At 36.0% G+C, this 84,097-nt stretch carries 60 protein-coding genes, 1 tRNA gene and 2 rRNA genes (2 of these 63 only partly in view); 35 read left to right on the top strand and 28 right to left on the bottom strand.

Annotated features, from left to right (window positions below):
* The 3 genes from QP953_RS23045 to QP953_RS23035 all read left to right on the top strand — a co-directional run.
* Positions 1 to 1,655: ribosomal RNA gene (locus QP953_RS23045) — 23S ribosomal RNA — on the top strand (it extends 1,213 nt beyond the left edge of the window).
* A 144-nt stretch (positions 1,656 to 1,799) separates the two neighbouring features.
* Positions 1,800 to 1,910 (top strand): 5S ribosomal RNA (gene rrf / locus QP953_RS23040).
* 351 nt (positions 1,911 to 2,261) lie between these two features.
* Entirely contained in the window at positions 2,262 to 2,840 is a 579-nt protein-coding gene (locus tag QP953_RS23035; protein ID WP_309553085.1) for a TIGR00730 family Rossman fold protein, read from the top strand.
* A 179-nt stretch (positions 2,841 to 3,019) separates the two neighbouring features.
* On the opposite strand, the gene QP953_RS23030 is transcribed toward QP953_RS23035, so the two are convergent.
* Both QP953_RS23030 and QP953_RS23025 read right to left on the bottom strand, forming a co-directional pair.
* Positions 3,020 to 3,916 (bottom strand): amino acid--tRNA ligase-related protein, encoded by an 897-nt coding sequence (locus QP953_RS23030; protein ID WP_076784499.1) that lies wholly within the window; start codon positions 3,914 to 3,916, stop codon positions 3,020 to 3,022.
* A gap of 257 nt (positions 3,917 to 4,173) precedes the next feature.
* On the bottom strand, positions 4,174 to 5,112 hold the full coding sequence (locus QP953_RS23025; protein ID WP_309553084.1) for a dihydroorotate oxidase: 939 nt from the start codon (positions 5,110 to 5,112) through the stop codon (positions 4,174 to 4,176).
* A 98-nt stretch (positions 5,113 to 5,210) separates the two neighbouring features.
* On the opposite strand from QP953_RS23025, the gene pyrF reads away from it, so the two are divergent.
* Positions 5,211 to 6,617, top strand: coding sequence for an orotidine-5'-phosphate decarboxylase (gene pyrF, locus QP953_RS23020; RefSeq protein WP_052593805.1), 1,407 nt, complete (start codon positions 5,211 to 5,213; stop codon positions 6,615 to 6,617).
* A 43-nt stretch (positions 6,618 to 6,660) separates the two neighbouring features.
* Here the strand turns inward: pyrF and QP953_RS23015 are convergent, their stop codons facing one another.
* The 3 genes from QP953_RS23015 to QP953_RS23005 all read right to left on the bottom strand — a co-directional run bounded on the left by QP953_RS23015 (position 6,661) and on the right by QP953_RS23005 (position 8,991).
* Positions 6,661 to 7,845 (bottom strand): TlpA disulfide reductase family protein, encoded by a 1,185-nt coding sequence (locus tag QP953_RS23015; RefSeq protein ID WP_309553083.1) that lies wholly within the window; start codon positions 7,843 to 7,845, stop codon positions 6,661 to 6,663.
* Between the two features lie 467 nt (positions 7,846 to 8,312).
* Positions 8,313 to 8,687, bottom strand: coding sequence for a hypothetical protein (locus QP953_RS23010; protein WP_309553082.1), 375 nt, complete (start codon positions 8,685 to 8,687; stop codon positions 8,313 to 8,315).
* Position 8,688: 1 nt separating this feature from the next.
* Entirely contained in the window at positions 8,689 to 8,991 is a 303-nt protein-coding gene (locus QP953_RS23005; protein ID WP_052593811.1) for a DUF4286 family protein, read from the bottom strand.
* A gap of 260 nt (positions 8,992 to 9,251) precedes the next feature.
* On the opposite strand from QP953_RS23005, the gene QP953_RS23000 reads away from it, so the two are divergent.
* Positions 9,252 to 11,360: a carboxy terminal-processing peptidase gene (locus tag QP953_RS23000; RefSeq protein ID WP_063833015.1), complete on the top strand. Its 2,109-nt coding sequence runs from the start codon at positions 9,252 to 9,254 to the stop codon at positions 11,358 to 11,360.
* Between the two features lie 121 nt (positions 11,361 to 11,481).
* Here QP953_RS23000 and QP953_RS22995 read toward each other — a convergent pair whose 3' ends face one another.
* Both QP953_RS22995 and QP953_RS22990 read right to left on the bottom strand, forming a co-directional pair.
* Complete coding sequence (locus QP953_RS22995) at positions 11,482 to 12,732, bottom strand: hypothetical protein (RefSeq protein WP_309553081.1); 1,251 nt, start codon at positions 12,730 to 12,732, stop codon at positions 11,482 to 11,484.
* An 11-nt stretch (positions 12,733 to 12,743) separates the two neighbouring features.
* On the bottom strand, positions 12,744 to 13,913 hold the full coding sequence (locus QP953_RS22990) for a T9SS type A sorting domain-containing protein (RefSeq protein WP_052593817.1): 1,170 nt from the start codon (positions 13,911 to 13,913) through the stop codon (positions 12,744 to 12,746).
* Positions 13,914 to 14,186: 273 nt separating this feature from the next.
* Between QP953_RS22990 and QP953_RS22985 the strand changes: the two genes are divergently transcribed.
* Positions 14,187 to 14,885, top strand: a complete 699-nt coding sequence (locus tag QP953_RS22985; protein WP_309553080.1) for a VanZ family protein — start codon at positions 14,187 to 14,189, stop codon at positions 14,883 to 14,885.
* A 63-nt stretch (positions 14,886 to 14,948) separates the two neighbouring features.
* On the opposite strand, the gene QP953_RS22980 is transcribed toward QP953_RS22985, so the two are convergent.
* The 5 genes from QP953_RS22980 to QP953_RS22960 all read right to left on the bottom strand — a co-directional run bounded on the left by QP953_RS22980 (position 14,949) and on the right by QP953_RS22960 (position 23,069).
* Entirely contained in the window at positions 14,949 to 15,329 is a 381-nt protein-coding gene (locus tag QP953_RS22980) for a nuclear transport factor 2 family protein (protein ID WP_052593820.1), read from the bottom strand.
* 107 nt (positions 15,330 to 15,436) lie between these two features.
* Entirely contained in the window at positions 15,437 to 16,717 is a 1,281-nt protein-coding gene (locus QP953_RS22975) for a transposase (RefSeq protein ID WP_309552833.1), read from the bottom strand.
* Between the two features lie 196 nt (positions 16,718 to 16,913).
* Positions 16,914 to 17,858 (bottom strand): YafY family protein, encoded by a 945-nt coding sequence (locus QP953_RS22970; protein WP_309553079.1) that lies wholly within the window; start codon positions 17,856 to 17,858, stop codon positions 16,914 to 16,916.
* Positions 17,859 to 18,080: 222 nt separating this feature from the next.
* Positions 18,081 to 19,400, bottom strand: coding sequence for a T9SS type A sorting domain-containing protein (locus QP953_RS22965; protein ID WP_309553078.1), 1,320 nt, complete (start codon positions 19,398 to 19,400; stop codon positions 18,081 to 18,083).
* A gap of 291 nt (positions 19,401 to 19,691) precedes the next feature.
* A complete protein-coding gene (locus tag QP953_RS22960; protein ID WP_309553077.1) occupies positions 19,692 to 23,069 on the bottom strand; it encodes a methylmalonyl-CoA mutase family protein in 3,378 nt (1,125 codons plus the stop codon).
* A gap of 472 nt (positions 23,070 to 23,541) precedes the next feature.
* Between QP953_RS22960 and QP953_RS22955 the strand changes: the two genes are divergently transcribed.
* From QP953_RS22955 to QP953_RS22900, 12 genes are all read left to right on the top strand, one after another.
* Positions 23,542 to 27,264 (top strand): T9SS type A sorting domain-containing protein, encoded by a 3,723-nt coding sequence (locus QP953_RS22955; RefSeq protein ID WP_309553076.1) that lies wholly within the window; start codon positions 23,542 to 23,544, stop codon positions 27,262 to 27,264.
* A gap of 333 nt (positions 27,265 to 27,597) precedes the next feature.
* Complete coding sequence (locus tag QP953_RS22950; RefSeq protein ID WP_052593830.1) at positions 27,598 to 28,593, top strand: hypothetical protein; 996 nt, start codon at positions 27,598 to 27,600, stop codon at positions 28,591 to 28,593.
* A gap of 252 nt (positions 28,594 to 28,845) precedes the next feature.
* Positions 28,846 to 31,197 carry a hypothetical protein gene (locus QP953_RS22945; RefSeq protein ID WP_309553075.1) on the top strand — a complete coding sequence of 784 codons (2,352 nt, stop codon included), beginning with the start codon at positions 28,846 to 28,848 and terminating at the stop codon, positions 31,195 to 31,197.
* A gap of 281 nt (positions 31,198 to 31,478) precedes the next feature.
* Positions 31,479 to 32,507, top strand: a complete 1,029-nt coding sequence (locus QP953_RS22940) for a hypothetical protein (RefSeq protein ID WP_052593834.1) — start codon at positions 31,479 to 31,481, stop codon at positions 32,505 to 32,507.
* A 4-nt stretch (positions 32,508 to 32,511) separates the two neighbouring features.
* On the top strand, positions 32,512 to 34,149 hold the full coding sequence (locus QP953_RS22935) for a hypothetical protein (protein ID WP_309553074.1): 1,638 nt from the start codon (positions 32,512 to 32,514) through the stop codon (positions 34,147 to 34,149).
* Positions 34,146 to 35,039 carry a hypothetical protein gene (locus QP953_RS22930; RefSeq protein WP_309553073.1) on the top strand — a complete coding sequence of 298 codons (894 nt, stop codon included), beginning with the start codon at positions 34,146 to 34,148 and terminating at the stop codon, positions 35,037 to 35,039. The genes QP953_RS22935 and QP953_RS22930 overlap by 4 nt, the downstream gene beginning before the upstream one ends.
* 231 nt (positions 35,040 to 35,270) lie before the next feature.
* Positions 35,271 to 38,000 (top strand): caspase family protein, encoded by a 2,730-nt coding sequence (locus QP953_RS22925; RefSeq protein ID WP_309553072.1) that lies wholly within the window; start codon positions 35,271 to 35,273, stop codon positions 37,998 to 38,000.
* 128 nt (positions 38,001 to 38,128) lie between these two features.
* Positions 38,129 to 39,199, top strand: a complete 1,071-nt coding sequence (locus tag QP953_RS22920; protein WP_309553071.1) for an alkaline phosphatase D family protein — start codon at positions 38,129 to 38,131, stop codon at positions 39,197 to 39,199.
* A 180-nt stretch (positions 39,200 to 39,379) separates the two neighbouring features.
* Positions 39,380 to 39,450 (top strand) — tRNA-Met (locus QP953_RS22915).
* A 328-nt stretch (positions 39,451 to 39,778) separates the two neighbouring features.
* On the top strand, positions 39,779 to 40,816 hold the full coding sequence (locus QP953_RS22910; protein ID WP_052593846.1) for a GTP pyrophosphokinase family protein: 1,038 nt from the start codon (positions 39,779 to 39,781) through the stop codon (positions 40,814 to 40,816).
* Between the two features lie 76 nt (positions 40,817 to 40,892).
* Entirely contained in the window at positions 40,893 to 42,275 is a 1,383-nt protein-coding gene (locus tag QP953_RS22905) for a VOC family protein (RefSeq protein ID WP_309553070.1), read from the top strand.
* Positions 42,276 to 42,415: 140 nt separating this feature from the next.
* Positions 42,416 to 43,315 (top strand): alpha/beta hydrolase, encoded by a 900-nt coding sequence (locus QP953_RS22900; protein ID WP_052593849.1) that lies wholly within the window; start codon positions 42,416 to 42,418, stop codon positions 43,313 to 43,315.
* 112 nt (positions 43,316 to 43,427) lie between these two features.
* Here the strand turns inward: QP953_RS22900 and QP953_RS22895 are convergent, their stop codons facing one another.
* The gene (locus QP953_RS22895; RefSeq protein WP_052593851.1) at positions 43,428 to 44,144 is read right to left on the bottom strand and encodes an RluA family pseudouridine synthase; all 717 of its coding nucleotides are present in this window, start codon (positions 44,142 to 44,144) and stop codon (positions 43,428 to 43,430) included.
* Between the two features lie 682 nt (positions 44,145 to 44,826).
* Here QP953_RS22895 and QP953_RS22890 point away from each other — a divergent pair.
* Positions 44,827 to 46,125, top strand: a complete 1,299-nt coding sequence (locus QP953_RS22890; protein ID WP_052593853.1) for an aminotransferase class V-fold PLP-dependent enzyme — start codon at positions 44,827 to 44,829, stop codon at positions 46,123 to 46,125.
* Here the strand turns inward: QP953_RS22890 and QP953_RS22885 are convergent, their stop codons facing one another.
* A complete protein-coding gene (locus tag QP953_RS22885; protein WP_309553069.1) occupies positions 46,126 to 46,491 on the bottom strand; it encodes a hypothetical protein in 366 nt (121 codons plus the stop codon).
* A 279-nt stretch (positions 46,492 to 46,770) separates the two neighbouring features.
* Here QP953_RS22885 and QP953_RS22880 point away from each other — a divergent pair, with 279 nt between their 5' ends.
* A complete protein-coding gene (locus tag QP953_RS22880) occupies positions 46,771 to 47,772 on the top strand; it encodes a transposase (RefSeq protein ID WP_309552816.1) in 1,002 nt (333 codons plus the stop codon).
* 114 nt (positions 47,773 to 47,886) lie between these two features.
* Here the strand turns inward: QP953_RS22880 and QP953_RS22875 are convergent, their stop codons facing one another.
* Positions 47,887 to 48,480: a bifunctional nuclease family protein gene (locus QP953_RS22875; RefSeq protein ID WP_052593857.1), complete on the bottom strand. Its 594-nt coding sequence runs from the start codon at positions 48,478 to 48,480 to the stop codon at positions 47,887 to 47,889.
* An 890-nt stretch (positions 48,481 to 49,370) separates the two neighbouring features.
* On the opposite strand from QP953_RS22875, the gene coaE reads away from it, so the two are divergent.
* Positions 49,371 to 49,982: a dephospho-CoA kinase gene (gene coaE / locus QP953_RS22870; RefSeq protein ID WP_052593859.1), complete on the top strand. Its 612-nt coding sequence runs from the start codon at positions 49,371 to 49,373 to the stop codon at positions 49,980 to 49,982.
* Between the two features lie 25 nt (positions 49,983 to 50,007).
* Here coaE and QP953_RS22865 read toward each other — a convergent pair whose 3' ends face one another.
* Positions 50,008 to 51,078: an FAD-binding oxidoreductase gene (locus QP953_RS22865; protein ID WP_052593861.1), complete on the bottom strand. Its 1,071-nt coding sequence runs from the start codon at positions 51,076 to 51,078 to the stop codon at positions 50,008 to 50,010.
* 392 nt (positions 51,079 to 51,470) lie between these two features.
* Here QP953_RS22865 and QP953_RS22860 point away from each other — a divergent pair, with 392 nt between their 5' ends.
* Positions 51,471 to 53,036, top strand: coding sequence for a glycosyl hydrolase (locus QP953_RS22860; RefSeq protein ID WP_309553068.1), 1,566 nt, complete (start codon positions 51,471 to 51,473; stop codon positions 53,034 to 53,036).
* Between the two features lie 54 nt (positions 53,037 to 53,090).
* Entirely contained in the window at positions 53,091 to 54,137 is a 1,047-nt protein-coding gene (locus QP953_RS22855; RefSeq protein ID WP_309553067.1) for an aldehyde reductase, read from the top strand.
* 405 nt (positions 54,138 to 54,542) lie between these two features.
* Here QP953_RS22855 and QP953_RS22850 read toward each other — a convergent pair whose 3' ends face one another.
* Positions 54,543 to 55,907, bottom strand: a complete 1,365-nt coding sequence (locus QP953_RS22850; protein WP_052600389.1) for a hypothetical protein — start codon at positions 55,905 to 55,907, stop codon at positions 54,543 to 54,545.
* Positions 55,908 to 56,038: 131 nt separating this feature from the next.
* Between QP953_RS22850 and asnA the strand changes: the two genes are divergently transcribed.
* Entirely contained in the window at positions 56,039 to 57,073 is a 1,035-nt protein-coding gene (gene asnA / locus QP953_RS22845; protein WP_309553066.1) for an aspartate--ammonia ligase, read from the top strand.
* A gap of 96 nt (positions 57,074 to 57,169) precedes the next feature.
* Here the strand turns inward: asnA and QP953_RS22840 are convergent, their stop codons facing one another.
* Positions 57,170 to 57,745, bottom strand: coding sequence for a hypothetical protein (locus tag QP953_RS22840; protein WP_052593864.1), 576 nt, complete (start codon positions 57,743 to 57,745; stop codon positions 57,170 to 57,172).
* A gap of 260 nt (positions 57,746 to 58,005) precedes the next feature.
* Positions 58,006 to 59,001, bottom strand: a complete 996-nt coding sequence (locus QP953_RS22835; RefSeq protein ID WP_309553065.1) for a hypothetical protein — start codon at positions 58,999 to 59,001, stop codon at positions 58,006 to 58,008.
* A gap of 455 nt (positions 59,002 to 59,456) precedes the next feature.
* On the opposite strand from QP953_RS22835, the gene QP953_RS22830 reads away from it, so the two are divergent.
* From QP953_RS22830 to QP953_RS22815, 4 genes are all read left to right on the top strand, one after another.
* Complete coding sequence (locus QP953_RS22830) at positions 59,457 to 59,903, top strand: molybdenum cofactor biosynthesis protein MoaE (protein ID WP_052593868.1); 447 nt, start codon at positions 59,457 to 59,459, stop codon at positions 59,901 to 59,903.
* A gap of 3 nt (positions 59,904 to 59,906) precedes the next feature.
* On the top strand, positions 59,907 to 60,815 hold the full coding sequence (gene moaCB / locus QP953_RS22825; protein ID WP_309553064.1) for a bifunctional molybdenum cofactor biosynthesis protein MoaC/MoaB: 909 nt from the start codon (positions 59,907 to 59,909) through the stop codon (positions 60,813 to 60,815).
* A 97-nt stretch (positions 60,816 to 60,912) separates the two neighbouring features.
* The gene (locus QP953_RS22820) at positions 60,913 to 61,095 is read left to right on the top strand and encodes a hypothetical protein (RefSeq protein ID WP_052593873.1); all 183 of its coding nucleotides are present in this window, start codon (positions 60,913 to 60,915) and stop codon (positions 61,093 to 61,095) included.
* Between the two features lie 10 nt (positions 61,096 to 61,105).
* Positions 61,106 to 62,167 (top strand): DUF5074 domain-containing protein, encoded by a 1,062-nt coding sequence (locus QP953_RS22815; RefSeq protein ID WP_309553063.1) that lies wholly within the window; start codon positions 61,106 to 61,108, stop codon positions 62,165 to 62,167.
* A 74-nt stretch (positions 62,168 to 62,241) separates the two neighbouring features.
* Here the strand turns inward: QP953_RS22815 and QP953_RS22810 are convergent, their stop codons facing one another.
* Both QP953_RS22810 and QP953_RS22805 read right to left on the bottom strand, forming a co-directional pair.
* Positions 62,242 to 63,165, bottom strand: a complete 924-nt coding sequence (locus QP953_RS22810) for an outer membrane beta-barrel protein (RefSeq protein ID WP_309553062.1) — start codon at positions 63,163 to 63,165, stop codon at positions 62,242 to 62,244.
* Positions 63,166 to 63,282: 117 nt separating this feature from the next.
* On the bottom strand, positions 63,283 to 64,215 hold the full coding sequence (locus tag QP953_RS22805; RefSeq protein WP_309553061.1) for an outer membrane beta-barrel protein: 933 nt from the start codon (positions 64,213 to 64,215) through the stop codon (positions 63,283 to 63,285).
* A 220-nt stretch (positions 64,216 to 64,435) separates the two neighbouring features.
* On the opposite strand from QP953_RS22805, the gene QP953_RS22800 reads away from it, so the two are divergent.
* The 3 genes from QP953_RS22800 (at position 64,436) to QP953_RS22790 (ending at position 71,557) form a co-directional block, all read left to right on the top strand.
* Positions 64,436 to 64,849 carry a hypothetical protein gene (locus QP953_RS22800; protein WP_052593880.1) on the top strand — a complete coding sequence of 138 codons (414 nt, stop codon included), beginning with the start codon at positions 64,436 to 64,438 and terminating at the stop codon, positions 64,847 to 64,849.
* A gap of 183 nt (positions 64,850 to 65,032) precedes the next feature.
* Positions 65,033 to 70,555, top strand: coding sequence for an MG2 domain-containing protein (locus QP953_RS22795; protein ID WP_309553060.1), 5,523 nt, complete (start codon positions 65,033 to 65,035; stop codon positions 70,553 to 70,555).
* Between the two features lie 231 nt (positions 70,556 to 70,786).
* Positions 70,787 to 71,557 (top strand): tetratricopeptide repeat protein, encoded by a 771-nt coding sequence (locus QP953_RS22790; protein ID WP_309553059.1) that lies wholly within the window; start codon positions 70,787 to 70,789, stop codon positions 71,555 to 71,557.
* 114 nt (positions 71,558 to 71,671) lie between these two features.
* On the opposite strand, the gene QP953_RS22785 is transcribed toward QP953_RS22790, so the two are convergent.
* Together QP953_RS22785 and QP953_RS22780 are read right to left on the bottom strand one after the other, a co-directional pair.
* Complete coding sequence (locus QP953_RS22785; RefSeq protein WP_309553058.1) at positions 71,672 to 72,715, bottom strand: agmatine deiminase family protein; 1,044 nt, start codon at positions 72,713 to 72,715, stop codon at positions 71,672 to 71,674.
* Positions 72,716 to 72,810: 95 nt separating this feature from the next.
* Complete coding sequence (locus QP953_RS22780; protein WP_052593887.1) at positions 72,811 to 73,656, bottom strand: GyrI-like domain-containing protein; 846 nt, start codon at positions 73,654 to 73,656, stop codon at positions 72,811 to 72,813.
* Positions 73,657 to 73,683: 27 nt separating this feature from the next.
* Between QP953_RS22780 and QP953_RS22775 the strand changes: the two genes are divergently transcribed.
* Positions 73,684 to 74,127 carry a hypothetical protein gene (locus QP953_RS22775; protein WP_052593889.1) on the top strand — a complete coding sequence of 148 codons (444 nt, stop codon included), beginning with the start codon at positions 73,684 to 73,686 and terminating at the stop codon, positions 74,125 to 74,127.
* A 29-nt stretch (positions 74,128 to 74,156) separates the two neighbouring features.
* Here QP953_RS22775 and mnmD read toward each other — a convergent pair whose 3' ends face one another.
* The 5 genes from mnmD to QP953_RS22750 form a co-directional block, all read right to left on the bottom strand.
* On the bottom strand, positions 74,157 to 74,819 hold the full coding sequence (gene mnmD / locus QP953_RS22770; RefSeq protein WP_309553057.1) for a tRNA (5-methylaminomethyl-2-thiouridine)(34)-methyltransferase MnmD: 663 nt from the start codon (positions 74,817 to 74,819) through the stop codon (positions 74,157 to 74,159).
* Between the two features lie 234 nt (positions 74,820 to 75,053).
* Positions 75,054 to 75,992 carry a hypothetical protein gene (locus QP953_RS22765; protein WP_052593893.1) on the bottom strand — a complete coding sequence of 313 codons (939 nt, stop codon included), beginning with the start codon at positions 75,990 to 75,992 and terminating at the stop codon, positions 75,054 to 75,056.
* 133 nt (positions 75,993 to 76,125) lie between these two features.
* Entirely contained in the window at positions 76,126 to 77,073 is a 948-nt protein-coding gene (locus QP953_RS22760; RefSeq protein ID WP_309553056.1) for a hypothetical protein, read from the bottom strand.
* Between the two features lie 278 nt (positions 77,074 to 77,351).
* Positions 77,352 to 77,987 carry a hypothetical protein gene (locus tag QP953_RS22755; protein WP_052593897.1) on the bottom strand — a complete coding sequence of 212 codons (636 nt, stop codon included), beginning with the start codon at positions 77,985 to 77,987 and terminating at the stop codon, positions 77,352 to 77,354.
* 2 nt (positions 77,988 to 77,989) lie between these two features.
* Positions 77,990 to 79,708: a 1-acyl-sn-glycerol-3-phosphate acyltransferase gene (locus tag QP953_RS22750; protein WP_081909470.1), complete on the bottom strand. Its 1,719-nt coding sequence runs from the start codon at positions 79,706 to 79,708 to the stop codon at positions 77,990 to 77,992.
* 759 nt (positions 79,709 to 80,467) lie between these two features.
* Between QP953_RS22750 and QP953_RS22745 the strand changes: the two genes are divergently transcribed.
* The 3 genes from QP953_RS22745 to QP953_RS22735 form a co-directional block, all read left to right on the top strand.
* A complete protein-coding gene (locus tag QP953_RS22745; protein WP_309553055.1) occupies positions 80,468 to 82,225 on the top strand; it encodes a tetratricopeptide repeat protein in 1,758 nt (585 codons plus the stop codon).
* 304 nt (positions 82,226 to 82,529) lie between these two features.
* Positions 82,530 to 83,222: a uracil-DNA glycosylase gene (gene ung / locus QP953_RS22740; RefSeq protein ID WP_052593902.1), complete on the top strand. Its 693-nt coding sequence runs from the start codon at positions 82,530 to 82,532 to the stop codon at positions 83,220 to 83,222.
* 660 nt (positions 83,223 to 83,882) lie between these two features.
* A protein-coding gene (locus QP953_RS22735) for an OmpH family outer membrane protein (RefSeq protein ID WP_052593906.1) crosses the window boundary here: on the top strand, positions 83,883 to 84,097 show its 5' end (the start). The gene runs 298 nt beyond the window's last position; the window shows 215 of its 513 coding nt (coding positions 1-215); it begins with the start codon at positions 83,883 to 83,885; its stop codon lies off the right edge, out of view.

Here is an 84,097-nt window from a genome sequence, read left to right as displayed (position 1 = left end):
GGTCAGCGAAGATGTGCTGTGAGGCATGTTGGAGAGCTTAGAAAAGAAAATGTAGGCATGAGTAACGATAAAATAGGTGAAAGTCCTATTCACCGAAAGACCAAGGATTCCAATTCTATGCAAGACAGAGTTGGGTTAGTCGGGACCTAAGGCAAAGCCGAGAGGCGGCGTCGATGGCGAACTGGTTAATATTCCAGTACTTGCTGTAATTGTGAAGCAGGGACGGAGCAGGCGGTTGGCTGCGAGCTGATGGAATAGCTCGTTGAAGAGTGGACGTAGGATGTGTAGTGAAGTACGCACATCACAGGAAACTCGATAGTACTAGAAACTCTATGGAGTGGATAGATAATGCCATTAGTCATACTTCCAAGAAAAGCTGCTAAACTATAGATTACAGGAACCCGTACCGTAAACCGACACAGGTGGTCGAGGAGAGTATCCTAAGGTGCACGAGAGAATCATGGCTAAGGAACTAGGCAAAATGGGCGCGTAACTTCGGGAGAAGCGTCGCTCGGTGTAAAAACTGAGCCGCAGTGAAGAGGCCCAGGCGACTGTTTAGCAAAAACACAGGACTCTGCGAAGCTGAAAGGCAAAGTATAGGGTCTGACACCTGCCCGGTGCCGGAAGGTTAAGGAAGGGGGTTAGCTTCGGCGAAGCTCTTAACTGAAGCCCCGGTAAACGGCGGCCGTAACTATAACGGTCCTAAGGTAGCGAAATTCCTTGTCGGGTAAGTTCCGACCTGCACGAATGGTGTAACGATCTGGGCACTGTCTCAGCCATGAGCTCGGTGAAATTGAAGTATCGGTGAAGATGCCGATTACCCGCAACGGGACGAAAAGACCCCGTGAACCTTTACTATAGCTTAACGTTGTCTTTGAGTAGTTGATGTGTAGGATAGGTGGGAGACTATGAAGCTGGTACGCTAGTGCTGGTGGAGTCGTTGTTGAAATACCACCCTTCAATTGCTTAGAGACTAACCCCTGTGTGGGGACATCGTTAGGTGGGTAGTTTGACTGGGGTGGTCGCCTCCTAAAAAGTAACGGAGGCTCCCAAAGGTTCCCTCAGCATGGTTGGTAATCATGCAAAGAGCGTATAAGTACAAGGGAGCTTGACTGCGAGACAAACAAGTCGAACAGGTACGAAAGTAGGGTTAAGTGATCCGGTGTTTCTGAATGGAAGGGACATCGCTCAAAGGATAAAAGGTACTCCGGGGATAACAGGCTGATCTCCCCCAAGAGCTCACATCGACGGGGAGGTTTGGCACCTCGATGTCGGCTCGTCACATCCTGGGGCTGGAGAAGGTCCCAAGGGTTGGGCTGTTCGCCCATTAAAGTGGCACGCGAGCTGGGTTCAGAACGTCGCAAGACAGTTCGGTCTCTATCTGTTGTGGGCGTAGGAATATTGAGAAGCTTTGACTCTAGTACGAGAGGACCGAGTTGAACGAACCACTAGTGTATCTGTTGTACAGCCGTGTGCATTGCAGAGTAGCTATGTTCGGAATGGATAAGCGCTGAAAGCATCTAAGCGCGAAGCCAACTTCAAGATGAGTATTCCATGAAGGGACGTTAAAGATGATGACGTAGATAGGTTGCAGGTGGAAGCGCAGTGATGTGTTAGGGAGCCGAGCAATACTAATGACCCGAAAGCTTTCTATTTTTTAAATAGAAGAATCTATAGCTAAATTGCTTTAGTTTATCTCCATTGTATGTTAATAAATCGACAATAGAAATTGTTGATTAACAAGAAAAAGAAAGTTCAGAACAAGAACAGAAGAAACGTCTAGAAATGGACAAAGAATAGTAGGCGGCAATAGCGAAGGGGAGACACCTTTCACCATTCCGAACAAAGAAGTAAAGTCCTTCAGCGCCGATGGTACTGCCTTATGGTGGGAGAGTAGGTCACCGCCTTCTTTTTTTTTCTTAAAAAGTCTGTTGAAAAGTTAGGAACGATATGCCAAAAGCGGCGATAAGATCTATAAGATTTTATCGCCGCTTTTTTGTTATTAGATAAAACGAAGATAGATTTATTGTTTAGTATTTGTAACAAAATAGTCTTTTGTTTGTTACAAAATCAAATAATGAATTTTTAGCGGACATTATTATTTTATGCTTTACATGGCATTGTATAAGTGTAAACTATTATCAATTAATAAGGAGAAACAATAGAATTATACTCCGTTGATAACCAACCATGCAGCACTCAGGAAGTAAAGTGATGCAATTTTTCTGCAAAGTAATGTATTATTAAAAAATAAGAATTAAATGAAAGTATGTGTTTATTGTGCATCAAGTACAAAAATTAATGCCGCTTTTTTTGAGGCAACTGATAAGTTAGCTAAAGTATTAGTAAAGGAAGAAGTACAAGTTGTATATGGAGGAGGTGGTGTTGGTCTAATGGGGCAGTTAGCGGATACTGTATTAGCAGAAGGCGGTCAGATACAAGGTATTATGCCTCAATTTATGAATGAGGTAGAGTGGGGACATAAGAAAGTATTAGATTTTGTATACACTCAAACGATGCATGAGCGAAAAGCAAAGTTAATTGATGGAGTAGATGCGGTGATTGCATTAGCAGGGGGAACGGGAACTTTGGAAGAGTTGTTAGAAGCAATTACGCTTAAAAAGTTAGGATTGTTTACCAAACCAATTATTATTTTGAACACGAATGGTTATTATGACCCTCTAAAAGAAATGCTAGAACGCTGTGCAGAAGAGCGTTTTATGAGTCAAGAACATATGAAAATGTGGTCTTTTGTTGATCAACCTGAAGATGTAATCCCTACAATTAGGAGTACAAAAGAATGGTCTAAAAATGCAATTAAGTTCGCTGCTGTGAGATAATACAACAATGGAAAGACAAAAAAGAGATTACCACATTTTGTGATAATCTCTTTATAGTTTAAATCGCAAATCATCTTTGAAAAGAAATGTAATTAAACTAGGAATAGGTTGACTATGGAGAATACATAGCCAACCTAGATTTTACCCTAGTTGAAAATAGCGTTTACTATTTTTTAGAATTATTCCTCAATCAAACCAGATAGTTGCATTGCACGAATCATTCTCGTTACTCCAATGCCTCCACCAGAACGAGGGAAGAAGTTTAGTTGTAAAAATTCTTCTAATTCTGCTTCAACGCGTTCTTTTCCAAATAGATCAAATAAGCGTTCTGCATATTTACCCTCTTCAATGGTGTAGAAAGTATCCTTCATTTCTTGTGGGTTACAGCTTCTTTCTGCTGAGCCAATTGTTTCCATGCCATGTAAAAGAACATCTACTTTTTCTGAAATATTAGAATCTTCTTCATTTCTTTTCATATTCCAAAATGGACTAGTGTACTCTGGAAAGTGTGTCAAGAAGAAAACAGGACCGTGGTCTTTTCCTATTTGAGTTTCCTCTTCTCTGTCTAGTTCTTTTACTCCGTATGCTTTGGCAACTGCATCGTACTTGCCTCCAGGAAAATCCGTTGCTTTTCCAAAACCTAAGTATTCCAATAATTCTCCTTCTACTTTTATCATTTCATCAATTCCCCCCTTCAATTCAAATTCAAACATTGGAAAAATAATACAGTGGCGTCCATCTACAGGATCTGGTTCATTACGGTAAGAAGTAGATACACAAAAATAACCTGGTACATCAGGTTTATCTAGTAATTCATACTCCAACCACATTTGTCCAGTTTGAGGAAGTGGCCATACATTGCCATGGTAATTGTAGCTAGCAATGGTTTTTGGGTCTTCGCATGCTGCCATAATGCTCAAACGATTTTGAGTGTGTACTTCTAGGAAACCCTTTTCCAAAAAAAAGAGCCTCATTTTATTCACGACTTGTGAAAATAAATGAGGCTCAATGATTGGATACAATGAAGATTCCTTTCGTTTCTTTTCTAAGATTGCCAGCGGCGGATTTGCGATCATGATAGTTCGTCTTTTTTCTGTTAAAAATGTTTGTTTGCGATTAAATTGGCACGAATGTATGGCGGCAAAATTGACTATACAAATTTTATTTATTTTCTTAACATTTTTTTAACATATGCGCCATTTTTATAAGATGTTAGTAATTGAATTTAATCCATAGGGGTTTAAGTGGCTGATTATCAGTGCTTTGTTTTGAAATAAAAAAGGCTTTAGAATAACTCTAAAACCTTTTCTGTAAGTATTTGATAAACAGTGGTTTATTTGATAGATTGTAATTTTCCTTGAAAATCTTTGATTGACGTATAATTTTTTTGGAGCATCAAATTTTTTAATTCTTTTTCGATTCGTTCAAAACAACTTGCTCCTTCTTTCATATATTGAGTTCCGATTTGAACTGCAGAAGCACCACAAAGAATATGTTCAAATACATCACTTCCAGTTTTTGCCCCTCCAGAACCAATGATATCAATATCATCTCTGAGCAGTAAATAAAACTGGCGAACATTAGCCAATGCAGTCGGCTTGATATAGTCTCCGCCAATACCTCCAAAACCATCTTTAGGTTTGATGACTACTTGTTCTTGGTCAATGTCAATAACCAAACCATTCCCAATACTGTTGACGCAAGTAACAAACTTAATAGGATATTGATTGATAATTTCAGCCATTTGGCGGAAATGAATTAAGTCAAAATAAGGAGGTAACTTAATGCCTAGTGTGTGCTGATCGAACTGACAAACTTTGTCTAAAACGTGTTGTGTACGTTCAAAATCATAACCTGTTTGGGGTTTGCCAGGAACATTGGGGCAAGATAAATTTAATTCAATGGCATCAATGGCATCAACTGAACTAAGATCTTGAAGCATGGTTAGATTGTTTTCTAAAGAAAGTCCAGCAACCGAGACAAAATAGGGTTTATTGTACTGCCTCATGTTTTTTGCCAAGTCAGCATAAAATTGATACCCTTTGTTGGGCAATCCCATAGAATTGATACTTCCTAAGTCATTTTCATAATATCTAGGACTAGGGTTGCCCTCTCTTAATTCTAGGGTAGAACTCTTGGTTAAGATTGCCGCCGAAAAACTTTTTCCAATATTTTCAAGTTCTTCTTTTGTGGTACATTTCGGACCAGAAGCATTATAAATACAGCTGTTCAAGGCGATTCCACCAATAGTGGTATTTAAATTAATTGACATAATACTTAAAAAGTTGAGATTGTTATTTTTTGATTTTAGTAAGATTAAATTACCTTTGCGCCAATAAAGGTACATATCCTAACCGAAATTCAATACTAATGAACAAAAAAGAGCTTGCACTTAAACTATTTGATTTAGGTGTTCTCCAGTTCGGAGAGTTTACCCTAAAAAGCGGCCTCCAGTCACCGTTTTATCTTGATTTTCGTCGAATTGTTGCTTACCCAGACATCCTAAAGAACATCAGTGAGTTGCTTTGGGATTTGGTAGCCGAATCGGAATTTGATCACTTATGTGGTGTTCCTTATGCAGCATTATCTCTTAGCTCGACGATGGCTGTTCTTCATTCCAAATCTATGATTGTGAAGCGAAAAGAACAGAAAAAGCACGGTACCAAAAAAATGGTCGAAGGTATTTATGAAGACAATGACACTTGCGTAGTTATTGATGATGTAATTAGTAGTGGAATTTCAATGATAGAGACATTGGAAGCCTTAGAGGGAGAGGGATTAAAAATTAAGCATGTGTTATCAATTGTTGATCGAATGCAAGGTGGAGCTGTTATGTTGAGAGACTATGGCTACGAAGTGCGAACAGTATATACTATTCGAGAAATTTTAGAAATCCTTAAAGAAGGTGGAAAAGTCAATGAAAAACAATACACTGATACACTCGTGTTTATTGAAACCAATAGAATTGACTTTGAACAGGTTAGAGAGCGTAGGAAGCAAAAAAAATCTTATAGTTATAAGAAAATAGGAAAGGATGCCAAGCATCCTGTTGCCAAGCGTTTGACAGAAATTGTTCTTAAGAAAAAAACTAATTTGTGTTGTTCGGCAGATGTAAATACGTCAGAAGAACTTTTAACATTAGCGAAGGCTGTTGGACCCAATATCTGTATGTTAAAAACACACACAGATAATTTAAATGATTTTACTCCTGAGCTTATAGAGGAGTTGAAAAGTCTGGCAGAAAAGCATAATTTTTTAATTTTTGAAGATCGAAAATTTGCAGATATAGGGCATATCGTAATGCAACAATTCACTGCTGCACCGTTGTGTATAGCTGATTGGGCAGATGTTGTGACAGTACATGTTGTAGCAGGCTCTTCTAGTATTGAAGCATTAAAGGCAACTGGTAAATTAGATACAACGGCATTGATTGTTGTTGCAGAAATGTCTACCAAAGATACCCTAACAAGCAAGCAATATACTACTAAAGCTATCGAAATTGCGGAGCAACATAGTGATATTGTATTAGGGACGGTTTCTCAAAATTATCGTTCTGAACATCCAGGGATTATGATGTTAACCCCAGGGATCAATACCGATCGCAAAAAAGATGGTTTAGGACAAACGTATAACCATCCTGATGAAGCTTTTTCTAAGCGTGGTGTGGATATTATGATTGTAGGAAGAGGCATTTATCAATCGGATAATCCTGCTTTACAATCCGAAATTTACAAGAAAATTGGATGGGAGAGTTACATGAAACGTGATAACGAATAAAAAATATAGAGGCTGTTTGATGTATTGTCAAACAGCCTTTTTTTTATGGTTGAATTTTGATAACTTCGATTGGAGTTGTGGTGGGGACTAGCCCTAAACCATATTTTTTTTCTAACTGATTTTTAATGCCTGAGATACCTTCTTTTAGGTCGATTTGAAAATCATATCTCGTTTCAGTATTTAAAGGTTCTTTTAAAATTAGTGGACCATAATCTAATTCATTGAGTATGCTAACTAGGGTTGTAATTGGCTTGTTAATAATGACAATTTCATTGTCAGTGTAATCAAATCCTCCATGCCCATCTTCTACTTGTAAGGTAGTCTTACGAGCTAATAAATCGCTATTCAAAATGGTCACATGAAACACTTCTTTTTCAGCAGTATAGGTGCTTGTTTGAATGTTGTAATGTGCAAGCAATTTGTGCAACAAAAAGTTGAAGGGTTGCTCTATTGAATCTGGATCGCATTTGAAATGAACGTAGTAAACAGTAGAATCTATGTTGGCATCACTCACCAGATTAAAATTTGATCGGTTGGATAAATCTTTGACTAAATTTCTGATAGAAACAGCTGTTCGTTTGTAACCAGATTGATCTTTTTTAGTAAAACCTGAAGATGAACCTTTGTTGGCTAAGCAGGTTGTAATTTGGTAGTGAGCCCCTGTAAGTGTATCGGCAATAATAGTTTGCTTGGTTGCCTTTTTAGGCTTAGGTGGCGCTTCCTGATAGGTTCCTGCGATTAAATGTTCTAACTTAGAATCGGTCAAAGAGTACGTGCCTCCACTCCATAATAGCTCACCATTGGGATGGATAACAACAGCATAAGGAAGATATTGAACATCAAATTTTTCAAAAGTTTTGCCTAAAAGAGAGTCTGATTGATCTATAGCAAAATGCACATTTTGAAGGGTTCTACCATTTAAGCGTTTGAGTATTTTTTGCTCTTCTTCTTCCGATAATAATACAAAAACGGCATTATCTTTAAATTTAGGGGTAGATGCCAGTGTTTCAAAGTGAGAGAACCCTTTGATGCAAGGAGCACACCAAGTTGCCCAAAAGTCAATTATGATAAATTTATCCTTAAAATTAACTTCACGAAGGTCGGTATGCACCAATTTGCTTGGATAAAATCGTTCGTTGAGTCCGTTGCTTTTTGAGCTTACTTTTGATGCAGGGGAACATGCGACTAGGTACATAGCAATGATTACATACAAGATGATTTTTGTCATTTTGTCAAATTTTAGTTAGTGGGATAATATAATAATGGAGCCCTTAAAAGGGCATTAGAATGCTATCATTAAGAGATTAACGATATTGGATTAACTTATTACTTTGTGGATTTTGCCTTGCATAGTAATTGTGAATAGCATAGTAATTTTATAAAGTAAAGAACACTATGCCGTAGTGCAGTTAAGTAGTATCATTAATATCTACATAACATTCCAAGAGAATGGAAGAGTGGTGGCTGCAATAGTAGTAATTAAATATGAATTCAACCTAATTTAGAAAGTTAAAGTATCCTAATTATTCTAATTAAGTTTGTTGACAGAAAATGATACTAAAAAATTATTAGTATTAGACTATTTCTTTTCCGAAGGGAGTTAAAACATCAAAAAACATCTTATTCCTTACCAAGGTGTGTTTAGTAGATAATTATCAGTTTTTTGATGTTTTGAGGTTTTATGTTTGCTGATTATTAATAATCTATATGGATAGAATCTTGGTAAATTGTATAGGTTAAATGATACCCACTTTCAATATATGTTTCAGGTGTAGAAAGTGTTTTTCCTGATTCAAAATAAATTGAAAAAGCGCAACTACCTTCTCCGCTATTGTGCTTGACTAAAATATGTTCTTGGGTGTAAGGTTTTAGATCAATAATTCCTGCGGTTGTTAATCCTATAGTCCGAATACTTTGAATTGTTTCTGGGGATTGGTTGATAAAATCAGCACGAACATACCCAGAAGGAACATTGAAAAAAGGAATATTAAAATAACCTTTTTCTTGGTTGATTAGAACGAAACCTAGCACTATGAGTAGCCCTCCAATTATAAATAGAAAACGCCTCATGCTATACAATTTCTAAGAGCGTTCTGTAAGCAACAAATTTACCTTGAAAACGTTCGGCATGATCTTTTTGTAAGGCTGGCGCTTCAGTAATTGTATATTGGTGCAACGTCTTCATGTCTTCACACGTATACTGAATAGCATAGGTGATACCGTCCGATTCGTCTTGACCCAGTACTTTGGCGATTTGATTGCTTTGAAAACGACCAGTGCGCATCACGTCAGGCATGTGTACTTCTTTCATCCATGTTAACCATTCGTCGTGTGCCTCAGGGTTGATTTTTACGGTAACATTATAAATGATCATAATTATTTTTTTAATCTGTTAAGCAAAAGTATACTGTCTTTTTAGTATCGTGCAAAAAACAAAAAAAAGGAGAATATTGTTAATTGAAAGACAGAATAAATGTATTTTAGTCCTTATTTTGTTAAATAGTAGTTAAATATGTTTGTTTATTGTTTATAAAATTATTTAGTGGTATAATAATCTCTATAAGGTTAAGTATCTTGTATTAGAACAAACAAATAATCTTTTCACGCTTAATATAATGCGCTAAAAGTCCCAATATGATGTTAAATAAAAAATATTTATTCGGTTTGGCTGTGACTTGTTTTGCCGTTTTTGCATTCACAACAGCAGACACAGATCCTGATTATCCCAACAAGGAATCCTTATTAATTGATGTTGTCTTACAAAGCTTGCAATACAATCATTACAAACCTGCAAAAGTAGATGATGCGTTGTCTCATAGAGCGTATGATATTTATCTTAAGCGAGTAGACAATGGCAAGCGTTTTTTCTTACAAGAGGATATTGATGGCTTTGCAAAACATCGTGATTTGTTGGACGATTATGCTATGAAAAAGGATTTTAGTTTCTTTGATGATTTGCATAAGATTAGAGATCAACGAATAGAATTGGTCAAGGAATATTACAAAAAAATATTAGCGAAGCCTTTTGATTTTGATAAAGAAGAGAAAATTGAAACTTCAAATGAAAAAATGGCTTATGCAAAAACAGAGGAGCAATTGTATGAGCGTTGGCATCAATTGTTGAAGTATAGAGTTTTGTTGGATTTGGAGATCAAGCTTAAACGTCAAGAAAAAGCAGAAAAGGATGGTGACAAATCTGTTGAAATCAAAACCATAGAGGAATTAGAGGCTGCTTCTAGAGAAAAAGTAATGAAACAGTTTGATCGTTGGTCGAAGGATATTAGCCAAGAGGACAGAGATGATAAAATTGCAGCTTATATCAATACGATTGCTAATGTGTTGGAGCCACATACTGGATATTTTCCTCCTTTAGAAAAAGAAAATTTTAATATTCGTATTTCTGGAAAATTAGAGGGAATTGGTGCACAATTGCGCCAAGAGGATGGTTACACAAAAGTTGTTCGCATTGTTCCTGGATCTGCTTCATGGAGACAAGGTGACTTGGAAGTGAATGATTTGATTATCAAAGTAGCACAAGGAGAGGAGGAGCCTGTCAATATCGTTGATATGAAAATGGACGATGTTTTGCCAATGATTCGTGGTGAGAAAGGAACAGAAGTGCGTTTGACAGTTAAAAAGACGGATGGTACGATTGCCGTAGTGCCTATTGTTCGTGATATCGTGGTAATGGAAGAAAGTTATGCTAAGTCAGCAGTGGTAGAACACAAAAAAACTAAAAAACGTGTTGGATTGATTGATTTAAGAAGTTTTTATGCTGATTTTCAAGATCCTAGAGGTAGACGTTGTTCTCGTGATGTGAAGCGAGAAGTTCAAAAGCTAATTGCGGAAGGTATTGATGGAATTGTAATTGACTTGCGTTTTAATGGTGGAGGCTCTTTGCGTGATGTGGTAGATATGAGTGGTTTGTTTATTGAAACAGGACCAATTGTGCAAGTAAAAGGAAGAGATAGTCGTCCACACCCGTTAGAGGATAGAGACCCTAGTGTGTTGTACGATGGCCCTTTGGTAATTATGGTTAATTCTTTCTCTGCATCGGCTTCTGAGATTATGGCTGCTGCCTTGCAAGATTATGGTCGAGCAATTATTGTAGGAACATCTCCATCCACTTTTGGAAAAGGTACTGTTCAACGTTTCTTTGAATTGGATGCTGTTGTACCACAACGTTATAAAGATTTAGGGGAGTTAGGTTCTATGAAAATTACCATTCAAAAATTCTTCCGTATCAATGGTGGCTCTACTCAACTAAAAGGTGTTATTCCAGACATTATTCTTCCTGGGGTGTATTCTTATAGAAGTATTGGTGAAAAAGACGAAGATTTTCCAATGGCTTGGACTGAGATTGATCCAATTTACTATAAGAAATCAAGCATTAAAAAATTAGATAAGATCAAAAAGAAAAGTGAAAAACGTGTCGCTGCAAGCGAAACATTTAAAATGATTGATGAACGAGCGAAGTGGTTCAAGAGTTTGCAAGAGGATACTGAAATATCACTAAATTTGGATGCATATCGTGCCCAGCAAGAAAAGTACAACAAAGTTTCGGAGCAATACAAGGGGATTGATAAAGATATTCCTGCTTTAAAAATAGATGTACTTGCAGCAGATGCAGCTGTTCTTGAAGCGGACACCATTCGTGCAGAAAGTATCAAGAACTGGCACAAGTCTTTAAAGAAAGATCCGTATGTAGAGGAGGTTGTTCAAATTATAGGAGATTGGGATTAATTCATAAAATACGACTTGCTTTTTAGCAAGCTTTAGGCTGTAGAGAAGGGATAAATTACTTAAATGTAGTTTATCCCTTTTTTCTAATAATTATCTGTGATTTGGCAATTAGAAATTTTTCTTATGGTACTTTTAGCCCTGTAAAGATTCCCGTAGAATCAGGGGTATATACAAAAAGGTTGGGGGTTTTAAATTGGTAATTATAATCCTTTTGAGGAACACAAAACCCTGTTATATCACAAATATAATATACTTTTTTATGGTAGGTTTGTTCATAAAATTGCTCATCATCACGCAAGGTGAAAATATGAATTCTAGTGTTTTCTAAAAATTCCTCTTGATTGATAGAAATGAAACCAAATTTACTTGAATTTTTAGGAGGCCAAGCAATTTCAGAGACCCCTTCATAACTATCAAAATCGTTTAGAATAGGTCTGTTTTTTTGAAGTTCTATATCGTACAAACAGATGGCATTTTGTTCTAAATCAGTATAAATCAAATAGCGACCATTAGGGGATAAAGAAGTTACTTGAGAACACAATAATTCATCATGAATTTTTGAGGGAATATCTAAGACATGCCCTTGTGCATCTTCTAATAGGTAAGCCAAACAGCCTTCCTCATGAGCATTAACTTCAACCAAGGTCTTATTTCCTTTGATTTTGTGAATGATTCCTCCTTTGTTTTCTTCTTCTTCGGCTTCGTGTAACTCTTCGTCTAGAATCAGTAAAAATTCTTCATGTTCCTTGTTCCATTTGTATTCTAATAAGTGGTTTTCTCTATAATTAATAGTGCCTCTAATTAGGATGTACCCTTCAAAAAATTCATAAAAAGAATGATTTTCAATGCGTTTGCTGTGTTCTGGCAAACCATAGCGATTATCAAACGAATCGATGCTTTCCCAAACCTGTTCAAAGGGAAAGGAAAAAATTTCGTAAGCAGGATTGCCAAAAGGGTGTCTTAGAATCACAATTTCTCTAGCTTGATACGCTAAACCATAGTCAAAATGTAGTTCAATAACGAGTTCATAATCTTCATCATTAGTGACATTCTCAAAATCAACATGTTCTATAATACCCTCTGATTTATTATTCAAAGGGATATAATGCGGCAACTCATTGGGATCGCTGATGTGGTATAAAAATAAAACAGGTTTAGACATAACTGCATTAAAAGCAACAAACCATTCATCGTCCAACCCTGTTTGGATTTTCTTGACATGAACATGACTGGTATCTTTAATCGCATGAAAGCCCTTTTCTCTAAAATGCTTTACAGCTACTTCTTTTATATCGCTAACACTTAATTTTGCTTGTTGAGTGCAAGATACTACTGCAAAAAGAGTACAAAAAAAGAGCAATTTAAACGGCATAAAAAATCATTTTACTGTTTGATGAACGAACGACGATAGGATTGATAAGTATTGCTTAGTTGAATGACATACGCTCCTTGGTGAAGTGCTTGAACGTCTATTTGTAATTGATATAGTCCTTCATGGGGATCGATCGTTTGTTGTTGTACAATTTGACCAAGCGTATTAAAAATGCTTAAGGTATAAGAATTTTCTGAGTTTGGAGATAAAAAATCAAGATTCAAGTAATTCTTTGTTGGATTGGGGTAAATATTAAATCCTAAGAGTTCTTCAACAGGGAAATTAACAGCTCTTACGTCAGAATATAAAATATTGTTATACAAATCTAATTGTTGTAATCGATAATAAAATAAACCTCCTTTTTTACCATTTTTGATAGGTAACTTTTTGTCAACAAAAGTATAATTAGTAATGTCCTCAGCATAATTAGCAGCAGGAATAGTAGCAATGTCTTCAAAGTCAATTCCATTCAGACTGCGTTGTAGGGTAAAGGATTCACTGTCTTGTTCGCGAGCCGTTTGCCAATCAATATTAGCAGCATATTTCTTTTTGTCAGCAAAAGCATTGAATGTTAGCAATTCTATAGGAAGTAATATGGTCGAACAGGGAGCAGATAGATTAAAACCATCAAAAGAAGCATAGTAAGCGTTGGCAGGAGAAGATCCTGCATGTTCGCATTGTAATGTCATTGTACTTGCTGTTGCTACGAACGGCAGTTGTAAAGGCACCCAAGTACTAGCTGCCATAGGAATGCTATACGTTTGCGAAGTAGTACCGACTCTTACTGTTGGTAAGACAGGACTTTGATTAAAAAGACTGGAACCTGTTCCAAAACTAGCTCCACAAAAGTATAAAATATAAGAGTTGCCAACTGTTAAGCCAGTAATGGTTGTTTGCGCACACTCGCCTGCATTAATAGAGGCTAAACCAAGCCAATTGCCACCATCTGGAGAGTTGTCGGGAGTAACTTGAGAGGTTGTTAAATAAGAAGGAAAAGTCGTATTGCACAAATCTGGCGAGCCACTGCATCGAGTCCAACCTGTCGCATTGGTAATTTGATTGTTACCTATTGGGCTGCCATTCAGAGAACCATTGTTAACGGTTTGTGCCGTAGCAAGTACTGAACATAAAAAAATAGATAGTAAGCTTAGAAAAAAATGGGAATATTGAAGTAATAACATAGTCCTATTGTTTTGGAAAGTGAAGGAATAAAAGGACAGATATTTTAATTGGTTGTTGAGTAAGTGCTTGTTTTAGAGATTTTTATTTAAGGAATGAGGAATGTTGTTTAATTCAAGTTACGGATACTTTATGAATTTTAAAACTATATTTTTAACTTTTTCCGTTGAGAGAGAGGTTGTTAACATATTGTTTTAACTTTGAAGCATGAGAATGAATTTGTAGGCTTATGTATATCATTATTTAACACCGTTTGAACTATGAAAGGTATCGTTATGAAAATAGACTTAGAATTGTTACAAAAATACAGCCTGCCATTTTTATTACTTTATATGCTGCTCATTATAACAGGATCTTTGTGGCCTAGGCTATCACGACATTATCAAACAGGTGAAATTAGTTCTGGGCAAATTCCTAAAGAGGGAGATAATTTTAAAATGGTTAATGATCCAGCAGTTTATCGTTTAGAGGATGGAACTAGGCGGCAATACAAAAGCGATACAGCTTTTTTTAATCATAGTAATAACAAGCCTTTTGATACGCCTTATGAGGATGGAGGTATCTTAATCTGCGACAAAGAAGTTGTTCTGAGTTTTCCAATGGGCGATTACATGCCCAAAGAACCTGGAGAAAGGGGAGAAGCTTATTTTCATAAAAACACTTGGCAACAGCTAAAAGAAAGTATCTTTAGAAGGGATAAACTCAGTCATTTTTTGGCGTATGGAATATTGGCTATCTTATGTTTGTGGACATTCCAATATTACCGTGTAGCGAGCGTCTTTGTATCAAATATTGTTGCTCTATTGCTTGTTATTTCGTTTGGAGCAGGAATTGAAGAACTTCAATTCGCTTATATTCCTGGTCGAGACAAAGAATTGTTGGATTTACTATTTAATGTTTTGGGAGGGGGAATAGGTCTGCTCATATATCATTATTGGATAAGAAAGTATTGCCAACAAAAGATAAGAAAATAAAAAAACTCGAAAAACAAGCTGTTTTTCGAGTTCTGCTAAGTATACGTTAAATTAAAGTGACATCTATTGGACTTCTTGTGGATCAGGTGTGTAGAAGAACTCTTCTTTTACAATTTTGCCGTTATTCACTGTATAAACACAGATTTCATCCATGTCAATAGCCTGTGTCATTCCTTTCATAACGACATTCATATACATACCACAAGAGAAGAAGTTTTCGGCAACAATAGGATCTGTTATTGTGCTAGAGTTTATTTTTTCTAGCATATCTTGAAAACGTTCTCCTTTTTTGGCGATAGCATCCAACCCTTGAACAATATGATCTGGCATACCTTCTGGCTCTACACTCACAATATCAGGAGAATAAAGTTCCTTAACTGCTTGCTCGTATTTACCTTCACGGCATAGTTCTATTAGGCGATTGGCTACTTCTTGTGTTGTCATTGTGCTTTAATTTTAAACGTTAATAATTGGGTAATTCCCCTTTGAATAATTGTTCAGCAATTCTAACGATGTAAGAAAATATATTAAATAATAATAATATCAAATAGCTATTCTAATTGAGGTCGAATATTGACCTTTCTAGCGATTATTTGATAGATTAAGTTCATTGAAATAGTAGGAATAAAATCAAAGAGTACTCGAACTTTCTGCCTTAAATCACGCAATGTTTTTGCTTCTTTTAAGGCTTGTTCAAAACTTTCATCAACAGCCCTTGTAATCTGGTCAACAAAAAATGCTAATAGCATAATCAAAGCAAATACTGTTGATAAGTAGAATTTTCCATGACCATAATTATGTTCCAAATTGTAGTCTTGATTCTTCAAGGTGTTAAATGTCTCATTTTCAATTTTCCAACGTGCTCTTCCAGCTGTGGCAATAGATGAAACATTTGATTTAGTCAAAGTTAGGTTGGTAATCCACTTATTGGAATAAACCACTTTATCTTTTTCTAAATCATATTCTTCGTATTCTAAATAGTTTACGATAATATCTTGGTTTGCGCCATTTAGAATGAGGTTAGATGCCCACCTGTATCGACACAGAGTCTTTTCATTTTTCTGGTATTGACACTGATGCAAACTATCCTTTTTTCTAAGTTGCTTAACTTGTTCCAAAACATATCCTTCCTTGATTACTATGATGTAATCCATTTGGATATCTTGTGCTTGAAGTGCTTTAATAGTTGGACCATCAGCATATAAAGCATCTAAAAGAATTAAGATCTTTTCTTTTGGCAGTATGCTGCGTAAATGTGGAAATAATCGTTTACATGCCTTTCGTTCACAATCATTCTTTTTTGAACCATCCTGCCGCGTTATTGCTTCTCCAAAAACAGGAAAAACGGTCTTGAAATTAGGATGAACTACACTCGCTGCTAACAATTGGTGATGATGTTCTATTGTACCATTTTTTCTTTTCTTTGTTAAACATTGAGAACAACCAATCTTATTGGAAGAAAATGTACCTGTGGCATCAACACTTACTAGCAAATGTTGGTCTAAGTATCTTCTACTTTCGAGTATTTTGAGCCTTTCCAAATGTTCAAAGATTGTTTTAAAAGTAGGTTGAAAAACAGATGGTTGGACAGCATCTAAAATTTTTCGCATCCCATTATCTGTTGGAAGCTTACTAATTTTAAAGACTTGTTCTAAATTGTCCTTACGATGAATGGCATTATCTATAAAACTCAATAATGATGGATCTTTTAGACCAAACATAGCAAATGCTCCCATTAAACAATCATGTAGCAAATATTCTGTATGTCCTTTTCGATGGTCTGGAACTTGGTGAAACTCTTTGGATACTATTTCTACTAATTTGTCGTACATCGTTTACTTTTTAGTAAATGTACGTTCCTTTTTCAATGAACTTAAATCTTATTTTATCATATAATTCTGTTTATCGTTAGAATTGCTGATAATTGTTATGACAAATATAAAATATGGTTATGACAACAGTATGTCAGTAGGAACTAAGAAAGCTAAAAAATGTTTATTTTTTTAGAGAGAAGAATTAAAACAATAATTATTGATAATGCTCATAAAGTTCTGTTGCCAATTCTTTGATTCTAGACTGTAATGCTTGAGGTGCCAAAACAGTAGCTTGATTACCAAATTGTAACAACCAACGAGCAACAATTTCCATCGAAGAATTTAAAAATTTCATTCGAACAACTTCCTTTTCTTCGACTTGTTCTACAAAACCAAAGTAATACTTTCGGTTTTCTGCATGTTGTAATACGGATCGATTAAAGGCTACTTCTACTTTTTGAAATTGTTGTTGTTCCTTCCATGCTTTAGTTTGTTGATCTATATACATTTGCAGACTAATGTGCTCGGCATCAAACTGTTGGTCTAGTGCACGCAATTGTAAGATTCGATTTATCTTAAACGTTCGATAAGCCTGCCTATTTTGACAATAAGCGACCAAATACCAGTTGCTGTATTGATAATAACAACCAATGGGTTCTAATAAGCGGTTTGAAATACTTTTGTCTGCCTTTTGGTATTCAATTTTAATAATTTTTTTAGCAGCAATACTCTTGAATAAATCTTGAAGATAAGATTTGTTTTCCCACCACTTGAAATGAGAAAAGGCAATAGAATCCTCTAATACTTCCAACGATTGCTTATCGGTACTTCTCAAAATAGCCTTGATTTTCATCATGGCTCCTGAATAAGATGATTGTGTAGTTTCGTCGGTAATATCTCCGATAAACTTTTCGGCTGTAAGCAGTGCTAGGGCTTCTTCTTCATTAAACATAATTGGAGGGAGTCGATACCCATCCATAATAGAATATCCTACCCCCGGATCTCCTATGATTGGAATTCCCGCATTTTTGAGTGTACTAATATCTCTATAAACGGTTCTCAGACTAATTCCAAAACGCTCTGAAATACTAGAAGCTTTTAGAATCTTTTTGGTTTGTAACAAAATTAACGTAGAAATGACCCGATCAAACTTATTCATAATGAAATGGTACAATTTATAAGAGGCACTTAAAATAAGATTTTTCGTTTAGAGTAACGATCATATCACTAAAAATAATAGTTAAAAACTATAAGTCAATAGTTCGTTGAAACCATACAATAGCAGTGCAGCTAACTACTAATAAGTATAATTCAATAAGAAAAACGCCTCCCCATTAAAATCATGAAGAGGCGTCAAGCGTAAGTTTTTATAGTTTTTTGTTTAGTGCTTGATTAGCTTAACAACAGAGTATCGATCATCAGAAGCAACCGTAAGGAAGTAAACCCCTGCTGGTTGATCTAAATCTAATGTTACTACCTTTGTAGAAGATATGGTTTGTTGATAAACCGTTTTTCCATTAATATCTGTAATCAAAATAGCTGCATTATGATTAGTTCCTAGGTCGATCGTAAACTGCCCTTTAGTTGGATTTGGATAAACGTTTATTGAGGCAGCATCGCTAAGCTGATTCACATTTGACAATACGAAGCTATAGCAAGATGACAACATGGTACAACCATTTGCAGTTACTTCAACCGCATAGTCACCATTGGCTGTTGGCATAAAGACACTGTCTGTTGCTCCAGCAATAGGGGCATTAGCATTGTTACAATCAACCCATTGGTATGCAGCACCGATTGCGTTGGCAGTAAGCGTTGTGCCGTTTGTTGTAACCGAAGTGTCAACACTATTGATGGTTAAGTTAATGGTATAAACACTATCACAATTGCCACCAAAAGCGACCGTATCTTGGTACGTTCCACTCATTGTCCATACAGCACCACTAGGAGCGGTATAGCTACCACAAGCCACTTCATTTAACGTAGCTGTTGGAGGAGTACAATAGACTACACTAAGATCATCAACCCAAAGTGTTGTACTAGAGTTGGCACTACCTGGGCTAGAACTAGCGGTAGCAATCAACAAAATATAAGAAGGTATATTACCATTGGTATAGTTAAAAGGAACTGCAAAACGAGTCCAAGTACTAGTGGTACCATTAGGAACATCAAAGATCGCTTCAGATATGATATGAGCAGCAGAGCCACCTTGGTCAGGATTAGAAACATCAAAACTATCGTGCAAAATAGCTTGAATACGACCAATGTCTGTTCCGCCTTGGTTAAACTTAAACCAACCGACCAAACTATCTGGACGACCTACAAATGGAGAGTTAAAATCAGGATTGGTCGTTAGGGTATTGATATAACCTGCCGAAGGGTTGGTAGAAGGAGCTTCAATTCTTCCTGTTGTAGCTGTTGCATTAACTGGTGTGCCAAAGAAGCTTCCATTGTCCAACTTTAGACAATAGGTACCAGAATGTGGATTGTTATCTTCTCTAAAACAAGTTTGAGGTCCTAGATTTGCAAAACCACCACCAGTTTTATTACCGTTCCAATTGGTTGGCTCCTCATCGGAATTACCCACATTTTGCCAATTCTCAAAGTCTCCATTAGGAATGGTTGTTTGACCCAACAATAGGGTAGTAGAGAACATGCTTAGAGTCGTTAGCAGCATGCTTGCTTTTGAACGTATTTTCATGATTTCGTTTTTAAATTCTCATTTTTTGGGATTGTGAGAATGCATGAACAAATAAAAAATAATAAGGGTTTTTGCTTTATGCGCAGCAAAGGTACATCTTTTTTTTTTATAAAATCAAGCCTTAACTTTTGTTACATTATGATGACCTCATTTACAAAGGGTTGTGCTTGTAAATAATTATTAATCAAATGGTTGAGTTTTTTGGTGGGTGCTATTTTATAATAAAAAAAGACCCAAATCTTAAAGAAGATTTGAGCCTTTTAGTTGTTATTGTTTAAGAAAATGAGGCGACTACATATTACGTCGATATTGCCCACCTACTTCATATAAAGCAGTTGTAATTTGTCCTAAAGAACAGCATTTAGCCGCTTCCATCAATTCTTCGAATAAATTCTCATTATTAATGGCTGCTTTTTGCAACCTCGAAAGTGCTTTGGGGCTTTTAGCTTCATTGGCACCTTTTAAGCTTGACAGTGTTTGGATCTGTGCTTCTTTTTCCTCTTGGGTAGCACGGATAACCTCGTCAGGGATAATTGTTGGTGATCCTTCTTTAGATAAGAACGTATTCACACCAATAATAGGGAATTCACCAGTATGCTTGAGCGTTTCATAATACAAGCTTTCCTCTTGAATTTTTCCACGTTGATACATCGTTTCCATAGCCCCTAAAACACCACCACGTTCTGTAATTCTATCAAATTCCATCATAATGGCTTCTTCTACCAAATCCGTTAATTCTTCTGTAATAAAAGAACCTTGCATTGGATTTTCATTCTTAGCCAAACCAAATTCGTGATTAATAATCAACTGAATGGCCATTGCGCGGCGAACAGATTCTTCTGTTGGTGTGGTAATAGCTTCGTCATAAGCATTGGTATGCAGAGAATTACAGTTGTCGTAAATAGCATATAAGGCTTGCAGAGTCGTACGAATATCGTTGAACGAAATTTCTTGAGCATGCAAAGAACGTCCTGATGTTTGAATGTGGTATTTTAGTTTTTGAGAACGAGCGTTAGCACCATATTTCTCACGCATCGCTTTTGCCCAAATCCGTCTAGCGACACGACCAATGACAGCATATTCAGGGTCAACACCATTAGAGAAGAAGAACGATAAGTTCGGTGCAAATTTATTGATGTCCATTCCTCTAGACAAGTAGTACTCTACAAAGGTAAATCCATTGGCTAAGGTAAAGGCAAGTTGTGAGATTGGATTTGCCCCAGCTTCGGCAATATGATACCCAGAAATAGAAACAGAGTAGAAGTTGCGCACATTTTTATTGATGAAATATTCCTGAACATCTCCCATCAAACGCAGCGAAAACTCCGTAGAAAAAATACAAGTATTTTGAGCTTGATCTTCCTTTAGAATATCAGCTTGAACCGTACCCCTTACAGAGGAAAGTGCTTTTTGCTTTAATTCTGCATAAACACTTGGCTCCAAGATTTCATCTCCAGTAACTCCCAACAGCATTAATCCTAATCCATTGTTTCCTTCAGGCAATTCTCCCAAATACACAGGACGTTGTAAACCTTTGTCGTCGTATTTTTCTTTTTTTCTAGCCTCAACTAAGGCTTCTAAGTTATTTTCCTTGATGTACAACTCGCATTGTTGGTCGATAGCAGCATTCATAAAAAAGGCACACATGGCAGCTGCAGGACCGTTAATTGTCATAGAAACAGAAGTTGTTGGAGCGCACAAATCAAATCCTGAGTATAATTTTTTAGCATCATCCAAGCAACAAATATTAACCCCAGAATTTCCTACTTTTCCATAAATATCTGGACGATAATCAGGGTCATCACCATACAAAGTCACCGAATCAAATGCTGTTGATAAACGATGTGCGGGCATGTCTAAAGAAACGTAGTGAAAACGTCTATTGGTACGTTCTGGATTTCCTTCCCCTGCAAACATACGAGTAGGATCTTCCCCTTTGCGTTTAAAAGGAAATACACCAGCTGTATAAGGAAACTCACCAGGTACATTTTCTTGTAAGACCCATTTTAAAATTTCTCCCCAACTTTTGTATTTAGGAGTAGCAACACGAGGAATACGAGTATGAGAAAGAGAGGTTGTAAATGTTGGAACACGAATTTCTTTGTTTCTTACCAAATAAACAAACTCATCGTTAGCGTAAGCTTTTACTTTGTCATCCCAGTTGTTTAGGATTTTTTTATTTTGACCATCTAGATTTAGTTCAACCTCATCGTATGCTTTTTGAACGGCTTCTAAAACACTTTTATCTGCTTCTCCTTGATTTTCTAATACCTCTAATGTTTTTTTGATGCCATAAAGTTTGCCCGCAACTTCAGATTGTTGTTCTGCTTTTTCGTTATAATTTCGAATGCTTTCCGATATTTCAGACAAATAGCGAGTACGCTTAGGCGGAATGATGTATATTTTTTCACTCATTCCCTTTGTGATTTCAAAGCTAGACTTTAGATCTGCATCGGTACGTTCTACAATGGTGTCAATAATGGCACGATACAATTGATTCATACCAGGATCGTTAAATTGAGATGCAATGGTTCCAAAAACAGGCAATTCCTCATCTTTGGCTTCCCAAAGGTTGTGGTTGCGTTTGTACTGTTTTTTTACATCACGCAAAGCATCTAGAGCACCACGTTTGTCAAATTTGTTCAAAGCAATAACATCAGCAAAATCAAGCATGTCAATTTTCTCTAACTGAGATGCGGCACCATATTCTGGTGTCATCACATAGAGAGACATATCGGAAAAATCCGTAATAGCGGTATCCGATTGACCAATACCAGAGGTTTCTAAAATAATTAAATCATATTCTGCTGCTTTTAAGATGTCAACGGCATCAGCAATATATTTAGAAATAGAAAGGTTGGATTGGCGAGTAGCTAACGAACGCATGTAGACGCGATTGTTTTTAATGGCATTCATGCGAATACGATCACCGAGTAAGGCACCGCCTGTTTTTCTTTTAGAAGGATCTACAGAAACAACGGCAATTGTTTTGTCATCAAAATCGGTTAAGAAGCGACGAACCAATTCATCTACCAAGCTAGACTTTCCAGCACCTCCCGTACCCGTAATCCCTAAGACAGGTACTTTTTTAGTCGGCGCTTGTTGGCGAATATCCTCTAGCCAAGCATCAGCATGGTCGCCCGTATTTTCTGCCGCAGAAATAAGGCGAGCAATAGAATATTTATTTTTTTGTTTAAAATCTTTGAGTTCTCCATTGATATTTTGACCAGTAGGGAAATCACATTTTTCCAACAAGTCATTAATCATGCCCTGTAGCCCCATTGCACGTCCGTCGTCAGGAGAGTAGATGCGGGCAATACCATAATCGTGAAGCTCTTCGATTTCGGTTGGGAGGATAGTTCCACCTCCACCTCCAAAGATCTTGATGTGTCCAGCACCTTGTTCCTTTAATAGGTCATACATATACTTGAAGTATTCGTTGTGACCTCCTTGGTAAGAAGTGATAGCAATTCCTTGCACATCTTCCTGAATAGCAGTATCAACAATCTCTTGTACCGAACGATTGTGTCCCAAATGAATGATTTCTGCTCCAGAGCGTTGCATGATTCTACGCATAATATTGATGGCAGCATCATGTCCGTCAAATAATGCAGCAGCAGTCACCATACGAATTTTATGTTTGGCTTGATAAGGTGCGACTTGTTCCATAATATACTGTGAGTTTTTAATTTTTTTGATTCTCAACTCATACGAGTTGTAATAAACAACAGATTGGCTTTATCAACAATAAAAACAAGTTATTGTTTGGTTTTGTATGAATTGAGAGGTCTTGTAAGTTTGCTGCAAAGGTACATTTTTTTGTGCTATTTTGAGTGTTAATACTTCGTTGATTTTTTAGTTTTTCATAGGGAAATATAAAAAAGCATCTTGTATTGGTTTGATTATCAGATTTTTAGATTAGAAGTGGTCAGAGTTGCATCTTACTGATAATCAAATTGATACGTTTTTCAACGGAGTAATGGAGTGTAATAATTGAAGTGAAAATATATCTTTATTGACTTAAAAAGCTTTTTTTTATTGTATATTACTGACACTTCCCCCTAAAGTTTGCTTACTGTAAAACAACTATTTACAAAGAAAGTAAACGAACCAATAACTTGTTTTATTAAAAATAAATGTGATGAAGTTATTCTATAGGGGCATTGTATCTTTTCTATTGTTATTGTCCATACAAACAACAAAACTTACCGCACAACATCTAACAGGATTTATACCTACTAATACTGCTACCCATACTGCTACCCAAAATGGTTCGTGGTTTGATCCGACGACTTGGAATACAGGAACTGTTCCTAGTGATGGGGCTATAGTGGTTATTCCTGCGAATATTACCGTTACGTATGAAGGGAATTCGACGGCACATATTTTTGCCATACGAGTAGATGGTACTTTTAATTGTATACAATCTAATAGCAGTCAAACCTCTCAGTTGATTTTTGATACATTTATAGGGATGAACACTTCTGTAGTGACATTTCGGGCAGGTAACCCAACTGATGGAGCGATAGCTGTTGAAATTCGACCTTTTGATATAGAAGCACATAAGTCAGGAACTAGCGGTTTTGCCCAAGTATGGAATGCCAATGCCATCAGTTATTACAGTGATGGTGAACCAACTTATGAGGTGACTTATAACGTAGGACCAGATGATCGATTTAATTCTTATGCAGATGCCTTGTTGGGAAATACTTCGGTAACCGAAATATCTAGAAATCTAATTAATGATGGTGCGGGGGTATTAGGACGTTACCTTTGGGATCCAGAGCAGTTGTCGTTAGGACTTGTTGTTATGGGAGAGTTGGAAATTGTTGGGCAGGAAAAAACAAACATGATCAAATTAGGGGCGGATGCTTTGAGAAATCAAGCGTTGATAGAGTTGGCTAGTACCCCAGTTGGTTGGAATATTGGCGATAGTTTGGTGGTAACAAGAGGGGGCAATCAATCAACTTTGGCAAATGGTGAGGATTTGGTAGCGATTCAAGCAATCAATGGAACAACCATTACCTGTACCAATAATCTAACTAAAAATCACGAAGGAAGGGTACAGGATAATCTGCATTGTTATGTGGGAAATTTGAGTAGAAATATTCAATTTAAATCAACAGTTTCTACAATTATCCACCAACGAGGGCATTTGATGGCGATGCACAACCCAACCAATATTCAAATCAAAAATGCCGCCTTTGTAGATATGGGGCGAACCGATAAATCAAAACTACTCAATGATTTTTTGTGGGCAAATTGGGTACAGCCCAAAGTGTTTAAATCTAAAATATCTGCCTTAGGACAAGAATGTTCGGAGTTAAGAAAGGCTCCTGTAGCAGATATTACAAACATAAGAGGACGCTATTCTATTCACTTGCACCGCACAGGAGCAAATCTAGGGGCAAATATGGTTCATGTGACAGGGAATGTCGTTTGGGGGAATCCTGGGTGGGGAATTACACACCACGATTCACATGCCACGGTTTCGGATAATGTTGTTTACGATGTAACAGGTTCGGGAATTGTTTCTGAATCGGGGAGTGAAACAGGTTTTTGGGATAATAATTTGGTCGTAGATGTTAAAGACGGACACTCTACAAGTCCATATCATGCTGCTTTGTTTTATGACGATTATCTGTTTTCGGGGCAAGGTTTGGGAATGAAAGGGCGTGCGGTCGTTTGTCGAGGAAATGTTATTGCGAATGTCAAGCAAGGCGTAGGAGTAATGAATATGAATCCTGTTGTCAATCATTTGGACAGGGTAGATGCTAAGGCACTTGCAAGTGTTAGACCGAACTATTTATTTGATCAGTTTCCTTTGTGTAGTGGGGGGTATAGTAAAGAAGGAGATGGAGTCATGCCCGTAGAAGTGGCTTTAATTTTAGAAAATACAACGGTCATTAGTTCTAATCAAGGTTTGCGCTCTATAGAGCGGGATATGGGAGTTAATCATGAATCTCGCTCGGTATTCGACGGTTTTATTGCTTGGGGGGTAAACCAAGGTTTATCCATCACTTATCAAGCCGATTATTCCTTCAAAGATGTGTTCATTTCTGGAAAGAATGCTAGCTCGATAGGTATGTATTTGTGGAAACATTCACACAATCATGTTTTTGAAAATATAAAATTAGTTGATTTGGGTTATGGAGTTACTGTTTCTAAACTAGTTGAAAGTGGAAATGGTGCCTTAAAAACTCGTAACAATGGTTTTACTCCTTGGTACTTTGTAGACCTAGTCTTAGAAAATGTGGGGGTATTTTATCAACTTGAAAAAGAAAATCCTGCCACCACAACTGTTTATGATGAGCACAGTGATAATCCGATTCATCTAAGTTCTTCAGAAATTACCAGTCGCCCAACAACATTTACGATTTTAGATAGTTCAGGTTTAGTGGTCGATTATAATACGGGGGATTTCCGATTTGAAATAGATGGTGTTATTACAGATGATTTGGGCAGTTACGACATGGGAATCAAGCAGGCTTGGGCGCAGGGGAATTTACGCTTAGACTATCCTACTCGAATTTATGAGTTTGCTTCGCAACAAAAATTTGAAGATTATCTTAGTATCAATGGTGTTTATAAAGATACCGCAGATAATGATCAATTGTACTTTATTATCAATGAAATCCTCCCCAATCGACGAACGTACGACTATACTTCTTTTCCCGTGCGTGTAAAAATTATGAATGCTCCTTCTAGTTTGCTTTCAATGGCATTGATTGAGTCACCCGCTAATTTTTTGCCTACCAACCGTCTAATAAGCCGATTGGCTACGGTAACTCAAAGTAGTACCAACATAGGACTAACTTACAATGGAACGAGCATCAATGCTGGAGCAACAAAAGCGGTCGATGGTAATAACAATGGTCGCATCAATGCACAAATTTTTCAACGAGGTTTGGTGCCTGTCGGAAGTTTCTCTGAAACACTTGTAGAACAAGAGCCTTGGTATGATTTAGATTTGGGAGAAATTAAGCAAATTGATTTTATTGATATTTGGAATACAGTAGAATTAAATGGAGCCAATATTGAAACCTTATCTCCCCATTTTCAGAATTTTTATGTTTTAATTTCTGATTCTGCCTTTACATCGACAACAACTCTTGCCAGTGCACGAGCATTGGCAGATTATGAATATTTTAATGGAAATGGCGTTGCCCGAAAATTCTCATTAGATCACCTAAACGCTCAAGGTAGATATGTGCGAATTCAAGCAGTAGGCTTGAATAAAATTGCTCATGCAGAAGTAGAGATTATTGGTAGAAAATTACCTCCTCCTAGTGCTATCTTGCCAATAGAATGGATGACGTTTGAGGCAAATCGTATTGATAGAGAAAGGGTAGATTTAGGCTGGGTTACTAGTTCTGAGTTTCATAATCAAGGGTTTGATATTGAGCGGATGTTGGCACATGAAACTATGTTTACCAAAATAGGGTGGGTAGAAGCTTCAGGGACAAGTACAACACCAACTAGGTATCATTTTGAGGATAAGAATGCCTATCAAGGGATTAGTTATTATAGACTCAAACAAATTGATTTTGATGGGGCAACAACTTATTCTGAAATTAGGGCAGTATCGGGTATAGGGACTTTGGGCATAGGATTTGGGCTTTATCCGAATCCAGTTCAGGAGGCGTTTTTTATTGATTTGGGAGAGAAATCAAAAGGTGCTAAAAAGGCAACTGTATCCATTTTTGATGGGCGAGGACAACTAGTCTATCAAAGAAACCATTCCATTACAACTCAAGAATTATTAAAAATAACACTCGTAGAGGATATTCCAGCAGCAGTCTATTGGTTGTCTTTGAAGCTAGATAATGGGGAAGTGTTTAAGACTCGATTTATTAAACAATAACTAAGGTGGACAGAGCAAGAGTGTTTGCCAAAATAAGAGCTGAAATGAAACAGTCTGAACTTCAAACGGTATTTTTTTGTTGAAAGAAATAAGGAAATGGATAAAAATAAGGCTGAAAAGTTCTAAGTTTAGAAATTTCGTTATATTAGTAATGTCTACAACTGGACTAGTTTTTGGTAAATTAGATACCAATTAAATATAAATAGACGTTATTAAAAGTAATCGTTCGTTGAACCCACGGAATAGCAGCGTAGCTAATACTTAATAATAACACAACTAGATCAAGCAATACATTAAGCATCTATTCTTGTTAGGTTAAAAACCCTGTACATTTTGAAAATAGAAATTTCTCACGATACACTAGCTAAGACGGTTTATGATAAGGCATCAGCAGAAGACAGAATGCGTCTTATGGTGCTTAATTTAATTCAAGCCAAACATCGATTTTTTAACGAAGAACATGCTTATTTGACTTCAGATGAGCTTAAGGTGATTGCCCCTTTTGAAGAACAGTTGGAGTTGACAACAGAGGAAAAAGCTTTTTTGACTCGAAGCAAACTACGGGCACAAACCAAAGTGACGCTTGTGGTATTAAGCTTTATTGTGGTGGTGGTGGTTTTAATTTGGTTTGTTGTTTATTATCGTAGTAATAATATCAAAATAGAACAAGTCAACAACCAACTTACAGCAAGTCAAGATAGCTTAAAGAGTGTCAATAACTCCTTGGGAATTCGATTGGAGGAATTGCGCGTAAAAGATAGCATTCACGAGTCGTTAACGGAAAGAATTGGCAATGATCAGCAGATTATCAAAATGACGAATAAAGAGCTGCAAGATGCTTTGAACGAGTTGTATATTCTGAACGAAAAATTGAAAGAAAGTAAACGCAAAGTAGAGCGGGAACGTGATGGTCTTAAAACTGACAAACAAGCCTTAACAGAGCGTTTGAAAGAACAAATAAACAAGCAGGATAAAATTATCAAAGAAAAATTGAGCGAGGTTGAGCAATCTCAAAAATTAAGTCAACGTGCTAATACCATTCTTAATAGTACAGAAACTCCAACCGAAGCGCAATACAAAGAAGCCTTTCAACTGGCTCGTTATGCTTGGGAAATGAGCCGTTCGAATAGTCAAGCTATGGATGTGCTGAATCAGATTAATAACAGTAAGATGCGAAAAAGAAATAGTGGTTTCTTAGGAAAAAATAGACCTAAAAACACTTATACTTATCGACAAATAGAGGACATGATCCAAAAAATAGATCAAAAATATAAATATGGTAAATTGACCAATAAGGAAGTGCAAAAAGTTTTGCGTAGCGGAAGTTAGGTATTGGTACAGTGTATCGGATAAAAAAAGCCTCAGGGAGAAAATTTTCCTTGGGGCTTTTTTAGCAATTACTGATAAAGTAAAAAATAAAGATGTTAAGCTAGGAAAGCCAATTTTGAAGAGTTCTTTTTTTTTGTCATATTTACAAATTTTCAAAAAAGCCCTCCTTGGTCTTGCATCTTATGTGTTTTTTACAAAGCATTTGGAAATGTATTGGAGCGAGACTTGTCAAAGAATGTAAAAAGAATAGTAATGAAGTTGTTCAAAATCAACGACAAATTTTATGATTATTTGATTGTAATATTGTCAAGTATATTTTTAGTTTATTTTTACGGACCATTACTGATAGCTCCTAATGAATATTTATTTAATAAATACGGAGATGGTTTTAGTCATTATTTTAACTTTGTTACCTATGCCAAATATAGCCAAAGTTATTTTGAACACACCATTGCTAACTATCCATATGGAGAGCAAATTATTTATTTGGATGGCCAACCGTTCTTTGGTGCTTTGACAAAGATACTAATTTCGATATTCCCTTTTTTAGGCGATTATACGGTTGGTATTTTGAATGGCTTGGCTTTGTTCTCGATTTGGTGGACACCATTGCTATTGTATGGAATTTTAGCACGTATAGGAGTACAGCGTTTTTTGGCAGTTTGGGGAGCGATGGGCATTCTTTTCTTAGAACCACAAATCTTTCGTTTAACAGGGCACTATTCTTTATCTTATAGCTGCGCAATACCGCTCACTCTGTATCTGTTGTTGCGAATCTACGAACAGATACAAACAACGTTTTGGGCGGGACTTTTATTCTTTTTTAACCTTATGTGGTTGTACACGCACCCTTATTTAGGCTTAATGTGCTGCATGCTAACAGGGGTAATTCTTTTGTTTTATTGGTGTTATAATATTCGATCCCTTGCTACTAGTGTTAGGTATTATATATTGGGGTTTGTAACAGGCATTTTACCTACTGTTATCTTTAAATTAGTGACTAGCCTGACAGATACTCATGTTGCCAAACCGATTGACGTTTACGGTTTGTTTGAGTACTGCGGAGAACCAGAAGATGTATTTTTGCCCAATCATCCTCCATTTAAAAAAACGGCAGAAGAACTACTTGGATACCCCTTGAATCAAACTTGGGAAGGGTGGTCATACATTGGTATTGTAACAATGCTCACATTAACCTTAGTTTTAGTAATTAAGCTGGTTAAATTTATTTTGAGGCGCAAAAAAGTAGAGGAAGACAAGATGCATACAGTTGTAAAAATAGCATTTTGGGCATCTATTCCGATTTTATTGTTGTCTTGGGCCTATCCTTTTATTCAATATCCCTCTTTATTAGAATATGTCAATCCTATCAAACAATTTCGCTCTTTGGGACGATTTTCATGGGTGTTTTATTATGCATCAACCTTAGTGAGCATCTATTATATTGGAGCTGCTGCTCGTTTTCTGAAAGAAAAAAAACAGGCTATTTTAGCCGCTTTATTGCTGCTGTTAGCCCCCATGTTGTACATGGTTGAAGGGTATAGCGCTCATGCAGAAGTAGCTACCAATTTGACCCTGCATCCGAACTATTTTTTAGAAAAAAATCGCCCAGAAGTCTTGAAAGATGGATTGGAGCAAATTAATGTCGAAGATTATCAAGCAATATTGCCTTTGCCTTATTATTATCTAGGGTCAGGCAATTTTTACCGACCTGTTTTGGGGGGAACAACACATTTCTCTATTCTAACCTCTGTGCATACAGGTTTGCCTATTGCTACTGCATTTGTAGCAAGAGCCGATGTTTGGGAAAGTCGGAACTTAGTTCAATTATGTACTGCTCCTTATTATGATAAAAAAATACAATCGGATTTTCCTTCTAAAAAGCCATTTTTGATTACTCGTTCCAATTATATGGAGCCTTTGACAGAATATGAGCAAGCAATTTTTAATCGGGCTCGACTTATTTCTATTGACAAAGAAGGGTATGCTTTATATTCCTTGGAATTTGATGATTTGTTTGTCCAAGAGAACGATGAGGTATTGGAAACATTCCAGCAAAAAATGCCTTCTCTACACCCAAAGGGAGACTGGCTAGTAGAGGATAGTACGGCAACGGTTTTTTATGAAAATTTTGAAAATCAACCTTCCAAGTATGCCTTTAGAGGGACAGGGGCTTTCAGTGCTCCTAAGTCAGGTTCTGGAGTCTTTTTGAAGATGCCTTTAGAAGAACAAACCACTCCTGTTACTTATCAAATAAAAGCATGGGTATTTAATGGAGAGATTGATGCCATGAATTATGTGTTTATAATAGCTTTTGGAGACGATGGTGCTGGTTATCGGCAGGAACTTGGGCAAACTAGACCTGATCGAGCTGCTGTTATCAATGGAGATTGGTCGTTGATTGAGTTTAGTGTAACAGTGCCACCTAATAAATTTAAGACATTACACTTAGACCATTATTGTGGGCTGTTGTCCAAACAAACTTTATATGTCGATGAGGTGTTAATTTATAGTGGAGAAGGGGATGTTTACAAGGTGGTTCATGAGGAAAATAATCAAGTTAAGGAGCTTATTTATAATGGTCATCAAATACTTAGAAAGTAGGAGCATAAATGGTAATGTGTAGAATATAAGGATACTTGATGTAACAAATCGCGTTAAGTTGATTTTTAGTAAAAAAAAATATATAATTAAATTGTTGATAGTCAGATAAATAAGAGGTTGTTTTGGGGCTTGTGTAACAATGAAGCAAAAAAATAAGCTTATTGTAGAGGCTTGTGTTTGAGAGGCAAGAAATAAAATTATTAAATGAAGTGGATGTATTTTTATTTCCTCTCTAATAAAATGCTTAAATTAGAGATCAAAGAGATATTTAACGATTAAAAATGAAAATAGAGCTATCACACGATTTATTAGCCAAGAAAATTTATGACAAGGCTTCTACAGAGGATAAAATGCTGATCAAAATCAGGAATTTTATTAAGAATCGTTTTGCCTATTTCAAAGAAAATAAAGTGCTGTTGTCTAGAGAAGATTTGGATTATATTAGTCCTTATTTGAAACAATTAACTTTAGAACAACATGAACTTATTTTTATAGATCGTAGCAAACAAGCTTTAGTGCTTCAACGAGCTGTAATTATTGGAATCGCGATTGCTGTCGTATTTGTAATTACCTACTTTATGAATAAGACAGAGCAAGTAAAAGTAGAAAACCAAGAGCTTTTGGCAAAACAATTATTGGAGTATAAAGAAATAGAAGCAGAGGCACAAGCATTATCTAGTGCTTTGGTAGAAAGTAGAGAAGGTTTGGATGCAACTAAAGAGGAATTGCGTTTGGCCTTGTTGAAGTTGCAGCAGAAAAACGATACTTTACTGCACGATTATGCTTCTTACAAGGTTCATCACGATGATGATAAAGAGCAATTGTTGCAAGAATTAAAAATTGCACAATCTTCTAAATTGAGTGAATTGGCAGCTCCTATTGTCTACGATAATCGGAAATATGCTTTTCAGTTGGCTAGAAAGGCGTGGGAACTGAATCCCGAAAATCAACAAGCTATGAAAGTCATTTATCAAAGTGTTGATGCTACGCTCGAAACGCCTTTTTCTAAACAGAAAACTCGAAACTATATTAAATGGAATGCTAAAAAATGGGGAGAGTTGAGTGATAAAAAAATGCGAGCTATTTTTAATCCTAAAAATGCTGTTGTTGCAGACAATAAGGAGAAAAAAATTGCCGAACAAATTGAACAGGTGACAAAAGAACCTGAGCCGCCTACCATGAATTTTGTCCCCGAACCTCAACGACAACAAAAAGTGCAAGCTGAAATTAATAAATTGCAACAAAAATTACAAGATCAAATTCAGCAACAACCCCCAAAACCCAAAGGACCTATTAATTTTCCTAAATAAGACCATGAAATTAGAGTTATCACACGATTCATTAGCTAAGACGATTTATGATAAGGCTTCTGCTGAAGATAAAATTCTTATTAAAAAGCGAAACTTTATCACAAGACGTTATGAATACTACCAAGCATCGGGCGTCTTGCTGGATTTAGAAGGTGTGCAATATGTTCTTCCTTATTTAGACAAGTTAAGCTTGAATAGTGCTGTGCTGGCGTTTATCAAAAAAAGTGAACGACATACCAAACGTAGGCAATTTATGATTAGAACTACTGTACTAGCTAGCTCTATAGTCTTACTGATATTTGGAATACAGGCTTCTGTTGTCTTCTTTAGTTTGCAAGAGAATTTAGAAAATAAACAGGCGCTTCAGTTAGAGTTAAAAGAAATTCAGAAACAACGAAGTATAGCAGAAAATAGAGCGCAAACATTGCTTAATGGAGCAGGTTCTATTAGTCAACAAGATTTGCAAGATGTCGATGTTGTTAAACAAATGATCATTCAATATGATACTTTAGGAAAACAGCATATGGATCTGGCACGACAAAGAGATTTGGCTCAGTCTGCTGCCTTGAGTGACCTAGCTAAAAAAGCTTTGGAACAAGGAGATCCTACTTATGCCAATCAATTGGCTTCAAAAGCTTGGGAGTTGAATCCAGAAAATAAGCAGGCTTTAGAAATGATCGCAACAATTAATCAAAAAAATCAAATTGCTTTTTCCAAATTACCCGTAGAGCAACAGGCTTCATACGTCAAACAATCCCAACAAGTAATGGGGAGGTTGGGTGAGGATGATTTTCGAGCAATCTTTTCGGAAGATAATAATGTTATTAAGAACCATAAGGCTACGGTTTTGCAAAGTGTTGTTTCTTCTAAGAAAAATAATAATATCAATAATAACGACGGTGCACCTGCCAAAACACCAGTATTACACCAAGTTATTCAGCAGAAAAAGCCCCCAAAAGATGATTTTAACAATTCGAAGAAACCAAAGAAAATCACTCCTATAAAGCCAATTGATGGCAAAAAAGGCGAGGAGGATAAGAAAAAAATCATTTCTCCTAAAAATTCTAAAATCAATGGGGAAGATCCTAAAAATAACACGATAACCAAAAAGGACAAAATCAATTTTCCCAAGCCGCCTAAAGATGATATCCTAATCAAGGATAACGCCAACATAAAGACACCTATCCAGCAAAAAAAGGACAAAATGAACGCTCCTAATTATGACGATTGTTCTGTTGTTGCAAAGGAGGCAAATCAATGGTTTAGAGTTCAAAGTACATCCAATTGGGCGTTGCAAATGATGGCGAATAACAACCAACAATTGTTTATTCGTTTTGTTCCAAGTGGGCGAGAAAGCAATATTCCAAAGCTCACACAACTAAAGGTGTTGTTATCTAATGGTCAAACGAAGGTGTTAAACTTAATCAATCCGCAGCATAAAAGGAGTGGTGCCGTTGTTTATCAGGTTAGTATTGGGATGAAGGATACAAAATTTATGAAAGGGCAAAAAATAAGAGGGCTTTCATTTGGATTGGATGTAGGACGTTTAAACCCTTCTTCGATTTTTGATCGAGAACGACCATTGCTGCTTGATGGTGCAACACAAAACAAATTATTAGGAATCAGTAAGTGCTTATTATGAAACTAGAATTATCACACGATAGCTTAGCCAAAAGCATTTATGATAAGTTTTCTGCGGAAGACAAGATGCGGGCACAAATTCGCCAATTGTTAAGAGAGCGTTTGATTTATTATAAGGATTATCAAAGGTTATTGACAAAGGATGATTTGAATTACATTGATCCGTATATTGATTCTATAGAGTTGGGTAAGGAAGAGTTAAATCTTGTCAGAGAGAGTCAACAAAAAATAAAACGCAGAAAAAAGCAAATCACGTCTGTTGTTGTTGGTGGTATTGTTTTGTTAACTATTTTTAATTTAATTACTCGATCGTTGAATGGTAAAAATGCAGTTTTGCTAGAAGAAGAGGAAGAAGAGATTAAAATCTTGGCAAGAGAAGATTCGCTGAAAAAAGCTGCTGAAATGAGAGCAGATACCTTATATCAGCAATTGATGGCACAAAACCCTGAATTTACCAAAGAATTAATCGCTAGTTTTGATACTTTGAAAAGCACTAAAAAAGTAGTAGAAAAGGAACGAAATATTGCTCAATCGGCTACGCTTAGCGCGTTGGGAGAAGCAGCAATGGAACAAGACGATAAAAATTATGCTTTTCGATTGGCTGCCAAAGCTTGGGAATTAAATCCAGAAAATAAACTAGCTTGTGAATTGTTATACAAGATTAGTAGCAATTCTAATTATGACGAGGATTATCAAGAAGAGCAAGTCACACAACTCAGTAAAAAAGAACATCACACGTATATTGCGAATTTAATTGCGAAAGAACGGAATGAGAATGGTCGTGGAAGATTGGATGAACAAAAGATGCAACTGATTTTTAATCAAAAAAATACGGTTGTTCAGAAAAAAGAAGAAGGTGTTCGCAAGAGAATAGAACGTTACATTGAATAATATCCCGTTGCTTTTTAGTCTTAAGGTTAGTGGAGTGTATCTGTAATGACGGTTGTATGATTTTATTGGACTACTTCTGCGTAGTTTCAATGGAGTAATGAGCTAACATTATTTAGAAAATCTTTGTTAAGTACTAAAATTAACTTGTATGCGTTCAAGGTGTTGGTTTTGAGGTGTATGTGTTGAAGGTGTGCTCTTGTTTTGCTCTCTAAACTCTAATATTATTTTCAGATGGAAAAAAAAAAATGTTATGCATTGTTCATTGGTATTAATACTTATGAGAATGAAAAAGTAGCTAATTTGAGTGGCTGTATTCAAGACGCCAAGCGGTTGTTAACTTATATTGAGTCTAATCTGAATCAGCAAAAATATGAACTAAGGGCAACAACTTTGTTTACAGGTTCTAATACACCTCCAACACGCCAGAATATTATAGATAAAATAGAACAGCATTTGGGACAAGCTAAAAAAGGTGATATGGTCTTGTTGTTTTATGCTGGGCATGGCTCAAAAGAAAAAGCACCCAATGGATTTAATGAAGCAGATGGAAACTTTCAGACTTTGGTTCCTTGTGATGCTCGTAATACCGATGCAAATGGCATTGTGATTCGAAATATTTTGGATAAGGAAATTCGTTTTTTGCTGCATGAATTGTGGGAAAAAGAGCAACCAGAAATCATCTTTATTCAAGATTCTTGTCACTCTACAGGAGCATCGAGAGAATCCGAGCAACTGGCAGTTGTTTTAGATGAGTTGAAAGAATTGGAACAAGCCCTTCAGGAAGAAAATGAACCAGAACCAACGTTAGCAGCCCCACAGCCTAGGTATACCGCTCCCACAGATTTTGAAAAGCGAGGAGATGTATGGTCCAATGCTACCCAAGAAGACTTGGTAAGAACATATACGGGCTTGCGAAAGGCTTCTACATGGATAGATGCGGTTTTATCTTCTAGCAATGAAGTTGCTTCTATTGAGTTGCCCATGGCTGAACATATCCACTTAGCGGCTTGTGACAAACATCAATTTGCCTATGAAATACCATTGCAAGGCGGAGTATTTACAAGTCATTTGTTAGATATTTTAGAAGCCTCTCAGAATGCCATTTCTTATCAAGATTTGTTTAATCGTATCAGAATGAATATTGGCGGGGTCTACCAACAGACACCAGACTTGTATGTATATAGCCCTAACTTTAAGAAGCGTCACGAAATCTTTTTGGGTGATTTGTTGGTGCGTGGAGCAGTGCCTGCACAACGAGACATAGATGCGTTTGATGGGTTTTATCCTGTCGTGCCCAAAGGAAGAACGGAGTGGCAAATTAAGGCAGGAGAATTAGAGTTGTTGCCTAGCTTGGATGGTAAGATAAAAGCAATACCAATTGAGGTATTTCTACAAGACCAACAACCTACGGGGCAATCCAATGCAGTGATTGATTATGTCGCATCGGGTTATAGTCGAGTTACTTTAATAAACGCGACATTCGACCGTAGAAAACATCGCAATCAGCTTTATGCAAAAATTCCATCTAGGTATATGCGCCGATGGAGGGTTGCGATTTGTGTCGATACAGGACAATCGGGAGGCAATACAGTTGTCCTATTTGAAAATTACGCTCCAAGAAAAAGCTTGAAAAACTTTCAAAGTGATGGAGGTCCTGCCATTAGGATGGCTCCAAAAGTTGATACAGCAGATTTTGTTGTCAAGGTCGCCAAAGGGTGGTTGGCTTTGTATCAAAAGGATGGCACATTCATTTTTTATGCAACGGCTTTGCAGTACGAAAAGGAGGGGAAAAGAACAACAATTCCTATTATTAAGAAAGAAGGAGAAGCAACGTTGTATAAATATAAAAATGGAAAAGAAACTCTTTTAGATTGGACAGGAGATTATCATATAACGAGCACAGAAAAAGCTTCTGTAGCTCCTATATTTGAATATTTGGCTTTGGTGTATCAAAAAAATCCTAAAAAAAATATTCATGTCTTTTTTGAAGAAACCGTAGGACAGAATGCTTTTACCCAATTTCAGGAGACTCAGCAAGATGTTTTGGAGTATTATGCCCCATTTATTAATTGGACAAGTCCAGAAAAAGCAGCGTATATCTTAAAAACAGAGTCTGATGGATTTGCTGTTTATCCGTATCGGAATGGGGTAGAAGGCAGAGTGCCTGTCTTTCGAAAAACATCAAGTTTAAGCATAAAAGATGGCTATCGGGTTATATTATCCCTACAAAAAATCTGTAAATGGCAAACGGTTTACCATTTATATAATAAGTTGCAGGAAACTACAACAGCAAACCATCAATTTGAGTTTGAATTCAAATTGTATCATGCCGCCGCAACAAAATCTAGAGATTTAGAGCCTAATCGAATACATAGTACGGTGTGTTTGAAAAGTTGGAACACGGATCATTTTGAAGATGTATCGCGTGGTTTGAGTCGGTCGTTAAATGAGTTGAATACAGGAGGAAGTCCCATTCGATTTTTGTACAATCCTTTGTATCCTTCTACAGTTCTTTTGGATTTTGATTTGGCAATTCACCACTTGAAAGGATCGGAAAATGTATATGTTTCAACGTTATTGCTAGATAGCAATTATGCTATTTTACCTTTACAGAAGGCAATGGGGAGTAATTTATTACCGCCCCAAAACTTAAGCACAGATAAAGGAGGAACATTGGTGTTGAATGGATTGGAGTTGCATCAGCCGCCGCAAATGAAGCACTTTCCTCAAGAAGTAGAGGCAGTGGTATTTTACCTAAAAATCTTTATTGCCTACCAGCGTTTTGATATATCTGGGTTACTTCAGACAGGTTTACCTGCTCCTGCCCCTAAATTAGCAGAATATGCTTCTGCCCAAGAAGGTACTAGAGCAATGTTGAAGAAACCACCGAAAACAGAAGATACAGGTAGTTGGATGTCGTTTACAATTCCTATTTTAGTGCAACGTGAGGAACGACCTTAAAAAATATGTTCGTTGTCGGAATTTTGTGCGATTAGAGGATATTGATAGAAATTTGGGTCAAGGGTATATTTATGATGCCATTCGAGTGATGAAGAAAAGTTAGCTGCAAAGAAAAAACTAAAATAACTATGAAACGACCATTGGGTTACTTGATGACCATTGCTGTTATAATGAGTGCTTGTGCTGGGAAATGGGTGCCAGAAGGAGAGCAGTTGGTGAAACGATATCGGATCGCTTTTGGGTCTTGTGCAAAACAAACAAAAGAGCAGCCAATTTTGGATGCAATTGTAGACAATAAGCCTGATGTGTTTATCTATTTGGGTGATAATATTTATGGCGATACTCGAGATATGGATGTCTTGCAAAAAAAATATGATCAGTTGGCTGCCAAACCAGAGTTTCAACGCTTAAAACAGGCTACGGATATATTGGCGACTTGGGATGACCATGATTTTGGTGAAAACGATGCAGGGCGATATTATCCATTTAAAGAGGCTTCTAAAGAAATTTTCCTCAATTTTTGGGAAGAACCTAAGAATTCAGAGCGTTGGAAGCATAGGGGGATATACCATGCTGTTCGCCTAAAAGATGCGCCGATTGATATTCAAGTTATTTTATTGGATACTCGGACGTTTAGAGATAATTTGACAGCACGGATGAAAGAAAAAAATACTCCTTACAAAAATGATTATCAACCAACAATATCTCCTGATTCAACGTTTTTGGGAGCAGAGCAATGGGCTTGGTTAAAAACAAAATTAGAAGAAAAGGCGGATTTAAGAATCATTGCTTCTAGCAATCAGTTCTCACACGAATACAATGGTTGGGAGTCTTGGACGAATGTACCCCACGAACGCAAAAAAATGGTGCAGCTTATCCAAGAAACCAAAGCCAAGGGCGTGGTCTTTTTATCTGGAGATGTACACTGGGGAGAAATATCTAAATATGAGAATGCGCATACTTATCCAATCTATGATATTACATCAAGTGGATTAACACAGAGTTGGCATGACATAGAGCCCAACAAAAATCGAATTGGGTTTCCTATTCGAAAGAATAATTTTGGTTTGATCGAAATTGAAAAACAAACCAAAACTAAATTGATATTCAAACTGAAAAACAAGAAAAACTTAGTTGCAGTACAGTATAGTATTGATTTATCAGAATTAGATTTTACTTTCAAACATGACGGACTTTAATACAGCATTAAATAATTTATGTCGCATCCTTTATTCAATGCTGTATTAGTTTATCGTTAAAACCGTTGTTTAAACAACACAATAGTTCGTTGAAACCACAAAGTAGCAGTGCAGCTAACTAAAAGCAAAGCGCTCATGAAGTACCACGCAGTAGCAGCGCAGCTAACTACTAAACAACAAAGACTATTGGTGTAATGGAAACACGGCGGTCTCATAAATCGCAGCTATAGGTTCGAGTCCTGTGTAGTCTTTGTTTTATTATGGGAGTATTTTTGAACTTCTAGATGTAATTTGGGTTGTTATGATAATGTTTAATAGATCGAATCTTTTACTTCCTGATGGTTTGTTTGTGCTAATAGACTATTTAGATTATATTTGATGTGTAAAGAGATTTGAATTTTTCCCTTTTATACAACAGTTCACTGAAACTGTGCCAGTAGTAGTAAAATAGAGCTGTTTTGGGCATATAAATGACATGACCCAATTTAAAATATCCCAAAGGTTAGAGCTGTTTAGTGCCAAAATCGTTGCGTATAAGGGAGTAATAAACTACTACTTATTAAAACTCAATTATCATTTATGGAAAAATCCGAAATAAAGGAGCGATATTTTCAATTACAACCACTTTACGAACGATTAGGAGTCAATGCTACCCAAGCAATAGAAGGTTTTTTAAATGCTGAAGAAATTACTTATTTGAATGTTTCTTATAGAATAAAGGAGTTTAAGTCCTTCTTTGAAAAGATAGGTAGGAAGCAGTATCTCAACCCTTTTGATGAAACCGAAGATTTTTGTGGTATACGTATTATTTGCTATTACAACCAAGATATTCAAAAAATCAAACAAATCATTCGGGATGAATTTGAAATTATTCGCAACGAAGACAAATCAAGCATTCTAAAAGTGAGTGAATTTGGTTATCGCTCTACGCATTATATTGTCAAAATAAAAAAAGAGTGGTTAGGGGCACCAAACTATAGAGGTTTGGAAGATTTGAAGATTGAAATTCAAATTAGAACAATCTTGATGCATACTTGGGCGGAAATTGAACACAAGCTGAATTATAAAAAAGAAATTGAAATTCCTGATGAATTTGTACGAAAGCTATATTGGTTGTCTGCAAAATTTGAGGAGGCAGATTATCATTTTGAAATTCTAAAACAAGATATTGACACGTATCGAAAAAAGTTGCAAAAGGAAATTGAAGATGAGGGCGCTTTTCAACTAAATCAAAAAGTGAATATCGATAGTTTGAATGTATTTTTAAACCATTATTTTAAAAATCGAGAAGAGGAACCAAGTTACATCGATCATTTGTTGTTATATCACTTGCATAAGCTAGAGGTATCTTTTGAAGATATGAGAAATGCTATAGAAGAGTTGAAAGCTTGGACGGATTTAATAGCTGCTGATATTAAAGAGATTTATCTAAAAGATATTGGTGCCAAGCGAAGAAATATTCAAGGAGCAGAACTGATGCTGTGCTTGTTGGATGTTTATATTCCAAATTTTATGGAGCAACGATTTAAAAAGAAAGAGTTGGTTCCTTCGAGAGTGGCTATTATTAAAAAATGGCAACACAAGTTAGAGCAAAAAAATGGCTCTATTTTAAATTAATCGGAAGTATTTACCTCACTTATTAGGCTGATATTTGAATAACTAATTTATCCTTTTACTTAACTATTGACCATACATGAAATACGTTCATACCAATATTATCAGTAAAGATTGGAAAGCTTTGGCTGGATTTTACATTCAAGTTTTTAACTGTAAACTGCTATTGCCGCAGCGAGATTTGTCTGGTGAATGGCTGTCCAAGGCGACTGGTGTTCCTAATGCTCACATCAAAGGAGCTCATTTAAGACTGCCTGGCTATGGTAAAAATGGACCAACGCTAGAAATTTTTGAATACGACAAAATGGAAGCAGCAGCAGAGTCTATGCCGAATCGAAAAGGCTTTGGTCATTTAGCTTTTGAGGTGGATGATGTGCATGAAGTAGTGGAAAAAGTACTAGAATTGGGAGGTAAAAAATATGGAAGAATTGCGACAAAATCTATCCCTGATTTGGGAACCTTGACTTTTGTCTATGTTCAAGATCCAGAAGGAAATATAATTGAAATACAAAATTGGGGAACAACACTCCCAGTTAAAGAGGTACCTAAAACTTCTGAAGAACCGGTTCAGTTGCCGATGGACAAAGATGCTGTATTGACAGTAGAAGGAAAGGAAGAAGATCGAGAAGTATCTCCTAAGACAACATTAAACGAGCCATTGTCTGACAATTTAGAGACACCTATTTCTAAAAGGGCATTATTAGATGAGTTGCAACGTGATTTAGATGCTTCTAAATATGATTTAGAGGAAACAAAGCAGGAAGTAAAGGATTCTAAGGAAGATGCCAAATATCAGGAACGAAAAGTGAAATCGGGACTAAAATATGACCCTGATTCAGAATTGGTAATTCCGAAGAGTAAAAAAGAGTTGTTGTCAGAGTTAAAAGATGAAATGCAACTTAATCCTAAAAAAGAGCTTGTCTTACCTAAAACTAAATTACCACTAGAAGAGGATACGACCAATTCTAAAGAGGTTAAAAAACAGGTTAAAAAAATAGAATTGCCTCCAATTCCAGCTGATTTGAGGGTGGAGTACAAAAAAGATAGAGTAGTGACTGTATTGGATTTAGAGCATTTGAATCTAAGTATGACTTCTGATCAATTGGCACAAAATCTTTGGTCGTTTTCTAATTTAAATCCCTCCGATAATGAAGAAAAAACTTTTTTAGAATGTTTGGGGGAAACTTATAGGGCAGACTTAGTACCACTCAAAAAGCAGTACAAAGCGGAAGACAACAATGAAGAAAATGAAAAAGCATGGGCATTAACACCGAGGCTTAGGGATAGTTTGAAGCATTTTTTAGGGCAATGCGAGGAACATAAAAATGCCTTAGAAGATTTGAAGTTAGAACAAATTAACTCAAGCCCCAAAGCATGGGTGGAAACCTATCAAAATTTATTGTTATTAACATTAGCCGTAGAAGAAAAGGGGGGCACAGAATTGCGCTTGGGATATTTATGAAAAAATAATGGATAAAAGTTTTTATAAAATGCTATCCAGTGAATGCGATTTACTGCGTGAGCACTTTGCTTTTAGTTAGTTGCGCTGCTACTGCGTGGTTTCAACGGAGTATTAGATTATTGTACATTAAAAATAAGATCATGCCTAGCCTTTCGTATTATATTGTTACGACTGTTTTAAGAATCAAGGGACTAAAGAAAATTTTTGCACAAGACCCTATTCCGTATGAAAAACTCCGAAAAGAAGATATTCATATACCCAGTAAACGTGTGTTAAAAGGAAACGCTAGTACTCAATTTAAGGTTTTGAATACTTTGGTAACAAGCCTTGTTCCTAAAAAATACAACAATGATCAATTTTTGCTGTTGTATTGCCCAGGAGGAGCCTTTGTAAGTGGACCTAATCTGCTAAGTTGGGACAGCTTGGCGAAATTGGTGCGAAATACAGGAATCAATGCTTGGATGCTAGATTACCCCAAAGCACCCGAGGCTAAAATTCTAGAAACAACTCAAAATATAGATGCTGTTTATGCCAAAGCTTTGGAACAATATGATGCTTCTAGAATTATCTTGATAGGAGATTCAGCAGGTGGCAATCTTATTCTAACGCTAACACAGCGATTGATAGCCAAGCAGCAACCTTTGCCAAGGCGATTGATTGCCATTAGCCCTGCTTTTGATGGTAGTATGACCAATCCTGAGATTGATCGTGTTGATCCTTATGATTGTATGTTAAGTAAGAAAGGTGTGTTGTCGGCAAAAAGAATGTGTCAAGGAAATTTAGACATTAAAGATCCGATGCTATCACCACTTTATGGAAGTTTCAAAAATTTTCCGCCCGTTGATTTATTTATGGGAGAATACGATGTTTTGTATCCCGATCAAAAATTAGGTAGAGCAAAAATGGAACAAGAAGGTGTTGATTTGAACGTTACAATAGGGAAAAAAATGCCGCATATATGGCCTTTGTTGCCAGTGATGAAGGAAGGAGTCAACGCATTGAAAAAAATTGAAAAGATCATTCTTCAACAAATAAAATAATACCCGTTGTCTATGTTTTATAACTTGTATTGTTTGATTAGTGTGAATCAAGAATGGAACTGAGTTCACATTGCTAGTGAACTCAGTTCTATTCGAAAATATCTAATTATTGTTATAATTCATCTACAATATGGGCATACATTTGCCATACCTGATCTTTTTCGGGGAGGGGAGCTGTAATGACAATAGGCTCTTTTTTTACAGGATGGACAAAGGACAATTTGTTGGAATGAAGGTGAATGACTCCTGGATCTGTATTAAATTTAGAAGCACCATATTTTTTATCCCCACGAATGTTGCAACCTATTCTAGCCAGTTGCACTCGAATTTGATGCGAACGTCCTGTAATCGGCAAAATTTTTAATAAGTGATGATCTGCTAGCCCACCCAAATATTGATACGATAACTCAGAGCGTTTAGCACTCTTGTATTTTTGTTTGTTGTACGCATTCGTAACATTTCTTTCCGTATCCTTTGATAGATAATGTACCAACGTATCTTCTAGTTCCAAAGGACGGTGTTCTACTACCGCAACGTATTCTTTTTGAACCTGTCTATCTTGAAATAGTTTGTTCATTCTAGAAAGTGCTTTGCTTGTACGAGCATAGACGACCACACCACTAACAGGGCGATCTAAACGGTGGATAACTCCTAGAAAAACGTCACCAGGTTTATTGTATCGGCGTTTGATGTAGTCTTTGACAAATTCCGTTAGAGGTAAATCACCTGTTTCATCTCCTTGCACCAACCAACCTGCTGGCTTATTGATCGCAATAAGATGATTGTCTTCATAAATAACTTGGATGTTATGTTTTCTGAAAATATTCATAAGAAAATTGTAGTCAATATTGTAATGTATTGCAATAACCCTTGCAATTTTAAAGTGAATTTTAAGTGCTAGAATATTATATAGCCTAAAGTACGCTATTTATTATGACACATATTTATAATAAAACTGTATTTAATTTTCAGTTTTTCAACAAATAATGAGAAAAGCACCTTATCTTAAGTCAGTAGTAGTACAAAAAGAAATATTTAGTAGAACCATCGTATGATTATAGATTATTTGTCTTATAAGACAATATAAAACCCATTATAGAACATTGAGTTTAACTACTTGATTTAGTTAAAGTATAAAAAATCATATTGGTACTATTTGTTATTTATTGAAATAAAGCTACTTTGCTACTTACTAAAGCTTAAAATCAGCACAAATTTAGCAATAAATTTAAAGAATATGATATAAGCTACTCGGCATTTGTAAGAAGAAAAGAATTTATAGTTCGATTTATTAATGTTGCGAGACTTTTTGCAGAGCTTGCCTCATTCGGGAGCAAGCATCAAGTTACAAAATGTTATAGTAGCCTATTGTTTGCTATTTTTAGTTTGATGATAAAACTTGTTTTGTAAACAATTTTGAAGAAACTAACCCAATGTGTCAAATAGGATTATTGAGCAGATTGTAGAAGGTATTGTTGCTTATTTATTTTTTGACCCCAAACCATCTAACCATGAACAATAGACGGACTTTTTTTAAACAAATGATTGGAGCAAGTGCTTTCGGTTCTTTTTCTATGCTTAGTGAAACAATTGCCGCAGAAGAATTGACCGAAACAATTGACGAGTTAACAAGCCTTCCTATAGAAGCAGCTATTCAAGGAGAAGATTTATGGAAACGAGTACAAATGGCTTATGCTGTATCTAAGAGTTACTTAAATCTTAATAACGGTGGCGTAGCTCCTCAACCTACGATTGTCCTGAATGATCAAAAAAAATATTTGGAACAAATCAATCAAATGCCTTCGCATTATTTGGCGCGTGAACTACCCAAAAATCGGTTTATTTTGCGAGAAAAGTTAGCCCAACTAGGAGGTTGCTTGCCCGAAGAAATTGCACTGATGCAGAATACAACAGAAGCCATGAATACGGTGATGTTGGGAATAGATTGGAAAGCTGGAGACGAAGTTATTGTATCTAAACAGGATTATTCTACTGTTAAATTAGGATGGGAACAATTGTCTAAGCGATATGGCATAAAATTAATTTGGGTCAATTTGCCAACTCCCATAGAGGATGACAAGGCTATTTTAGATATTTATTTGTCAAAAATAACAACCAAAACACGATTTATCAATTTAACGCAAGTCATTAATTGGACTGGACAAATTATTCCCGTTGCAGTGCTTGCTCAAATATGTCTGCATGCTCGTAGTAAAGGAATTTTTACCTTGGTTGATGGTGCTCACTCCCTTGCTCATCTTGATTTTAAGATAAGCGACTTGAAGTGCGATGCCTTTGCTAGTTCACTCCACAAGTGGTTGTCGGCTCCAATTGGGACAGGAATGCTCTACATTAGAAAGGATAAAATAGCTTCCGTATGGCCAATGTATCCGCATGACTTCAGTCAAACTTCGGTGATTGAGAAATTTGAACATAAAGGAACCATTTCTTTGGCTAGAGAAGAAGCAACGCACATTGCTATTCAGTTTCACCACCAGATTGGTATTAAACTAAAAGAAGCTAGATTGAGATATTTAAAAAATTATTGGGCAAAAGAACTACAACGTAGTAAAGAGGTGTTGTTTTATACTTCTTTTCAAGATAAATATGCTGGTGGGATTGCTTTGTTTGGAACGCCTAGTAAGAATATTGATTTAATTTCTGCAAAATTGGAACGAAAATATAGAATACACCATACTCGAACTAGCTTGGAAGGAGTAGAGGGGATACGAATTTCGCCTAATGTATATACTTCTACTAGCGACTTAGATCGTTTTTTAGAAGTGATCACAGGCTTGCTTAAAGAATGATTAAAAAAGAAGGAGAAGTCCCAAAAGAAAGGGAAAGAGGCTGATGATAGTTCCTAAAATCAATAGTGTATTTCGAATAGAAGTATTGAGTTTACCGTTAAAATAGTAAAAAATCAAAATTTCAATAACCCAACCTGCTAGGTAGGCTACATTCGCAAATAAGCCATAGGGTAGTGCAGCATACCACAAAATTTCAGTCCATTTAATGGAGGGGTGTTGAGATAAAATAGCAAAACTGCTTAACAAACCACTCAACCCAACAATTATATTGTAGGGAATGCGTCGAATTTCCCACCACCGAACCATTTCTAAAATTCGTTGATCTTGTTGAATTCCAGAGTTGTCTAGTAAGTCATCATTTTCCATTGTTATAGGAAGTAAGTAAGCGGTCAAAAATAATCCTATATTTTGTTATTATTTTTTTTGAAACCCTACATAAAAAGAAAAGAAGAAGTTTTTTGAAAATTAGGTAGAGAAAAGAAAAAGACAGGTCATATTTGTAATGCGAATATCAAACAAAACCTGTCAATATGAAAAAAAACGATTTTTTCACAAGTCAAAGATAGTTTAAAAAGTCTATATCAGCAAGAGCCATCGGGGCATGCACTAAGCCGTTTGAACACTTTGTGTGGCTTAGTGACAGGAATGATTAAACGAAAAAGTAGCCATTTGCCAGATATAGGTAGTGGTTTACCTCAAGATATAGATGCCGCAAGTCGAGTTGTTCATGCCAAACGATTTCTGTCAAATAAGTGGACAGATTACAAGGTACATTATCTTCCCTTTCTAATTGCATTTTTACGTTTTGCTTTATCCAAAAAGAATAATAATCAAGACATTAGTTTAGTAATAGATGGGAGTCAAATGGGAAGTAAACATGTCGCTCTTGTTGTCAGTCTAGCTTGGAAAAAACGTAGTATTCCTATTTGTTGGGTAATCAGAAAAGGGCGTAAAGGACATTTCCCCCAACAAATGCATTTAGACATTATTCAACAAGCAGCCGAAATCTTAAAACCGATTCTTTTTACTCAAACTAAAGTGACTTTATTAGGAGATGGAGAGTTTGATGGAGCATCTATACAGCAATTATGTCGCCTAAAGTTAGGCTGGAAATATGCTGTAAGAACAGCCAAGAATACAATTTTACATGAGCAAGGAGACTGTTTTAAACCTCGATTTACAAAAGTACCAGATGGAGAAACATTTTTGTTTATCCCATCTGTTGAGTTTTCTAAAGAGAAAATTCAAGATGTAAATTTTCTGCATTGGCATGATCCTAAATATGATGAGCCAATATTTTTGATTAGTAATCTAGATGACCCCTTTGAAATTATAAGGCAATATGAACTGCGTTTTTCAATTGAAACCATGTTCAAAGATTTCAAATCAAGAGGATTTAATATGCATAAAACAAGATTAAAGGAAGCTTATGACATATTTAATCTGTTGATTGTTGGTGCATTAGCTTTTTGTTTTATTATGGGATTTGGTGCTTTACATCAAAACAGTCCAGTAAAAAAGAAAGTTCAAGAAAAACAAAATCAACAGTTTTCAATTTTTACATTGGGCTTAAAATTAGTTCATTATTTTATTGAAAGGGAAATCCCTTTCGTCTTTTCTCTCATATTTTCAAAGAACTCGTCTTAGTTTTTTCTAAGTTTTTATGTAGGGTTTCAAATTATTTTTTTGAACGATTACTTAAGTAAAATAAAAAACCACTCTAACAGGAGTGGCTATTCATAGAACTACAAGGAAAAGAAACTAAGAAGTTTCTCTTTTGTTGAGCTCATCTCTAATTTTGGCTGCTTTTTCGTAATCTTCTGATTCCAAAGCACTTTGTAGGATGGCATTTAGTTCTTCAACACTTTGTTCTGCCAATGTTTTTTCTCTAGGTTGGCGGTCAGAACGTCTATTTTTAGCACGTTGTACTTCTTTTTCTGTTTCTTCTTCTAAAATGATTCCTGCCTGTTCCAAAATAAACTCAAAGGTGTAAATGGGGCAACCAAATCGTACCGCCAAAGCCAATGCATCGGACGTTCGAGAATCAATTTCGGTTTGTTTCCCATCTTGTAGACAGATCAAGTTGGCATAAAAAATACCATCAATTAGATTGTTGATGACAATTTCTTTAATTTCAATATTAAAATTTGTCAAGGTGTTTTTGAACAAATCATGTGTCATTGGGCGACTAGGAGCCATACCTTCCATTGCAACAGCAATTGCTTGAGCCTCAAATTCACCAATAACAATAGGTAACCTTCTGACACCATCTTGTTCACCTAAAACAATAGCGTAATTTTGCGTTTGTGCTAAACTATGAGAAAGAGCAACTATTTCCAGTTCTATTTTTTTCATTAAAAATTATTCTTTGGAGCTATGAATGGAATTGTAGATGAAGTTTTGGAACAACTAGTGCAATCCATTTCTTTAGTCTTAATAAAGCCAAGTCCAATTTACTTGTGCTTTATTGAGTGTTTTTATAAAAATCTATTTGTTGTTTTATCAAGCAAGTAACTGCTTTGGGATAAAAAAAAGCATGAAAATGTTGAAAAACAGATGCTTACTTTGTTGTCCTAACAAGAAAAGCGCTTGTTTTGTTATTTTCAGGTGCAAAAAATACGGCTTTTTTTCCTAAGAAAAAATTATTAGGACTAATAATGATTCTTACAAATGAATTTGTAGCTAGATAAGGTTCGCTTTCTTATTAGAATGGAAGAGAAAAATAAGTAATCGTTCAAAAAAAATAACAAGTACCACGCAGTAGCAGCGTAGCTAAAACAGCCTTCTTTTTGCGCTACTCTTCATCAGAAAAACTTGTCTTAGCTCGCTAAGCCTTCCTTTTTCTTCTTGGATTAGCAAAAAAATAATCCCATTTTTTGTTCTTATTTTTTCTGACCTCTTACTAAAAAAAAATCGCATCTTTTAGGACACGATTTAACTTTGATTGTCTTGTTTTATTTGTTCGGGATAATTCAAGACTATTGTTACATGGAGTTTCAAGGGAATTAGTTTCCACTTGTGTTTGGTGTTTAGGTTTTTAGGTAAGGCAACCAAAATTGCCTTGTCATCTTGTATTTATCTTATGTGTTTGGTTTGTTATTTATTAATGCAGGAAATATAAAAGTGTTACCATTTTAAGATAAAAATTAGCACTTAATTTCTATTTTTATACAATACTAAAAAAAAAGCTATTTTGAATAATTTGATTACCAGGCTTATAGGGTTAGAGTCGTAAAAAAATAAAAATGTTAAAAGTAGGTATTACAGGCGGTATTGGTAGTGGGAAATCAACAGTTTGTAGGCTGTTTGAAAAATTTGGGATTCCAGTTTATTATGCAGATGATCGAGCAAAATGGCTGATGAATTACCAAGAAGAGGTAAAAAATAAATTAATGGAGCATTTTGGGGCAGATGTTTACCAGAGCGATGGACTCTTAAACAGAGCGCACTTGGCAGGAATTGTATTTAAAGATGCTAGCCAACTAAAAGTGCTGAATAGTATTGTGCATCCTGCTGTTTTTAAAGATGGTCAACAATGGCAGCGTGAGCAGGAATCGTTAGGTGTTGCCTATACTTTGAAAGAGGCTGCTTTATTATTTGAGACAGGATCTTATGCTGATCTAGATAAAATTATAGTCGTCACAGCGCCAGAAGATTTGAGGATAAAACGAGTAATGGAGCGGGATAATAGCACCGAGGAAGAAGTACGAGCTAGAATGAATCAACAAATGCCTCAAGCCGAAAAAGAAAAAAAAGCCGATTACATTATTAAGAATATAGCGTGGGAAACATTGAATGTGCAAGTCTCTGAGTTGCATGAAAAATTATTGTATTATGCCAAAAGACCCAAACAATAACTAAGTGGCTAAAAAGCATTCTAATTTAAGGTTGTGCCTCCTCGTAATACCGATAGTATCGCGCTATATCTACTTCTGCATCTAAGCTTTTTTCGCCTTCTAAATAAGCTACAAACTCTGCCGCAAAAAGAGGGCTTAGATACGAACCTTTGGCTCCCATGCCATTAAATAAATAAAGTGCTTTGAAATGTGGATGCTGCCCAATAAACGGACGGCGATCTCTTACCGTTGGACGGACTGCTGCGATGTGTTCTACCACTTCAAATGGAAGTTTTAAGATACGTTCTAGGCGTTCTATCAGGCTTTTTTTCGCTTTGGGGAGTGGAGAAATGGTTTTGTAATCTCGGTTATAAGTGCTACCAATCCAGTACAAATCTTCTTTTAAATGAATGATAAATACACCGTGTTTGACCAATTTATTAGGCGCAGGATAGTTAGGGATTTTAACCAGTAGGATATCCCCTTTGGCAGGGGCAAAGGGGAGATAATTGAAGTAAGGATTTTGAATGGCTTGAAATCCTTCTGCAAAAATAATACGCTTGGCCACCATATCTTTGTAAGATACCTGATTTTGTTCAATAACCAAGGATGCGTAATCAAACTGTTCTTCTAAGTAAGACTGCTCTTTTTGTAGTAAAGTTTGATAGGCTAAGACTAAGTCTTTGAGGCGCACCCGACCTGCTTGTTGAAACTCTACACCATTTTGAATATCGGTTAGAAAGTTTTTGTAGAAATCTAAACGAAACCCATTGGTGACATAATCAGCAATATCAGGATTGCTAGAACGAACCAACCAATCGTTTTCTGTTTTTATCGAATTAAAGAGCATGGCTACTTGCTTTAGCTCCAAGATAGGAATATCAAGTTGTTGCTCCAATGCTCGGTAGGTTGTTATGGCAAAAGGGATAAGGTCGTCAATACGCCAACTCTTAACAAAATTGCGCCCAGTAATCGGATTGATTAGCCCTGCAGCAACCATTGAGGCAGCTTGATGATGCTTATGGTCTATCACCAATATTTTCTTTCCTTGTTTTAATAAAAAATGAGCTACTAAAGTGCCTGCGATGCCTTGCCCTACGATGATATAATCGTACATTCGTCTAAAATTATGCTATACTACAGATATATATTTTACTTTTGGTACTCCACACAAAGAGTATATACAAAGTCTTGCACAAATATAGAACGCTTTTGTAAAAGAATGGGTTGAATAAGGGGATTATTCACTAATTTGATTGCTTAAAAATCATGAGTAAACCATCTTTTAGGGGCAAGTTCTAATCTTAATTTATAAAAATTGATAGAACTGAATTGGTTTTGCTAAGCTTTGAAATACCTGATAATAGTCTTTGCTGAATAATGGCGTAAGTGGTCAAAAATTATAATAAAAACGCCTTTTATTTAGCCCTAATCAAAGTGCAAAAAAGAATAGGGTGAATCTATAGTTTTGAGAGACAATTGCTTATTATTATAAAATATATTCTAATTATGAAATACACATTTGTAGCCTTTTTATTACTCTTATCTACGATTGTTCTGCAAGCTCAGAAAAATCCGCATAAAAATATAGTCATAGGTACTTCTTATGAGCCCAACGAACCAACAATAGCTTTGCACCCCAAAGACCCTAATATTTTGTTGGGTGGTTCTAACATTTTTAATTTATACCGTTCTGAAGATGGCGGCAAAACATGGGAGGAAAAAACGTTGCGTTCTACCTATGGAGTTTGGGGAGATCCTGTTATTATTCCAGATACAGCAGGCAATTTTTACTTCTTTCATTTATCTAATCCCGAAGAAGGAAATTGGATAGACCGAATTGTTTGCCAAAAAACCAGTGATAATGGAAAGAGTTGGACAAATGGCTCTTATATGGGGCTAAATGGAGCCAAAGCACAAGATAAGCATTGGGCCATTGTCGATCCTAAAACAAATTATATTTACGTTACTTGGACGCAGTTTGATAAGTACGGAAGTACGAGTTCCAAAGATAAAAGTTCGATTATGTTTTCTATGTCCAAAGATGAGGCAAAGACTTGGACTAAAGCAAAAAAAATTAATGAAATAGATGGAGATTGTTTGGACGATGACAATACGACAGAGGGAGCGGTGCCTACGATAGGTCCAAATGGAGAGCTGTATGTGGCTTGGGCAGGTCCCAAGGGGTTGGTGTTTGACCGATCGTTGGACGGAGGCGAGACGTGGTTAGATAAGGATATCGCCATTGATCCAATGCCAGGAGGATGGACTTATAAAATACCTGGGATTTATCGTTGTAATGGTTTGCCTGTTACTACTTGTGATATTAGTGGAGGAGCTTATAACGGAACCATTTATGTTAACTGGACGGATCAAAGAAATGGTACGGACGATACGGATGTCTGGTTGTCTAGTTCTACTGACAAAGGCGACACATGGTCTAAGCCTGTTCGTGTCAATAACGATGCTCCTGGAAAACATCAATTCTTAACATGGATGACGGTAGATCAGACCAATGGATATTTGTACTTTGTGTTTTACGATCGAAGAGATTTTGATGACGAACGAACAAATGTTTACATGGCTCGTTCCACAGATGGAGGAAAAACATTTGTGAACTTCAAAGTCAACGACAAGCCTTTTTATCCCAACCAAGGAATTTTCTTTGGGGATTATAATAATATTGTTGCTAGGGGAGACGTGGTTCGACCTATTTGGACACGCTTGGATGAAACCCGATTGAGCATCAAAACAGCATTAATTGATGTTGAGGCTATTCCTTCCAATGCTACTGCACCAATGGTTGCTCAAACGAATCACGAGGATGTTGTGCCACCAAATCCTAATATTTTATATGTATCGTTTAAAATTCCTAAGAAAACAAAACTTAGCTTGTTTGTATATAATGAAAAAGGGAAAAAATTAAAACGACTTTTTAAATGCAAAACATTTGAATTTGGTAAACATATTGAAGCGTTTGAAATTCCAAGTTTAAAATTGGAAAAGGGCACTTATTCTTATCAACTAAAAGAGGGAAAAACTGTTATAAAAGAAAGAACCTTTGAAGTGCAGTAACTTAAATCGCTTTAGAAGGTTCTATCTCAAAATAGTTATAAAAATATATACAAAATGATTGATAAAGAAAGACCTGTACTAGTAACTGGAGGTAGTGGATACATTGCTTCTTGGGTGGTTAAACAGTTGTTAGAACAAGGCTATAAAGTAAACGCTACTGTTCGAAACAAATCTAAAATTGCCAAAGTTGACCATTTGCTGAAGTTGCAAAAACAGTTTCCTGGAAAGTTAGAATTATACGAAGCAGACTTACTTAAAGAAGGCTCATTTGCTGAGGCGATGAAGGATTGTGCTTTGGTTATACACATGGCTTCTCCATTTAAGGTGAATGTAAAAGATCCTCAAAAGGAGTTGGTAGATCCAGCTTTAAAAGGTACTCGAAATATTTTGCAGACCGTTAATAATACGTCAACTGTTAAGCGTGTTGTATTGACTTCTAGTGTTGTTGCTATTTATGGAGATGCTTCAGATATTGAACAAACTGAAAATGGTGTTTTTACAGAAGCATACTGGAATACAACTAGTTCTCTAAAACATCAGCCTTACAGTTATTCTAAAACTCTGGCGGAAAAAGAAGCTTGGAAATTTGAAGGGGAACAACAACGTTGGGATTTGGTGGTCATCAATCCTTCTTTTGTAATGGGACCATCGTTGAGCGATAGGACAGATGGTGAAAGTACCGACTTTATGATCCAGTTACTTTCGGGAACGTTTAAATCGGGAGCCCCTTATTTGGCGTTTGGTTTTGTTGATGTTCGAGATGTTGCAGCTGCTCATATTTTGGCAGGAACCAAAGAAAGTGCTTCTGGTCGCCATATTACCTGTGCGACAACAAAGACAATGTTAGATGCAGCAACTATTTTACGCCGAGAGTTTGGGGATAAATATAAATTGCCATCGAGACAATTGCCCAAGTTCTTAATGTATTTGGTTGGTCCTTTTGTCGGGTTTTCTTGGAAATTTGTTCGAAATAATGTTGGGATACCGATGAAGTTCGACAATAGCTATAGCAAAAAAGATTTGGGATTGGTGTATAGAGATTTGTCAGAAACATTTAAAGATCAAGTGGAGCAATTGGTGAAAAGTGGTCATGTGAACTAGTTTTTTTGCTTCAAATTTTGCCAAAAAATAAAAAAATGAGTGCAAGACTATTGCTTTTTTCAAAATGTTTATTTAAACTTGTATAACAACTATCGAACAAAACAATAAAATATCTACATGAGAATAATTAATAATAACACTTTTAATAATAATAACTTCTACTTTTCAATTAAGAATAGTGAGAGCTAAAAGTGTGTATTATAAATCAATATATCTAAAGAGCTTGAACTGATTCAAGCTCTTTTTTTTTGCCTTATTGAAACCACATTCTAATGAACCAAACCATACAATTTAAGACAATGTTACCAGTATTTTTTTGCTCTAATAATAACAATAATAATTATTTAACTAACAGATTTCATTCGAGCTGACTGGTATTCGTATATCTATAAAATAATACATGAGTCATCCCGAATTTTCTAAAGCACATTGACAAAATAAAAATGTTAAGATAAAATGGATGGCTTTTCTAAGTCTGTAAATCGGCATCGAAGTCTTTCGGTGCCGATTTCCTGTTCTAGGACACCAAATATTAATGATAGTAGTCATAGTTGCTCTAAAGTTCCTCAACATCCGAAACAAAAAATCCATTACCAAAGTAACTAACATCAACATTTTAAGACGATTTTCAAAGAACCAAAGCCTAGGAGACTCCATACCCAACTCTGATTTTCCATATCTAAAAACCTGTTCAATATCCCATCGTTTCATATAAGAATAGAACATTTCCCATGCTTTGCCACAAGTGTCAATTACTTCATTGGTTAGCAAGTACATAGGAGAAGTGCCTTTGCGTTTATCACGAACAATAACGAGGTATAAATCTGTTTGGGGAAACCATGGATGAGCTACTTTTCGGTAGAGTATTTTGACGCTTCTCGTTTCTTTCCGAATATTATCCCATATTAGGCGATGATCCTTAGCTTTTTGTCCCAGAGAAAGACGATAGGTATTTTTCTTCACTCCATTTTCATCAATCAAATTATTAAGCTTTTTCCAACGAACTAGAAACTTTGCTTTAAAGTTGAGCATACGTTCTACAAAAACACCATTGGCATAACCTCTATCAAAGACATGAAGCACATCCGCTTGTGTAGATGCTACACGTTTATTTAGAGCATTAAACATCCGATAAAATATCTCCGAACTTTCCTCTTTATGTTTACCTCTTGTGGCAAACCAACGCATTTTAGATATTTGAGGAACTTCCTTCGCATGCAAGGAGGTTAAAACTGCACCCGACCACTCAAATCCAGGAACACAAATACGTTTATGCTTATCATAATAACCTGGTTTTATTCGTGTTAACCGTTGACTCTTCTTACTGTGTACTGGGCTTAGCCCTTCACTAAACCAACTTTCGGGCTTTTCTAGTACACTATCATCCCAGAGCATCAACCAACTTTTTCCTAATTCTTGCTTATCTTCCAATCTAGCAACAAACTCTTCTTCTAAATGTTGATCTATTATTTGGTAATCCCATTTCTTACTGCGAAATAAATTACTCACACGTTTTACTCCTGCTTTAGCTTTTTTAGGACCAAGAACTAAGGCGCCTAACTCGGTCAATAGCAAGGCATCTGAACGATTTCTTGACATTAAAACTGCTATAAATACATTATAAAATGTACGCACCAAACGTTTATCTAAATCTTCATCTAGTTTTAAGAGTAATTTAGACAAGTATTGATGTGAGCGATGTAAAATTGTCCATCCTGCTCCATTCTCTTTATTGATATTTTCTGTATCTTGTAGTTTATTATAATACATAGGAATCTCTAATTTTTTGTGGTAATTAAATCTAGTAGATTCCTATCTTTTTTCCAAAAAAAAAGTCATCGCCGAAAAATTCGGGATGACTCATGTTTTTTGCTTCAAATTTTAATAAAACATCAATTATCATGAAAACAGAAACAAAAGTTCTAAAAAAAGTAAGCTTAGGAAAATTGGAAACAGAAAAAGCAGTAGAATTTGTAAAAAGCACATTTTTGACTGCTTTATCAGATGCATTAGATTTGACAAAAGTATCAGCACCTGCTGTTGTTTTGACAGGAACGGGAATTAACGATGATTTGAATGGCATAGAACGACCAGTGCGTTTTCCAATCAAAGATTGGGCTGAAAAAAGAGCTGAAGTGGTACATTCTTTGGCAAAATGGAAGCGATTGCGATTAAAAGAATATGAAATTCCTGTTGGAAAAGGAATCGTGACCGATATGAGAGCATTGCGCCCAGACGAGGTGTTGTCTCCTCTGCATTCCATTTATGTCGATCAATTTGATTGGGAAAAATGCATTCATACGAAGGATCGAACGCTAGAAGTTTTAAAGGCAACGGTTCAGCGGATTTACCAAGCATTGAAACTAACGGAATTAAGAGTTTCTGAAACTTATGATCATTTGACTCCTTTTTTGCCTGAACAAATTACCTTTTTACACAGCGAAGATTTGTTGGCTAAATACCCTAGCTTGAATGCCAAGGAACGGGAGGATGCTGCTGCAAGAGAATATGGTGCTTTCTTTTTAATTGGGATAGGTGGTGTTTTGCAAGATGGAAAAAAACACGATGGAAGAGCCCCCGATTATGACGATTGGTCTACGACAACAAGCGAAGGTAAGAAGGGGTTGAATGGTGATATTGTTGTTTGGAACCCTATCTTAAAACGTTCTTTTGAGTTGTCATCAATGGGCATTAGAGTAGACGAAACAGCTTTGATGCGGCAATTAGAATTAGAAGAAAGCTTGGATCGAAGGGATTATTACTATCATCAACTTTTACTAAAAGGCACGTTACCCCAAAGCATAGGAGGAGGAATTGGACAATCTAGATTGGCAATGTTACTGCTTCAAAAACAGCATATTGGTGAAGTGCAAGTTAGTATTTGGACGGATGAAATTCATACGGCTGCGAATGTTAGAGGGATTCAGTTGTTGTAAAAGCCAAAGATTAATTTAACGTTGATTTATGGACAAAAAAAGGCGGTCTATCCATGTGGATAGACCGCCTTTTTTAGCTATGATAAACAAATGCGCTTATTCTGCCGCATTAACTTTTACAGTTCTATTTAATTCTTTACCTGTATCATCTTTTAGACGGAATGTATAGGTTCCGTTATCTAAAGATTTAACATTTAGAGCTTTGTAGTTATTTCCTTCTGTGATGTCAAATTGATTGTTTGCAACCATTGCATAACCTTCTTCGTCGTACATCTCAATTTTCAAACTTTTAGCATCTTCTGTTTCGATACCAAATATAAACATACCATTTTCTACAGGTTCATCAGACATTGTAAAGTTAACATCTAGCAACTGAGCTTCTTTTTCTGCTCCCATTAGAGTAGAATTGATGTTCATAATGTGTTGAGCATCGGCATCTTCTGAGTTCATGGCTTGAGCAGTAGCAACGATATCACTAGTTTCTAGCTTAATCATTTGTCCTTCAAAGTTGACTTCCAATACTTTAGATTCAGCTTTGCCTGCTCTGGTAAGCGTAGCACTTTCGCTGTCTAATTCAGTTGGTTGCATAGTTGGTTGATTGTTGTTGCTACAAGATGCAGCAAATAATATAGTTAATAAACCTACAAAAAAGATATTGGTGTAATTTTTCATTTTATTACAATTTTTACGGTTCTGTAATTTTTGATTTGTCTTAAACAAGTTTTCTATTGACGAAAAGACAGTTGTTAATGTAAGTAAAAACAAAAGTATTACCTCAAAAGTTTCTTTTTTTCTTTTTTTTTTGCTGAAAACTTAATTGTTAAATTAGGTATATTTATTATAATGCAATAATATATTTGATAGCTAACAAGAACTTATTGCATCTTATGATATGTTATTCGGTCGTAGGAATCAAAGTCCTCTGTTTACGGTCAATTTTCAGTCCTCCATCCTTTATAAAATAAATTCTTGCTAGTTCTTATGCTACAGTCGTGTACATCACAGTACGCTTTTCCTGCACTCAGTCGCATTTGTTCTACAGATTTTAGCATTGCCCAGTCGTCTATAATGGCACTAATAATAAACGCTCCAGGGTGCAAGGTGCTTTTGGCTCGTACAATTGGATAAGCTTGTGCTTGGCGTGCTTCTGTCTCGAAATACTCATTGGCAAAACAAGCAATGGCTACCATGTCTTTTTGACTATTGGTGGTATTATAAAAAGTGGTTGGAGTTCCTTCAGGAAAGTCTAACAACCCATTGTGACCATTAAAAACAACTAAATCTGCACCACCATGAATGCTAATGGTATGATCGGGCAAAGCGATTGTGGAAGTATAATTATTGGACATTGCTCTAAAAAAATCATTTAGTGTTGCCAACATTTTATCTCCACGATAAGCATCCGCTACCAAATAAACAACTGCTTTATTGGGGTAAGTTCTTTTAAAAACAACACGTTCCAAAACGGTGGAATCATGATAAATGTTTTTAGTACTTTGCAATAACGTCCATGTTTTTTTCTCTTTGAAATACCGCTTCATGCCAGTGCTAGTTGCCCAGTATAAATTGGAACGCAGGCTAAATCCATTGCCCAATGAGGCTGTAGTCGGAACGATACCTTGATGTTCATTGTCGCAAAGAGGAACAAATACATGAACAACTAAAGGGATGTTTTGACTTATCTTTTTGTTTAAGTTTTGTTCAATTTTTGTTCTAGTAAATGTAGAAAAATCTTCTAATCTAGGAGGAGTCTCCTTTTTTGACAAACTAGTGTCTATCGTTTTTGTTGGAATACTATCGTTGATAAGACTATCTTTGCTCTGATGGTGGCTTGAAGAGACTTCCTCTGTTTTATTGGAAGAGCTACAAGAAGCAGTATGAATCAGCCCTAAGAATATTAATAGTAACCCGTAGAATTGTGGCATCATAAGAAAGCGTTTATGGACATAACGAAATTATACTGAAAAAGATACATCTTTTAGGTTTTAAACGTACAGTGCTTGTAGAGATGGTAGAATTGATGTTGAATAACCTTTATTGATGAATTCAATTTAAAAATAAAGAAAAACGAGTAGAATATACGTTCTTTGTACGAACAGACGAATAGGAAGCATTTTCGTAGAAATTTGTGAAATGCCTACTAAAAATCACATTTACACAGCCTACTATTTCTAAACAACTTCTTAGTAATAGTAGTTCGTTGATTTTTTACTTTTTTACCAAAAAGATAAAAAAGCACATTTATATTAGTTTGATAATCAAAATTTTAACACAAAACACAACAAAGATACAACTTGCTGATTATCAAACTAATAAAGTTTTTCAACGAACTATTGAGTAAAGCAGGTGTAAATAAATAGACTAAAACAGAAAATAACATATTATGAGTCGATTAAAGTTGCCTAAAAAAGTATTTATGCAAGGAGGCATACCAGCTGCTTTTATAGGTCAATCTATTGCCAAACACCAAACTAAAACAGATATTGGTGCACACAATATATTTTTGGGACAAGTACGAGCAGATGTAATTGAGGGCAAAGAAGTCCAAGCTATAGAGTATAGTGCTTATGAAGAAATGGCAGAGCAAAAAATGCACGAAATCAGAGAACATACATTCGAGCAATTTGAAATTACTTGTATGCACATTCATCATAGCTTGGGAGCCGTAGCAGCAGGCGAAATATGTTTGTTCGTTTTTGTATCTTCACCCCACCGAGCTGTGTGCTATGAAGCTTCTCGATATATCGTAGAAGCAATAAAAGCAGAAGTTCCAATTTTTGGAAAAGAAATTTTTAAGGATCAAAGTCATCAATGGAAAGTAAATAAATAGAGTATGGTTGATATAACACACAAATCCAATACATTGCGTATGGCTGTAGCACATGCTATTGTAACCGTCAGCCAGCAAGCTACAATTGATGCTATTGTAAATAAAACAGTTCCCAAAGGAGATGTTTTTGAAATGGCAAAGGTAGCTGGTCTCTTTGGTGTAAAAAAAACGTCTGATTTGATTCCAGATTGTCATCCTTTGCCGATTGAGTATACCAATATCAGTTATGAAATTGAAGGTCTACAATTATTGATTACAGTAGAGGTAAAAACAATTTATAAAACAGGTGTAGAAGTAGAAGCAATGCATGGGGCATCTTTAGTTGCCTTGACGATGTATGATATGTTAAAACCCATTGATAAAGGAATTGAAATTAATACAATCAAACTCTTGAAGAAAAGGGGAGGGAAATCAGATTACAAAGAAAAACACCCCAATGGTTTAACTGCTGGTGTTGTTGTTTGCTCCGATTCAATCTCCGCAGGTACTAAGAAAGATAGAGCGGGTAAAGCCATCATACACAAATTAGAGGATTGTGGTGTTGAGGTTGTTGCCTATGAGATTATTCCTGATGAAGTAGACGAAATTCAGCGCCAAGTAGCTCTGTTGCACGAGCAAGGCAAGGATTTAATTATTTTTACTGGAGGTACAGGACTATCTCCTAGAGACGTAACCCCAGAAGCTGTTTTGCCTTTGTTGGATCGAGAAATTCCAGGGATTATGGAAGCTGCCAGAAGTTATGGGCAAGATCGAACGCCTTATGCGATGTTGTCTAGGTCTATTGCTGGAACCAAAGGAAATACATTAATATTGACATTACCAGGATCTACAAAAGGAGCAAGCGAATCTATGGATGCCTTATTCCCTGCTTTGTTGCACATCTTTGGAATTATGAAAGGAAAGCAACATTGATGGATTGGTCAATAACTACTTGGAAAAACATTTTGTAGGATATTAATTTTTGAGAATTCAATAGACTGATAATTGAATACAAAATAAATGAAATCATATGCTTTGGAATTATATCATTTTAATTTTATGTATTCTGCTCATTTATCGTTGGTGGCAGATGAAACGCTCTATTCGCAAAGGTGATTATGATTATAGTTACTATGAAGAAGGTCCTTATGGTGAACGCAAAAGAACAACCAGTTGGCTAGATAAATTAAAAGAATTATTCAGAATCAAATAATAAAATCAATATGAGACGTTTATGGTATGGTTTGATGGGATGTATGCTTTTTCTTTCGGCATGTACAGAAGAAAAGCCACCAAGTAGTTCTGGAACTTATTCGGAGGGAGTATTTACAATTAATGAAGGGGTATTCGGGCAAACTTCGGGCACTATAAGTTATTACAATCGAACGAATGGAACGGTACAGCAAAAAATCTTCAAACAAGTAAATGGTCGTGATTTGGGAGATGTGGTACAGTCAATGAGTTTTTATGAAGATAGGGCTTATATTGTTGTTAATAATTCAAATAAAATAGAGGTAGCTGATGCCAATACATTTGAAGAAAAAGCTCAAATTATAGGCTTGCGGTTGCCTCGATACTGTTTGGCAATATCTACGAATAAGGCGTATGTAACAGAGTGGGGGGATGATGGATTGACTGGAACAATTGCTATTTTGGATTTAAATACACACACCGTTATCAACCGAATTGCAGTAGGTGTAGGACCTGAGCAACTTTTGTTTAAGGATGCCAAACTCTACATTACTCATGTCGGTGGCTATGGAACCAATAATATTGTAACAGTACTTAATACTGTTACAGACCAAATTGAAACAACTATCTCTGTTTTTGACAAACCTAGTGCTTGTGTGGAAGATGTAGATGGTTTTATTTGGGTGGCTTGTGCTGGAAAAGTAGCTTATTTGACTTATCCAACAATAGATACTGCCAATAGTACAGCAAGTGGTTTGATTAGGATTAATCCAACAAACAACGCCATTACTAAAACAATTTCGTTTGGAAAAGGCAAGCCAATTGGTAATTTAATCATCAATACGGCGAACAAGGGAGAGCTTTATTATAGCAGAACAAGCCAAGTTTGGAAATATCACATTGGGACAGATGTAGAAGAAAGTCTATTTAATGGAAGTTTTTATGGTTTAGGGTTTGATCCTGTTACCAACTATATTTATGCAGCAACTTCTGTTGGTGTTAATGCAGCAGAAGCACGACGTTATGATACCAATGGAATGTTAATAGACGCTTATACGGTAGGTGTTTTTGCTAATGGATTTGTATTTAAGTAGTGCATTCCTTGTTTAAGGCAAAAAAAAATGCGCTATACCGTTGGAGTATAGCGCATTTTTTTGAATAAAAAAGTTTAATCAACGGGAATAGTATAAATAAAGCCAATTGTAAATCCACCCATTACATTAAATGGTGCATCTCTATGAGTTGCGCCCTTTCTATCTTCACTAATATAGTTAGGATACATAGCGTCAAAAGGTGTTCTATCACTTAGAGCTTTTAATCCATCAGAAATACCATCAGCAGAAAGTAGGTTTTCAGCAAAAACTTCATCAGAAATATTATTACTATAACTAGAAGCACCAACACCTTCTGGATTTGTTAGAGATGTTTCAAGGTGTAAGGTAAGAATCATTTTTAAGTTATCAATCAATTTTATTTGACCTCCAATATCTACACTTAAGCCAATCACAACTTTGTTATAAATATCATCTGTTTGATTTGTTTTTGTAGAGGTTTTTTCGTCAGAAGAAGGAGCCCACAAAGCAGTTTGCCCCATTAAATCAAGTCCTTTTTCACTATCATATCTAGAAAAACCTTCTAAACGCTCATCTTTATATTTACCACCTGTCATGAAATCAAAATGAGGACCAAAACGGAAGAAAAAGCCACCAGCTTGGTCAGGAGATGAGCCAACTTCTAGTAATAAAGGAATGCGAATATAACCTAGGTTCTTAGTAAATGTTTTTTTATAATTGGGGTCCGCTGTGCTAGTGCCATTAAAGAATTGACGATCATGAACATATTTAGATTGGTGATTGTTAAACATAAGCCCAGTAGACAAACTAAATGTCTCACTAAATCCATAGCCCACGGTTAGTCCCATATTCCATCCAAAAGCTCCGCTTAAATTCAAATCTTCACCTCTATCAAAATCCTCATTTTGCAAAGATAGAGAAGCTCCAGGAGTAAATTGAAGTCCTATTTTTACTCCTTTTTGAGCAAAAATATTGCTAGACAAAAATAAGGCTAAAGCCAAAAAAGTTAAGTTTTTCATATTGTTATGATTTTGTTAATAGCTTGATTAAACTACTCAAAGTTAGTAAGAATTTTGAGGAATCAAATTATAGTTTTGCTTTTTTTTATCCCTTAACAGAATTGCTTTTAAAGCGATTTATTCAGGACTATAGGTATAAATAATACCGATTTGAAAACCAGCCATAACATTCCATGTAGGACTCCTAAAAGTAGCATTTTTGTCTGCTTCATCTGTATAATTGGGAAAAACAGCATCGAAAGGAGTTTCCTCTAGGGTACTTTTGTTGGCATCTACTGTTGCCTGGCTAGGACTGGTAATTGGATTAGCGGTGACCAAGTAATCTCCGCGATTTAAGTTGTGGGCAAAACTAGCAGCGCCCTCTCCTTCGGGATTAGATGAGCCTTCAACATGAAGCAATAACGTCATTTTTAAGTAGTCGTTAATTCGAATTTGAGCACCAACTTCGGCAGTGATTCCAGGTACAAAATCTCGATAAATTTTCTCTTGCCTCCCCAGACTAATAATGCCATTTGTGGCTTCATTTTTTTGGTACAATGTAATTTTTTGACGCAAATCAATACCACCTTTGTCATACTGACTAAAACCATTGAGTCGTTCGTCTTTGTAGATAGCAGTTGTCAAAAAATCAAAATGAGGACCTAAACGAGCAAAAAAGCCAGCTGCACGATTTGGGTCAGTACTAATTTCTAGAAGCAAAGGGACGCGAACATAGTTGGCTTGGCGAGTTATTGGGGCGCCCAAATTAGGATCTTTCAACTTATTAGTAGGCAATGTTGCTCGATTGTGTACAAACGAAGCAGTATGTTGTTGATAGCCTACTCCTGTTGAAACGCTAAAAATTTCTGTGATACCATACCCTATTAAAAAACCAGTATTGTAGGCAAAGGCAGTTTGTAAATCTAAACTAGAACCTTTGTCCATATCCTCGTTGTTTAGTGCCATAGAAAGACCAGGGGTAAAATGTAGGCCAAGCTTTAGCCCTTCTTGGGCATAACTAAGTGTATAGGTACAGAAGAAGATACTTATTAATAAAAATAGGTTTTGCATGTTGTATAAGTCTTTTAATACGAATTTACTAAGGGGGGACCAAAAGTGTATTAAGGGCAGCGCAAGGTAATAAGTTTTATCCTTTAAACCAACTAATCAATGGAACTACCAAATACTCAAACAAGCAAATAAATGTGAAACGCTTTGTTTATTTTGGCGTATATTGTGAGTAAGAAGTGTTGATATAGTGGTTTTTTATAGTAGTTAGCCAATCGTCAATATGAAAAAAAATGGACTCCTTTATTATTTTATTTTAATATTCCTCGGCAGCTTTATTCTGTTATGTTCGGCTCAAGAAGAAGAAAAGAAGCTGTGGGGCAAAATTCATGCACCTAGCGCAGCATACCAAATTATGCTCTATCAAAAAGATAGAATAATGCATCAAGCTCCTGAGATTTTAGTATATTTTCAAAAGAAAAACAGCAAAACAGCCCATCCCATTGGAAATATTTTATTGCCTGAAGATAATCGAAATCACCTTACATACGAGTATTATTGGTCTGCTCAAGAGCAGTTGACTTTAATTGTTAATTGTGATAAATGTATGATAGAGCAGCGAACGTATTCTATTCATATTCATAAAAATCAAGCAATTTTAACTCAAGTGATAGACAATGCGAAACGAAGTGCTTAAGCAGATTCAGTTTTATGGTATTGCTTTTTGTTAGAAGGAGGTGTTGTTGATTGTCATTGTAACTTATTTGGCGTTTGTAAACATTACAAAACGTATAACCAATGTTATCAGCAGTATTTAACGAATAAAACATAGAACCAAACATTTTCTAAAAATCCTTAATTAGTAAATCAAATGAATACAATGAAACTAAGTATTTTGTTCGTTGCTTTAGCCTTGTTGCTAGGAGCATGCACCACAGAACAAAAGCCAACACGAATCCAATATAATCCATCTTACGATGATTATTTATCAGCTTTTACAGATGGCGAAATCTCTAAAAAGTCGAGCATAAAGGTAGCCTTTCAAGAAGAGGTTACAGCTTCTGTTTCAACTCCTATATATCCCAGCCCGTTCTCTTTTGAGCCCCATTTGAAGGGCGAAGCTGTTTGGAGTGACAAACAGACGATTGAGTTTATCCCTTCAGAAGACTTAAAGTCAGGACAGATCTACACAGCAACTCTGAATTTATCCGATATATTGCCTCAGATCCCAGCAGACTTGTCTGATTTTGTCTTTCAATTTAAGGCAAAAGATCAGTTTATTAATGTTAGTCCTTTGGCGAGTACTGTTACCAAAGATAAAAACAATACTTGGATGCAGTTAAAAGGGCAGTTGATAACACACGATGTCGAAGATATAGAAAGTATCGAAAAGGTTTTGACAGCGTATAATGGAGCTACTCAATTAGAAATTATTTGGGAGCACCAAAACAATAAGAAGCACCTTTTTAGTATTGAGAACTTACCTCAAAAAGCAAAAGCTTACCCTATTACTTGGAAGCTCAATGGAAAGCCTGTTAATTCAACGACTACAGAAGAATATTCCTTTACAATTCCTTCTGAAAGTGAATTTATACATACCAATACTTATCGCTATAATGAACCAGAACAGCATATTGTATTGGAGTTTTCAGATGTTTTGGATGCAGAACAAAACTTAGAGGGCTTAATTCAATTGGGAAGCAGAAATTTAAAGTACGCCATTGAAGACAATAAAATTAAACTGTTTACAGATGGAAACTTTTCAGGAAAAAAAGAATTAAAAATCTCTAGCGAGATTAAAAGTATACTGGGCAAGAAGTTGGGAAAACCGTTGACAGAAACGATTACTTTTTCTGATACAAAGCCGCAAGTAAAATGGGTAGGAGATGGAAATATTATTCCCAAATCTAAGTCGATGCCTGTTGTATTCAAAACAGTAAATCTAAATGCCATAGATGTGCGTGTTATCAAAGTAAGGGAAAAGAATGTCAAGCAATTTTTTCAAGTCAATCACATAGATGGTGATAGCGAGTTAAAACGTGTCGGAACAGTTGTTTTGGAGAAGAAAATTCCGTTTAAAACTAAAGGATTGGACTTAGCAGAATGGACGAATCACTCATTGGATTTGGCGGATTTGATTACGCCCGAACCAGGTGCGATTTACGAAATTGCTTTAGGGTTTAGCCAATCGTATTCTTTGTATCCTTGTGAAAAATCGGATCGAGAGGAAGCACATTATGACGAGGTAAATATGATGGCATTGCCAAAGAATTGGGATAGCCCGAATTATAGCAGTAGCTATTGGGATAATTACGAAGATGATTATGATTATGGTGATTTGGAAAATCCTTGTAGTCGTTATTATTATCGTCCAAATTTGGTTGCAAAACGCAATATATTAGCTTCTGATTTGGGAATTATTGCCAAGCAGGGAGACAATGGTAATTTGTTTGTTGTTAATAATTTGCAGACCACAGAACCACTTAAAAATGTGGAATTAGAGTTCTATGATTATCATCAAGAATTGATCGGAACCACAAAAACGGATAAATCGGGTATGGCTCGCCCCAATTTGGCTAAAAAACCATTTTTCTTGATAGCCAAGTATGGTGATCAAAGAGGTTACTTGCGGTTAGATGATGGATCTGCGCTGTCTATGAGTCGCTTTGATGTCGCTGGAAGTACTTACCACAATGGTTTGAAAGGTTTTATTTATGGAGAACGTGGCGTATGGAGACCAGGAGATGAGTTGTTTTTGAACTTTATTTTAGAAGACAAAGACAAGACACTCCCAAAGAATCACCCTGTTGTATTTACATTAAAAGATTCTAGAGGTTCTATCGTGGTCAAGAAAACAACAACCAAAGGCGTGAATGGCGTGTACAATTTTACTTGTCAAACAGATGACGATGCACCAACAGGAAATTACTTGGCTACGGTTCGTGTAGGAGGAGCAAAATTTAGTAAAAATATTAAAATAGAAACCATCAAGCCCAATCGACTTAAAATGGATTTGGACTTTGGAGTAAAAGAATTGTCAGTAGAAAATAAATCACTTGATGGAATATTGACGTCAACATGGTTGCACGGAGCGGTTGCTAAAAACCTAAAAGCAAAAGTAGAGGTGACGTTATCAGAAGGAAAAACAAAGTTTACAAAATACGATGAATATGTTTTTCATGATCCCGCTAGAGAATTTTCGCCAGAAGATAAAGTCATCTTTGAGGACAAACTTGATGAAGCGGGAAAAGCAAACGTAAAAGCAAATATTGTGGCCTCAAGACAAGGTCCAGGAATGCTAAAGGCAAACTTTAGAATGCAAGTTTTTGAGCCAGGGGGAGATTTTAGTATTAGTCAATTTGCAATGCCTTATCATCCATACAAAACGTATGTTGGAGTACGTGTACCGAAAGGGGATGAGGCTAGGAATATGTTGCTAACAGATGTAAAGCACAATATAGAGATTGTCACATTAGATAAAGACGGAAATCCTGTGGATGAAGAAGATTTGGAGGTGAAACTGTATAAGTTGGATTGGAAATGGTGGTTTGATAAAAATCGAGATGCCGTTTCGAGTTATCGAGGAAAAGTATATGGAACAGAGGTTGCCACAGGAAAAGTATCGACTAAAAATGGTCGAGGAACTTGGGAAATGGAAGTGAAGTACCCTAATTGGGGGCGTTATTTAGTTCGTGTTTCAAATGGTAAAAAAGGACATAGTACAGGAAAAGTCTTTTATATAGATTGGCCAGGATGGGCAGGACGTTCAACAGAGAATGATCCAGGAGGAGCAACTGCTTTGAATTTTTCGGCAGATAAAAAGACCTATAAAGTAGGAGAGGAAATTACTTTAAATATTCCAACAGGAAATGTAGGGCGTGCACTTGTTTCTATAGAGAATGGTACAAAAATCGTGGAAGCACATTGGGTAAATACCAAGAAAGGAACAACACAATTTAGGTTTAAAGCAACCAAAGAAATGGCACCCAATGCCTATGCATCGGTTTCGTTGTTACAACCTCATGCTCAAACCAAAAATGATTTGCCAATTCGAATGTATGGAGCAATTCCATTGTCGGTAGAAGATCCTAAGACACATTTAGAGCCAGAAATGGTTATCCCTGACGAGTTGCGTCCTGGTCAAGAATTTGCTATGTCGGTCAAAGATCGACGAGGCAAAGCGATGGCATATACTGTGGCTATTGTGGATGAAGGTTTGTTGGATTTAACTCGTTTTAAAACACCAAATCCATGGCATACATTTTACCAACGAGAGGCACTAGGGGTAAAAACTTGGGATATGTACAACGATGTTCTCGGTGCCTTTGGTGGAGATGTTAAAAGCTTATTGAGTATTGGTGGAGATGGCTTTAACGCCAACAAAGCAGGGAAAAAACCTGACCGCTTTAAGCCTGTTGTTTTGTACATGGGACCATTTTACTTGAAAGAAGGAGAAACAGCAAATCACAAATTTACAATGCCCAATTATGTTGGGTCTGTTCGTGCCATGGTTGTTGCTGCTCATGAAGGGGCATACGGTGCTGCCGAAAAAGCAATTCCAGTTCGCCAACCTTTGATGGTTTTGGGAACAGTACCTCGTGTATTGGGAGTAGACGAAACATTCCGACTGCCAGTAACTGTTTTTGCTATGAAAGACAATGTGAAAAACGTAGATGTTACAATTGAATGCAATGATTTGTTAGAAATTAAAGGAAGCAAAAGCACTAAATTGACGTTCAAGCAACCCGGAGATGATTTGGCTTATTTCCAGTTAAAAACAAAACCTAGAGTTGGAACAGGACATGTAAAGATCACTGTTAGTAGTGGCAAAGAATCGGCAGTGTATGAAACAGATGTTACGATTAGAAATGCTAATCCAAGAGAAACATTGGTCGCACACCAAACTATTGAAAATAACCAATCGTGGAAGCAAACGTACCAACCAATTGGCATGCTTGGTACGAATAATGGCGTGCTGGAAGTTTCTTCTATTCCTGCTATGAATTTGGGCAAACGATTGAAATATTTAATTCGCTATCCGTATGGATGTGTTGAACAAACCACGTCTTCAGTCTTTCCACAAGTGTACTTAACGTCTTTGATGGATTTGCCTCAAACAAAAAAAGAGGCAATCAATACCAATATCAAGGCGGGGGTGAAACGATTGTATCGTTATCAAAACCCAAGTGGTGGAATGGCTTATTGGCCAGGGCAAGCCGATGATATGTGGGCGACCAATTATGCAGGGCATTTTATGATAGAAGCTAAAAAAGCAGGTTATACGGTAACGGATGCATTTATGAATAAATGGATTGCGTTTCAGACAAGTGCTGCTCAAAAGTGGACTGCAAAAGGAACTGTTGGCGATGATTTAACGCAAGCTTACCGCTTGTATTTATTGGCTTTAGCAGGAAAACCAGATTTGGGATCTATGAATAGGATGCGTTTAAAACAAACAACAGCTGATGCCGTGGCAGCACGCTGGTATTTGGCTGCTGCTTATCATATTGCAGGTCAAAAAGATGTGGCTAAAACATTAGCGGCTAAAGCTGTGTTAACTGCCTTGCCTTATAAAGGAAGCACAGGAGCGACAACGTTTGGTTCAAAATTCCGTGATCAAGCGTTGATTTTACAAGCGTTGAGTATTATGGATTTGCGTAATAATGCCAATGATATTGTGAAGGAAATTACCTCAAAATTGGCTTCTGATACTTGGTTGAATACTCAAGAAACAGCACAAGCATTGGTTGGAATGGCAAAATTTGTAGGCCAAGGAGGTGTGAGTAGAGAATTAGTGTTTGAATACCGTTTAGCGGGTGGCAATTGGCAAACACTGAAGAGCAAGAAACCAATTTGGCAATTAGATTTAGATGGCGAACAGGCAAAAGAGGTTGAATTTAAAAATACAAGTGGTGCTGTGCTATTTGCTCGTGTGATTTCAGATGGTATTCCTGCGGCAATGGATGAAACAGAAACAGCAAAAGGTTTAGAATTAAAGGTTGTATATGTGGATATGATGGGGAACAAAATAGACCCCTCCAACATTTCGCAAGGAACAGATTTCAAAGCTCAAGTGACGGTTAAAAATACAGGGGCAATGGATTACAATGAATTGGCCATTCATCAAGTATTCCCTTCTGGATGGGAAATTCATAATACACGTCTAACTGGTGCTACTGCAGGGGGAGACAAGGCAGAATATTTGGATATTCGAGACGATCGAGTTTATACGTTTTTTGATTTGAAAAAAGGCAAGAGTAAAACGTTTCATGTTTTGCTCAACGCAAGTTATTTGGGACGTTATTATTTGCCAGCTTTATCTGTTGAGGCAATGTATGATAAAAGCATTCAAGCTCGCAAACGTGGGCAATGGGTTGAGGTAAATAAAATGTCTAAAAAATAGGCTTTACTCTGTTGAAAATCAATGGAGTATTAATAGCTGTTAGCTATACAACCGTTTTCTTATTTTATAAAGACCATTGGGACTCGTGCCTGATGGTCTTTTTATTTGTAGTAAATAATGTATATATTACCTTTTTTCAATAGAATTACTTTTGAGCAAACTATTTAAAAACTCAAGAGTTTGTTGAAAGCACATAATAACAGTGTTGCGAACTACTAAAAAACTAAAACCATGAAATTAATACTAATGACCTTGTTAGTCCTTAGCTGCTTTTGCAGTGTAACTGCACAAAAAAGAAGTACATTTGAAGAAGCTGAAGATGCTTATTTCTCATTTCAATATAAAGATGCTGCCCAATTGTATACAACATTGTTAATAGAAGATGATCCTGAGTGGAATTATTACATCTATTATCGCAGGGCTTATTGTTATTATGGTTTGAAAGAGTATGATAAAGCGCTTCAAGATGCTAAAAAAGCATTAAGCATTAATAGTAAAAATGACAATTACAGAAAGGTGAAAGGGCAATCTTTTTGGTTGATGGCAAGTATTTTTTCAGAGCAAGGTGCCCATGAAAAAGCTGTCGAGTATTTGACATATACTTCTAAAATTTTAAATGAATCGCTTATTTGGAATAATATAGGATATAGTCAATTAAAGATAGAGAAGTATGAGGATGCTTTAGAAGCATTTAACAAAGCGTTGGAACTGAATATTGAAAATCCATATAGTTTTAGTAACCGTTCTTTTGTTTATCTTAAATTAGGGCAATTGGACAAAGCACAAGAAGATCTAAAAAAAGCCTTAGAGTTCGATCCTTACAATCCATATGCCTATAAATACAAAGGAATACTCCATCTTGAATTGGGAGAATCGGATAAGGCTTGTGAGGCGTTTAATAAAGCCAAAGAATTAGGTTATGAAACATTTAATTTAGGGCAATCGGCAGATTCTGAAGAAGTAAATGATCTAATAAAAGAACATTGTGCTACTGCTAAATAACAGGACTTAAAAAATCCATATATTGATAATATGGAATTGAATAAAGGAAGATAAAAAGGAACTTCTAGTTCCTTTTTATTAAATTTTCTAATGGCTTGGTAATTCTTTTAGCCATTATTGGCGAGCAGCTTCAATCAAACGTTTGGCATTTTCCCCTGCTACTTGCCAAGACAAACATCGAACACTACCCCCCATTCGGCAAACTAGACTGGCATCAATCGGCACTACTGTTTTTGAGCTGTTACGTTGAATGAGTTGTATGGCTTGGTCATCAGTTGCATTACCAAAAACAGGTAGGTAAATATGATGCTTGGTAACAGTACTATTGATGTGAACACCGCAAGAGGAACCAAACCTAGCGTCCCAAATAGTTGTGTCTCGAATGGTAGGAACTTTTAGCAGCTTAATACCAGGAAAAGCCGTGCGAAGTTCATCGTGAATGAGTTGTTGATAAGCAGGCTCATTGTAGTCTGTTACGGCTATCGTATTGTTGTCAATAAACATGACTTGACCATCTGCATGTGCCAAACCATTAGGGTCGTCATTAGGAATAATGGCAACTTCATTCAGTCCTAATGCTTGTTTAAGGTAAGCCTTGGCAGCTTGATAAGTTAAGTGATTATCCTCTAAAAAACGATCGGATAAAATGGCTCGACCATTGTAATTATCTACAAAATTACCACCATCTAGGGTATAAGGGCTTGTAGAAAACTTGATTTTGTATTTGTTGGCAAAAGCATTGAATTTCTCCTGGACATAGTCGGCATCTGCTTGGTTTCCTTGTGCCGCAGCGGCATATCTAAATTGAATGGGAGCGTAGGGCATGACCATAGAACAATCTCTTAGCCAAATATCTTCTAAATTTTGTTGCAACAAAATATCCTCAGGTAGATGTTGTTTGAGGTAATCAATTGTAGCAGCATCTCCCAACACAATGACGTTGTCTTTTCCCAAGATATGTTTGGCATAAGCAATGTCAAAGGCTACAATATCATCATAGGCATCAGCATAATAATGGTTATGAATAGATGGTGGTGTAATAACCAATAGCATTTTGTCGTCGTCTATTTGATTGGAATAAGGGAGGCTGTCCTTTTGACAACTTGTTAATGAGAATAGGCTAAAAAAAAGACTCGTGAACAAATTCATTGATTGCATGATTATTTGATTTGGATGGTTAATAATTAAGTACCTTCCAAAGGTAGTAGATTGTAAAACTAATTGGGTAGTCCAAAATTGCCAACTTGAATTACTTAAATAGGAATGTAAATATGAGTCAAAAAATCAGCTTCATTGGTAGTATGATTTTGGTTGTAATAATAATGTTCGATAATAGCACCAGTAGAAAAGTTGCCCTCATTTTCCAAAAGCCAACCTCCAAATATAGTATTGTAAGTAACATCTATATTGTCATAACTTCCTTGGTGTAAAAAACGCATATAGGTATTCGCTCCAATCGTTTTGGTTGGGGATTGTTGGGCTGTCCAATCTTTAGGGCAGCTCAAACAAGCATCATAACGACAAATATCAGGGTGCGTAATATCAATATCGTCAAATATTAAACCATATTCTTGTGCTCTTGTTAATTCGGGGTAAGTACGAAACAAATCTTCCCAAACTACCGCAATCTGTTGGTTGTCATAGGTTCCTTGATGGGTTTTGAAAACGACCCGAATAGGAGGTAATTGTATTTTTTTAGCATCCAATGCTTGTATATCTTGTTGAGGATATTGGAGTTGTTGTTGATATTGATTCAATAGTTGTAATAGTTCTGGACGCTTAGAACTTGGGGCAATGTTATATTGTTTTTTAAAGGCTTTTCGAAATGCTTGCAAATCAGCATAACCGACTTCTAAAGCGATATCTGTAATACTTTTATCAGAATAATGCAGTAACTTAGCAGCATTTTCTAAACGAAGTCTTTTTTGATAACTTCCAATTGTTTCTCCAAACAAAGATTTGAAAATTCTTTGCAAACTTCGATAAGAATAGAATGAAATTTGTTCCAATTCTTTGATGGCAATAGGTTCATTATAATGACTGCGAATATAATCCAGTACAGGAACCAAACGATAAAAGTAGGGAGTGTGTGTATCCATAAGATAGTCCGTGTTAATGAGAAAACCATGACAAAAAAAGAAATTCAGCATAAAATACAAACATTGATTGATTCGGGACAGGGCGAAAATGTATATATCGCTCTTTATATGATGGTCAATCAGTTGAATATGGATTTGTTAGAAGCGATTAAAAGCTTGGAGCCCATAGACTATGAAAAAGAGTTTGCTAGCCCTAATGATTTTTATTGTAGCGTTCGAATTGCAAATATATGGGTAGAATACGAATTTATAGAAGGTTATGTTCCTTATATGGGGACTGCCGCTACTGCTTCTAGAATGGTTAGTTATTATGATGCTCCAACAGATAGCACAGAAATTATTGATAGTTTGGCAGAGTTTTTACCAATCCAAGATGAAGATAGCCCCGAACGAGTTCGAGAAATTGTCTTAGAAGATTATCAAGAATTAGCACCGTTACTCTTGCGTTTATTGGACGGAGAAAAGTTATAAATAGACTAGGGTTCTAATTGGGGTGGGGCTTACTTTTTGGTAGCACGCGTCATTTCACGTTTTCCAATAGGACCAGGAATTGCTTCTATATCAAACCCAATTTCTTTCAAACGACGTTTAAAAACTCCTTTTGCACAATAGGTGGTAAGGACTCCCTTGGGTTTTAGAGCTTGGTACATTTGAGTCAGCATAGTTGTTTCCCATAGTTCAGGCTGAACACTAGGAGCAAAAGCATCATAGTAAATAATATCAAACTGATTTTGAGCAGTTATATCTTCAAATTGACCAACTTGTTTGTAGAATTTGAAGTTAGGAGCACATTCAAGCCACTCATTGGTTTGGGCATGCATATTTAAGAACTGTTGTTCTTTGTCTTGTGCGTTTAATAACTCCGCATAGTTTAATTGTTTTGCTATTGCTTCTGAAATAGGGTAGGCTTCTACTCCAGTATAGTGAATTTGGAGCTCTAATTTAAGGGCTTCCAAATAAGTCATAAAAGCATTTAGACCAGTTCCGAATCCTATTTCCAAGATGCTCAATTCGTTTTGAGTTGTAGCTTTGTGCTTTAGGGCTGCTTCTATAAAGACGGTTTGTGTTTCTTGAATAGCACCATGAATGGAATGATACGTAGCCTCAAATTGGGCTGATTGAATACTGTTAGAGCCGTCTTCAGTTTTTATAATTGTCGCCATAGATGTAGAACGATGAATGAATTTAAAAAATCAAAAAATGAAAGAGGTAAGTCGCATTAGATGTATTTTGGATGGGAAGTAATCGTTCAGAAAAAATTATACAAATCAATCTTATTTTTAGCTATATTTTTCTAGTGACCTACTTAAAAAGAGCATTGTTAATCGATTAACAATGCCCCTTTTTATTACAAATATATGAATTGCAAATTATACAGCGACCAGTGCGTCAAGTGCTTATTTTTTGACTAAAACAACTGTTTTAGAAGTTGCCCAGAATGTTTTCTTGTCTAAAATAGTAACAATACCATTTTCAATTTTATAAGAATTGGGATCTCTAGTAGGGAGTAGGTATTGAATTTCTCCACTGCCACAGTCGATTTCTAGGTTATTAAAATAATCGAATTGTGTGCCCAATTTTTTTACTTGTGATTGATATTCAAGTGTTAGAGTTTTAGCACTTAACAGTCTCAGTATATTATTTCTGCGCAAGATTTTCTTATTGCCACAAGCAATATACGCATTGGCATCTTCTTCAATAAAGGCATTTTTACTCTGTAAATCGCTAAGTGTTGCCTCTAGTTCTTCATTAGTACGTTCTAGGTTAACCGTTTTAATTTTTAAATCGGCATAAGCAGAAGCAAGTTTTGATTCGGTAGCAGCTACCTCTGTTTCCAATTTATTGAGTGCAACTTGCATGTTGCCAATCGTCGTTTGCGTTTTGTTGACTTCGGCCTCTACTTCTGTAAATCGAGTTTCTAACTGAGCAATCATTTTTTTGAGTTGTGCGTTTTCCACTTTAAAGGCTCTAGCCTTGGTACGGAGACGTCTAGCTTTTTTATCGGCTTCAATATTAGCATTTTTGAGTGACTGCAAACGCACCATAATTGCTTGTTCTTTGGTGGTCCCTTTTGCCAACTCTTTTTGTTGGATCAATTTATCCATTTCTTCATTGCGTTGCGCCATTTCTCTCAACGTTTGATCAATAGCTGATAATGTTTCCATTGCATCCGCATATTCACCTTTAATAAGGCGTTCTTCTTGTTCTAAAGTTCCTAATTGTTGATTTAACAACTGTTGCTCTTTTTGAGCTTCTGCTAATTTAGATTGATAATCTTCACAACTGGTTGCTAAAATGGTGAAGAATAGGAATCCTATATATAAGGTTAGTCTCATAAGTATTTTTAATCTTGTTAGATATTAAAGGGGAGCAGAAATAGCTGCTAATGGGATGATTTTATAATTTGAAAATTGTTGTCCAAAAGCAAATGTAGGTAAGGAATAATTCACTTTTAAGACAGCCGAATGATTAGTTATTTTTTACCAAAACAACTGTTTTGTCGGTAGCCCAGAATACTTTTGAATTTTTAACAACAAGGACACCTCCTTGTATTTCGTAAGAGCTTTCGTCGCGAAGAGGCAAGACATATATAATTTCGCCATCGGCTCCACAATCAATTTGGTCGTTGTTAAAATAGTCAATTTCATCGCCATTTTCACGGACAGATTGTTGATACGTTTTGGTTAACTTTTTCATACTAGTCTTACTTAGAATACCAGCTTTGCGCAAAGCTCTTTTATCGCCACAAGCAACATACGCTTTCGCTTGTTCATCGATAAAATCATTTTTTGTTTCTAGATCAGCAATAGTTGTTGCCAATTTTTCATTGGTTTCGGTCAATGCAGCATTTCGTTCTTGCAAATCTTTATACGCATCATCTAATTGACCACTTTTTTCCGTCAATTGCCCCTCCATTTTTGCCAAAGCAAGTTCCATATCATCAATAATCGTCCGAGCTTCTTTTAGATCTTCTTCTTTTTCGATGATTCTCGTTTCAGCTTGAGCAATCATTTTTTTGAGCTGTTGATTTTCAATTTGGTACGAGCGCATTCTTTTTTGCATTTTCTTTGCAGCATCTTTGGCAGCTTCGTTGGCATCTCTTAATGCTTGCAATTTGGCGATAATTGCCTGACGTTGAGATAAGTTACCACTAAACTCTTTTTGTTGAGTCAAGCGTTGGATTTCTTTCTCATTATTGGCAATGGTTCTTAAGGTATCTTCAATAGAATTTAAGGTTTCAATAGCAAGAGAATATTCTCCACGAACTAATCGATCTTCTTCTTCTAATTCATGTAGACGTTTTTGGTCCGCAGCATTTTTTTCAACCAATGCTTCGTATTGTTCTTGGTAATTGTTACAAGAACTAAAAAATATTCCCACCAATACAACTAGGAGAACTACATTAGATAATTTCATAAGATTATAATTTGAATGGTATCAGTTTTTTGTGAAGTTGTTTATAAAATAGTCATTCGCTAATTATTGCCTCACAAACGAATTGAGTTAAAAATTGTTGTGTTGGTTAGCAGCATCACAAAGCACTCACAAAGTATTTTAAAGGTATCATACAACTATTATTAATACGATAGTTATTCTTAACGCCTTTAATCGTGTGTTGTTAGGGTAGTGCTATTGGTGTTGTTTTAGCGAATTACAGTTAAAATGAAAATAAGTATATTATCCAAACGAACAACTTATTCTTCATTGTATTTTATCAGGTTCCAATATTGGTTGATGTTGGTAGATTCTAACATAACTTTATTGTCTTTTCGATATGCTCTACCATCCGTAATATTAAGCATAATTTTGTCGTCTGGGTTTTCCATAAACATAATTAAGTACCCATTAGGGTCGATTCTACCTTCAATCATTTTTCGAATATCAGAAGTATTTATTTTAGCAATAAAACGAATGCCCGCACTATCTTTATTGATTTCAGCAAAACTAAAAGCAATGACTTCGGTTTCGCGATTGCCATAGTCAATTTTACCAATAAAGGTACTCTTCGTCAATTCTTCTAAACTAATATTGTCAGAACTGATCGAATCAATCAATGTTGGAACTTGATCCTTGTATTTGCCATTAGGATAATCCGCAGCATATTTTTTGTAATTATAAACCGTATGTTTTTGTTTGGCAGCATACCAAGCAAATTCCTCCTTGTGCGTTGCAACATCGGCAGCATATTTACTATCAGGATAGACTAATAAAAAAGAATCTAAAGCAGCACTTGAATTTTGACTTAAAGCCAATTCCCATGCCTTGTCTTCTTCGTTAGAACAAGCTGTTAAAAAAGTGAAAATGAATAGATAAAATAGTAGTGTTCTCATTATTACTTTATGTTAGTTACTTCAATGTGTTCTGATAAATGATACCCCAATAGGCGATTATGGTAGTAAAGCAAAAGGTTAAGATTTTCACTTTTGATCTGTTGTTTTTTATCAATAAAGAGTGCTTTCTGCACGTGAAAAATGCCAATATTATCAATTCCATGCTTGATTAATTCTTGGACACTTCCATTTTTAACAACATTCGACAAGCGAACTTTGCCAGCTAGATTTAATTCTAAAAGGCGATTTCGAAGCAATTCAATATTTTTTTGAAATACTTCCAATGCAATTACTCTATCTTCTTTAGGAAGCCTTAATATACCATATAAATCCAAACTAGGGTACTTTTTCATAAAGATATTAAAAGCAGTATGCGCCACCAAATGGCTGCTCAAAACAACATTCTCTCTAGAATAACGCTTGACAATTTGTTTGGCAAGCATTTTAGTGTATTGAGCATTGCGTTGTTGATCGTTCTGAATGATTCCTCCTGAAATAAAGTAGCCTTCCAAGTCAACAATATTGCCACGTTTGTCTAAACTTTGTCCATTTTTGTTGACAAAATTTCCCAAAACATCCATTGGTTGCCCAAAGTTAACGACAATTTCAGAAGTAGAAGAGAAAAATTTCCAGAAAAACTTTAAGAAATTATAAGCTCCACCAAACGCTTTTTTCTCGATCAGATATAATTCTTTGCCCGTACGCTCTAAATGTGAATTGATTAGATTTTTGGCTTCTAAAACACAATGGTAATTTAATACAACAGGAACAATAAAGATTTTGTTGTCGGCTTTGCTTTGAAATAAGTTGCCTTGAGCATCAATAGCTGTTCCAAGCAAGCCCATTTTTAATTTGTCTTCTAATGCTCCAGAGCGAGAACGAGTGCCTCCAGGAAAGAAAATAGAATGTACTCTACGCTCCATATTGAGCTGCGAGTATGCTTTTAGGGTTTCTAAGTAAAAGTCATTCTTTTTGCGGCGATCTAGACCATAAGCACCCAGTCTAGGAAAAATATAACCTAAAATTTTATTGTATAAATTAATTCCTGCGCCATAAGTAAATGCAGAGAGCCCAATTTGATCGGCTGCCCAACCTACCAAAATAGAATCTAAATTGCTAAAATGTGTTGGAACCAAAACAATTGTCCCCTGAGGAACCAAGGCACGAATGGTCTCTACATCACCAACAATTTGGAGTTTGTCTTGGAGTCTTTTTTTAGAACGAAAAATACTAGACGCATTTAAAATGGTACTAAATAATTTGGGCAAAAATTTTTGAGCCATTTTGTAAGTAGAAATCTTGAAGTTGCTCATGATTTCTCGCAAATAACGTTCTGTAATTCTTCTTAACAAACGATGGTTGTATTCCTTGACATCAGCTTCTGTTTGATCTAAGGACTTTCGAAGCAATTTTTTTCGAATGTCATTCCAAAAATCCATCTCATCAGGCGGATCTACTTTCCAAGGTTCGTTAACGATGCGCATCCGTTCCAAGTAGAGTACTTTGGCAATGGCTTCGCTCATACTTTCCTTTCTTTTTTTGTTGATGATCAGCTGAGTTGTAAATTCAGAAGCATATTTCATAAACTCTTCTCTCTCTTGGCTGAGTTTATGAATCGGCCAACTCGTCATTTCCTCTACCATTGGCATAGGATAATTGACAGGTTGCAAGTCAACAGGTACTTTTTTTAATTCGATTACTTCTTCGGTTTCTTCTGCCATAAAATTTTATAATTCCTGAGCGTAGTAAACATTCTTGATATAGGGCGAATGACTACTGCATTGCTTTTGTAATAAAGATGCTGGAATACGCAAACTATGCAACGTTTTGTTAATTGTAGTTTATCTTTCTATTAAATATCCAGCAAATGTTAGGAGGTATTAATGTATTGTAACCGTCCTTAGCTAACTTACACAAAATTAGTGATTACTTTTATATTGTAGCAGCATCTATTTAATTAATCTTGTACAAGCAAAGATAAAGTTGTTTTAAAAAGAAGCACAATTCTATAAAAAGATTTAAAATCTATCTTTTATCTTTTGTAGTTAAAATACGTATCTTTTAAATTGATATTTGATTTCAGTGTATTGATAATTAGTTTTTTATGTGCTTTTGTTTTGGCTGGTCTGTCTAAAGTTGAAACGTATAAAGAAACAGCTAATGTGATTGTGCAAAATTGGAGGAGGCTCCATATAGAATAAATTTAATTTAGATTTTTTTATCTAAAAACTATTACATAACTTACAAGGGTAATGAGTCTATTTGTTTGACCTCATGGACAGCGAATGTTTTGTTGAATTTTTTTCTTTTAAAAGAGGCAAAAGGAGTGGTTTTTATTTTATTGATTATTAGCTACTTAAGGTTTGTTTGGGCGAGGAGAGAGTTTATTTAGCTTAAAATCAAATCGGATTTCATTACAACGTCATAAAACAGACACATAATTTGATTTAGAAAACACTCACGATACGAATTTAATACTTATGACAGAAAAGGAGCTCATTGAGAGAGAAGAACTACTGGAAGACATCTTGGATGCCCTAGAAGATGGAGATTATGAAGAGGCAGAAGATTTAGCAGATGAAGCAATCGAAGCTTTCCCCGAAGAAGCATTCGGTTATTATTATGTTGGTGAAGCCATGTTTTTGCAAGGAGATATTGATGATGCTATTGAGTATTATCAACAAGCAATAGAAAAAGCTTCTGATAATCCTGATTACAAAGCACGATTGGCTTTGATGCATGCAAAGTTAGGAGAAGAAGAAAAAGCAAAACAAATTTATAAAAGCATCTTAGAAGTACACGATGACCATGTAGACACTTTGGTTGCTATGGGGGTTTACGCTAGCAATGAAAACGATTTTAAAGGTGCCTTAGGTTACTTAGATAAAGCTTTGGAAGCGGCACCTGATTATGATGTAGCTTATAAAGTTAGGGCTATTGTGCACACGAGTCTGGGAAATTACTCAGAAGCATTGGAGGATCTTTCTAAAGCACTAGAGAAAAATCCTGATGATAGAGAGCTATGGTTGCAAAAAATTAATTTGCACAATATGAGCGGTGATGCCAAAGCAACTGAAGAGGCCTTTAAGGCTTGGATTGGTCAAGACCCAGAGGATGCCAATCGCTACAAGAGCCAAGGAGAATTTTATGCAGAACAGGAGAAGCATAAAATGGCAGAAATTGCTTACACCCATGCCATCGAAAAAGAAATTTATGGCGATTTGGCAGCACTAAATTCTATTTTAGGAAGAGCTTGGGCTCGCTTGCATCAAGGCAATTCTGCAGGTGCTATAGAAGATTTTAGTCGTGTGATTGATTTGGATGCCAAATTGATTGATTCCTATATTGGGATAGCTGAAGCTCGTGTGAAGGAAGGTTCTGTAGATGCGGCCATTACTTACTTGGATTTAGGATTGGATATTGTCTTAGACGACAAGTGGATGTTGTACAATAAAAAAGGAATTATCTATACCCAAGCAGAAAATTGGGATGCCGCAGCTGCTGCTTTTCAAGGATTGTTAGAAATGGATGATGAAGAAATCAATGCAGAAGGGCATTTTAGCATGGGAAAAATGTACCAAGCAAAAGGAGATTTAGAAGCTGCTTTTAGGTCTTGGCGCAAAGCTAGCGATATTTTTCATCTGGAAGCCGAGGAGTGTATTGAAAAATACTGTACGCCATTTTTGAGTGTGGAATTAAAAGAAAAAGAACACACCTTATTGGACGAAATGGAAGGCGTTTTTAAAGCAAATAAACTATCATCAGTTCTTAAACCTACTTTCAACAAATTCTGGAAGGTCAATATAAAAACGACTAGTTCTAAGAATCCAATGTTTGCAAAGATACCAGCCAAAATGGAAAAGCAAATTATGGGGTTGTTGGAAAATATTTGTTTGGGATTGGATTACAAAGGACTACTTATGCTTAATCCTGGACAAGAGACCATTCGTATGTTGTACAAAATTAAAAACGAAGGGACTAAAACAGTGATTATTAATGGAATTCCATTAAATGGGACTTTTGAACGCGAATTTACATTGAGTATTGACGGGCAATATTTGTCCCTAAAAGGATTTGGAGACGAAGAAGCAGATGTTGACTTATACTTGGAAGCTGTTGATACTAGTAATTTGCCTCAAAAAGTAGAAGCAGAGTTGAAAAAACTAGCCCAAAATGGCGACTTGGATTTGATGAGTGATGAATTTAAAGCTTTGTTATTTGATCAATTGTTGACGTAAAACCACTATAGAATAAAAGGTTGGTAGATTTAATATTTATCAAAACCATAACCGTAGATAGGGAAGTTGCACTTAATGTGACTTCCCTGTTTTTTATTTATAATAGTTGCTCATAGTTGACAAAATATCAAAAGACAAAAAATTGGCTGAAACTAGATGTTTAGCCTATTTGACTTTTTGTCTTGACATAGATGAACATAATGCACAATTTACGATTGCTAAAGATGGCGTGTTGAACTTGCATTGTGACTCAAAAAAACATATATTAGCAACCTATTAAATTACTTAAAAAATCACCTAAAATATGGCTGCAATAAAGGATGTGAAAATAGAAGCAACTTGGAAAGAGGCATTATCTGAAGAGTTTCAAAAAGACTACTTTGCTCAAATTAAAAGTTTCTTAAAAAACGCAAATGCTGAAGGCAAAACAATTTATCCTCCTGGAAATTTGATTTTTAATGCCTTTAATAAAGTGCCCTTGCCAGAAGTAAAGGTTGTTATTTTAGGGCAAGATCCTTATCATGGTCCTGGGCAAGCACATGGCTTATCTTTTTCTGTTCCTAAAACAGCTAAAATTCCACCATCTTTGCGAAATGTATACAAAGAATTGTTGGAGGATGTGCCTGGTTTTGAAAAGCCCAAGCATGGGAATTTAGAGACATGGGCAGATCAGGGGGTCTTTCTATTGAACGCTTTCTTGACAGTAGAGCATAAAAAAGCAGGTTCGCACCAAAAAATTGGTTGGGCAAACTTTACCGATGCGGTTATTAAAAAAATCTCTGACGAGCGAGATGGTGTGGTTTTTATGCTTTGGGGAAATTTTGCTAAAAAGAAAGCTGCTTTAGTTGATGCTGAAAAACATTTGATTTTGGAGGCTGCACATCCCTCGCCATTGGCGGGACCAGCTTTTTTAGGCAACCAGCATTTTTCTCAAGCGAATGCCTATTTAGAAAAACAGGGAAAAACACCTATTGACTGGATTTTGCCTGTTGAATAGTGATTAGATAGTATGATTGTGTTTTGTCTATACACTAGTCTCTTTTAGTTTTTCTTTTGGTGTCTCAATTAGCTATGAAGCGTTATTATCAATGATTGGTACAATTGCCAAGTGGGGGAGAAATAGAGTATTTTTTTTAAACTTATGTTAAAAGCATACTCCATCTGATAAAAAAGCCCCAACTTTGCGTATTCCTTTTGTTTTTTATTATAAACTTGGCAACAATCTTGTTAGGTATAAGGAGGGAGGACTCAAACCTAAACCTATAAATGGAATTTTGGTTTTGAGAGGGTAAGCACCAAAAAACGCTTGAAAATACTATGAGCTAATTCTGACCGACAGTTAGTTCTTATTATAAATTTTTAATACTCCGTTGATTAGCTTCGCTGCTACTGCGTGGTACTTCGTGAGCGCTTTGCTTTTAGTTAACTTCGCTGCGCTTATGACCTTGGGCTTTTGTGCTACTAGCACAAGCCTACTCGGCAAGCTTAGTTTGGGTTCTACGAAAAATATAAAAAAAAACATCTTGTATTAGATTGATTATTAGTATTTTAACATAAAAATCAATAAAAGGCATCTTGCTGATAATCAGTTTAATAAGATTTTTAAATGGAGTAATGAATTTTCGAACAACTTTTTTAATCTAAATAAAATACTTTTATGAAACAATTATCATTGCTAGTGATTTTGCTGATGTTTGGTTTGTCTACACAAGCTCAATATTCAAAGGTTGCTTATGTTGATATGGAAAAAATTATGAGTTCTGTTCCTGAATACGAAACAGCACAGAGAGAATTGGAACAACAGGCAGAGCGTTGGAGACAAGAAATCGCAAAGGAATACGATCAAATAGAAACAATGTATCGCGAATACCA

It is taken from the genome of Aureispira sp. CCB-E, assembly GCF_031326345.1.
Lineage (GTDB): Bacteria > Bacteroidota > Bacteroidia > Chitinophagales > Saprospiraceae > Aureispira.
The sequence above is the reverse complement of the archived record's forward strand: the minus strand, read 5'-3'. Positions and strand labels throughout refer to the sequence as shown.

What these genes read in the sequence shown, in the direction of transcription:
- QP953_RS23035 (WP_309553085.1), top strand. Translation starts at nt 2,262, where the DNA reads ATGAAAGTATGTGTTTATTGTGCATCAAGTACAAAAATTAATGCCGCT.
- QP953_RS23030 (WP_076784499.1), bottom strand. Translation starts at nt 3,916, where the DNA reads ATGATCGCAAATCCGCCGCTGGCAATCTTAGAAAAGAAACGAAAGGAA.
- QP953_RS23025 (WP_309553084.1), bottom strand. Translation starts at nt 5,112, where the DNA reads ATGTCAATTAATTTAAATACCACTATTGGTGGAATCGCCTTGAACAGC.
- pyrF (WP_052593805.1), top strand. Translation starts at nt 5,211, where the DNA reads ATGAACAAAAAAGAGCTTGCACTTAAACTATTTGATTTAGGTGTTCTC.
- QP953_RS23015 (WP_309553083.1), bottom strand. Translation starts at nt 7,845, where the DNA reads ATGACAAAAATCATCTTGTATGTAATCATTGCTATGTACCTAGTCGCA.
- QP953_RS23010 (WP_309553082.1), bottom strand. Translation starts at nt 8,687, where the DNA reads ATGAGGCGTTTTCTATTTATAATTGGAGGGCTACTCATAGTGCTAGGT.
- QP953_RS23005 (WP_052593811.1), bottom strand. Translation starts at nt 8,991, where the DNA reads ATGATCATTTATAATGTTACCGTAAAAATCAACCCTGAGGCACACGAC.
- QP953_RS23000 (WP_063833015.1), top strand. Translation starts at nt 9,252, where the DNA reads ATGATGTTAAATAAAAAATATTTATTCGGTTTGGCTGTGACTTGTTTT.
- QP953_RS22995 (WP_309553081.1), bottom strand. Translation starts at nt 12,732, where the DNA reads ATGCCGTTTAAATTGCTCTTTTTTTGTACTCTTTTTGCAGTAGTATCT.
- QP953_RS22990 (WP_052593817.1), bottom strand. Translation starts at nt 13,913, where the DNA reads ATGTTATTACTTCAATATTCCCATTTTTTTCTAAGCTTACTATCTATT.
- QP953_RS22985 (WP_309553080.1), top strand. Translation starts at nt 14,187, where the DNA reads ATGAAAATAGACTTAGAATTGTTACAAAAATACAGCCTGCCATTTTTA.
- QP953_RS22980 (WP_052593820.1), bottom strand. Translation starts at nt 15,329, where the DNA reads ATGACAACACAAGAAGTAGCCAATCGCCTAATAGAACTATGCCGTGAA.
- QP953_RS22975 (WP_309552833.1), bottom strand. Translation starts at nt 16,717, where the DNA reads ATGTACGACAAATTAGTAGAAATAGTATCCAAAGAGTTTCACCAAGTT.
- QP953_RS22970 (WP_309553079.1), bottom strand. Translation starts at nt 17,858, where the DNA reads ATGAATAAGTTTGATCGGGTCATTTCTACGTTAATTTTGTTACAAACC.
- QP953_RS22965 (WP_309553078.1), bottom strand. Translation starts at nt 19,400, where the DNA reads ATGAAAATACGTTCAAAAGCAAGCATGCTGCTAACGACTCTAAGCATG.
- QP953_RS22960 (WP_309553077.1), bottom strand. Translation starts at nt 23,069, where the DNA reads ATGGAACAAGTCGCACCTTATCAAGCCAAACATAAAATTCGTATGGTG.
- QP953_RS22955 (WP_309553076.1), top strand. Translation starts at nt 23,542, where the DNA reads ATGAAGTTATTCTATAGGGGCATTGTATCTTTTCTATTGTTATTGTCC.
- QP953_RS22945 (WP_309553075.1), top strand. Translation starts at nt 28,846, where the DNA reads ATGAAGTTGTTCAAAATCAACGACAAATTTTATGATTATTTGATTGTA.
- QP953_RS22940 (WP_052593834.1), top strand. Translation starts at nt 31,479, where the DNA reads ATGAAAATAGAGCTATCACACGATTTATTAGCCAAGAAAATTTATGAC.
- QP953_RS22935 (WP_309553074.1), top strand. Translation starts at nt 32,512, where the DNA reads ATGAAATTAGAGTTATCACACGATTCATTAGCTAAGACGATTTATGAT.
- QP953_RS22930 (WP_309553073.1), top strand. Translation starts at nt 34,146, where the DNA reads ATGAAACTAGAATTATCACACGATAGCTTAGCCAAAAGCATTTATGAT.
- QP953_RS22925 (WP_309553072.1), top strand. Translation starts at nt 35,271, where the DNA reads ATGGAAAAAAAAAAATGTTATGCATTGTTCATTGGTATTAATACTTAT.
- QP953_RS22920 (WP_309553071.1), top strand. Translation starts at nt 38,129, where the DNA reads ATGAAACGACCATTGGGTTACTTGATGACCATTGCTGTTATAATGAGT.
- QP953_RS22910 (WP_052593846.1), top strand. Translation starts at nt 39,779, where the DNA reads ATGGAAAAATCCGAAATAAAGGAGCGATATTTTCAATTACAACCACTT.
- QP953_RS22905 (WP_309553070.1), top strand. Translation starts at nt 40,893, where the DNA reads ATGAAATACGTTCATACCAATATTATCAGTAAAGATTGGAAAGCTTTG.
- QP953_RS22900 (WP_052593849.1), top strand. Translation starts at nt 42,416, where the DNA reads ATGCCTAGCCTTTCGTATTATATTGTTACGACTGTTTTAAGAATCAAG.
- QP953_RS22895 (WP_052593851.1), bottom strand. Translation starts at nt 44,144, where the DNA reads ATGAATATTTTCAGAAAACATAACATCCAAGTTATTTATGAAGACAAT.
- QP953_RS22890 (WP_052593853.1), top strand. Translation starts at nt 44,827, where the DNA reads ATGAACAATAGACGGACTTTTTTTAAACAAATGATTGGAGCAAGTGCT.
- QP953_RS22885 (WP_309553069.1), bottom strand. Translation starts at nt 46,491, where the DNA reads ATGGAAAATGATGACTTACTAGACAACTCTGGAATTCAACAAGATCAA.
- QP953_RS22880 (WP_309552816.1), top strand. Translation starts at nt 46,771, where the DNA reads ATGATTAAACGAAAAAGTAGCCATTTGCCAGATATAGGTAGTGGTTTA.
- QP953_RS22875 (WP_052593857.1), bottom strand. Translation starts at nt 48,480, where the DNA reads ATGAAAAAAATAGAACTGGAAATAGTTGCTCTTTCTCATAGTTTAGCA.
- coaE (WP_052593859.1), top strand. Translation starts at nt 49,371, where the DNA reads ATGTTAAAAGTAGGTATTACAGGCGGTATTGGTAGTGGGAAATCAACA.
- QP953_RS22865 (WP_052593861.1), bottom strand. Translation starts at nt 51,078, where the DNA reads ATGTACGATTATATCATCGTAGGGCAAGGCATCGCAGGCACTTTAGTA.
- QP953_RS22860 (WP_309553068.1), top strand. Translation starts at nt 51,471, where the DNA reads ATGAAATACACATTTGTAGCCTTTTTATTACTCTTATCTACGATTGTT.
- QP953_RS22855 (WP_309553067.1), top strand. Translation starts at nt 53,091, where the DNA reads ATGATTGATAAAGAAAGACCTGTACTAGTAACTGGAGGTAGTGGATAC.
- QP953_RS22850 (WP_052600389.1), bottom strand. Translation starts at nt 55,907, where the DNA reads ATGTATTATAATAAACTACAAGATACAGAAAATATCAATAAAGAGAAT.
- asnA (WP_309553066.1), top strand. Translation starts at nt 56,039, where the DNA reads ATGAAAACAGAAACAAAAGTTCTAAAAAAAGTAAGCTTAGGAAAATTG.
- QP953_RS22840 (WP_052593864.1), bottom strand. Translation starts at nt 57,745, where the DNA reads ATGAAAAATTACACCAATATCTTTTTTGTAGGTTTATTAACTATATTA.
- QP953_RS22835 (WP_309553065.1), bottom strand. Translation starts at nt 59,001, where the DNA reads ATGATGCCACAATTCTACGGGTTACTATTAATATTCTTAGGGCTGATT.
- QP953_RS22830 (WP_052593868.1), top strand. Translation starts at nt 59,457, where the DNA reads ATGAGTCGATTAAAGTTGCCTAAAAAAGTATTTATGCAAGGAGGCATA.
- moaCB (WP_309553064.1), top strand. Translation starts at nt 59,907, where the DNA reads ATGGTTGATATAACACACAAATCCAATACATTGCGTATGGCTGTAGCA.
- QP953_RS22820 (WP_052593873.1), top strand. Translation starts at nt 60,913, where the DNA reads ATGCTTTGGAATTATATCATTTTAATTTTATGTATTCTGCTCATTTAT.
- QP953_RS22815 (WP_309553063.1), top strand. Translation starts at nt 61,106, where the DNA reads ATGAGACGTTTATGGTATGGTTTGATGGGATGTATGCTTTTTCTTTCG.
- QP953_RS22810 (WP_309553062.1), bottom strand. Translation starts at nt 63,165, where the DNA reads ATGAAAAACTTAACTTTTTTGGCTTTAGCCTTATTTTTGTCTAGCAAT.
- QP953_RS22805 (WP_309553061.1), bottom strand. Translation starts at nt 64,215, where the DNA reads ATGCAAAACCTATTTTTATTAATAAGTATCTTCTTCTGTACCTATACA.
- QP953_RS22800 (WP_052593880.1), top strand. Translation starts at nt 64,436, where the DNA reads ATGAAAAAAAATGGACTCCTTTATTATTTTATTTTAATATTCCTCGGC.
- QP953_RS22795 (WP_309553060.1), top strand. Translation starts at nt 65,033, where the DNA reads ATGAAACTAAGTATTTTGTTCGTTGCTTTAGCCTTGTTGCTAGGAGCA.
- QP953_RS22790 (WP_309553059.1), top strand. Translation starts at nt 70,787, where the DNA reads ATGAAATTAATACTAATGACCTTGTTAGTCCTTAGCTGCTTTTGCAGT.
- QP953_RS22785 (WP_309553058.1), bottom strand. Translation starts at nt 72,715, where the DNA reads ATGCAATCAATGAATTTGTTCACGAGTCTTTTTTTTAGCCTATTCTCA.
- QP953_RS22780 (WP_052593887.1), bottom strand. Translation starts at nt 73,656, where the DNA reads ATGGATACACACACTCCCTACTTTTATCGTTTGGTTCCTGTACTGGAT.
- QP953_RS22775 (WP_052593889.1), top strand. Translation starts at nt 73,684, where the DNA reads ATGACAAAAAAAGAAATTCAGCATAAAATACAAACATTGATTGATTCG.
- mnmD (WP_309553057.1), bottom strand. Translation starts at nt 74,819, where the DNA reads ATGGCGACAATTATAAAAACTGAAGACGGCTCTAACAGTATTCAATCA.
- QP953_RS22765 (WP_052593893.1), bottom strand. Translation starts at nt 75,992, where the DNA reads ATGAGACTAACCTTATATATAGGATTCCTATTCTTCACCATTTTAGCA.
- QP953_RS22760 (WP_309553056.1), bottom strand. Translation starts at nt 77,073, where the DNA reads ATGAAATTATCTAATGTAGTTCTCCTAGTTGTATTGGTGGGAATATTT.
- QP953_RS22755 (WP_052593897.1), bottom strand. Translation starts at nt 77,987, where the DNA reads ATGAGAACACTACTATTTTATCTATTCATTTTCACTTTTTTAACAGCT.
- QP953_RS22750 (WP_081909470.1), bottom strand. Translation starts at nt 79,708, where the DNA reads ATGGCAGAAGAAACCGAAGAAGTAATCGAATTAAAAAAAGTACCTGTT.
- QP953_RS22745 (WP_309553055.1), top strand. Translation starts at nt 80,468, where the DNA reads ATGACAGAAAAGGAGCTCATTGAGAGAGAAGAACTACTGGAAGACATC.
- ung (WP_052593902.1), top strand. Translation starts at nt 82,530, where the DNA reads ATGGCTGCAATAAAGGATGTGAAAATAGAAGCAACTTGGAAAGAGGCA.